The sequence below is a fragment of the Legionella quinlivanii genome, assembly GCF_003265995.1.
Classification (GTDB): domain Bacteria; phylum Pseudomonadota; class Gammaproteobacteria; order Legionellales; family Legionellaceae; genus Legionella_C; species Legionella_C quinlivanii_A.
Window position 1 is genome coordinate 1 of the sequence record NZ_MVJN01000001.1, and the last position, 115,343, is coordinate 115,343.

Sequence of the window (115,343 nt, forward strand, 5' to 3'; positions counted from 1 at the left end):
TGGTATCCAACAGCATAGAGTCCCTTTGTTTATTCCTGCCCGGAAAAAATTTAAAGGGTACTCTAGCTCTTTTTTCAATTTATTCAATCTGTTAAACAAAAATATTTTCCTTAGCCTGACGGCTATGGGCGAAGCGCCCGACCTACGCTTATTAACTAATCTTTCGCAGAGCGAACAATCAGAACATCACATTCCGCGCCGTGAAGAATTGCATTAGCGGTAGAGCCTAATAATAAGGCCAGGCCATGCTTGCCGTGACTGCCCGTAACGATTAAATCAATATTTTTCTCCTGGGCCACTCGGAGTATTTCGTTTTTAGTAGAGCCAAACTCGATCATACAGTGAGCTGCATCGACACCGAGTTTTTTAGCAAGAGCAGCCAGCTCTTTCTCGGCCTGCTCACGAATAGATACTTCAACCTCAGCAAAGCCTGCAAAACCAGGATAGGCATAAGCCGGAATGGGTTCCACAACATGCACTAGCAACAGATCAGCTCCATTCTCATCAGCAATTTTCTTTGCTTTCTGCGCCGCTCTAACTCCTACTTCATCAAAATCAGTAGCGAATAACACCCTTTTGTACATAGCTATCTCCTTAGCAAGCTTATATGCTAAGCCTATCAGATATTTGGAAAATTTCCCAGTAAGCTTACTGAACTCGCTATTCCGCGAACCAGCCGCGGGATACAGGGAATAAGCCTATTGACTTATGGATCAGGCCAGCCAGGTCAGATTAAACAGTACACCATGAGTGTATAAATGATCTAACTGAAGGCCGGTATTAAGTGTTTGCCCCGCAGCACGTCCGAGTTCGCTCTTACCCCAATCAGCAAATTCATAGCCAACACCCACCTGAAAATGCTCGTTTAAACTCTTCTGTACACCGGCGCCCAGCGTATAGGCGAAAGTTGTCTTGGTATGGTTTGCGAAATCCGCATTAGGAACGGCTTCAAAAATTGTCGGTGTATTCTGAAATGCATAGGAGCGATTAAAGCCTGCACCCACACTGGCGCTAACCCAGGGAATTACAAAATAGCCTTTGTCGAGCAGTAATTTGCCTTTTGCGGCAATACGGTTATGTTTAACCTTATAGCTATAGGTGTAATTGTCAAATGAGGGATCCGCGTCATCCCATATATTACCTTGCAGCCTAACTCGGCTGGTGGTGGCAAGCTCAATCCCTAATTGTCCTGACCACTGATCAGACAGGCTCTTTTGGGCGCCAAAGAATAACTCAGCGACAGCTAAGGCTTTTGTCGATTTTCTGGCGACATAGGTTTTTTCAATTTCGGGCGCAAGGAAAAAAGTCTGAGTATCGCCGGCTCTTGCCCAGGCAGGTCCAGCACTGACAGAACTAACCCAAGTCCAGTCTTTAGCAACGACCGGTCCCATGGTACCTGCAACAGAATAGCTGGCAAAAATACTAGTGGTGAGTGCAAGTAAAGCAGTCTGTTTTTTCATTGAGGGTTTCCTTACTCAAAAATATAAAATAGTAAATAAGTACATCAAATTTAACATTTAATGATACAATGTATCCCTTGCTTACCGCCCGGCGGGAAACGTCTTTTCAACTATCGTAATAATATACATGCTACTCGATCTCTTAGGAACTCTTTTATCGTTACTTTCCACCTGGTATTTCATTCAAATGGACAGGAAAGCGTGGATAATCAGCATTTTTGCCACTGCGATAAACAGTGTTCTCTATTTTAGTAAAGGGATTTATGCCGACACCCTGCTTGAAATATTCTATTTGTTAAACAGCTTTTACGGCCTTTTGCTGTGGAACAGAACTCTCAATTCAAAATTTAAAGTTAAATGGCTATCGTTCCCTCAGGCTACCGTCCTGTTGATGCTCACTACTGCCTTATACCTTGTTATTTATTTCCTGTTGCGACAATATACTGATTCAACTGTAGCAAGCCTTGATGCACTCACAACGGCGCTTAGTATTATGGGCCAGTGGCTGATGTGTTATAAAATCATCTATACCTGGCTTGTCTGGTTTATAACCGATGCAATATACGCTTATATGTATTTTTACAAACAAATCCCTTTTCACGCCTTTCTAATGTTCCTCTATACCATTATGGCTATTGCGGGTTATTTAAAATGGGCCTCTCAGGATACTCTTCAAGCACAACTCAATTCACTTTAAAATAAGGATATATTATGAAGATTAGGGAGATCAAACATCCATTATTTGCTGCCTCAATGCTTTTGTTTGGCAGTAAACTAAATGCAGGGATACCATTATGGACTTTTGCGCAAGTGCCAGGATTCCCAGCCAATACCACGGTGGAAACAACAGGCAGCGCAACTGTACAATACACAGTAACTAATCAATCGCGTAAACCTCATACTTTAAGGATGCAGCCAATTCGGGGAGTTTTTCCTTCCGGATGTACAGAAACACTAGGCTATCTTCAGTCCTGCCTGCTGACTTTAAGTATTAATGGGCAAGCTCTGCAAGCCGATGTCATTGGCGGTCCCATCCTTTGTGATCTATATGCCCCTTTACAGTGTTATCAGCCCGGTTTCAACGACGGCCTTAGGATCCACCTCGTATCAGCGAACCCGCAAACGCAACCTGCCCTGCTAAGTTTAAATCCTTCAATCCTTCTTCTTATCGCTAGTGATGGGGCAAAAAATGTTCAGGTTTTTAATAATAGTAATGCGACAGCTGAGAATTTAACCATCTCAATCCCGGCGGGCAGCGGACTGACAGTGAATTATGCAGCCTCTACCTGCACCAGTACGCTTGCCCCCTACAGCAGTTGTACTTACAATATTCAACCAGGCGGCCTCCCGGAAACCACAGCTATTTCAGTTCAGGGTTCTAATACTAATGTGGTCAATAGCCTGGTTCGGGTTCTTGCGTTTACACCGCCAGGATATTGCGCGGGATTATTGCTTCAAAGCAATGTTAATCCGATCACCAATCCTACTGAAGGGTGCAGTAGTTGTCTCCCTACCAGTCCTGGTTATCCTTTGAGCAATACAATGCATGTCTTTAGTGAAGTGGGTGGATGCGGCACCATGCAATTTACTTTGGAATGGTCACGCAATGGCGATATTGATGCCCATGCATTATTCCCTACCTTACCCAATCCAACTCATATCTATTTTCTTAATCGGACTTCAAATAATTTTGATCTGGATGTGGATGATACCACAGGTAATGGTCCTGAAAATATCTATCAAATCAACTCTAACCTGCCAATGCCCGTGGGGCGCTCGTATTTTGCGGTCTACAATTATGCCATGCCCGCAATGCCAGGATTAACTTACTACTTACGTTTTCGCTGCATTGATAAATCCGTTACCCCATACATTCTAAATGAGGTGGTGCGAGAATTTACTGTACCCTCAGTCGTTAGTAAGCTTGCCAATTATGTAGGTTATGCTGAATTTGGTGCGGATGGCTCATGTAGCATTAATTTACCATCCTCAACCGCAACAGCTATTGGAGATTTCCAGGGGAATAACGTGTTCTAGTTAAATATGAACATCACTGAGATAGATTTCTGTGATTTATCCACAGGATTTCTGTATCCCGCGAAGTATTGCGGGATACAGGAAAACAGGAAACAAGTGGTATTTACGCAGCTTCTATCGGCAAATCATCATGCGTTGATAACACTTTTCTTTGTTTCGCATTGTTTTTATCGGCTGCAGTACGTCGCAATTCTTCATCACTGAAATCATCCACTGCAATCACTGCCTGGCGAGCCTGTTCTGCTTCACGCATCTTGACCGCTTCTTCTGCGGTTAAAACGCCAGCAGCCTCAGCCTCGTCGATTTGCTCGAGTAAAGTCAATGAATGCAGCATACCCTCTCTAACTGCCTTACTGATTTTCCGCTCGAGACTTTCAACGGCATAGATTTTATGAAACGCATCTTCCAAACGTCCAACAGGGCAATTGGCCAAGGGCTCTTTAAATACAATACGCGCCATTCGATCACGAGTCTCATTAGGCTCTGACATCAGTCTGGCAAGCTTATGACCGAGATGATCCGCAGGATAGTGCCTTTTGCTGCCGAAAGGCATCAGTATCATTTTTAGCAGGATGCGTCCCCAACGGACCGGGAAATTGGTAATAACCCCTCTGAAGGCACGCTCACACTCATGCAGTAGATGCTGGCAGCACCACTCGACCAAGGGCAGGTCAGCTGCTGGCTCTCCATCGTCATGATAGCGTTTCAGTACTGCGGATGCGAGGTAAAGGTTACCTAAAACATCACCCAGACGTGCTGAAATTTTTTCCTTGCGTTTTAAAGCGCCTCCCAATATCCCCATACAAAAATCTGCTGTAAACGCCAGATTGGCACTATAGCGGTTGATGAGCTGATAATAACGCTTCGCTTTACTCTGTGGAGCCTTTGTAAATCGTCCGTCAGTAAAAGCATAGACTATTGATTTAGCCAGATTAGCCATGACGAAGCCGGCATGCCCCCAGAAGGCATCATCAAAAGCCGTCAGATTATTTTCACGAACACTTTCGAGTTCCTTGAATACATAGGGATGGCAGCGAATAGCGCCTTGTCCGAAAATAATCAGATTACGGGTGAGAATATTAGCCCCTTCTACAGTAATACCAATCGGTGCATTCTGATAGCCTCTTCCCAGATAATTATTAGGCCCAAGGCATATTCCCTTACCGCCATGTATATCCATCGCATCTAAAGACACCTGACGGGCTCTTTCAGTGGTCTGGTATTTAAGAATTGCTCCGGCAACTGAGGGCTTGGCACCGTGATCAATCGCTGATGCAGCCATTGTTAGTCCTGCATCAATAATATAGGTATTGGCCATGATGCGCGCCAAAGGTTCTTCAATGCCTTCAAAGTTAGCGATTGCCTGATTGAATTGTTTTCTGACTCGGGAATATGCACCACTGGCCAAAGCTCCGGCCTGAGACCCACCCATTGCACTGGAGGGTAGTGAAATCGCTCTGCCGGCACTTAAGCATTCCATCAGCATGCGCCAGCCTGCACCTGCCATAGAAGCCCCGCCGATGAGATAATCCACCGGAATGAAAACATCCTTACCCTGTGTAGGACCATTAAGAAATGCAGTGTTCAATGGAAAATGCCTTCTACCCTTGATGACACCCGGTGTAGTCGAGGGTATTAACGCACAACTGATACCTACATCATGGCCTTTACCCAGCAGGTTCTCTGGATCAAATAATCGGAAGGCTAAACCAATTACCGTCGCGACCGGGCAAAGTGTAATATATCGCTTGTTCCAGTTCAGACGAATTCCTAAAACTTCTTTACCATTCACCATTTCCTTACAGACAATTCCTTTGTCCGGTATAGAAGCCGCATCAGAGCCGGCATTGGGGCCTGTGAGGGCAAAACAGGGTACTTCACGTCCATCTGCTAATCGAGGCAGATAGTAATCTTTCTGTTCTTTCGTACCATACTTCAAAAGTAATTCAGCAGGGCCTAATGAATTGGGCACGGAAATGGTTGTTGCAGCAGAAATGGAGCGCCCATAAACTCGCGCCAGAATAAAGGCCTGAGCAGTCGCTGAAAAATCGAGGCCGCCGTATTCCTTGGGAATAATCATTCCCAAAAAGCCTTTTTCCTTAATAAATTGCCAGACTTCAGGAGGCAGGTCGGTGCGATTATGGGTAATGTCCCAATCATCCAGCATGCGGCATAACTCATTCAGCGGGCCATTGATAAAAGCCTGTTCCGCATCAGACAGATGACTTACCGGTGCATTTAACAATTGCTTAAAGTCAGGGGCTCCGCTAAACAAATCACCTTCCCAGCTGACCGTTCCTGCTTCAAGCGCTTCACGCTCAGTGGCCGACATAGTGGGCATTGCTTTACTTACCACCTTAAATACACGGCTGGAGATTAATTGTCGTCTTAAGGGTTTGATGGCACCTGCCAGCAACATTAAAAATCCTAATCCTAATAATGTGTGAGCAAACCACCCTAAGGAAGAATATTTCATAAAAAGTAAGGCAACAATCGCGTAACTGATTGTCCAGACTACAATTGACGCCTGTCGGCTCAGCAATTGATAAAATCCGTATATCAGGATTGCTGTTATAATTAGATTGAGCAACACATTCATCTCCTTTTAGCAATGTCAATAATAAACAAAGACCCAGAGGGTGTTAACAGAACTGGTTCAGCGCAAAGGATCCATTGTTGCCACACAATCTGTAGGTGAAATGGATTTCGCTTAGCAGGACACCAGTTGAATGAACAGTCTCGTGATCTTAAGTATATAGTGGGTTAATGGTTTTTTGCCAGAATTACGCATTTTGACTCTGTTTTTGTTTATCTCCTGTTTTTTTAAGGTCGAGTAGTTTGAAAATCTGCTCGGCAAGTAACTCTGGATTCTCCATTGGCAACATGTGAGTTCCCTTCATTTTCTGGCTCACAATACCATAGTGCCTGTTCATGTAACTCACGTCAGACTGGCTGACAATATCACTTTGATCTCCGTAAATAAGGAAAGCCGGAATTTTTAATTTACCCTCATATTGATGAAACTGATGTGGAATAGTCCGAAAAATGGAGTATTCAATGTCCCGGTCAAATCGCAGTGAATAACCCTCTTCACCTTTGCAAAAGCCATATTCAATATAATCTTTTAGACAATCATCCCGAAAACTCGAAAAAAGCGCTCTGGTTTTAAGATAATCCCATAGTTGTTGCTTATCAGGCCAATGCTGCCTCCTGCCCCGAGTTCGTCCGGCTGGCGTCACTTTATCAATCAGACCAATGGTTTTTGCCAGTTTAACCATCCTTGATTTAAACCGGTTTAACAAAGGAGAATCAATCATGACAACAGCGGAAAATAACTCCGGGTGCTCTATGGCAGCAATTAAGGATAATACACCGCCAAGCGAATGCCCTACTCCAATGACCGGAGGCCTGCAGTTTTCTTTGACACTCTCTGCTATCTGATCAACCAGACAGTGCCAGTTTTCAGTTACTGGAAAACGAACATCATGCCCAATACGATCCACATAGCAGTAGTCGTACCGGGTTTCCAATGCAGTCAGGAGCTGATGATAACAAGGTGATGGGAAACCATTTCCATGTGCAAAATGGATTGTTTCCTTCACGAAAGCACCAGCTTTTTACTTTCATTACGCAATGAAATGACGGCAAAACTGAAATAAAAGGAAAGAACAAGAATAATAACCACGCCTAAGCCAGGAATGGGTAAATTCGCTGCCAGCATCAACAGTAAAACTGCGATTGAGGGAGTTGCCCCGACCGCCAGTAAGCGACAGGATTGCGCATAAGTCAGATCCAGTTTATAAAACAATCGGGATACTAGCTGCCCAATCATTCCAAACACCAGGAAAAACGTTAGAAACATCACGAAGAATATCAGAATGACTGTCGGGTAAATGATAATCAATGACAGGTATTTTACTGTCTCAATCCCCGAAGAAGCTATCCATTTGCTCCCATCGAAAATTTCATTCATTTGTGGCGGAAATATTTGCACTATCGGCGTATCCGACTGCGGCTGTGCCTGATTCATAAAGAAAAACTGGGGCGATGGCGGCCAGAAGGACAGTTGATTTTTAGAAATAAGCGTCGTGAGATAAGGATATTTTTCACTGCGTCCGGTCACTGTCCCGCTTGTGTCAATGACTGAAACAACCTGACCTGATTGATTTTTTATTTCATAGGGCATGGGTTTATCAAAACTGACAAGGCCATTTTGAATAGTGATAGGCGGCATTTTCTTAAGAGGTGTCAGCAACTGCTGATCAAAGAAAATATTGAAATCATTGGTGGTTCTCAGGGCAAATGGGGTTCCGAACACCAATATAGCAATAAATAAGTATACAATTCCCAATCCAAACCAGCGCTTGCCAACATCAACATACAATCGACTGCTGAAAAATGAGAGAACCAGAGCCTGCCAGTAGTTATAATGTGGCTTGTTAATATCCCGCAACGCTGTGTTGTTTTGACTCATGCCATCCTCCCATTCGTAATCCGGTTTTACTATCAAACAAATTTGCTTTGGCGATGTTTAATTCAATATCCAGATGATTATCATTAATTGGTTCATCTGCAGATGCTCTGATTGCAAATTGTGTTGTACCACACAAACTTTGTGCGTGAATCAGTTTATCAGCTCCCAAATCATCAATATACTCTATTTTCACCCGGATAGCTGGCCTTGCTGCGTCTCTATTAATACGAAGATGCTCCGGGCGAATACCGATGATTACCTCATCGACAATAGTATTGAAACTATTTGGAACAGGCAGATCAAATCCAAGCCTGGACGATATTTTACCGCTGCCATTATCGAGTCGGGCAGGTATGAGGTTCATTGGATAATGACCGGTAAATCCTGCAACGAATAATGACTGAGGTTGCTGATAGAGCTCCTGAGGAGAACCTATCTGTTCAATTCTACCCTGATTTAAGACGACTACTTTGGAAGCCATTGTCATTGCTTCGGTTTGATCATGGGTAACATAAATACTGGTGGTTGCAAGGTTTTGGTGAATCTTTCGTATTTCATAACGCATTTCATTGCGCAACTTTGTATCCAGATTGGATAAGGGTTCATCAAACAGAAAAACGGCGGGCGAGCGGACAATCGCGCGCCCCATCGCCACTCGCTGCTTTTGACCGCCTGACAATGCCTGCGGTTTGCGTTGCAGACAAGCACTAATCTGCAACATTTCTGCGACATCCAGGACTCTTCTTTTAATTGAATCCGCAGTCATTCCCCTGATTTTCAGGCCATAGGCCATATTTTCAAAGCAGGTCATATGAGGATAGAGCGCATAATTCTGAAAAACCATCGCAATATCTCGTTTGGAAGGCGCTATATTATTGACACATTGTTCATCAAAAAAAATCTGCCCGGAACTTATCTCTTCAAGGCCTGCTACCAATCTTAATAAAGTTGACTTTCCACAGCCGGATGGGCCAATGATTGCGACAAACTCGCCCTGCTCGATATTTAAATTAACATCGCAAAGAATTTGCTGTTTGTCATAATCTTTAGTTACATGCAGAAGTTTGACCGTAGCCATTAATGTGTTAATCCTTGCTCAAACCAGCGTTGTAAAACCACCACTATAATGCATGGAGGAAGCATCGCCAATAATGCAACTCCCATAATATAGTGCCATTGCGGGATCTGATCTGCTACCCCTGCCAGATAACGTATTCCCATAACAATGGTTGCAACACTGGAGTCACTGGTAATTACTAAAGGCCATAAATACTGGTTCCAGCCATAAACAAACAAAATGATAAACAAAGCAGCAATTTGCGTTTTTGCAAGAGGTAATAATATATCCCAGAAAAAGCGGACAGGCCCTGCTCCATCAAGAGTCGCAGCATCAATTAACTCATTGGGGACGGTCTTGAAGAACTGTCGGAAGAGGAAGGTCGCGGTTGCTGAAGCCATTAAGGGAAAAGTCAGGCCGCTATAATGATTTAGCCAGCCCATTGAAGCTACGATTTGAAAAGTGGGCACAATACGAACCTCTACCGGCAGCATCATAGTGGCAAATATCAGTCCAAAAATAAACGATTTACCCGGTAATTTAAAATAGACAAGCGCAAAGGCTGACAATAGAGCGAGAATGATTTTTCCACTGGCGATTGAAAAAGCCATTACAAAGCTGTTCAGTAACAAACGCCAGATGGGTTGACCGCCAGTTGAAGCAACGCCCTGCGTGAGTACGGTTTTTAAATTGCTTAACAACAGGCCTCCGGGAACCATTGGGACAGACTGCTGCATCATTGCACTTCCTTCATGGCTCGCTGCGACCAGAGCCAGATACAAAGGGCAAAACAAAAAAATAATAAATCCTGTGAGAAAAATATGCGGGAGCAAACGATTTAATTTTATCATTTATAATGCACCCTCTTTTCAAGAAAATAAAATTGCAAAAGAGTAAGAATGACGACCAAAAGCATCAATATAACAGACTGAGACGCTGAGCTCCCCGGATCCATACCCACAAATCCATCACGATAACTTTTATAAATCAAGGTACTCGTACTTGTGCCTGGGCCGCCGCTGGTCAGAATATCAATGATTCCGAACGTTTCAAAAAAACCATAAATAAGATTCATGATCAACAGAAAAAAAGTAGTCGGAGATAGCAAAGGCCAGATAATCTGCCAGAATTGCTGCCAGGATGAAGCTCCGTCAATTACAGCGGCATCAATCAACGAGCGCGGCAGTGATTTGAGTGCCGCGAGAAAAAAAAGAAAATTATAACTGAACTGCTGCCAGCTGGCAGCAATAATAATGACAATAAGAGCCTGGCCTGGATGAGTGAGGTAATTAAAATGGATGCCAAAATGCTCCATTAAACCAGAAAACCAGCCCATACCTGGCTGGCACAAAAAGCGCCATAGAATAGCCGCTATCGCAGGAGCTACTGCATAAGGCCATAATAATAATGTTTTGTAGATCCGCTGGCTTTTTTTCCGCTTGAAAACCAGATAAGCCAGCAGCAAACCAAAGCCCATCGTCGCTGCTGCAGTGGAAAAAGCAATAATAAGGGTAATCAGAATGGCGCGGGAAAACTCCGGATCCAGAAACAAGTCGACAAAATTACTTAGACCGGCAAATTGCTGTTTAAGCCCAAAGGCATCACTAAAATAGACCGACTGAACTAACGCCATGAAGGCAGGCCAGATAAAAAAAATCAGGGTAATCAGTAACTGGGGAGCTATGAACAATAGCGCCAGTTTTTTGTGTGATGTAAACTTTGCCATCAGGCAACCATTTTATGTATAGAAACAAAATTATATACCTACCGCTTACCATATTAAAGACAGGGACAGAATTCAATGATTAATCCACCTCCTGATTTCATGCGCTGCATCCTTATTGATAAAAATCATCAGCTCACGATAGCTAAAGAAAAAATACCCGCAATCAATGACCACCAGATATTAGTTAAAGTAAAAGCAATCGCCCTGAACCGGGCTGATTTAATGCAGCGTCAGGGCAAATACCCGCCCCCGACTGGTGAATCGGCAATCCCGGGACTGGAGGCAGCGGGTGAAGTGGTGGCAACAGGGCCTAAGGTTACTCGTTTTGAACCTGGCGATGCCGTTTATGGGCTGGTAGGCAGCGGCGCGTATGCTGAATACTGCCCCATTCATCAATCCCTTGCAGAAAAAATGCCTGCCGACTGGTCATTTGAATATGCTGCGGCCATCCCTGAAGCATTAACCACCGCCAACGCTACACTTTTTGAGTTGGGAAACCTATCTAGTCATGAAACCATGCTGGTTCATGCAGCCGGTAGCGGCATTACAACCATGGCCATTCAAATGGCAAGACTCACTCAGGTGAATCTGTTGACAACTGCCAGTAATTCGAGCAAGGCCGAGCAGGCAATTGCACTGGGAGCATCCCAGGTTATTAATTATCGACAAGACGATTTTGCAGAATTAATTGCTCCTGATTCACTGGACCTGGTTCTGGATTATATGGGCGGCGATTATTTTAATAAGCATCTCAAACTGTTGAAACTATCTGGACGCATGATTCAAATTGCTTCAATGCTGGGGCGAAATGTGGAACTTGACCTTGCAACTTTGATGAGAAAACGTTTAAAAATTCAGGGCTTTGTACTAAGGTCGCAATCCATTCCCGAGAAAATATACTTATGGCAGGCAGCGCATAAACGCTGGGGAGCTGCTTTGCAGAACGGCAAGCTCAAACCCGTCATTGATTCTGCCTTTCAATTCGCGGAAATAGAAAAAGCCCAGCAGCATATGCTTGATGGCAGGCATTTTGGCAAGATTGTTATCAGTCTGTGAGCATCAGACGTTCTTAAGCGTCCGCCTTAACAGCTGGGTATAAATAGGCTCATTACCAGCTAACTGGACAACGGTTGTTGAAGTCAGGCAACTGACCATCAAAGGCAATATCAGGGAATAATTCTGGGTCATTTCCACAACCAGAATAATTCCTGTCACTGGAGCCCGTACAGCAGCTGAAAAAAGTGCCCCCATCCCGGCCACAGCAAACATGCCGGGGTGAATGTCCAGTTCGGGAATTAACCACAGCAGCATGTTATAACAGGCCAGGCCAGCCAGCGTACCCAGTGCCAGCATCGGCGCGAAAATACCTCCCGGCACTCCGGTGGTATAACTCATCAATGTAGTCATAAATCGGAGTAAAATCCACAGCAACAACAAATACGCAGGCGGAGAAAGGGTTAAGGATTGTTCAATAATGTCATATCCTCCTCCGACAATCGGGGGATACATTACAGTAAAAATTCCAATCAGACAGGCAGTTATTGCAACATAAATAAATTTCTGAGGGGTACTCCATCGATCACTTAAGCTTAGACATTTCATCAAACAAATATTAAATATTAAACCTGCAAATCCCATGATTAATCCGAACAGAAAAAATAACCACAAAGAATGCAGACTTGGCTCAGTAAACACAGCCATTGGAATTGCCGGCGCCGTTCCCATAATCAATTGGCCGGTAATGGTAGCCATCACACAGCAGATAGCCACCATTTTGAAGTTGGTGAAATTGAAGTTAAATTCGTTGCGCATCTCCTCAATTACGAACAGGACACCTGCTAAAGGTGCATTGAAAGCGGTGGCAAGACCCGCAGCGGCTCCTGCTGAAATGAGTGTGTCACGACGGTTTCTATGTATCTTGAACCACTCTCCCAGCATCGCTCCGAGATTGCCGCCCATTTGAATAGTAGGTCCTTCACGCCCGACCACCATCTTTGCACTTATTGCTAAAACGCCGCCAATAAATTTGACAGGGAGCAAGCGCCGCCAATGAATAGGTCGTTTATGCAGCAAGGTGCCTTCAATTTCCTGCACCCCACTTCCTGCCCCTTCTGCTGCGATGAAGCGAACCAGTGCCCATGCGATAATCACCATCAGTACAGTGAAAAAAACGCTAATCATCAATGTCATAACCCATTGCCCCTGGGTGAATGACTTCACCCAGCTTATAAATTGGCTTACATGCGTGATGGCCATCTGAAATAAAGAACCTGCCAGGCCGGTCAATATCCCTAATAGAATCGAAATAAAGTAAACACTGACTACTTTATTCCACAGTCGTCCTTTCAATCTCATTAATTAAGTCCATTAAATTACTGATTATTTTAAATCCCGCCTGATTCGCTAGCGATAAAATAGTCTCGGGATGAAACTGTACGGCATAAATCGGTTTGCTATGATGTTCAATCGCCATAATAACCCCATCCTCGGTTGCTGCCGTTATTTTAAGCTCTGCCGGGAAGCTCGGGCGTGAAGCATACAGTGAATGATAACGACCCGCTGTAAATGAATTGCCAAGTCCTTTAAACAAGGCTGATTCATTCTCCACTCTGATTTCCGATGCTTTTCCATGCATCGGGTAAGTCAGCGTTTCCAGTTTTCCACCAAAATACTCCACCAGACCTTGCAATCCAAGACAAACGCCAAACAAAGGAATTCCCTGTTCAATTACTGTAGCGATGGTTTTATTCAATTCAAAATCAGCCGGACAACCAGGTCCTGGCGACAACACCACCAGGTCAAAGGATTCAGATTTCAAACATTCAAGCGCATGATCATAGCGCATGGTTTTCACTTCTGCACCCGTTTGGCGAAGATAATTCGCAAGCGTATGAACAAAGGAGTCCTGGTGATCAACTAATAATATTTTTTTACCTTCGCCAGGCATTTGCGACACACCCAGGCTTATTGCTTGTGAAGCCGGCTTTAACAAATCGACAAATGCAGAAGCCTTCAATCGGGTTTCCTGCTCTTCTGATACAGGATCGGAATCATATAATAAAGTCGCGCCCACTCTGATTTCAGCAATCCCTTTCTGAATTCGCATGGTTCTTAAAACGAGTCCTGTATTTAAATTGCCATTAAAACCAAACCAGCCTACTGCACCCGCATACCAGCGTCTTGGCGATTTTTCGTGTTCCTCTATAAAGTTCATGGCCCATAATTTGGGAGCGCCGGTCACAGTAACTACCCACATGTGGGTAAGAAAGGCATCAACCGCATCAAAACCCTCTCGCAATATTCCTCTCACATGATCAACGGTGTGAATCAGGCGTGAGTACATTTCAATTTGCCTTCGACCAATGACCTGAACGCTGCCCGCCTCACAGATTCGCGATTTGTCATTGCGGTCCACATCCGTGCACATCGTTAACTCGGATGCTTCTTTTTCCGAGTCGAGAAGAAGCTGAATATTATGAGCGTCTTCTATGGCATCCCCACCCCGCTTGATTGTGCCGGAAATAGGACAAGTCTCCACCATATCACCAGTCACACGCACGTACATTTCAGGCGATGCCCCAACCAAATACTCTTCCTCACCCAGATTAATAAAAAAACCATAAGGGGAAGGATTCACAGTCCGCATTTTACGAAATAAATCAGAGGGCTTTTGTGGACAGTGAGCGTAAAAAGTCTGACTGGGAACTACTTCAAACAGGTCCCCGCAGGCAAATCGTTTTTTAGCGGTTTCAACAACGGCGGCATACTCTCCTTCCCTGTGGTCACAAAACACATCGGGCTGCTTTTCTGCGTGATACTCTGAAAACTGTCCGTCACGGGGTAATGATTGAGTGGACTCCCCTTGAAACTGAAAATCATAACGACGGATAAAGGCCTCTTCTTTTCGATGGTTGACGATATAAATCTCATCGGGGAAATAAAGCACCATTTCACGCTGGTCTTCTGCTCTTTTTTTATGTTCTTTTAAGCCTTCAAACTGAAAAATCAAATCATAACCTAAAGCACCATATAATCCGAGATAAGACTCCTCGGGCAACTTAAACAATTCAATCAGACATCGGATAATACTAAATACGGAAGGTTGCTGGCTTCTTTCTTCCTCAGTGAAAATTTTTTCAGATTTGTTTATTTCAAGATGTAGAACCTGTTTGGTAGTTTCTGTAATGGTAATTGATTCGGAGTTGGTTAAAGCAGTCTGCGCAATCCTTAATAATATCTCACCACGTCGATTAAGGGCTTGCAGTGAGGCGCTTTGTTGTTTAACTACCAATGCCATCGGTGGATTATAAAAGCCGATGTCCCAGCAAGTATAGCGTCCAGGATATTCAAAACTGGATGCGAATAAAGCGCCCCGTTGAGAATCCAGCTTATCGAGCAAGGGCTCAATCGCATTGTTATAAACAAGCGATTGTTGCTCAAACTCAATAAACACACCACCTTCTGTCTTTACTTGCTGTAGCATTTTGAGGACACCATTGATTAAATGATCCCCATTCTACTGTAAATTAATGACTCTGCAATATGACAAGTCTTCAATCAGACAGGTTAAACCAAATAAACTGCTATGCGCGTATGGATTCCGCAGATTAACAGGATTATGCGCCAATTACCGAAAAGTCCACTTCGATATTTCCGCGTGTTGCGTGCGAATAAGGACAAATTTTTTCATGCGCTTCTTTAACCAAAGCTTCCAGATCGTTCTGCGGCAGAGTTTTATCTTCCACCTGAATTTTAACCGCCAGTGCAAACCCTGTAGGTTCACGCTTGCCAATCGAAACACTGCAATTAATTATTGCCTTGGACGCATCTTTTTTGTTCATCTTGGCAATGAAATCCAATGCACCACCAAAACAGGCAGCATATCCAGCCGCGAATAAATGCTCCGGTGTTGCTGTATCAGACTTTCCCTGACCACCTAAATCTTTGGGAACTGACAGATTGACAGAAACCATACCGTCGTTGGTTTCACTATGGCCATTTCGTCCGCCTGTCGATGTGGCGGTAATAGTAAATAAGGGTTGAATTTTATCCACGTAGTTCTCCTGAGTGTGTGTGTTTAAGAGTGAACAGATAGATGTTAGCAAATATTTCTTTTATATCAAGGGGCTATAGATTCAGCTTTACACACTTTGACAACTATTTTGAATCCATGCAACAATCCGCGCCATTATTGTCAAAAACAATTTTGAACGACTAGTTTTCAGGATCAGTCAATTTTTAACCTGGTAAATGGAGGACGGATGTGGGTAAATTTTTAAGAAAACTGAATGAGCGTCTACAGCTGGTTGACAAAGCGGCCTACAAGCGTGAGCAATATCAATCCTATATGACCGGGCCAGAATGGCGAAACGTTGAAATGGCCAGTGAATATGGCGAATACCTGGGGCGAAATAAATCAATGTTTCATTTCCCCTACTTCCGCCAGCTCGGGGGATTATGGAGAGTATTTTATAATTCATATCAGGCAGCACGAAAATACAATAGTCACTGGGAGATAATTTCTTCTGAATATATGGTAATGGACATATTCGTCAGTGCTTTTACCACAATGGAGCTTTTGCCTAAAGCTCTTTTATCGCTTGTTACTTTTCCCTTCTTTAACAAGGAAAATCCTAGCGAAATGCAACAGCATTTGGCCGAATTTTATAAGCAATACGCCAAAGATTTGCAGACCGTACCTTTCTATGATCATAAATACAAAGCAATTCATGAAGACTTGGCGGCAAAGTATAAGGCTTGCCAAAACTGGACCTGGGGCGACTGGTTTAGTTGGAAAGTGGTCTCAACAGAATTATTCGCAAGACGTCTCATCTCCAGCCCCTTGAGCTGGTGGTTTCATCAGGATAACAATTTGGTTCCAGCAACCACGGACTTGCTGGTTAAACTGAATGTTCCTGACGAAACTGACTTCGAGGCTGCAAAAAGTCAGCTGAGGAACAAAATAGAAAGTCTTTCTAAAGAGCATACGCTGGCAATCGTGGATGATCACGTATACGAAAGGGGTAAAATCAAAGAAAAACACGGACAATCATACACTTCAGTATATGCCCGTATCAGTGCTCCGCGCTATGCTGCTTTTCAGCCAGCTGTTCAAGCGATGGCCCAAAACGGTATTCATACCCGATTACTGGCAGGACAGGAACAGGTTCAGGTCAAGTGCATTATTGAGGCCGAGGATGGCTCAAAACTTAATGTAAGGCAAAAAGCGGCCAATCTTGTCAGGCATGTTGACCCGCTTTATACCTATGAGAACAACATTGATAGTGCAAAAAAATTCTGCCTTTTCGATGTACCCGCAAGAGATTTGCATAAAACCCTTGATCGGCTCAGTAATCAAGAGGGTGTTGAAACTAAATTCATTCATAATTTTTAAGGATAAATAAAATGCCCTTGAGCTTAAGTATTAGAAATTTTTTAGAAAAAATGCCTGGAATAGGACGTTTCAGTTCAGTTGCTGCAGGGATAATTGATCGAGCCTATTTAAACTGGCCCAAAAGCTACCTCGGACAATTCCTCAGCTATCTTAAAACCCGCACGGTTTATGTTGGCTTATTTTTACCACTATCTTTTTTAGATATGCTGACCTCAGGCGCACTGGGGCTGCGTTATGCACTGGGTTCTTTTTTCACCAGTGACGAGCGCCAGGAGCGACGTTTAATAGAACAACAAAAATACAGTACTTTATTTAGCCGGAATCTTTATGCCTTGCTGGCATCGGTTGTTGGCTTATTTTCACCTAAGCTTGTAATTTTTTATTTTACTCCCGACCGTAAAGATAAAGGTATTACCTCCGGTGGTGGTCTTCATCATGCGCCCAATGTTGAGATAAAACAACCTGAAACTATTGAAGAAGCCCAGGAAGTCTTTCTACAAGCGCGTCGAAGTGGTACAAAAATGATGCCTGTAGGAGCCGGAAGAAGCCAGGGGAAACAATATTTCCCTGAAGATGTTAAAGGTGGTATCGCTCTTGATCTTTCAAAACTCAATGAAGTTGAAATCAATTCGAAAGAGAAAACTGCCATTGTCGGTGCAGGCGCCACCTGGGCAGATATCCAACTTGAGGCTAACAAGCACCGACTGGCTCTGCAAGTCATGCAGGCTTCCAACGTATTTTCAGTTGGCGGTTCTATTGGAACGAATATTCATGGTTGGGACCACACAAAAGGAACTGTTTCAAATACAATTCTTTCAATGGATATTATCAACGGCAAAGGGGAACGGATCACATTAACTCCAGAAGACCCATTGTTTGATAAAATCCCGGGAAGTCTGGGACTCCTGGCTACTGTTGTCAGTGTTAAAATTCAGCTTACTGACAACGACCTATTGCACGAACATGGTGTTGACGTGTCTCTCAAAGACTATGTCTCCTATTTCAGAGAAACGGTGCAGAAAGATCCCAAAATCAAAATGCATTTATTTCGCCTTTCATTAGATCCCGATAAGCTGCTAGGCTCAGGTGTCGCAGTAAATTATGTAAAAGAAGATACAGCAAGACCAATTGCAGCCCCTCATTTAAGAATGGAATCAGCCCGCGGAACCCGATTTAACCAAATCATGGTGAATCTGGCTCGCCGTTTTGGTTTCATTCGCAAAACCTATTGGGAATGGGAAAAAGCACGCTTATTGGACAACAATAGTGCGCCAATGACTCGCAATGAGATTATGCAGCCTCCTATTAACGCAATGTTTAATCCTGCAGTAAGCGAAAGTGAGTGGCTGCAGGAATTTTTTGTTCCAGAAGAAAACTTAGAGGCTTTCACCCTGGCATTAGGCCAGTTGCTGATGGACAATGACGTTATCTTACTGAATGCTTCTATCCGATTCGTTCTAAAACACGATGCAGCCCCACTTTCTTATGCTCACGACGGCGATCGTTTTGCATTGGTGCTTTGTTTTAATCAGTCTCTGAGCGATGAAGATAAAATTTCAGTACAAAAATGGTTAAGGGAGGCGCAGGCACTGGCAGTGAAACATGGCGGGAGCTATTATCTCCCTTATCAGCATGTTTCCTCGCCTGAAGATTTTGAAAAATCCTATCCCTATGCTTCGGAACTTATTGAGCTAAAAAAAGAATATGATCCTGATAATTTGTTTGTGAGTGGATTCTTCCAAAAATACCTTGCAACAAAAAGTCCGGCGGTAAATCATTTTAAAGCCGTAATGGCAAACAAGGAAACCCAGAAGCGCTTTTCAGGCTTTTTAAATAATGTACTTCAGCGAATAGACAGCGATAAGCTAATCGCCTTAATGGATGACATCTTGAAATATAAGGATACCCATGAAGAAATCTATGAGGAGTTATGCCGCAGATTGTCTGAAGTCAAGCCAGGAGCACTCACTGATTTCAGACGAGTACTAAACTCCCTTTCCAGCATCAAAACAGACTTGGGAGCTCAAGCGCAATCCTTGTTACCAGATGACATGACAACTATTGATGGCCTTGTTGAAATCGGCTATCCCGGGCGTTTTGTATCTGGGTTTAAGCAAAATAATCGTACCATCAAGGGGCAAATTGTTGCCGTTTATAAGGAACCCTCAATTACTGATTATATACAGACTGGTTTTCCAAGACCCTATCATCGCTTTGAAAAACTGAGATACAATCATCCAACTCTTGCAAATCTCAAGGATAATAGCGCGGATGTTATAACCTGCTATGTAGGTTTACATCATTTCCCCGAAAAAGAATTGGATAAGTTCCTGATTGAGATACGCAGGGTACTCCGCAAAGATGGGCGGTTTTTACTGGTCGACCATGATGTGATTGATGACGAATCAATGAGTATGGCTCATATGGCACACACTATTTTCAATGCGGTTACCGGTGTTCCATTGCAGAAAGAAATAAGGGAAATCAGAAACTTTCAGCCAATGACGTACTGGAAAGAGCGTCTGGCTAAATGCGGGCTTGGTTATGCTGTTGAAGGGCCAGATGTTCCATTGATTCGCAATGGAGATCCAAGCCGCAATCGAATGGTTAGCTTTAAAAAAGCGGCTCCCAAATTAGAGCGGGTCAACTCATCGACTCAAGATATGGTAGAAGAGCCAAAAGAAACCATTACTCCGAAGCCTTCATTAGAGATAAACAATGGGAATTCAGAAATAAAAGCAGGCCAGTGGCGATCGAATGCACGCCCCTCCTCTTTAAATTCAGGACTCCCATTATTTGCTGATACGAGAATCGGTTTACCTGGAGAGCAGGAACAAGCCCCTCAGAACGTGCTCGTTTCCAATCCACTTTAAGCACTGCCCTCCCCGCCCAGGCGGGGACCCATCTCTGGGCTCGTCGTCTGCGCGCGGAAGGCGTTGTAGCATAAATGAAGAAGGCCACACAAAAACCGTCTTTGCGAGTGTAGCAAAGCAATCCATCCTTACTTTGTTCAGGTTTCGATCTGGGTTGCTTCACTTCGTTCGCAAAGACGACAGGCTAGTTGCTTGGCTCTATAGCGCGGTTACGGAGGCGATGGAAAAGTCAAAAAATCAGGGCAATTAGAATGCCATCAGATCTTTTTCTTTCTCAGAAAGGACATGATCAACATCAACGATGTACTTGTCAGTGATTTTTTGAATCAGCTCACCAGCTCTTCGCTCATCATCTTCAGAGATTTGCTTTTCTTTTACCAGATCCTTCAATTGGTTATTAGCATCACGGCGCACATTACGGATAGCTACTTTAGCCTGTTCTCCTTCGCCCCGTACTACTTTAATCAATTCTTTTCGTCGTTCTTCAGTCAAAGGCGGCATGGGAACGCGGATTGCTGATCCAGCAGTAGCTGGGTTTAACCCTAAATCAGAGGTCAGAATTGCCTTCTCCACTACAGCCACCATCGATTTTTCCCAGGGAGTGACTAATAAAGTTCTTGAGTCACTGGCGGAGACATTGGCGACCTGGTTTAAGGGAGTGAGATTGCCGTAATAATCTACCTGAATATGATCCAGCAGACTGGCATTTGCTCTTCCGGTTCTGATTTTTGTCAATTCATGCTGCAATGACTCAACGGATTTTTTCATTCGTTTTTCAGCATCATTTTTGACATCATTAATCATTATTGGCTCCTACAATAGTTCCTACGCGTTCACCTGATACAATTTTTTTCAAGGCGCCCGGTGCAAACAAGTCGAATACCTGAAGCGGCATTCCATGATCCATACAAAGACAGATAGCTGTTGAATCCATCACTTTTAAGCCATCGCTGAGCACTTGTCTGTAGCTTAAATAATCGTAGCGAGTGGCTTTTGGATTTATCATTGGATCATCATTGTAAATCCCATCAACCTTGGTTGCTTTTAATACAATATCAGCACCCACTTCTATCGCCCGTAAGCAGGCAGCAGAATCAGTTGTAAAAAATGGATTACCGGTTCCCGCAGCAAAAATCACGACATGGCCATTACGTAAATGGGTAATCGCTTTACGCCGGTGATAGGGATCAACAACACCTAACATAGGAATAGCAGACATGATTCTTGCAAGCATGTCAATACGTTCCAGTGCATCTCTCATTGCCAAAGCATTCATTACCGTGGCAAGCATGCCCATATGATCCCCGGTTACCCGGCCCAAACCCGCTTCAGACAATGCTTTCCCGCGAAAGAGATTTCCGCCGCCAATTACCAGGCCAACTTCAACTCCCATACGGATCAGTTCAGCCACATCATTCGCGATCAGGTCCAGCACTGAGGGGTCAATGCCGAACTGGGCCTTCCCCATCAGTGCTTCACCGCTGCATTTTAATAAAATGCGCTTATATTTTAACTGTAAGTGATTATCGCTCATCATTAATCACGAACCTGTGCCATCACTTCTTCAACAAAGTTGTCTTCTTTTTTCTCAATGCCTTCCCCTACTTCAAAGCGAAGGAACGCAATGACTTCAGCGCCTTTTTCTTTCAGCAGCTGACCCACTTTTACATTAGGATCCTTAACGAAAGGCTGGCCATTCAAGCTGACTTCATCAATGAATTTATTAATACGGCCTTCGATCATTTTGTCGATAATTTCCTGTGGCTTACCGCTTTCTCTGGCCTGAGCAGTAAAGATTTCGCGCTCATTTTCAATTGCCTCAGCAGAAACCTGATCACGGTTAACAACCATCGGGCGACTGGCAGCGATATGCATTGCGATGTCTTTTGCCAGTGCTTCGTCACCATTTTTCAGGGCTACCAGAACACCAATTCTTGAGCCATGCAAATAAGATCCAATCACACCATCGCAGGACATTCTTTCCATACGACGAATCTTGATGTTTTCACCAATCTTCGCAACCAACTCCTGGCGAGCCTGTTCGACGGTGCTGCCAGTATCTTTTAATGTCTCACCTGCAAGTGCAGCAACATCGGCGACAGAACTTTCCAGAGCTGTTGCAGCCACTTTTTCTGCAAAGCGGGTAAAGTTCTCATCTCTGGCAACGAAGTCAGTCTCACTGTTGATTTCCAGCATGACTGCGCTACGTCCGTCAGCAGAACGCGCAATCACAATAACACCTTCAGCAGCAATACGATCGGCTTTTTTGTCGGCTTTGGCCTGGCCTGCTTTTCTCATTTCAGAGATGGCCAATTCAATGTCACCATTGGTCGCGACCAGAAACTTTTTGCACTCCATCATTCCGGCGCCAGTTCTTTCACGTAACTTCATAACCAATGCAGCACTTATACTCATTTCAATTCTCCACATAGTAAAAAAGGGGTGCGCTGCAGACAAGTCATAAATCGACGTGAAGGTACTTCATATCCGATTTATGCTTGGACAACGCGCCCCTTTAGCAAAGTTAATTATTCACCCGCTTTTTCAGCTTCCTCAGCAGACGATACTTCCACGAATTCACTGCTTGCTACTCCACCTGTTGTGTTACCGCTTTTTGCATCTGCAATAGCATCGGCAACCACACGGACATAAATATCCACTGCACGCATGGAGTCATCATTACCTGGAATGACATAATCAATATTGTCTGGGCTGTTGTTAGTATCAACCACACCAATGACAGGAATTTTTAATCGACGAGCTTCTTCAACAGCGATGTGTTCAAATCCGACATCGACAACGAAGAGAGCATCAGGCAATCCGCCCATATCCTCGATACCGCCTAATCCACGCTCCAGTTTTTCCAGTTCGCGGCTTAACATCAGTGCTTCTTTCTTAATCATAGTTTCAAAAGCACCTTTGTCACGTAATTCTTTCAATTCTTTGAGTCTGAAAATTGACTGACGGACAGTTTTGTAGTTTGTCAGCATGCCGCCCAACCAGCGATGGTCAACATAAGGCATACCACAACGCTTTGCATGTTCACGAATGCTTTCCTGAGCCGCTCTTTTTGTACCAACAAACAGGATTTTAGCTTTGTTAGAAGCCAGACGGCCAACATAGTTGGCGACATCATTCAACATGGGCAATGTTTTTTCCAGATTGATGATATGAATTTTGTTTCTTGAACCAAAAATATACTCAGACATTTTCGGGTTCCAAAAACGGGTTCTATGCCCAAAATGAGCGCCCGCTTCCAATAGTTCACGCATACTAACGTTATTCATTGTTTCTCCAAGGGTTATGCCTCCACGCTTCCCATAAAGCACCCCACATGGGGACCCCGCTTTATGTGACGAAACGTGTGTGTCGTTAAAAGCGCGCTAGTTATATCATATTTACGCGCTTGCAGCAATCGTAATGAGTGATTACAGCTCGTTTGCCTGTTAATTATGGATATCAGTTTAATTGAATAACAAGAATTATTTTCATTTAGAGTCTATACTGGAAACTGGATAAAAATTAAAACAACAAGGAGAACACCATGTTCAAGAAAGTATTGCTGCCAATATTGTTTATCTCTGCCTCATTGGCCGCACCTGTCTATGCAGACAGCACCACTGCAACTGATCAGCCAGCCGCCAGCTCGCAAGCTGCCAGCACTGATAGCGGCAAACTGTGCTCTCATGCACAAAGATGGCAGGAAATGGTTCAGACTTTGCAATTGACTCAGGATCAGCAAGATAAAATCAAGGCGATTAAAGACAATGCCAAAAGCGCTATGAAAGCGAATTGGACACAAATGAAAAGTATTCGCGAAGAGATGAAGGCATTGGTGATGTCGCCTACTCTGGACCAGGGCAAACTGGATTCACTGATTCAGCAAAAAACGACTTTGATTGGCAACATGATGAAAACCAAAATCACCATGAAAAATCAAATTTATAACTTGCTGAATGATCAGCAAAAGCAGCAATACCAGACATTGATGACCCAATGGGAAACCAAAAAAAGAGAATTCTTTAAACAAATGGGCTGCTAGGGATTGTACTGGCTGACCTGCCTGTCGTCTTTGCGAACGAAGTGAAGCAATCTAGATCGAATATTGAACAAAATTAGACGTTAGATTGCTTCGCTGACGCTCGCAAAGACAGTTTTTTGCGCATCTATCTTCATTTATGCAACAACGCCTTTGTGAAGGCAAAGAGTGACGACAAAACACGCCTAAATCCATGATGTAGAAATTGAATTCTTATGCTACTATTTCAGTGAATATTCCGCTCTAACCGTTTTATGGACCTCTTATGCCTGTAAGCATTAAAACACCTGAAGAGATACAAAAAATGCGCATCGCCGGGAAACTGGCCGCTGATGTGCTGACTATGATCGAACCCTATGTGAAAGAAGGGGTTACCACTGATGAATTAAACACAATTTGTCATGACTATATTGTCAACGAGCAGCAGGCTATTCCTGCTCCCTTGGGATATAACGGTTTTCCAAAATCGATTTGCACTTCGATCAATCATGTCGTTTGCCATGGTATCCCCGGAAAAAAAGCCCTGAAAAACGGCGATATTATTAACATTGATGTCACTGTTATCCAGGACGGCTATCACGGTGACACCAGTAAAATGTTTTTTGTCGGACAGCCTTCGGTGAAAGCCCGTCATGTAGTCCAGGTTGCTTATGAGTGTTTATTTATTGGCATTGAACTGGTCAGACCCGGTGTTCGCCTGGGCGATATTGGATACGCTATTCAGCAACATGCTGAAAAAAACCGTTGCTCGGTTGTGCGGGACTATTGCGGGCATGGGATTGGTCGTGTGTTTCACGAGGACCCGCAGGTGCTGCATTACGGAACCCCTGATACCGGAGAAATATTACGAGCGGGCATGACCTTCACCATTGAACCAATGGTAAATATCGGTAAGCATCACACTCGTTTACTGCCGGACCAATGGACGGTTGTGACGAAAGATCACAGCCTGTCAGCTCAGTGGGAGCATACCCTGCTGGTCACAGATGACGGGGTAGAAATCCTGACGCTTCGTGATGAAGAACGCTAATCCGGTTCTTAAACAAACGTTAAAACAGTTCAGGGAAGAGCTGTGTAATGAATTTTATCAAAAGGCCAATATTGGTCATCTTACCCGAAAGCTGGTCAAATTCATTGATCAGAGCCTGATAGGCTTATTCTATAAGAACAAGCTTCATTTGAGTAATCAGTTTTGCCTGGTTGCACTTGGCAGCTATGGAAGACGAGAGTTACTATTGCATTCTGATATTGATCTCTTGTTATTGCATTCAGAAAAATTATCTAAAATTGAGATTCAACGCGCTCAATCCTTCATTCAGGAATGCTGGGATGCAGGACTGAATATCAGTCATCAGATTACGACAGTTGAAGCCTGTGCGCAACTCGCACAAAAAGATCTGACAGTTATCTCCAGCATACTCGACTTGCATTTACTTTGCGGTAGAAGCAGTCTGATGGAGGAGTTACAATATAAAACCCATCCGTTGCACATGTGGCCTAGCGAAGATTACTTTCTGGCCAAAATGCAGGAGCAGCAGACACGTTATAAAAAATATGGCGAAACCGAATATAATCTCGAGCCGAATGTTAAACATGGTCCTGGAGCTCTTCGTGACTTGCAAATGCTCTTATGTATTGGAAAACGGCATTATGGTATTAAAAAATTGGCCGACGGCATTAGCTGTGGCTTCTTTACCGATAAGGAATATGAAGAATTAATCAACTGTCAGCATTTCCTGTGGCGCGTTCGCTTTGCCCTGCATGCGATAACCGGCAAACAGGAAGAACGGCTTCTTTTTGATCATCAGCTTAAGCTGGCCAGCCTTTTCAATTTCACCGACAATTCTCACTCACTTGGAATTGAGCAGTTCATGAAGGCGTACTTCACCGTAATTAAGCGTAATCGTGAATTAAACGAAATGCTGTTTCAATGGTTTTCTGAAGCCATTGTGCATCATGAAAAGCAACGAATTCAGCGTCTGGATAATTATTTTCAATTATCCAATAATTTTATTGAAATTCGTCATACCCGTGTTTTTATCCAGCATCCTCAGGCGCTAATCAGCCTTTTTTTGTGGATTGCCAAAAAACCGGATATCCTGGGGGTGAGGGCCAGCACCATAAGACTAATCCGCCAGCAGCTGTATCTGATGAACAGACGGTTTAAACTTACGAAAAGCGTCACTTCGGCTTTTATGGCGATTTTCAGGGAAGGAATTAATCCATTTGAAGCCCTGCAGCACATGAATCGCTATGGGGTACTAGGCCATTATCTTGATTGTTTTGCCGCAGTTACGGGGCAGATGCAATATGATCTTTTTCATGTGTATACAGTCGATCAGCATACCCTCTACGTTATCCGCAATATCGTTCGGTTTCTCAATCCCTTTTATTCGCAAAAATTTCCGCTGGCCGCCTCGGTAATGTCTTCCATTAAGAAAAAGGAAATCATTTATTTAGCTGCCTTTTTTCATGACATCGCCAAAGGCCGCGGGGGCGATCATTCCGATTTGGGAGCACTTGAAGCAAATCAGTTTGCCATCAACCACAATCTGGATGACGATGATCGGGAGCTGCTGATATGGCTTGTACAAAATCACTTGCTGATGTCGCAAACGGCTCAACGCCAGGATATCTATGATCCCAAGACCATCCAGGATTTTAGCAGCAAACTTCCAAGCCTCCATTACCTCGACTATTTATATCTTTTAACCGTGGCGGATATCTGTGGAACGAATCCTTCTTTATGGAACAGCTGGAAGGATACTCTGCTAAAAGAGTTATATAAAGCAAGTAAACAGGCATTACTGGAAACCAGCGCTTTTGCCAATGAATCTGCTTTAATTGAATCGCGCAAACAACAGGCTTTGGAAATTCTTATTGCTGATAAAATTCTTCCGGCTCGCGCTCAAAGAATATGGGAAAATTTTCAGGGTCTTTATTTTTTGCATGAGTCCCCTAAAATAATTGCCAAACACACTAAAGCAATCCTTGATTGTAAGGAATATCCACTGGTCATGATCCTTCCACATCACAGTGAGGGGGGAACAGAGGTGTTCATTTATATGCCTCATCACGACGAGCGCTTTACAATTACCACCACGGTGTTAAGCAATCATCATACAACCATACAGGAAGCAACGATTCTGAGCTGTAAGAATGAATTTGATTTGGATACCTATATTATCCTTGATGAACAACATCAGGCACTTTTTGATAAGGAAAAAACTGATCTCATCCAGCAGGCATTAGTTGAACAATTGGCAAAAGCCAACGAAATTCCATCGATTTCCAAACGCAGAATTACGCGCACTATGGCTCATTTCAAGTTGCCTCCACAGATAAGCTTTAGTGAAGAAAATCATCTTACACATACTCGATTATTTTTGATAGCCACCGATCGGCCAGGCTTACTCGCTCATGTAAGCCGTATTTTCACCCGCCTGGGCATACTATTGCACGGTGCAAAAATTGCCACCGCAGGCGAGCGAGTTGAGGATACCTTCTATGTCTCAAGTCACAGCAGTAATCATTTGACACTTCGAGAAAAAGAGCGCTTGAAGGAACTGCTGATGAAAGAGTTAGGTTAATCATATTAACGCATTGAACAATCATCTGAAGAACGGGGCTGTTGCCTTGAGTCTGGCTGTTCCAGGGCAACTCGTGCTGAAGTGCTGAACAGGTGATTCCGATTAAGCGTCAGCATACCCTCAGAGGATGGACTTGAAGAAGATGTGCTTGAAGAAGACATGGTAGATAAAGTGAAGGACGAAGAGGTGCTGGTGGAGGTCAAGGGGCTTAGCACTCGCAGCAAACTCTCATGCTGTGCTTTGAGATTATTCAGATTTTCCATCACTTGCTTAAGGCTGCTTCTGATTTTTTTATTCTCACGTTTTAACTCATCCACTTCTTTCTCAAGTTTTCTTTTTTCTGCCGGTTTGGGAGCGAATAATTTTGAGTATTCCTCTCCTAAAGAGTCTTTGAAGCCCTGAAGAATAGACCAGGTAGAAGTGGGTGCCAACTCCGCTTCATTTAGCGCGGGAAGTGTATGGGATGATGACTCCGATTCTGGTAAAAGAGACGGCTTACATTTTTCCAGCATACCCTTGAAATAAACTCCTCTCCAGCGCTGGCTTACCAAACGCTTAACCTGGTAGTATTTTTCGTCCTTATCATTAAAATAGGAATCCTTAACCTCACCTTTCTTCAGTGACTCTCTGAGTTCATAGGAAATGCCCTTCTCAGCTTTTATAAATTGATTAACGAGAATTATAGCGATTCGATCATTGACCATTTCTCCTGGCTTAACCTGCGTATTTGCGTTGGCCAATAAAGTGCTTGCGTCAACTTCTGTATAGTTTTTTCTCAAAGCTGCAAAAAACTTACCCATTTTATCTGAAAGATCTTTTTTAATATAAATATCTAATGTTTCAACTGGCTCTGATGTGAAGGGCATATGACATCCTATGGTGAATAATTTTGCATAATGGGGTGAAATATACCACGAGATGGAGTTATTTTGATCATGTTATTCAAAAAATTTATGTTTCGCCTTTTTATACCAATCGATGGAATCGCTTCTGATTAAGCGCATTCTTAGTTTGAGCTGGTTAATTGATTTGGACAGTATAAATGTCATAATAGTTCTAATCCATAAGCCTCACTTAGCTTGTCACAAGGATATTATGAATCATCAGGGATTGAGTAAATGGCAATTGACAGCCATCATTATTGGAAATGTACTAGAGTGGTATGATTTTGTAGTCTTCTCTTTTATGCTGGTTTTTATATCCAGGCTATTTTTCCCTTCTCAGGATCCGCTAAGCGCCCTTCTTTCTACCACAGCGACATTTGGCATCAGCTTTTGCCTGCGCCCGCTGGGAGGCGTTATTTTTGGGTTATTTGCTGATCGCTACGGCTCGAAATCAGCGATGCTGGTGATTATCGGTTTAATGGCTTTCGCGACATTTCTAATCGTCTGTACCCCCACTTATCGAGATATTGGTATTTACGCTACTTATATCTTAATTATTGCCCGTATGCTGCAAGGTCTGGCAACCAGTGGCGAGTTTGGAACAGCAATCAATCTTCTTATCCGGATGGCTCCAGAAAAAGAGCGTTACTTTTATTCCTCCTGGCAGATGTTTGGTCAACTGCTGGCGCTGGCAATGGGAACAGTTGTCGGCTTATTGATGACTGTATATTTCACAACAGAAACTATCGAAAACTGGGCCTGGCGTTTACCCTTTTTGCTTGGCTTACTGATTATGCCAGTTGGAATATTATTAAGAAAAACGTTCAAACATTCTGCGAGCTCCCTTATCGAAAAGAATGCTTTAAACCCAAAATTTTGGGATCTGGCGCCTTTCAATGTCATCTGCGGAATGGGGTTGGTTGCCGGAGCATCAGTTCCTCTTTATCTGATTATTAATTACATGCCCACATATGCCCATTTATATCTGCATTTTTCTCTGAATGAAGCTTATTTCTGTTGTTTCAGCGGACTATGCGCAGGTTTAATCAGTGTCTTTTTTGGAGGTAAGCTGGCTGATCGCATCAACCCTGTGAAACTGGCGATCTTGTCCTTGTCAGGTCAATTGATACTGGCATTTCCTCTTTATAGTTATCTGCTGCTTGCTCATCAGACCGCATTATTTGCGCTGATTCAAATCATCATGACTGCTCTCATGGGATTTTACCTGGCGAGTTTTGCACCAATGATTGCTGATTTATTTCCTGAATTTATACAAACAACAGGGATTTCTGTCAGCTACAACTTCAGCGTAATGCTATTTGGCGGCTTCGCCCCTTTTATTGTTACCTGGCTGATTCAAAGCACCGGCAGCCCGCTTGCCATGCTTGCTTATTTAATGACTGGTCTCTCATTAGCTCTCATTGTTTGTTTATCAAAAGTAATGATTAAATCTCAAATGCTGGCTTCAAGCGCTTCAGGCTAAATCCTTGGGCGCATATTTCTTAGGTACGTCATCCTGAGCGTAGCGAAGGATCTCAAACTGCTTAGAGCTGAGCCAGATTCAGGAGATCCTTCACTACGTTCGGGATGACGTTGAGACGATTTTATTGAATTAAAATCAAACTCATCCACAACCTGGGGAGTTACCTTTTTCAAATTATTTTTTAAACAGTTTGCCCTTTTTATCATCTCATGATAAAAACTCTTTTTTCCGATTTATCTATTCATTTATGCGCCCTTTTTTTTTCGTAAATCCGCAAACATCATTCTTTTGATGGGAGGACCTGCAACTGGAAAAACCACTGTGGCAAAACACTTTCCGGAGTTTCCTCATATTTCGACTGGCGATCTGTTCAGAAGACACTTGCAGAATGATCATGCCAAGGGAGTGGAATTACAATGTCTTATGAACAAGGGCGGATTACTTCCCGATCAGATAGTATTTAAAGCCCTTTTAGCACAGCCCTGTCTTTGGAAAAGCAATACAGTCTTCCTCGATGGATTCCCGAGAAATCCCAGACAATTGGACTATTTCCTTAAATACTTTGGACAGCCCACCGCCCTGATTTATTTAAATGCCAAAGAAAGTACCATGGTAAAAAATCTGATGGAGCGCGGACGTCCTGATGATAATAAAGAGGCGATACAGGAAAGAATTGATTATTTTAAATCCACAACGCAACCCATGATTAATTCTTTGTTAAAGACGCGAATTAATTCCCTGATATTAGATGGAGATGCAGATCATTTCGACTTAGTCCTGGAAAACATGAGAACATTTTTGATACAAAAAAAACTTCACCCCGAGAAATGGGGCCTCAATTCGCTGTAGACAGTTTTGCGATTTAAGGGGGAGTTGACTGTTTTCGTTTTTCCTTGAAAAACTGGCTGAGCAAGTCCGAGCATTCTTGCTGTAAAATGCCTTCATCTATCTTTAAACGATGGTTTAGAAAGTCCAAAGCTGGAATATTAAGCAGGGTTCCGGCAGCTCCGGCTTTGAAGTCACGGCTGGCAAAAACCAGCCTGTCAATACGCGCATGAACAGCGGCCGCTGCGCACATACAACAGGGTTCGAGAGTGACATACAGTGTAGTGTGATTCAAACGATAGTTTTTCATTATCCGGGCAGCCTGACGCAGAACAACAATCTCAGCGTGTGCACAGGGATCATTATCAGTGATTACTCGATTATGACCCGATGCCAGGAGCTGGCCTTCTGCCGATACCAGAACGGCTCCCACAGGCACCTCACCCGTAGTCTGGGCAAGCCTCGCCTGTTCATAGGCTTGCCACATCCAGTAACGGTCTTTATTCCCACTCAATGGTGGCTGGCGGTTTGCCGGAGATGTCATAAGTTACTCTTGAAACCCCTGCTACTTCATTGATAATACGGTTTGAAACCTTGGCAAGAAACTCCCAGGGTAAATGCGCCCAATGTGCAGTCATAAAATCAATGGTTTCCACCGCTCTCAAACAAATTACAAAATCATAACGACGTCCATCCCCCATCACTCCCACACTTTTGACGGGTAAAAAGACAGCAAAAGCCTGGCTAACTTTGTGATACAGATTTTCGCGATGCAATTCCTCTATAAAAATAGCATCCGCTTGTCGCAAGATGTCTGCATATTCTTTTTTTATCGCACCTAATATCCGCACACCAAGCCCAGGGCCGGGAAAGGGATGACGGAAAACCATATCATGAGGCAGTCCTAATTCAAGGCCAACTTTACGTACTTCATCTTTAAAAAGCTCACGAATGGGCTCAATAAGCTTGAGATTCAGAGTTTCAGGAAGTCCACCCACATTATGATGTGATTTGATAACAACAGAAGCCCCTTTTGTTGCAGCTGATTCAATGACGTCAGGATAAATAGTACCCTGTGCAAGCCATTTCACACCTGGAATGCGGCTTGCCTCGTCATCAAATACGTCAATAAACGTACGGCCAATAATTTTTCGTTTTTTCTCAGGACAATCAACCCCTTCCAACGCCTGTAAAAACCGCTCTTCCGCATTGACAGCGATAACTCGAATGCCCATGTGTCTGGCAAACATAGCCATCACCTGCTCGGACTCGTTTAAGCGCAGCAATCCCGTATCAACAAACACACACGTCAGCTGATCACCAATCGCTTTGTGGAGTAAAGCAGCGACTACTGAAGAATCCACTCCGCCAGAAAGGCCAAGCAATACCTCATCATTGCCCACTTTTTCACGAATCACATTAATTGATCGCTCTATAATATTACCAGGAGTCCAATCCGAACTGGCCTGACAAATTTCCAGCACAAAACGTTTTAAAATTCTTAAACCCTGCAACGTATGGGTGACTTCCGGATGAAATTGCAGCCCATACCAATGCCTGGATTCGTCAGCCATACCGGCAATTGGCGCATTGCTGGTTTCACAGATCACTTCAAACCCCGGAGGAAGACGGCTCACCTTATCTCCATGACTCATCCAGACATCCAGTAAGGCATCACCATTCTCTGTCGTTCTGTCCTCAATATTACTGAGCAGTTGGCTATGACCATGCAAACGTAATTCAGCATAGCCATATTCACGTAGTGAAGAGGATTGAACCTCTCCCCCCAGTTGAGCTGCCATCGTTTGCATTCCATAGCAAATGCCCAATAAAGGCAGATTACAATCATAAACCCAGGAAGGCGCAGAAGGTGTTTCTACTTCAGTAACGGTAGACGGTCCACCGGAAAGAATCAGGCCACAGGGAGATAATTTCAAAAACTCATCCTGCGACAAATCATAGGGGTGAATTTCACAATACACGCCTATCTCGCGAACTCGGCGGGCGATAAGCTGGGTGTACTGTGAACCAAAATCGAGAATGAGAATAGGTTGCCGTTTAATAGAACTCATTTTTTAATTATCCACCTGGTAGTTAGGTGCTTGTTTAGTTATGCTCACATTATGCACATGAGACTCCCGCATACCCGCGTTAGTCACTTCAATAAATCGGGCATTCTCATGCAAGCTTTGAATTGTCTGACATCCGGTATACCCCATGCAGGAACGCAAACCACCCATCATCTGTTGAATAATCGTTTGCACTGGCCCTTTATAGGGAACACGGCCTTCAATACCTTCAGGGACCAGTTTCTCTGCGCCCTGACTCGCATCCTGAAAATATCTGTCACTAGAGCCCTGTGCCTGAGACATTGCACCGATTGATCCCATGCCGCGATAACTTTTATAAGTTCTGCCCTGATACAGTTCAATTTCGCCAGGAGATTCTTCGGTGCCTGCAAACATCCCGCCCAGCATTACTGTATCAGCTCCGGCAGCCAGTGCCTTGCAAATGTCGCCAGAGAAGCGTATTCCCCCATCGGCAATGACCGGTACAGCGCCTTTGACTCCTTCTACCACATTGGCAATAGCGGTGATCTGCGGCACACCAACACCTGTCACAATACGGGTTGTGCAAATCGACCCTGGGCCAATACCTACCTTGACCGCATCCGCTCCTGCTTCAACCAAATCCCGGCCGGCGTCAGCGGTTGCTATATTACCGCCAATGACCTGAATAGAAGGAAAATTCTTTTTAATCCATCGAACTCGATTTAAAACACCTTCTGAGTGTCCGTGTGCCGTATCTACAATCACTACGTCAACGCCTGCGTCGATTAAGGCTTCAATACGTTCATCAGTGCCTTCTCCAACACCAACGGCTGCACCCACTCGCAGCTGCTCGGAACTGTCTTTACAAGCGAAGGGGTTTTCTTTTGCTTTTTGGATATCTTTAACGGTAATCAATCCACGTAACTGGAATGCGTTGTTCACAACCAGGAGTTTTTCCAGACGATGTCGATGCAGCAGACTTCTGATTTCTTCACGGCTTGCGCCCTCTCTTACCGTTACCAATCGCTCTTTGGGAGTCATAACGGCAGAAACCGGTAAAGACAGATTCGTTTCAAAACGAATATCTCTGCTAGTGACAATACCTATCAGCTGGTCGTTCTCAACTACTGGCACACCTGAAAAATTATGCCGCGCCATCACTTCCAGAAGCTCATGAACGGTGACGTTGGGAGTCACAGAAACAGGATCTTTGACCATCCCGCTTTCAAACTTTTTAACTTTCCTGACTTGCTCGGCCTGAGCCTGAATTGTCATATTTTTATGGATAATTCCAATGCCGCCCTCCTGTGCCATAGCAATTGCCAGACGGGCCTCGGTTACGGTATCCATTGCAGCAGAAATCAATGGGATATTGAGCTGGATATCACGAGTTAGTTGAGTTTTGAGCAGGACTTCTTTAGGCAATACAGTGGAGTGAGCGGGAACAAGGAGCACATCATCAAAGGTGAGTGCTTTTTGTAAAACTAAAAGCGCCATGTTAACTCCTAGGTGAGTTTAACCGTATATTATATCATAACTTTAGGATAATTTACAGGTTATACGAGCAGTTTATAAATTTTTTATTGACTTTATCTATTTTTTTCTCATAAAAATCAGAGTTTGACCAGAAGCGAGAATAGGAGAAGGACTTCTCTTGGATCGCTATGAAGAGCCGCCCCTCTTCCCTCACTGCCATTAAGCTGTCTTCCCCGCGAAGGCGGGGATCCATCTCTGAGCTAGCTATAATGCCAATTGAGGAATGGATTCCCGCCTCCGCGGGAAGGACATAATTTCCTTAACTTAACGGCAGTGACCTCTTCCCTTAGGCCTAATGAGCGTGACAACCGAACTTAATTTGGGCCTGATAAAACTTTCTTTTCTGGCCTTCAATAACATCACCTGTGCTGATTACTTCATACCAGGCAAGAGTACCGTAAGATTTGGACGCCTGCAGAATTGCATTATTAATTGCGTCATCTACTCCATCGGTTGATGTACCGGTTAACTCCATAATTTGATAGGCTGCATTTTTCATTTATTCCTCCCTGAATAAATACCATAAATATCAATGAATTTAGTGTATACCAAGATTAGCAGAATGCAAAAAATCTTCTCATTAACTGATAATGCACAGGCCATTACTTTCTTCCGGCAAAACACTGAAATGCTCATAATCGCTAACAAAATGATACAGATTATTGGTTACAGACAAAAATGGAGAAGAGCCAATAATGCGGTAATACAATTCATCGGTGTCAATGAGTTTATTTCCATGTTCCTGCAATACTTTTTCAGCATAGTCTTTGTTTATTTCTCCCCAAAGCCTGAAGATTTGCTTCTGGTGTTCAAGTTTGAACTGAGCTTGAAAATAGGGATTACTGTCTACCCGACAATTATGGAAAAGATTGCCCACCAGAAACAATAGAAACACTCTGGTTTCCAGATAATGCACAGGTTCAGCACCGCACACCGAAGGAACCAGTAATTTCATTATTAAAAAAACCGGATCAAAATTTTTGGCCACAAAATAACTATTCCAGCTGGTATAAAGATCCTGCCATAGTTTATCGATTAAAAACTCACAAACCAGTTTCGGACGCGGATTTAATTTTAATTGCGGCAGTAAAGGATGACTAAAATCACGGCTGATTTCTTCTCCCTGAGGTAAAACCATTTTTCTTGCCACATAACGATTGCTATATCCCTGATGCTCCATGTCGGCAATTAACCCGCAGCCACTGCAGGCATTCGCATAAGCACCCTGATGAGCATCCTCTGCGGTGGCCTCAAGGATATTGAGCGCTACATTTTTAACCGACTCACTGTATTCATGATCAAACTCTTTCGGGCTTATTTTTTTGTTCCACAAAGACAAACCGTATTTTTTAATAAATTTTTTGGCTTCGTTTCTGACAAACTCCGAATCTTTATTGCCATCAAGCTTGCGGAGAAAAGCACCCGCCGTCTGAGCAGGATCTACCGAAATAACCTTAATAGTCTTAAAGGCTGACGCATCCTTTCTTTTATTAAAAAATAAATAACCTAAGGGATTTCCAGCCATCGGTGTATGCCTTTGGCGCACAATGAACCTGTACACGTCTTCGTTAAAACTCTGACTGTTAGCCATTGTTGCTGCAAATGCTTCAAAAAGACACAAAAGATTAATTTGCAGTCTGATAACTGGTACTATTTTTTCAAACTCTTCGTCTGAAATCAGTTTATCTTTCTCAATTTGTTCCAGTAAATTTGCAAAAGGTTCTATATCCAGAATAATGGCAATCAGTTTATGAACCAAGGCACTGACATCAATTGCTTCTGTCTTGATGAGTTTAAGAAATGTGGAAATATTTTCATCCTCTGGTTCAAATTGATCCATTCCAAGATGTGTGAGGATGCCGGAAATAATCTCTGGACTTGTTTTCAAATCAATTTTTGCAATTAGACGGTTTAACAGCTGCTGAGCATGCTTTTTCATTTCCGGCATTAGAAACTCCCTGTTGTCTAATGGTATGAAAATTTAATGTGACAGTATTAATGATGAATTGTCAATCGGTTATGAAGCATATAAGTTGAAACACTTAATGTGGCTCTAGCTACCCGCTTTGGAAATCGCTTTGCTTATTGCTTTCTGGATCATGATTGCATCCCTGGATTTTGGCGGAACAAGGGCGAGTAATCGCTGCCAGTATGAAATCGCGGAGCTGTAATCCTGGTTCAGATAAGCATCCATAGCCAGCATAGACAGAGCATCAGGCTGCTCTGGATTCATTTTTAACAATTTCAGGCAAAGCGTTTTGACTGAATCGTTAAATTTCCCGTCATTCATTTGAAGCTGGCTTTGCGCATAATTAACGATGGTTTTTTCATCGTTCGGCTGAAATTGATAGGCCTTCTGGAATGCCTTATTTGCCTCAGCCCATTGACTCTGGCTCGCATAAAGCCTTCCCAAAAGATACCAGCCACGGGCACTAGCCGGGCTATTATCCAGACGAGCCTTTAGTTTCTCTATTAATTCATCCGTATTTTTAATGGTTGATAAGACCTGTTTAATCTGTTGCTGATTCCGTTCCTTGCTGACAAACTCCTGCCACTCAAACCACCCGCCCCATTGCCAATAGGCCAGACTAACCAGGATAATAATTAAGAGGCTAATTAAACCAATCGTTTTTTTGAATGGTCTTAAAGAACCGGCAATCACTAAAAGCGCCAGAAGCAATATCAGGCCGAGATAAGAAACTAACCACCATTCACTCATTTACAGTTTGCCTCAGACAAGTACGCCAAAATATAAAAAATCCAATCAGGAGAAAAACTGCCGGACCAAACCATAAGACCAGCGTAATCGATTTCACTGGCGGATTAAATAATATGAAATCACCATAGCGATCTGTCAGAAAATTAATAATTTCACTATCGCTTTTTCCGTCTTTCACCATCACATATACTTGCTGGCGTAAATCTTTTGCTAAATCTGCGTGTGAATCTGCCAGATCCTGATTTTGACAGACCAGACAACGCAACTCCTTCAATAAATGATTAAATTGCGCTTCCTGTCTTTCTGTATCCAATGGATACATGGAATTTGCATACACCACATTCACCATGAAAATAGCCAGAATGGCCGCCAGAACGGCTTTCATCATGCTTTTTTCTCCAACTCTCTGATTCGGGGTAAAAATTCGCTTGTCCAGCTTTGTTCGTCAAGGATGCCCACATGTCTGAAGCGAATAATGCCCTGTTGGTCAATCAAAAATGTTTCAGGCGCACCATAAACCCCCAGATCCATGGCCAGTTTGCCCTTTATATCCTCTCCCACAGCAACGTAGGGGTTTCCCCATTCTTTTAGCCATTTACGAGCATCTTCGGGATTATCTTTATAGTTAACGCCATAAATCTTCACACCTTGTTCTGCGAGGTGCATCAGAAAAAACTGCTCCATTGTGCAGGCTTCACACCAGCTCGCCCAGACATTTAACAGAACAATCTGTCCCTTAAATAACTCAGGCGCAAATGCCGGCGCTTCTTGCTGGAGCGCTGGTAAGCTGAAGGAGCCCAATGATTGCCCGAGGCGGGCAGAGGGAAGTTTTTGCGGATCAAGCGAGAGGCCTTTCCATAAAAAAGCAGCAAGTACAACAAATAACAAGAATGGAATGCCGCGAATAAATACTTTTCTCATATTGAAATCTCGGGGTTAAGGTGAACCGCCTGCTTTTTTCTCGCCTGAAAATATCGTCTGTCGGACAAGGCTAAAATACCCCCTGCCAATATAAGAAATCCCCCACCCCAAATCCAGCGTATAAAGGGCTTAAAATAGAGCCTAACGGACCAGGCCGTATCATCGAGAGGCTCTCCCAGGGCCACATAAATATCGCGAAAGACACTTACGTCGATGGCAGATTCTGTCATTGCCATTTTTCCCACATTGTAAATACGTTTTTCCGGGTAAATCGTTTTTGTTTCTTTTTTTGAACTAATTCTGAACTCTGCCTGTGCTCCGTGATAATTCGGCCCGCTTAAGGACGACTCCCGTACAAATTGAATCACATAACCTGCCAGTGAGGCTTTGCTTCCTGGCGTCATGCGCACATCATCCTGAATACCGTAAGCTGTTGAAACAGCAATACCAATCACAGTAGCAGCTACGCCCAGATGAGCGAAAATCATTCCCCAGAACGCCTGAGTGATGGCCTGAATACCCCGCTGTCTTATTCTTAAAATGATTAGGAATATGGTGCTTAAAATAATCCAAAAGGCCAGGCACAATCCCAGCAGGCAATAGCCATTAATTTCTGGAGCGAGGAATAAAAGCAGGATAAAAGGAAACAGCAGGCTGCATATAATCACCGGTAACAGTTTTTTAAATGTGCTTCGCACCGCATCCTGATGCCAGCGCAAATGAATACCTAGTCCCATAACAATTAGCAGAGGAATCATCAGAGGAACAAATACCGCATTAAAGTAAGGCGCACCCACAGAGAGCTTACCTAAACCGAGACCATCAACTAATAAGGGATAAACAGTACCCATAAGTACTGTCAGCATGGCGACAGCTAAAAATACATTATTAAGTAATAAAGCACTCTCTCGCGAAAAAATACTGGGACTTCCCTGCTTCTGGAGATATTTAGCGCGCAGAGAAAAAATAAGCAGGGAGCCGCCAATAACCACTAATAAAAAGCCAAGAATAAATAGTCCTCTTTGCGGATCAACAGCGAAGGCATGAACTGAAGTCAAAACGCCGGAGCGAACTAAAAAGGTACCGATAAGACTCAAAGAAAAGGCGGTAATCGCTAACAGCAAGGTCCAGGCAATAAATTGTTTTCGCTGCTCACTGACTGCCAGAGAGTGCAATAGTGCAGTACCGACCAGCCATGGCATAAATGACGCATTTTCCACCGGATCCCAAAACCACCAGCCACCCCAGCCTAATTCCCGATAGGCCCACCAGCTTCCCAGTGTGATACCTGCGGTTAAGCAGCACCATGCAGCGAGAGTCCAGGGGCGTGTCCATTTAGCCCATATTGACTCAAACTCCCCTGCCCACAAAGCGGCAATAGCAAATGCAAACGCCACCGAGAACCCAACATACCCCATATATAACATGGGCGGGTGGAAGAGAAATCCGGGATCCTGCAATAGAGGATTCAGATCACGGCCTTCCGTATCTAGCAACTGAAACTGGCGTAAAAAAGGATTGGAGGTAAGCAACAGAAAGAGTAAAAAACCAATACATAACAGGGCAAGGATAATCAGAACGCGCACTCGAAATTTTGGGTCCAGCGAATTACTGGCCAGACTAACGGCCACAGTCCAGAAACTTAAAATAAGCACCCACAAGAGCATTGAGCCTTCATGCCCGCCCCATACAGCACAAAGTTTATAAAACCAGGGCAAGGAAAGGCTGGAATTGGAAAGCACGTAGGAGACCGAAAAATCGTCATTGAGAAAGCAAATTGTCAAACAGAGATAGGCGAATGCAACGAAAGCAAACAAAGCGACTACATAATAATTTGCACTCTTAATGAGAACAGCATTGTTCCTGATAAGCCCAACAAACGGCACTGAGGCCAAAAGAACTGCAAACAGCAGCGCTAAAATGAGACTAAACAAACCGATTTCAGCAATCATTAACTTATATTTCTCTTTGTTTTAGCCAAACTTGCCTTCACTTCAGGAGGCATGTAGTTAGCATCGTGTTTAGCCAATACTTCAGTGGCTGCAAACTGACCGTTATCGAGTAATTGTCCCTTTGTTACGATTCCCTGATTTTCCCGAAACAGATCAGGCAGGATGCCTCGATAATGGACCGTAACTTTCTGGTTGAAATCGGTCAGTTCAAACTGGACAGATAAATCCTTTTCAGAACGAATCACACTTCCCACAGCAACCATGCCGCCCACACGAATCACCTGTTGATGAGGGGCCTCTCCAGATGCTATCTGGCTTGGTGTATAAAACAAGCTGATATTCTGCCTTAAGGCATACATCACCAGAGCAGCCGCAACTCCCAGAATAGAACCAATAAATACTAGCCGGGTTAATTTTTTGCGACGAGCAGGATTCATGACTGATTTCTCTTTAACCAGCGCTGCAATTTTCTTCGGGTTTGTTTTCGCTGCCATTTAATGCCCAGCAAATTCATAACCAGCAGCACGCAAACCAGGCCATAGGCAGGCCAGATATAAATGGAGTACCCCCCCATAGAAAACCAGCTAATAAATTCGTTAATCATACATTTTCTTCCAGGAGTTTTCTCACCCAATGCTGACGCTTTTCACGTATTAACAGCTCATTACCCGCTTTGTGTAAAATAACCCAGACGCAAAAGAAGGAAAATCCTGCAAGGGTCAATAACAAGGGATACAGCATTGGCAGTGCAATTTTTGGTTTGGCAAATAAGGACAATGTCGCTCCCTGATGCAGCGTGTTCCACCAGTAAACTGAATAATGAATCACGGGCAAATCAATTGCTCCGACCAATGTTAATACAGCCACCAGCCTATCACCCTGATCTTTATTTTTGAAGGTTGCGGCCGTTGCCAGTATGGCTATATACAGAACTAACAGAATAAGCTCGGAAGTCAATCGGGCATCCCATACCCACCAGGTTCCCCACATGGGTTTTCCCCATATACTGCCAGTTGCTAAAGCAATAAATGCCATGCACGCACCGGTTTGTGCAGCAGCGTTTAACATCAGCCCTGCAAGCTTGATTCGCCAAACTAATAGCAACAGAGACATAAACGCCATAAAGCCATATAAGGACAATGACAGGAAGGCGGCCGGCACATGAATATAGATAATGCGAAACGCATCACCCTGCTGATAATCAGCTGGAGCAAAAATAAGTCCCCAGGCAAAACCGAGGATTAAAAAGATACAGGCAAGCCAGCCCAAAACGCCAAGCCAGCGTTGAGTCTTGTTAAAAAAGCTTTGCGGCGATGCCATTTGGTATAAAAATTTCCACATAGGGAATTTATGAATCAGAAAAAAAGCTAAATTCTATCATGCATTAATCGCTAAGGCTAATGCGAATCACAGCAGAAATTGCAAAAGGCAGAAAACTGACTGCCAGAAGAGACAGTGCAGCAAGAATTGCCAGATAAGCAGAAGCAGATGAACCCTCCAGGGCGGCCAGGCAAGCTCCACTTCCAAATATCATCACCGGAATTACCAAAGGCAGGAGAATTAAAGCCATGAAAATCCCTTTCTGTTGTAAGCGAGTGCTAAAGGCGGCAGCCAGTACACAAAGAGCAAGAATAGCAGGGGTTCCTAAAATTAAGCTTGCGGCCAGTAAAGCGGCTTCCTGATAACTAAAACTAAATAGAAATGCCAGCAAGGGGCAAAATAACAACATGGGAATAATAGAAAATAACCAGTGGATAAAAAGCTTGGCTACAACAATCAGGTTAAGCGAAAAACCGGATATTAACCATTGTTCAATGATGCCATCCTCATAATCTTGCTGAAATATTCGCTCCGATGCCAGCAACAGAGACAATAGCATGGCAGTCCAGATTAAACCTGGAGCGACCTGACGCACAATTTCTTTAACAGGCGGAATAGTCAGGGGAAAGAAAATGACAATCATGAAAAAAAACAAACTGGTATTCAGTAGCCCGCGAGGCTGGCGTGAATAAATAAGTAATTCTCGCTTTAGCTGATTTTTGAATATTCTCAAAGACAGTACTCCAGATCAGGTCGTAATTGAGAAGGTAGTTGCTGATGAGAAGTCATCACGACCTGACCACCCCGCCCCAAATGCTCATTCAAACAGCCTGCCAGACAGCGCAGAGAAAACTCATCCAGAGCAGTTAATGGTTCATCCAATAACCATAAGTTGGCTTTTGTCATTAGAATACGAAGTAAGCCGGCCCGGCGCCGTTGTCCCGCTGACAATTGATAAACAGGTTTATCAGCGACTTCTGTCAATCTTAAGCGCGAGAAAATTTCATACAAATCCTGCTGGCTTTGCTGCTGTAAATCAAAAAGGCAATTTTCCCTGACAGTCAATAAAGGACTTAATCCCTGCTTATGGCCCACATAGCAAATCTGACGGTAATAGGAGGATAAATCCTCATAAATTGATTTTCCATTGAAACAAATATCACCAGACACTGGTTGTTGTAAACCGGCTATCAAACGCAAAAGAGTCGTTTTTCCGGAACCATTAACCCCTTTCAGATGCAATAATTGACCTCGGACGAGGGAAAAACTGACATTTTTGAATAATAACTGATCTTCATATTCAAAGCTGAGTGCAGAAACGCTAAACATACTGAATCTTGGAGGGAAATGCCTATTATAACCCAGAGTGAAGAACTTACAAATTTTCTTGCTTTATCCTTAATTATGAAGGATCTTATGACAATTTGAATTTTGAGAGTTGGTATGGAATTTCTGGCCCATTACGGGATGTTTCTTTTAAAGTGTTTAACCATTGTGATTAGTCTTTTGCTTGCTTTAGCTGGAATCATGGCGATAAGCAAAAAACCAAGGCCTAAACTGGAAATTGTCTCTCTTAATAAACAATATGAAGAGATCAGGCAGTTGATGTTTAAAAAAGTCACTGGCAAAGCAGAGAAAGTTAAAAAGTCCAAAAAAGAAAGCAAATCAGAAAAGCCTTCCCTCTATGTTTTACAGTTTCATGGGGATATTAAAGCCACTGAAGTGGAGCAATTGCGTGATGCCATCACTGCGATTTTATCCATAGCGGGTAAGAAAGATGAAGTGTTGCTTCTGCTGGAAAGTCCAGGTGGTGCTGTGAATGGCTATGGTCTTGCAGCCTCCCAATTACTGCGCATTCGCGATAAGAATATTCCATTGACTGTCTGCATTGATAAAGTTGCCGCCAGCGGCGGATATTTAATGGCGTGCATTGCCAATAGAATAGTTGCGGCCCCTTTTTCAATTGTAGGATCCATTGGCGTGGTTTCACAAATCCCAAACTTTCATCGCTGGTTGAAAAAACACAATGTGGACGTAGAGTTAATTACTGCCGGCGAATATAAAAGAACACTGACTATTCTTGGAGAAAACACCGAAAAGGGAAGGCAAAAATTTCAGGAGGATCTTGAAAAAATACATCAGGCCTTTCGCGAATTTGTGTTGCAGAATCGCGAGGAAATTGATATCGATCAAGTATCCACAGGAGAGCACTGGCTGTCACTCGATGCCTTCAAGTTAAAGCTGGTAGACGAATTGAAAACCAGCGATGAGGTAATTATTGAAAAACTGAATCACTTTAATGTGTATAAAATAATTTCACATCACCGCCAGTCGCTAGCCAGTAAAATCCTTAAACCGGCTGCCAAAATGCTTCATCCCTGGGCTTGAGCTGAAAAACTGCCTCCACTTAGGTTGGGCCAAGGGCCCAACCTATATGTAGTTAACAAACCATTTGTTAATAATCTCTAAATGGAATGAATGATACTTGCACCAGTCTTCTATGATTCTGCTATCCAGATCTTTTGTTGGCCCATGCACTCCCTGAGATAAGTTTTCAGACAATAACGTCAAAGCGGCAATATTATGAATATAAAACTCAGGGTCAATATACTTCATTGGAGTGGGGTCATTGAGAACAAAATTAACTGGTTTTTTCTGGTTAAGGACTTCTTCCTCACCAAACCCTGCTCCATACTCATCATACACACCCATATTGGCCAATATCTTCCCACTAAACCAGTCATGCGGGTAGGCATTCATAATCGCTTTGCTTCCTGTTGCGGTAACAATAATTTCCGCATTCTGGATCGCTTGATGTAATGTTTGCCTATCTAGCGGGGTAATCGCTTCTATTCCTAGCTGTCGGGCTGACCTGCGTTGATTTTCACAGATATCAACTGCCATAACAGCAGCTTTATTCTGAGCACAGAAATAGGCGACTCCCCTGCCAATTTTTCCAAAGCCAAAAATTAGCCATGATTTGTTTACCGTATTGATGCCAAGCAATTGTGATATCGCTGAATGGCAACTATCAGCACAGCCAAAAACAGTTTCAAGTTGCTTTGTTAAACTGTGATCAATACTGATTACTGGAAAATTCAGTGCCTGGTTACGGTAAAATAGATCGCCTGAGCCAGTTAGCTCAATTGATCCGATGCCTGGCTTACCCAAAGCCTGATACAGTTCAGCGCCACAATCAAAATAAAGATCAAAAGTCTCAGATCGTAACTGACTCAGATTTTCAGTATACCGAATGCCAGCCTGCTTTAAACAATCTACCGCCTCGGGATGAGCCGTCATAAATGAAGAAGGGTTTGTCACCGTCACTTCCGCGCCCCCTGCAATAAGACAGGCTATTTTTAATAGTGTATTGGGAACCAGGGGAACGTGGTGCACCACTCGTAAACCTGCCAGCGGTTTTGCTACTCTCCATTCTTCAAGCTGCCGATGCATGAAAGGAGCAGCTTCTTTTGTATAAATTTTGAAATAGTTTGCTAAGGAGGGATGCATGAGCACTGCTTAAAAATGAAATGAGGCAATGGTATTTGAAACATAAAAAGAACACAAGTCCAACATATTCAGTGCCAAATGCAAAATGGTTGCCCGCCTGCGCGGGCATGACAGGATTTTATCTGTATAACAGTTTCCTACGCTTCCCTCTTGGAAAAATGTCATGCCCGCGCAGGCGGGCAACCATCTATCAAAATAATCCGATCTCAAAGATTAAGGCTTGCGCAACATATCTAAGCAGGGCTATGTGCATAATAACAGGGAAATTCTCGCGAAATTTATTAATTTAGATATAATTAAATTAACAGAAATTTTTATAGACGAGTGGAGAATACGATGTCTGATTTTAAATCCAAGCTTCCTAACTTGCAAGAAATCACCTCTTTTGCAAGTAAGTTGTTTAAGGATGTGAAAAATAGTGTAGGCGAAATCGTTGACGAATATAAAAAGCATCGGGAAGAAGCGGAAGCAGCCAACAAAACTGAAGAAACAGAAATTGTAAGCTCAAAAACAGAGACAGTCGTCACCAAAAAAACTGAAGCCTCCGCTGCTGAAAATAAAAAGGAAGATAAAGAATAATCCGTCCTCCTCACTCCCATCCTTAGCGACATTAACCAAGACCAAATAACGCCTGCTGCGAAGCGGCAGGCATTAACCCTCAATTAAGACTGAAGTCTTTCTGGCCTGGTTAAGCCATATTTTCTCATTTTCTCCACCAGAGTGGTGCGCCGCATATTCAGATAATTTGCTGCATGAGCGACAACCCAGTCGGATTCGTTCAATGCTTGACTAATTAAAGCCAGCTCCGTTTTCTCCAGATGTTCTTTCAGATCAATCCCGTCAGCGGTTTGTGGCTGCTCCTGGCCCAGTACAGTCAGTAAAGTTTCTCTCTCCGAGCCTATTATCCCAGATGAACGTGTGCCTGTTTTAAATCGGCTGGGTAAATCACCAGTATCCACAATCCCGTTAGGATATAAAATACTTAAGCGCTCGATCAGATTAGCAAGTTCTCTGACATTCCCAGGCCATTGATATCGTTCCAAAACCTCAAGAGCGGCAGGTAATAAGCGCACCCCCGATTTACCCTCCCCCTCAATTCTGGCGACCAGCTCATTAATTAATAAGGGCAAATCCTCTTTTCGCGCCCTTAAAGGGGGAACATCAATTGGAAACACATTTAAGCGGTAAAATAAGTCCTCGCGAAACTTGCCCTCTTTTATTGCCTGCTCCAGATTACGATGTGTCGCTGCAAGAATTCGGACATCGACATCAATACTTTTATTACTGCCCACTCTCTCAAAGCAGCGCTCCTGCAGCACTCTTAAAAGCTTTACTTGCATGGCAAGCGGCATATCGCCTATTTCATCGAGAAACAGCGTGCCCCCATTAGCCAGTTCAAATCGTCCCTGACGAGACGTAATGGCCCCGGTAAATGCGCCTTTTTCATGTCCAAACAATTCGCTTTCCAGCAATTCAGCTGGAATAGCACCGCAATTAATTGGAATGAAGGGTTTACCTGCACGTTCCGAAAGAGCATGAATATTTCTTGCGACCACTTCCTTTCCAGTGCCTGACTCTCCAAGAATAAGGACATTGGCTTCACTGTTGGCCACCTGAGCAATAAGTTTCCTCACCTGCTTTATTGATTCGCTGTTCCCTACAAGGCTGCGAAACAGCATCGGCTGGTTGGATTCTTCCCTTTTTGAGTATTGCCGCTCCAAAACAATCTGGCACTTATGCAGGGATTCCAGGATCTGATGATAACTGAAAGGGAAATAAAGCGAGGCAATCACATTTCGAATTTTTGATACCACCTGAGATACGGGTGGATCAATTAGTATAACCGGGACCAATGGCTCCCGGGCAGCCAACTGCCTGAGACATAGCTCAAGACTTGCTTCTGATTCAAGCCCTATTATAGCAATTTGGCCATGCAAATCGTCTATCTGCATGAATGTCGAAAAATTTACAATTGAACAAGGCTTGCCGATAAAATTAAGAATGACACTGAGTTTGTCACAACGTTCCTTGTTTTCATCAATTACAAACACAGTCTCCTTACCACGCATAAATCTTATCCTTAAGTCAAAACACCTAGTGTTCAGTATTGTTAACAGTTCATCCTCTGTCAAATATATGACAAAAAAAATTAAAACCCACGAAATTTTTGACGGTTATCGATAGCAGTTGATTTCGGCAAATGCACTACAGGTCGGCCCGAAACAGAGCTTTTGATTACCAATAGCCTTGGTTGCCTTCACACATTTCTCAATCTGGTATTTTTTGACATTGAGGTAGCCCATTCGTCGGCAAAACGAATAAGCAGCACGGCGTCCGCAGCCTTTTTCTCCATCATAACACCAGGCAACCCGATAATTATTGTATCGCGGAACCACGAATCGTCGATATCGATAATGGTAAGGCTGTGCGGGTGTATGCGAAATATCGCCCACGCAGCGAATGGTTTTAAAACCATTACATTGCCATCCCTTGCAGCGCATGGTAGTGACCAGATAATTGGTCAAACCGATATTGTTATCTTTTATCGCCTGATCAGCACGCTTATACCCCATCATCCGGCAATACACGGTCGCCAGCTCCAAACCGCATTTTTTACCGTCCAGAGAACAGTAATTCAGACGCTCTCCATGATACATTGGATTCCAGAAGCTGCGGTGAAAAACCTGCTTTCTGGAATCTGCAGCATGACTTGTCATCGAAAAAATAATCGACAGTAAAACAGCGATTCGATATAAAATGGTCATATTTACAATCCATTACAAAAATTACCTCAATGTTAGCCTATGCGAGGCCCGTTTCTCAATACGCAGCAGCAAATTGCATGCTATAAAGCCCAAAGTATTTACTGAGTCTGGTTCTAAATGGCCAAAAATGATTATTTACAAATCCTTAATAGCACATTCTGATGCGGTCATTTCCGAGGATCTCACGCAAGGAATTCAATAAGTCGTCACTCGGCGATACACACCATTCTTTCCCAAGACTTAATAAAACGCTCGCTTTCTCCGCTTCATATAAGACCTGAACTACGCAATGCCCTTTGTGATTTTTTAATATCGCTTTAAGCGCCATAATATGTTCAGCATGCTGATAATTCAGATTCACTTTAAGCGATTTTGCAAAATGATTTCGCGCCTCAGCAATAGTCAAAATCTGGCTGGCTGACATTTTTATCCCACCGCTGAAATCATCTTTGCTGATTTCTCCTTCAATTGCCAGCATCATACCTGTTTGAATATCAGCGGCAACGGAATCAAAAACCTCAGAAAAAACAACCACATCCATCTTGCCAGACACATCTTCCACCGACAAAATAATCAGCTTTTTTCCGCGTTTGGTCAGCACACGGCGTAATCCGGTGAGTAGCACACAGATCCAGGCTTTTTTTGCATTACCTGGGTTTAATTTAAGAATTGGGGTCACTTTGCTTTGCAATTCTTCAATGTATTGCGCCGCTGGGTGACCGCTGAAATATAACCCAAGGGTTTCTTTTTCCCCATCCAGGCGCTGCATCTGATTCCAGGGGCGAGCTTCCTGGTAATCCTCTCGCGAGGCGGAATCATCTATTAAAGAAAAAAGATCGGTTTGACCGCTATTTTGATTCTGCTGTGCGGCATCCGCAAGTTTTAGTGCCCTTTCAAGCGAAGCGAATAGTACGGAACGCTCCTGCCCCCATTCATCCATTGCTCCGCATTTAATGAGGGCTTCAAGGACCCGGCGATTCACTTTTCTCAGATCAAGCCGGTGGCAAAAATCAAATAGGCCCGAAAAGGCTCCAGATTGTTGACGTTCCTGAACAATACAACTGATAGCAGATTCACCAACACCTTTAATGGCTCCCAGACCATATAAAATGGTGTTGTTATTGGCCACGGTAAATTTAAATTGCGAGGTGTTAACCGAAGGAGGCAATATAGTAAGCTTCATCTGGTAACATTCATTGATGAACGTCACTACCTTATCCGTATTATCCATATCAGAAGACATTACTGCCGCCATAAATGCAGCAGGAAAATGAGCTTTCAACCAGGCGGTTTGATACGCCACCAGCGCGTAGGCTGCCGAGTGCGACTTATTGAATCCATAGCCAGCAAACTTTTCCATCAGGTCGAAAATATAGGTGGCAGTCGCTTCCTCAACTCCTCGACCGACCGCCCCTTCGGTAAAAATTGCCCGCTGTTTGGCCATTTCCTCAGGTTTCTTTTTTCCCATGGCACGCCGCAGCATGTCTGCAGCGCCAAGTGTATAATTTGCCAGAACCTGGGCAATCTGCATCACCTGTTCCTGATAAAGAATAACCCCGTAAGTCGGCTTCAGGATGGGCTCCAGATCAGGATGTGGATACTCTACTTTTGCACGCCCATGTTTTCGGTCTATAAAATCATCCACCATACCCGATTGCAAAGGACCAGGTCGAAACAGTGCGACCAGAGCGATAATATCTTCAAAGCAGTCAGGCTGGAGGCGATGTATAAGCTCCTTCATTCCACGAGATTCAAGCTGAAAAACAGCCGTTGTCTGGCAGGCTTTTAACAAATCAAAAGACGCCTGATCATCCGTAGGAATTAAGCCTATATCGATAGGTGGCTCATTTTGAACCGCTCTTAAGTGATTTACCGTCTGTAGCGCCCAATCGATAATTGTCAGTGTCCTCAGCCCAAGAAAGTCAAACTTTACCAACCCTGCCGCTTCCACATCATCCTTGTCAAATTGACTTACAATCTGAGAAGAGCCCTCTTCACAGTAAATCGCGGTAAAATCAGTTAAGGTGGAGGGGGCTATCACCACGCCTCCCGCATGCTTACCGGCATTTCGGGTAATGCCCTCAAGCTTCATTGCCAGATCGATAAGCTCTTTGACCTCTTCTTCCTCATCATAACGACGCTTTAACTCTTCTTCATCCTGAAGCGCCTTGGAAAGCGTTATACCAATTTCAAAGGGAATTAACTTGGCAATTTTATCAACAAAACCATAGGGATGACCCAACACACGCCCGACATCCCGCACGACTGCCTTGGCAGCCATCGTACCAAAGGTAATAATTTGCGAGACACTTTGTCGACCGTATTTTTCGGCGACATACTCGATAACCCGGTCCCTGCCCTCCATGCAAAAGTCAATATCAAAGTCAGGCATGGAGACCCGCTCGGGGTTTAGGAAACGCTCAAACAGTAATTCATACAACAAGGGATCGAGATCAGTAATTTTAAGTGCGTAAGCGACCAGTGAACCGGCTCCAGAACCCCGTCCGGGGCCAACCGGTACACCATTTTGTTTAGCCCACTGAATAAAATCAGCAACGATCAGAAAATAGCCAGGAAAGCCCATTCGATTAATAACGTCTAGCTCCACCTGCAAGCGCTGATCATAGACCTCTCGCTTGGCCAGCAACACTTCAGGGGTTTCATTGCGAAAAATCTGTTGCAATCGCTCTTCCAGACCCTCTCGCGATAATTTAGATAAATAGTCCGCTTCACTGGAACCATCAGGTATTGGAAAATTGGGCAGATAATTTTGACCAAGTTCAAGCTTAACCGTACAGCGTTTTGCTATTTCAACACTATTCGCCAGAGCCTGGGGCAAATCAGCAAATAATTGGACCATTTCATCTGCAGAGCGCAGATATTGCTTATCGTTGTATTCCTGACTTCGTCTGGGATCGGCCAAAGTGTAACCTTGATGGATACACACCCGGGCCTCATGCGCATGGTAGTCATTCTGGGAAATGAAACGAACATCATTGGTCGCTACGAGAGGAATTCCGAGGCTTTGCGACATCTCAACGATAGCTTCATTATAAAAGCTTTCATCCTTTCTACCCGTACGCTGAATTTCCAGATAAAAACGCCCGGGAAACAGTTGGTTGAAGTGATGAGCCAGAGTATAAGCCTGATCCATATCACCGCTTATCAGTGCCTTGCCTATTATGCCGGATCGACCGCCAGAAAGTGCGATGAGCCCTTCGGCGTGCTCTGCCAGCCATTCATAATGGACACGGGGCTGCCCCTGATGCTGGCCGAATTGGTAGGCTCTGGATACAAGACAGGTTAAATTACGATAACCAAGGTCATTCTGACAGAGTAACACCAGGGAGGAAGTGGCTTCCGGTTTATCAGCATAATGACAAGTCAGATCACTTCCGAGAATGGGCTTAACTCCAGCATCCACTGCTGTTTTGAACAATTTTACGGCAGCAAACAAATTGCAATGATCAGTAACAGCCACCGCGTTCATGCCCCGTTCACTCACCGATTTAATCAAAGGCTTGATTCTGACCAAACCATCAATCATCGAAAATTCAGAATGAACGCGTAAATGGACAAACGAGGATTTCATAACACCGACTCTTATCACTGGATAGGCAGCACTGTACCCAAGTCGCCCTGATACAGCAAGGTTTTTGTCTATTGTTGTTGTTCCTGCCAGCGTATTATTGCCATATATTTGTTATTTACACCCAATTTCTTATTGGCATTCTGCAGATGAAAATTAACTGTCCTTCTTGAAACCTCGAGGATTTTAGCAATTGCTTCCAGTCTCAATCCCTGTGATGTTAATTCAAGACACTGCATTTCACGTTGGGTGAGCGGCACATCTTTCACGGCATCATGCGCCATAAAATGCCTGAGCTGCTGAAAATAAATCGCAGCAATGATCATCCATTCGTATTGCTTTTCCTGCCAGTTCCTAAGCCCATTTTCTTTTTGTTTCTGATGCAAAACCAGAACAACAAAATCACCCTGAGGGCCATAGACCGGGATACTTAATCCTACATCAAGGCCATAATCAAGCGACTCCTGACGTATCCGTTGTTCACGCTTGTTTTTTGCGCTGGCTAATTGCTCACTGACATTCCAGAACACCGGGAGCAGAGATTTTTCCGAATATTCAAGGGTTCTGTCAATATCCGCATAGCCTTGTTCCAGATAATATTGATGCCAGATTTTTAATGCAGGGCTCACCCAGTCATAGATTAGGCGGCTTCCTGTTTTGGTATGGCGATGATAGTAGGTGATAGCAAAACTGTGAATATTCTGCGTGTTAAAATAATCAAAAAGCAATGAATTCAGATCGTCCAGTGAATGAGCGCTCGCAAATATCTGACAAGTCCGATGCATTTTGATCCCTATACCTGTCAAAAAAGACAGGAAGTCACGCATGTTTATTTATTATACATTAGTATCAACTGAAACACACTTCCGAGGTTATCATGCTTAAGATAATACCTGTTGTTTTGTTACTACCAGGCATTAGTTATGCCGCTTCGATGACTAACAGCATCGCCGGTGTCGGGCCTGGTGGATCAGTCAAACCCTATATTTGTATTCAGAATGAAGGCGGAACAGTCACCCTCCCCCTCGCTCCAGGACAATCCGGGGATGCCAATGCGGCATCCGGCAATCAATACTATGCGGGAGCTACACTCCGCTTTGGGGGTTGCTCCAGCGATAATACTTATCTCGGCTATATAGGATTTAATATCAATAACTCAGGTAACAATGCCATCAGTGCCTATACTCCGCCTGAAGGAGTTCATATTACCTATAAAGACCGCCAGATTGATAGCCGCGGAGTGGTTACAGGAGCTATCGATTACACCTCTATCGACTCGAATATGAATCTACCCAATCCAAAAGAAAATAGCTACTGGCAGTTTGCGGGGATTAATTTATCGGGCCTTGAATTTGGAAAAACCATTGATCCGGTGGTCGTTCCTAATCTTTCAGAAAAAGATTCCACCACAACAAATTCGGATTTGAAAGACACTGAAACCTTTATTAAAGCAGGAGTAAATACGGTAAGAGTACCAATCAGTTGGGGCTATGTGCAATTGGATGGGGCTGGCAAAGGCAGTATAAACAAATCCTATTATGATAATTATCTTCGCCCTCTGCTGCAAAGCTTAAGCCATGCAAAAGTAAATACCATCATAGACTTGCACGCCTATATGCGTTACTCAAAATTTGGTGAGCAATACTCAGGATGCGGTGCCGATGGTCCTTGTCCGGATGGAACCTTAGTTCTTGATCCCAAAGCATATGAATCCGTGTGGGGACAATTAGTTGATCTGATTCAGCAAGACAGTCAGATTGACAAAAATTACATAATGCTCGATTTAGTGAATGAGCCAGTGGGCATTCCGGATGATAAAGTATTTACTATCCAGGCTGATTTAATCAAATACCTGCGTAATAAAGGGTTCCAGGGTTATATTCTGGTTGAAGGCAACAGCTGGACCGGGCTGCACTCGTGGACAACTTATCAGTGGACTGGAAGCGATGGGCAAACCTACTCCAATGCCACGTTGTTTACCCGTGAAAATTTTGCTGAAGCCGGCATTACCGATCTTTCAAAGATACTGATTAATGTCCATCAATATCTGGATAGTGATTATAGCGGTACGCATAATGACTGTCTGCAGGATTTAACAACCAAGGGGCCAAATGCCTTTAATCTTGATGAGTTTGTTGATTACTTACAGGAGAATAAATTAAAGGCGATTGTTACAGAATTTGGCACTGGAACCAACGCCGGCAGTTGTAGTGCTCCCTTGCAACAATTCATGCAATATCTGCAGGAAAATAGCGCCAAGGGTAAAGACTATGGCTTTGCAGGTTGGACGGTCTGGTCTACCGGTCATGGTTGGGGGGGCTATAATCTGCGTGTTAAACCGGATTCTTATCAATTCAATGTAATGAAAAACTTTCTCTGATAGTCAGGACAAAATCAGAAAACACCTTCAACCCCCTGGATTTTAACTTGAAACCCAGGGGATTTGTCATTAATGCCTGTTTCCGAGATCCTGTTGGCGGCGTCTCGCCAATAGCCCCAGCACAACAGCCACAATTAGGCCAATCAGCATCCAGCCGAATAGGGCTGTTCCAAGACCGTTGTGAAAAAAAAGACTGGCCAGTAAGCCTCCTAATAAAAAACCACTTAGACCGCTGCGAAAGCGGCTGGTCTTATTCGTTACTGGTGGTTTTTTGGCAGATACATTTCTCGAGAAAAGCGTTTTACTTCGATAGGAACCAAATCCTCTTCCACCGCCGAATCGCTTTGCTGAGGCTTCGCTGACAATCAGTCCGAAAGACAGGAAAACAAATAAGCTCATAAGAATAATATTTTTCATAGAGTACACCTTGTTATAACCGCGAGGCTCTTTATACCTTGGCGGAAGAACTTGTTCAAGCGGTTGTGAACATTCAATAACCAATTTGAGTCTATTGGGCTGTTTCACTTCCCTTAACGGCCTGAAAAATTTGTTTTGCCAGTTTGGGCAGGCGAACTTTATTCGTATTGGTCAATAATATAATGGATATCTTGTCATCAATATGGCGAATCATAAAGCTGCTATATCCGCGGATAGCCCCATCTTTTTGGGCAACCAGTTTATTATTTCGATAGGAGACCTGCCATCCCAAAGACCAGAACAATCCATTTCGACCGCTGGGCTGCCCATTCTTCAGAGTAACTGGCCGCCACATTTGCAGATAGGTTTGAGGGCTTAAAATTTTGCCGGCGCTCATTGCCATATCCCATTTTGCCATGTCTTCAATATTTGAGACTATTCCCCCCGACCCCCACATTTGTTGCCAGGGCTTGCGATTCGGTGAAGGAATATACTTCCCATTCACAAAATGATACCCATTAGCCAATCCAGGGGGATTTAGTGTTGCAGGAAAGCCGGTTTGATTTAAATCCAGGGGATTAAATATTATAGTTTGAAGATAGCTGGCAAGGCTTTGTCCGCTGACACGTTCTATCACCCTTCCTAAAACAATAAAACCAAAATTGTTATAGCGAGTATTTGTACCCGGTGCAAACTGCATTGGCCGCTTGGCCAGCTGCTGCCATACTCGTTGCCAGGGTAAATGCGGTCCCTGGTGCTGAGGAATACCGCTGGTATGCGACAGAAGCTCGCGGATAGTCACCGCACGCCAGGCAGCGGGGGCTTTGGGGACGTATTTTAAAATGGAATCATCAAGCCCTACTTTGCCTTCCTGAACTAATTTCATTATCGCAAAGGCAGTGTATACCTTGGAAATGGAACCTATCGCAAATAAACTCTTAGTGGAAACAGGCCTAGAAGGGTTCAACTGCGCATTACCGTATCCTTTGATCAATAAAGGTTGACCATTTTCCACTATCGCGAGAGCAAGGCCTGGAATATGGTTTTGCTGCATGGCAGTCTGCACTATGGTATCTATTTTTGCTTCCATTGCAGGGAGCGCGAAAAGGGAGTTCGAGACAGTAAGCAATAATAAGATAAAAGTTCGTGCATAGCTCATGAACTCATTGTCCTTGATGAGATTTTCCATAAAGCTACTATCCCACCCAGGACTTTTTTTAGCAAGCAAGTTACACATTACTGGCAATATTTTGTCCTTCTTAAGCCTTCCTTAATTAATATCCCGTATAATTTTCGCATTTTGATAATTAAGGTAAGCCTATGCCCGCATGGAATTTCAATTCAACTGATATTAGTGAAATTGCTGTTTTCGATTTTGACCAAACCATTACCAGACATCATACTTTCAACAAAAAAGCTCGGGCGCAACTCAAGCCAGTAACTAATATCAAGGCAGGCGTACTGGATTATTTCAAATTTACTGATAAAAGACTTTCTGCAATCGCCACTTATCATGATGATCCAGAGTATGTAAAATGCTACATTGAATATGCACTGGGAAAGTCATTAACCTTGGTTGAGGGCTTTGATTTTGAACATACGAAGCTTTCAGTATACTGTGCAGATGGGTTACCACATCCAATTGTGATTTCAAGTCTTCAACCTGTAGACTTCGATACCCACTTGGGCGCTGTGATGCCTGAGGGAAAAAATACTCAAATACTGAATATTCTGTCTTACTTGAAAGTTTTTCATGGGCTTAATTACTCAAACACTCATCTTGAATTTTATGATGATACCTACGAAAACATTTTCGCCGCTACAAACCCTTCCTCCAAGGTTAATCTGCTCGATAAAGTGAGCCATATCAGCACGCATTATGTAATTCGCAATGCGCCTGATTTTAGATTGGGTATCCCAAGAGATCTACACGCTGTAGTAAAAGTTAATCCTCACAGCAGTGATAATCTCAAATTACTTGCAAAAGAAGCATTGGATGAGTATTTAAACTATACTAATCGCTTCTGGTCAAAAATCTCTATTTTTCACCGCCACGGACCCGAAGGGCAAAAGCGAGCGATTGATTTTTTTGATAAATTATTTACCCAAAAAGAGGAAGACACTGCAGGGTTCCTATTGAACTTTCTGGAAAATAATAACAAAAATGGCAATACTTACCCACATTCCTTCCGTACTCTTCTATTGAAAACTATGAGTAAACAGGGTTTGCACTGGGAAAATGAAAGCGACTTTATAAATAATTTAACCGAATTAAAAACCAGTTTATCTCTACCACCAATGACTGCCGTTGCCACAGCCTAACCAATCCTGAGTAGCGCGGCCTCTCTGTAAGGCGCGCTCAACTCTCTGTTTTTTTAAATTCAGACCGATTACTGAGCAACACTGCATTGCATCTTTAATCCTATACAGGCAAAATGACAAACTAAGCAAAACTCTCTGGTTATCATGCAGGATCGCAAAATGGCTTATGGACGTGTTCAACCTATTAAAAGCTGGCTCACTCGCTCTATTTTCGTTTTTCTATTTGCTTCTCATTCCGCTTTCGCCGATGAACCGGTTAGTTCCTGCTCTGGCCCAACCGCTTTCCTGAATCTCATTGACCGACCTAATTATGCAGACAGCTCCTGCACTGTTCCCTGGAAATCAGTCATTATTGAATCCGGTTATCAATATCAGCGTCTTACAGATAGCGATGGCACACTACAGACCTACCCTAACATGGAGACACGTTTCGGTTTACCGGGAAACAATGAACTCTATGTACTTTGGCCAACTTATAATCAGCAATCCTTCTCGCCCCGCTATGGCAATAGCGAAACCATGGCCGGGTTAAAACATATGTTAATTAACAATAATAAATGGGTCATTGCGGTGGAAGCTGAACTATTTTTCCCTGATGGCAGCGCGGCCTATGGGAGTAAGTCAGTTGGCGGCGGTGCTAACGCCATCCTTACTTATACTATTAATCCCAAGTGGAGTGTTACTACAATGCTTGGCGTCAGCAGCTTAACAGAATCGCGCTTTAATGGCGGTGAACGCTATAACAACTTCATTCCGGATTTTGTGCTCAGTTATTCATTAAGTGATCGCCTGAGCGCCTATGGTGAAGTGTATGGTGAAACCAAAACAGGTCCTGGTGAACATAGTGGATTCAATGCCGATGCAGGAATACTGTTTCTGATAACCCCATCCATTATTATCGATATTAACGCTGGCCAGCGAATAAGCGGCTACCCCGGCTCTTTTGAAAATTATTTCGGAGCAGGTATTTCCTTTATGATTTAATTTCCCAGGAAAACTATGGAACAAAGAACTCAGGTACTTATAATAGGTGCAGGTCCAGTTGGCTTAAGTACTGCTATTGGCCTTGCCAGGCAAGGTATTACGTCAGTCGTCATTGAAAAACATCCAGCCACCACCAATCATCCCAAGGCTAGAGGGGTTAATACCCGAACAATGGAAATTTTTCGATTGTGGGGGCTGGAATCACAATTGCGTCAATATCAGCTTCCTGCCGAAGCTCATCGCTTTATCTGGCTTGAGTCTCTGCAAGGTAAAGAATTGACCCGAGTCAATGCAAAGCCAAGACCCTCCTCCTACAGCCCGACTGAAGTGGCTGTTATTTCACAGGATTGGGTAGAAGAGGTACTACTCGCTGCAACCCAAAGCTATCCGCAAATTCAGTGCTACTTTAATGCCAGAATGATTGGTTTTGAGCAGGATGAGTCGGGAGTAAAAACTACAGTGCTCGATACTGTTTCTCAAAAACAATATCTCATACAGTCAGACTATGTGGTTGCCGCCGACGGTGCCAATTCTACCACGAGGCCGATATTAGGCATCGACATGCAGGGTAAGGATAATCTGGGAGAGTTTTGTAACATCTATTGTGAAATGGATTTATCAAAATATTTAAGTGACCGTCCCAGTGTTGGATTTATGTTTACCCGAAAGGATATTATGGGCACCTCCCTGCTCTCCAAGGATGGCTCGAAACGGTGGCTGGTTGGTGTGCGCTATGATCACATTCCTGAATTGACCAGGGAAAGTTTTACCGATCAATTCTGCATTGAACTGATTGAAAACCTCGTGGATGATAAATCCATTCAGATAAAGCTGATTAATAAAGCGTTCTGGACTATGGCTGCCTTGATTGCTGAAAATTACCGCAAAGGCAGAATCATCCTGGCCGGGGATGCCGCACACCGTTTGCCGCCCACGGGGGGACTTGGAATGAATACCGGTGTGCAGGATGCACATAATCTCGCCTGGAAGCTTGCTGCTGTTATTAAAGGTTATGGTACTACTTCCCTGCTTGACACATATTATGATGAGCGTGCTCCAATTGCTCAGAATAATATTGCCTGGAGCACAAAAAACGCAATGCGCTTCACCCGCATTTTTGAAGCCCTCTATAATGAAGACTATGAAACCATGTCAGCGGCCCTGGAAGAACAAAATGAGCACTTGAATCAGGTAGGACTGGATATCGGGTTTCGCTATGAAAGTGGTGCGATAATTGCGGAAAACAGCCCCCCGCCATCTCCCAATACCTCCGATTATCAGCCCTCCACCTATCCTGGAAGCAGAGCACCTCATTATCCTCTTGAAAAAAATGGGATTACCATTTCTACTCTTGACTTATTCGATGATCATTTTGTATTACTTAGCGCCGACGCAAACCAAGAATGGCACAAGGCTGTTAGCGCCATTAGCAATAAATATCCAATAAAGAGTTATCGCATTGGCGAGAAAGGAGATCTTCAAGATCCGCAGGGAAACTGGCTTAAAATCTATGAACTAACTCAATCAGGTGCTGTTTTGGTGCGGCCAGATGGTCACATCGCCTGGCGTACAATGAAAAAATCAGCTGATCCACAAAATAAACTGGAACAAATCTTGAATGAGATATTAACAGGCAGTTAATTTAGAGGATTTACTATGAAACGCAGCAGGATGGTTTGTTTTGTCGTAATGCTATCAGCCCTTATCGGTAGTGTCTCTCTTTTAAGTGCTTGCAACAGCACTTCGGATAAATATCCGCATCCGGTGGATGAAGATTATGGCGGTGGCGGTACGGGTGGAATGGGAGGCTTCGGAGGACATGGAGGCCATTAACTGACATCCAGGCGCTTATCAAGGCTGCATTATCAGGCAGCCTTGAGGGCATCACAAATCAAAACACTTAACTCGCCAGAGCATCCGTGGCTGTGACATACTCATATCCCAGATCACGAGCAACTGCTTCATGCGTGATCATTCCTCTATGAACATTCAATCCATTTAATAAATGACCATCACTTAACAGCGCCAGCTTGACACCTTTGGTTACCAGACTGATTACAAAGGGAAGCGTCGCATTGTTCAGTGCAAAGGTAGATGTTCGCGGAACAGCGCCAGGCATGTTAGCCACGCAATAATGCACGACATTTTCAATCACATAAGTTGGCTCATGATGCGTAGTCGGTCGACTGGTTTCAAAACAACCGCCCTGATCGATGGCCACATCAACGACCACAGAACCGGGCCGCATCGCTTTTAACATCGAGCGCGTTACTAATTTGGGTGCAGCAGCACCTGGAACCAGAACCGCTCCGATAACCAGATCAGCATTCGTGACATACTGCTCCAAGGCTTCAGCGGTGGCATAAATGGTATTCAATTTGGCACCAAACTGAAAATCAAGTTCACGCAAACGAGTTAATGATTTATCAAGAACCGTTACTCTTGCTTCCATTCCCATTGCCATTCGGACTGCATTGGTTCCTACCACTCCGCCGCCTATTACCAGAACATTGGCAGGAGCGACACCTGGTACGCCGCCTAAAAGAACCCCGCTTCCACCCTGCGCCATCTCCAGACAATGAGCACCAGCCTGAATGGACATGCGCCCTGCGACCTGAGACATAGGAGTCAGCAAAGGCAAGCCACCGTCATTTTGCGTCACCGTTTCATAGGCAATTGCAGTCGCGCCTGATTCTTTCAGCAGGCGAGTCTGCTGTGGATCCGGGGCCAGATGAAGATAGGTAAAAAGGGTTTGCCCTTCTCGAAGACGATGGCACTCCACTGGTTGGGGCTCTTTTACTTTAACAATTAGCTCAGCCCGCTCAAATACCTCATCAGCAGTTGCCAGGATCTCAGCTCCAGCGGCACGATACTGATCATCAGTAATTCCAATACCGAGGCCAGCTCCTTTTTCTACAAAAACGGTGCTTCCTACTCGCGTAATTTCTCGAACGCTGGCAGGAACCAATCCCACGCGATTCTCCTGCGGTTTGATTTCTTTTGGAACACCGACAAACATATTCACCCCCCGATTATTGTTTTAACTGCTCGATAAGCTGAGGCACCAGCTCGAATAAATCACCTACCAATCCATAAGTGGCTATTTGAAAAATAGGAGCATCCTCATCTTTATTGATTGCGACAATCACTTTAGAGTCTTTCATTCCAGCCAAATGCTGAACTGCTCCTGAAATGCCAATCGCAAAATATAAATCCGGGGCCACTACTTTGCCAGTTTGCCCCACCTGATAGTCGTTAGGAACAAATCCGGCATCAACAGCTGCTCTCGACGCACCCACTGCAGCCCCCAGGACATCGGCCAGCTCCTCAATCAATTTGAATTTTTCAGCATTCTGCAAACCGCGCCCGCCCGATACGATGATTTTTGCACTCCCCAATTCAGGCCGTTCTGACTTGCTTAGCTGATGGCTTACAAAATGGCAGTTCTCTTCTGCAATCACTGTGCTGATTCGTTCAATACAGCAGGCCGATTGTTTATCCTGAATGCTGTCAAATGCTGTGGTACGAATGGTTAATACTTTTATGGCATCGAGAACTTTCACCGTTTCTATCGCGTTTCCAGCGTAAACCGGATGCTGGAACTCGTCTGAGGAAATAATACGGCTGACATCCGAAACCTGAGCCACATCAAGCAAGGCCGCAACCCGTGGCAGTATATTTTTTCCAAACGTTGTAGACGCAGCAAGAATGGCTGTGAATGATTCAGCAAGGCTTGCCACTAGCTGGCTTGTATTTTCTGCCAGCTGATGGGCATAGCATGGGTTATCCACCAGGAGAACCGAATGAACACCCGCCACAGCGGCAGCCTGCTCGGCAACAGCTTGACAATTATGGCCAATCACCAGAAACACCGGCTTATCATCAAGCTGAAGTGCGGCTGCCAAAGTATTCAGGGACGCAGGGTGCAATTGTTTATTGTCATGTTCCGCAATGACTAGAACGCTCATAATCTCTCCCTGAATTAAAGCACTTTGGCTTCATGTTTTAATTTATCTATCAAACTACTGACCGAGTCGAGTTTGACACCAGCGCTTCTCGCAGAGGGTGCAGTAACCGACACCACTTTAACATGCTCTTTAAGTTCAAGATTCAGACTGCTCAAATCAATGATATCAAGCGGTTTTTTCTTGGATTTCATGATATTAGGAAGGCTGGCATAACGAGGTTCATTAAGGCGTAAATCTGTACTGACTACAGCGGGCAATTGCATTTGCAAGGTTTCCAGACCCCCATCAATTTCCCGGGTCACAGTAATGGTATTATTTTCAATATTCAAAGAAGAAGCAAATGTAGCCTGAGGCCAGTTTAACAAGGCGGCAAGCATTTGCGGCGTCTGGTTATTATCCCCGTCAATAGATTGCTTCCCCATTAATATCAGCCCTGGCTTTTCCTGATGAACTATCGACGACAAAATTTTTGCGATATTCAGGCTGCAAAAAGTCTGATCGGTTTTGACCAGAATAGCCCGATCAGCTCCCAGAGCCAGACCATGCCTTAAGGTTTCCTGAGAGGCGTCGCTGCCAATTGAGATAATGACCACTTCAGAACCTAAGTTTTTCTCTTTCAGACGAAGCGCTTCTTCTACAGCAATTTCGTCAAAAGGGTTCATGGACATCTTGATATTTTGTGTTTCTACCCCCTGATTATCGGCTTTAACACGGATTTTTACATAGGGGTCAATTACACGCTTCACTGCAACCAAAATTTTCATAGATCCTCACTGGATTCACTCATTATCAGTTTACGAGTATTTCAAACTGCTTTTATTTTTATCCTGAATCAAGCCCTACATCTTGCCAGAGAACGAGTACATAATTCAAGGCTAGTTTTCAGTAAGCCTGTTCAGCTCTTGGGACAATAATGCCAAAATTAACTAGACAGCAGTAATTTCCTCCAGAAACTGGCGAAAGCTTTCTCCAATTTCCGGATGGCGCAATCCAAACTCAACACTTGCCTGCATATATCCCAATTTGGATCCACAATCATAGCGTTTACCGTCAAATTGATAAGCCAATACTTTTTCGCAGTCAAGCAATCGCTTAATTCCATCAGTAAGCTGAATTTCTCCGCGCTCGTCTGGCGGTGTTTCCCGTAATGCGGTAAAAATTGCCGGAGTAAAAATATAGCGCCCTACTGCTGCGAGGTTTGAAGGGGCCGTTTTGGCTGCTGGTTTTTCAATCATCCCGGTCACTTCGGAAAAACGCTCCTGCGGATTTACAAGGCTAACTACACCGTATTGATGTACATCGTGCCAGGGAACGGATTGAACAGCCAGAATCGATTTTCTCTCATTCATAAAAAAATCGACCATCGACGATAAACAGGGAACACGCAGATCGTCAATCAAATCATCTGCCAATAATATTGAAAAGGGATCCTCACCAATCACATGCTCTGCACAGAGAATCGCATGCCCAAGGCCCATCGGTTGATTTTGCCGGACATAGGTAAACTGAATCCCTTCAGGGGAAACATTGCGTACCAGCTCCAGAAAGCTTTCTTTTCTTTGCTCTAAAAGCCGGCTTTCGAGCTCGAATTGTTTATCAAAATGATCCTCTATAGCTCTTTTGGTAGAGCTGGTAATGAAAATCATATGATTGAAGCCGGCTCGCGCGGCTTCTTCTACCGCATATTGAATCAGCGGCTTGTCTACAACCGGCAACATTTCCTTTGGAGTAGCCTTGGTAGCAGGTAAAAAACGGGAGCCTAGTCCTGCAACAGGAAACACCGCCTTTTTTATTGGCATCGCTAATCACCTAATCGTTATATCCAATAACAACAGGACGTCCTACAGAATAATACATCTGCAAATTGGCATCTTTGACAGCTTTCAAGTCAAAGCAATTACGTCCATCAAAAACTGCCGCTCGTCCAATAGATCGTTTCATCGCAGAAAGAGAATAAGACTGGAATTCAGACCATTCAGTGGCAATTATTAAAGCATCTAAACCTGCACTAAGTACTTCTTCGGCAGATTTTGCCCATACGATATTATGCTCGCCCTGAAAAAGCAACTGGGCAGCATCTGTAGCTACAGGATCATAGGCGACCACCAAAGCGTCTTCCCGAAGAATCGACTGAATTGCAATCAAACTACTCGCCTCTCTTAAATCATCTGTATCCGGTTTAAATGACAATCCCCAAAATCCCAGCTTTAAACCGCTCAATTTCTGATTAAAATGACTCATCAAATGCTTAAAAACCCAGTTTTTCTGCTCATTGTTCACTTCGTCTATCGCAAGCAGCAAAGAGGGGTTCAATTGCAGGTCGACAGCACATTGGGCCAGAGCTCTGACATCCTTTGGAAAACAGGAACCGCCATAGCCTATTCCAGCATTCAGAAAGTGAGGGCCGATGCGTTCATCGAGCGCCATACCCCGGCGCACCTCTTCGATGTTAGCCCCGGCAGCTTCTGCGATTTGGCTAATCTGGTTAATAAAGCTTATTCGGGCGGCCAGCATGGCATTGGCTGAATACTTGGTCAACTCGGCAGAAGAGCGGCTCATTGAAAGAAACGGTATACCTTTGTTGATTAATGGCTGATAGATTTCCTGCAGGCAGGCAATTGAAGACGGTTCTCCGCCTGCGATAATGCGGTCGGCATTTAAAAAGTCAAACACAGCAGAGCCTTCCCGCAAAAACTCAGGATTAGATGCCAGATGCACTGAAATATCCTTATTCAATAGTGCTAACTCTCCCTTAACAAGATTTTCCAGAAGCTCCCCGGTTCCTACGGGAACAGTGGATTTACAAATAATAAAACTATCTCTTTCAGCCAGTTGAGCTATTTTTCTGACAACCTCTTTGACCTGAGATAAATCAGCGCGGCCATCCTCTAATCCCGGTGTGCCTACGGCAATAAAATGAACATTCGCGCAATAAACTGCCTTTTCAAGCTCTGAATCAAATCGCAGCCTGCCTGCACCGCTTTGTTCAGAAAGCAATTGAGGCAAATTTTTTTCATGAATAGGACAATGCCCTGATTGTAAGGATTTAATTCGGTTATGGTTTACATCCACGCATAAAACATCATGTCCCAGACTAGCGAAACAGGCAGAGGAAACCAGCCCCACATAACCTGCTCCATATACAGCTATTTTCATAATTACTCTCACTTCCTTTAAACACAGGTCAAAGCGCTTGGCTCGCACTCATTACCTTCAAACAGTCCAGGTTCCTCCTGGGTCGGCTTGTTTACAGTTCTAAGTGTTGCGAGCGCCTTGGTAACCGCACGGGCAGCTTCTGTTCCTGTGGCACATATATCTTTGTTGTAAGACAGTTTTCTTAGCCGGTCTTCGATATTTTTTAACTTTATTTCGAGCGAATAATTTGAAGCGTCTTCTTGTTGGAAAACTTTTAAAAGCTCCTTCATTTTCATGCTTTTTGTATGGCCATAGCGAAGACTGGCAGCGGTTTGTTTTGATTGCTGATAAATATATTCTTCAAGCGGAACCGCAATCAGTTTAATCTCAAACTCACTAAAGTAATGCCCCCATAAACCAATCTCTGCTGACAGATATAAATCGCTTAGCGCTGCAGAAGGCATAATGCTGTTAAATATCCTTTTCTGAGCCTCCAGGCTCAATGCCAGCCCCACTTTAAAAATCAGATAAATCAGATTGGTGCCCTGTGCCATTGCTGTCGCGGCCAGCTTTGAAAATACTTCAATGAAATAATGGGTCTGTTTCCCAATTGCCTGAACAATATCGATTTGTGATTTCTGTAGCCAGTCCGAACCTTTCCAGATCACATAAACTGTCGCGAATAATATCGCAAATTCCTCGATATATAAACCTGCGCAAAGTGCTGTAGTGACCAGAGGTAACTTATCGATAGTGGTTTGAAACCAGTTTTCCGGCAACTCCCGGGCATTGTTATGATAATCCTGAATGGAACCAAACATTGTGATGAGACTACTGAGTAAAGCGCTTTGCACCACATTCTCAGAAGTTTCCCTGTCTTTATTTAATTTGCTGATGAGCTGGTCAAGGTTGGATACCTCCATATATTGCGAAGGTTTATGATTAGCATTTTTTTGCAGGATAAGATGACACTGAGCGAGCAGATAACGGCACAAACCCTTTTCATAGGTCGTATCGCTGACTTGCTGTTCAATCCAGGCTATATACCCCTCTCCGCTGTTGGCCTCTATCAATTTATCGAGCTCGGCATAGGCCCGTTCAAGCTTGTCCGGCTGCCCCACGAATTGTCCCAGCAATTGCGAAAAGCAGGTCATCAGCGTCAGCTTGATTTTATTTTGCTGATAGGCATTCAGCTCAATACGATTGGTATAATAATAATCTACAATGGAACTTAGTTTTCTCTCCAATTCTTCTATTGTCATCCCTATCTCCGTATGTACTTCGTGCATTGAGTCAAGCGTTATCTTTTAAGCAAAATAGTGTTAGGATACATAAATTGTAACTCCCCAGGTACGTCATCCTGAGCGTAGCGAAGGATCTCAAACTGCTTGGAACTGAGCCAGATTGAGGAGATCCTTCACTGCGTTCAGGATGATGTACCTCGGGAGTTACCAAAAAATTTATCATAAGGCACAGTAAATTTCTGGTCTACTGCTAACACTCATTACTGCATTTTTATGGATATAAATCAACTAACTGCCTCAAAAGAAAGCAGGCACTCCTCGGCCGCAGCACTACTCGGCTTTTGCCTCATTATTATTTTTGTACGGCTTTTTTTAAGAGGCAGCTTGCTTGAACTTGATGAAGCGGAGCAGATTGTCCTGGCGCAGCATTTTTCCTGGGGCTATCTTAATCAACCGCCCTTATATAATTGGCTGCAATACAGTCTGTTTCGGTTGTTTGGCGCAAATCTTTTCAGTTTAATCGCCTTGAAATCAGTACTGCTTTTTGGGTGTTTGTTTTATTACCATCGCATTTGCCAGTTACATTGTAAAAATTCTTTATTGGCCTGGTGCGCTACAGTTTCATGGGCTTTAATTCCCGCAATCAGCCTGGACTTGCTGAAGGACAATACGCACTCAGTACTGGCTTTGTTAATGGCTTGTATCAGCTGGTATATAGTTTTTAAACCGCAAAGCCTGTCCAGCTTTAGTGACTATTGCATCCTGGGCTTAGTCATGGGCTGCGGCCTGCTTTCTAAATACAATTATTTATTCTTTCTTTTACCCCTGCTTCTTACGCTTTTATCCATTGAGGAAATTCGTTCACGAGTAAAGCCCGCTTATTTATTTCTATCCTTTTCATTGGCGTTACTGATTGCAAGTCCCTATCTGATATGGCTTTATCATTTTGCCAGTATTGGCCTGCATGCCAGCTATAAGCTGGTCTCGCAAGACAAATCGCTCATTCATGGGGCGCTTGAAGTTCTTAAAGGCAGTTTACTATTCATCCTGCCCGTTTACATAATTAGCCAGATTTTTTTTCCGCAATCGTTTTCCTTCCGACCTAAAACGCTGGAAAGCCGCATCGTTAATGTTTATTTCATCTATGCGCTGGCGTGTCTGATCATCCTGGTACTGGCATTGGGGATCAAAAATTTTGAAACGCGATGGCTTATCCCGATATTTTTTATAGTACCGGTTCTTTTTTTTAGCCCAATTAAAGAAAATCAGTTTAATCCGAAACGTTTTGCTCGCTACATGGTATGCTGTCTTCTTCTGCAAGGCTTTTTTATTTCAGCACTGGTCTATCGGGCACATTTTGGAAATCAGCGCAACCTGCGTTTCCCTTTCACAGAGCTGGTTCATGTGCTGAAACAATCAGACAGCTCCTTCAATTATATTCTTTCCGATTCATTCTGGTTACTTGGAAATCTGTACACACAAACCGGAACTGATTTTCGTTTTATTGATACTCTGACAGCGTTCCAGTATCCGAAAGGCCACTTGTTTTTAACCTGGATGGGAGCGAAAACCCCATCCTGGGTTCGAGATCTATTTCCAAACCAGGAAATTGTGGTGCACCCGATATACTCCACAACCCGCCCGCGGGAGATTCTTGGCGGCTGGAGCGAGTATAATGGCCCTATGCCATTGGTTGCCTTGGTCTGAGCTTTATCATATTTATTGAATTTTTACCCAACTTATCTCATAATATGCAAATAATTTATTTATTTTACAATTACTATGACAGCCTATTTAAATAATCTTCTAAACAAAAGATCCTGCCAGAATTCCACTCATCCAGCTATCGTCTCCTTAAAAGAGATTTGCAAAGATAGCCAAAAATTAACACTTGCCGATTATCAAAAAATAATTACACAGTTTATCAAATCGCCCGCAACTGACACTGATAGCGTCAATATTGAAAAATTCATTTTTTCAGCCTACGAATTAGAATGCTATCATCGCCAGCTTCAGGCGCAGTGCAAACCCTCTGTTGAGTCGGCTAAAAAAACAAGTCCGACACTTTTTGCAAGAGAAATTACCTCAATTTCTCCCCATCGCCTCCAGATTTTGAATCTACTCATTAAATTAAATATATTAGATGACAAACTATTTGAAGCCGTAAGCTCTTATCCACGTGCTCAGATTCAAAACCTTTATGCTCAGTTCAAATCTATTAAAAACCAGGATGATTTTTGGAGCATTCATAATGAATGGAGCGCTGAAAATAAATCCGAAGAAGTTGCTGCCAAAAATTCAACATCTACTGTGATACCGCCGAATTAAACTGCTTATTCAGCGACCACATAAAATTCGCAGGCCTCTCGCGCACTGGTACAAACATAGCCGGTATAGATATCAATCCAGTTTGGATCAACGCGCGGAGGCAATTTAACGATGGTTTGTCTCCAGATTGAATAATCTCCAGCTGAATTACGATAAGTGCAGCTCACCCCCCTGCCAAAACCGGCTACCAGAATGTTGGCCTTAACAAACTGAGTGCCGGGTTCTCCGTAAGGAGGATTCGCTGAAAAGGGATTCTTAAGCCAGGGATAGGGAGGTTCTCCCCATTGAAGAGAGCTATTATCAGGATCAGGACAAACGCTTGCGTAAGAGTTGAGAGTGAGCGCTAAAAGCCATAGAAATAGCTTTAATTTCATTTTTATTCTCCCTGAATAATTCGCTCGCATGTAATTATCTGATTATTTTTCGAATTTTGTCAATGAGAACTTGAATTCCCATGATCATTTTGTATAACAGAAAATCTTATTGATCCCATTTTAAACCACTGCTAGAATGCATTGTCATTGCCCAATTTGTCAAGTGAATGTCTTTTTGGAGCCTGTGTCATTACATACTCCCGTCGTATACCTCAGTTTTTTTAGGTGACTTAAATGAAACGCAAATTTGATTCCAGCCAGTCCTCACCGCAATCAGAAACCAATGTACTGAGGCGAGATATAATTCCTCCTTCAAAACCAGAGGATGCTTTGCAAAACATTTCCCGCCTAGTCATCTCAATTAATACTTTAGGAAAAGAAAAAAATACACGTGGCGCATTCAATCAGACACTGACAAGCCTTCTTGAAGAATTTGTTGAAATAATCCGAGTGCAATTTGAAGATTTGAAAGACTGGATAGATCTTGCATACCAATATTCTCCCAATATAAATGAGCTTGAAATCGAATTTGCGCATGTCGTTAAATTTTTGGGAGTCTATCTAAAAGAAAGCTCCCCCGCCTCTGTTTTGTCTGCCCATTCGTTGAATCAGTTGCTCCATCTGTTAACTTTTAACTGGAACGTTTCAAAAACGCTTTGTTTACATGGATTGTCGAATCTGGCCAAAACCAGTCGAATAAAAGGCAAACTATCCACTGAATTATTAGAAACCATTTTGTTAAGCTCTTCCCGAGGTCCTCTGTGGGAACAACATCATGCCTCTCTGCTTTTCAGTTTAAGTATACTGATTGAGCATGACGCACTGGACAGAGAAATCAATATTGAAAAAATTACACCCTTTCTAAACCGGTTCAAACCATTTCGCCTTGAGGCTAATGACTATAGAAACATTCTTTGCTTTTATAAATCTGTCAATAAAAGAAGACCATTAAATCCCACAATTATTCACTCCACAATTACCAGCTGTGTAAATAATATTTCCTTACAATTTAACGATGCTCTACTGGATATTTTTACGTCCTTTGCTGAGCTCCTTAATGAGGAGTCGGTAGCGGGGATGACCGCAATTAAAGCAGATTTTATTTATGAAATTCTTGAAAGGATAATTGCATCTTCAAATACCGGCATACTTGCCAATCAAATTTCTCGTCTTTATCTTCAATTTGCCAGACTGGCTAAAGTGGGTGCCATTGAAGGCATGCTTTCGCTTGAGCTGTTTGAGAAGATTCTGAGCCAGCTAGAGTTGGATAAACTGCCTGCTGATATTCTACTCCGTTATTTCTCTGCGCTTGAATTGCTGCAGCAGGCAGGCAAAACCTCTCGTCCAGTGTCGGATGCTTTAATTAACAAGTTCCTGAATTCAGCAGCTGAAAAAGCATCTCAGGTTCCAGGGGCAGATATTCAATGCCTTGCTATTGCAAAAAGCTTAATCAAAAGCCCTGAGCTTATTGAACAAAATAAAACCCCAATTCAAAAATTATTACACAGCAACCTTGGCAGAGTGGGTACAAATCCCGAAAAAATAATAAAACTTCTTCAAACCATCAGCTTTCTCAGAAATCATCGGTTCTTCGACAATGATCTATCAGCATTGCTCAGCAAAATTCGGATTGCCTATTCCGTCTTTCCAGAAGATTTAAAAATCCAGTTGAATGAGATTATGCAGCATTTAAAAGATTCACCTCACTGGTTGCAGAGTATTCGACAAGCAGTGGGGCTTGAACAACGGCCTGTATCAGCTGTTCATGCAGCAAGCGCTATACCCTCTATGCGCTTCCCGTCAGCAGGATTGTATAAAGGACCTGCTATTGTACAAAAAAACACCACGACACCAGGACCAATCAATAACCCACAGCCTCTTGGGAACGTCAGGCCGACACCAGCTTCCTCTCAGGCTTCAGCTCCCATAACAACAGGAAATGAACCTCGCGGTATTAAACGAACAGCCTCTCATCCTTCTCGAAATAGCCTCGCTCAATCGAAATCTGGAACCAGCTCAACCCGGACAAGCACCGACAAACCCGCTTCCTGGCAAAATGCCTGCCAATCCAATCGGATATTCTCGGCTATTGCGGATGATGATGTTGAAAGACTAAAAACAATCCTCGATATCCGGGAGCACGCAGGGTCAGTCAAACGGCCTTCCAAAAAGCAGAAAGAGGCGACACAATCGACTTCAGCAAAGCCACGTCTGGCATTGTTACTTAAACGCCCGGAGGGAAATAAAGCATTAACTGAGGCTGAACGTGAAGTTTTTAATTTTTTCAGGACAGTTAGTAAAGATGCCCTGATTAAGTTGATTCAAACAAGTAATTCCGTTTTCTTTTTTCATCTGTTGAAAGCCTGTACTCACCACAACCGCTATTTTCTCATAGAGAAGGGCTTCTTTGATGAGGTCTTCTCCCATCTATCCATGGAGCAGCTCAAACAGTTCATCCCCCACCTTGAGGCTGCTGAAATTTATCGTGCAGAAGATTCGATTATGCACGTTTTAGAGCAGCTTAATGAACGTGGCCGAAAAAACCCGGGAGAGGCAAGCTCACTGAAGGTATTGAAACTTGAATTTTTTACAAGGGCAAGGGAATTTCATATCGACGCTGGTCACATACACCTCGCCGAAAGACTTAACGCCTCAATCAGAAGAATCGAACAACAGCAAATCAATCTCACGCCTGCCAGCCCATCGAACCTGGCACAGACGGTCAGTACTAACCCCAGCACCCGAGTCACTTCCTTTGCAAGATCCACTTCCGGAACTCGCTCTCTTTTTACGGTCAATACCTCTTATCTTTATGACAGCGAAGATATGCTCGCGATTTTGAGAGCCAGATTAGAGACGTTTAACTTTGCCACCGTCATTGGAGTCAGCCAGATTAATGACCATGTGCAGGGAAATCGAATAAAGGATCAGCTTAGGTTAATACTGGCCGAAAATGCTGCTTTAAACGCATCGCATAAAATTGTTCTGGTTCTTCCCATTCAAGTGGGCAATCACTGGGTTGGGCTTCTTCTTGGCTTAACGGGTCGGAAAGTGGATTCAGCCCTGTATCTGGACAGCCTTGGGAAGCAGCCAACTGAAAACAGACAAAGATTAATCCTGAAAGAATTGACTGAAGCGGGATTAAATACTGCCGGAATAAAATTAGACTATGCCGAACAGGCGATTCAGCAACCAGTGGCAGATTACACCAGCTGCGGTCCCTGTTTAGTAGAGAACTTCCATAATGCTTTATCCCGACAATGGCCTGAGACCAGTCGAATGGAGCATGGTCAAATGCTGGAACTACGTCGCAATCATGCGAGCTGCTTATTGGATAAAAGACCGGACTACTATCCTGTGTTTCAGAACAAGCATAAGAATAATGGTGCAAGCTTTCCAAGTATCCAGCAGCAACTCAGCACACATGGCGTTGAAGCAGAAAACAGCAGGTCTTCCCTGGCAAGTCGCCACTGATGACAGATAATCTCGGAAACCTGCTGCCTTAGCTTATTGATTGACCTTCGCCTGTGTATTGCATCTTGACCGGCGTTGTTCATCAAAACCGTCTTTGCGAACGAAGTGAAGCAATCCAGATCGAAGCTTGAACAAAGTGATGAGCTGGATTGCTTCACTTCGTTCGCAAAGACGACATGTTAGTTGCTTGTTCTATTTAGGGTTATTCTTTGAAATATTTTTCAAGAAGCATTGTTTCCAAAGATTTCTTTGTTATAATCAGTCTCGCGTGCCGGGGTGGCGGAATTGGTAGACGCGCCGGATTCAAAATCCGGTGGTGGTGACACCGTGTGGGTTCGAGTCCCACCCTCGGTACCAAAACATCAGATTTTCCTCTTAAAAGACTTCAAGACAGTTTCTTAACCATTGATACCCCTTTCTGCAACCACAGATTGAAAGAGGTATTCTTGCTGACTATGGCTTCGCCATCTCCGAGCTCAAACGATCGTCATCATACACTACAAAACAATGGTTTGATTCATCACAATTTAAAGAGACCGTATTTCCGGGATTAACTGGGGAGGCAATCACCCCATTTTCACAAGTTATTTCAAACACCCCGCCCTGGCCTATTGCAGGATTGAGTTTAATACGGAATTTACCAGAACTTATAGTGGATACATCTGCCATCACTAAGTGCGTACAGCCATTATAGCTAGAGCAATCTGCTGTATTTTTGAGAGTATAAATGCCCTGCCAATGCCCTGGAATTTTGCTGCAATTATCATTCGGCTCCGCACCGAAGCTTAGGGAAAGCGGAAATGAACAAAAGAGAAGAGCCAAACTAAACTTATTCATTATTCATCCTTGTAATAGTTAAAAACCGCATTAATGAGCAATACTTAAATCGCTGACTGTTTTCCCATTTTCCAATCGGGTCTGATCTCTGATTAACAGTAAAAACGGGATAAAACCCAGGGCAAAAATAAAGGAAAATTTATAGAGTCCTACCCATCCTGCCTGCATTTGCAGTAAAGCGGCTATGGGCCCTGAAAAGGTTCTCGGCAATGTCGATAGAGCAACCAGAAGCGAAAACTGAGTAGCCGTATATTGGCGATTCACCAGACGCATAAACAATGCGACCAGGGCCGTAGAGCCCATGCCTGCGGCAAAATTGTCCAACACAACCGCCGTTGCGAATAAGGTCAGATTTTTTCCGACTACAGCCAGGGCGAGAAATAATAAATTCGTCAGTGCTTGTATAATACCAAAGGCTAATAAAGCCTGATATAAAGGCCAGCGCAACAGAATAAAGCCTGCAGCTAATCCACCAAGTAAAATCGAACTGATTCCCAGCATTTTATTAATATAGCCAATAGTATCCAGCGAAAATCCCAAGCCCTGGATCAGGAATGGCATGACAATGCCGCTTGTTGTGGTGGTGAAAGCTTCACCCAGCTTATAAAATAAGATAAATAGAATTAAGGGAATAATGCCCCGGCGATGCCATAGTTCTTTCAATGGCTCGAGAAATGATTGAACAAAGGTCGGTTGACTACTTATTGATTGCGATGGCTCTGGACTCCATAATGTGGCAGCTATGCCAACCAGCATGAGCAATCCCATAATTCGGTAAGTTAAGCTCCAACCGAGGTGACTCGCCATAACCAGTGCCAATCCACCGGCAATTAATAAAGCAAGACGATATCCAAAAACAGCCAGTGATGCGCCGAGTGCATGCTCACTTTCTCGCAAATATTCAGTTCGGTGCGCATCAATCGCTATATCCTGCGTCGCTGAGAAAATGGCTATGAGGAATGCAAGCAAAGCCATCAACTGCGGCGATTGATTGGGTTGGCACCAGGCCATTAAATTAAATGCGGCTAATAACAATATTTGTGTTAACAAAATCCAGCTTCGGCGTTTGCCAAGGAAACACAGCGAATAGCGATCCAGCAAAGGCCCCCATATAATGCGGTAGACGTAAGGCAAACCAACCAGACTTAATAATCCAGTGGCTAGCACAGACATTCCTGTATCAGCAAACCAGGCTTGCAAGGTGCTGGTGATTAATGCCAGAGGGAGACCGGAAGAAAACCCTAGCAGGAAAATAATGAACAGGCGTTTATTCATCCTGGTGTGACACTCTTAGAAAATGGATCCCGCGAGCAAGCCCAAAGTTATCAACCCATCACCCCTACGCCCTGCGGCTTGTCCGCAGGGTCCAGAGTTTCTCTATGAGTCTTCTGGATCCCTCGGACAAGCCGAGGGACGTAGACGCTAGGAGCAGACTCTGTTTTCAGAGATGTGCAGATACCTATGGGACAAGCCGCGGTACGTAGACAACTCTGCCTAAACAGATAGTTTAAGCGGCGGCCTTTTTTACGGAAATCAAATGAATTTTGAAAATCAGGGTTTCATTTGGACCAATAGGACCACCCACACTGCGTGGGCCATAGGCCAGAGCTGAAGGAATGTAGATTTCCCATGTAGAGCCAGCAGGCATTAACTGTAACGCTTCAGTCCATCCTGGAATTACTTGAGAAACTTTGAAGGTAGCAGGTTTGCCAGACTTGTCGGTGCTGTCAAATACCTGACCGTCAATTGTCTTACCAGTGTACTCAACAGTCACGGTATCATCTTTAGCCGGTTTGGCACCGCTTCCAGTTTCAATAATTTTGTATTGAAGTCCGCTGGGTAAACTGACAACGCCTTCTTTAGTTTTATTCTGGCTTAAAAAGGCTTCACCTTTGGATTTATTTTCTTCAGATTTTTTGCTGAATTCCGCATTTCGCTTGGACATCAGATCTTTTTGAAATTTGTTCAGCACTTCTTTCATCTGATCGTCTGTCAGCATCAGTTGGCTGCCTGCCATACCATCCTGTAAGCCTTTTGCCATTGCTGCGGGATTAACTTCAATTCCTTGCTTTTTGAAATTTTTACCCAAATCAGCACCAATACTGTAGGATAATTTATCCATGTCAGTAGATAGAGTCACATCGGATGCAGCAATAGCAGTGGACATAGCCAAACTCATGGTAGCTGCAGCGACCAGTTTCATCTTCATAAACAATCCCCTTTTATTCTTGGACAAGAATCTAATTCAAAGCTTATTGACCATTCGTTTTACGTCTCAAAACAAACATCAACAACACCTGGTTAAAATGCCCATTCATTCTGCCTAAGTTTTCATGAAATTTCCAGTCAATGAAAAATATTTACCTTAGAGTAGCTTGCCTATTGTTTGCTGCACAATTTCCTTCTAAACTTGCCATAATTGCACCATCTTAGGTAAATAGAATGAGTATCAGCCTCTTTGACTTATTTTCCATTGGAATTGGACCGTCCAGTTCCCATACTGTCGGCCCTATGTCCGCTGCTAATGAATTTCTCAAGCTACTCGATGAAAAGAAGTTGTTCGGCGACACTGAGCGTGTTCTTATTGAACTCTACGGCTCTCTGGCCCTGACAGGCAAAGGTCATGGCACGGATAAAGCCATTTTAAATGGACTGGAAGGGAAAACTCCTGATGGTGTCGTGCCGGAAACTATGGTTCCGCGCATGCGTGAGATTATTAGCTCTCAACGGCTTAATCTGGCGGGAGTCAGGGAAATTAATTTTAACGATACCAGTGATTTTCTTTTTCTACAGAAAGAATTACTGCCTCGACACAGTAATGGAATGCGTTTTACAGCCTTTGGAACTGAGGGGGCTGTGCTTTGCAGTCAGGTTTATTATTCTATCGGCGGAGGCTTCATCAGCACTGAGGAAGACTTTGATAATACAAGCTCTGATGTAACCCCGGTCCCCTACCCCTTTGATAATGCCTTTGAGTTGTTAGCTCTTTGCCGGGAAAATCAGTTGTCGATTGCCGAACTTATGATGGTGAATGAGCTTACCTGGCGTGACAAACATGCGGTTCACGCAGGTATCCTTGCAATTGCCAAGGTTATGAATGAGTGCATAGAAAATGGCTGCCGTCATCCCGGGATTCTTCCCGGAGGGTTACAGTTAAAGCGTCGGGCACCAGAGCTTTACCAGAAGTTAATCAAACACCAGGGCGTTCCAAGTGTGTTTGAGCAGTCAGACATTATGAACCGTCTTAATCTTTATGCGATGGCGGTTAATGAAGAAAATGCGGCTGGCGGCCGTATTGTTACCGCCCCTACGAATGGTGCAGCGGGGATTATACCAGCGGTATTGCGTTATTTTCAGGAAGCACACACAAAATTAAGTAAGGAAGATATTTATACTTATTTTCTGACCGCAGCAGCTGTCGGAATCCTTTACAAAAAAGGAGCATCCATCTCTGGGGCCGAGGTAGGATGTCAGGGCGAAGTGGGAGTTGCTTCTTCTATGGCGGCCGCAGGTATTACCGCAGTATTAGGTGGCACCCTGGAACAAATTGAAAATGCGGCTGAAATCGCGATGGAGCACCACTTGGGAATGACCTGCGATCCCGTTCTCGGTCTGGTCCAGATTCCTTGTATTGAACGCAACGCAATGGGAGCTGTAAAAGCAGTTAATGCGTCCCGCATGGCTTTAATTGGTGATGGCCAGCATCAGATCTCACTCGATAAAGTTATCAAAACCATGAAACAAACCGGTATGGATATGCAAACTATCTATAAGGAAACCTCAATGGGCGGTTTGGCTGTAAGTCTTCCCGAGTGTTAAGCTTTAACCAGTTAATCATTCCAGCCTAAGGTTTGCAGCCTTAAGGCTGGAGGATTTAAATAACTCGGCTCTCAATTTTAAACGTAAATGGTAAATCTTTCTGATAAAAAGAATCCGAGATAGCATATCCAACAACCATTGCTAACTCCTGATTAATATACAATAAAGGGATCCTATCCCTTTGCCATTGGGGGATTCCCCATTCCTGAAATAATTTTTTAAGCGTTTTGGATTGGCCATGAATTTTCACTCGTTCACCGCCTTGGCGAAATCTGATTTCTATGACATCACCTTCCAATACACGAACCCCGCTGTTAAAAGGCTCAGCAGCAATTGAGATAGAATCAATAACCAGCGGTTCAGGAAAGTTATCCCAGGAGAGTCCTGATAATTTTCCCGTCGGTTTATTTATCATTAAATAGAGCGCCTTCCTGTAGCGCCGCAGGGCAACCTCTCCCCAGCTGACTATCGGAGTCGCATCGTCTCGGCTAAATAATAGCTCTGAGCCAATTCGATTAAATGTCAGGACATCCGGCATAAGGACCTGATTTTGTCTAAGCCAATAGCGAATGATATTATTCAGTCGTTCGCTATTGAGACAGAGAAGATCGGCACAGTCCAGCACTTGAGACGGCTTGTTAAGCTTCGGGCAATCACTCAAAGCTAATTGATCAAGCAAGTCTTGAGCCTGCTGACAATGCCTGGCCGTGCGAACTAAATTATCATCTACCCCAGGCCATCGTTCTCTGATTAAAGGCAATAGACTATGGCGCAGATAATTTCTTGAAAAATGCGTTTCCTGATTGCTTTCATCATCCACCCAGCTCAGCTTGTGACTTATCGCATAACGCTCAATCTGCGCTCGCGTATAATCCAGTAAAGGCCTGAACAGTAATCCCTTGCCCAAAGAACGCCAGGCTGGCATGGCAGACAACCCATCAATGCCTGCCCCACGAAATAATTGCAAAAGAAGTGTCTCTGCCTGATCATCGCGGTGATGCCCGAGCAAAAGGCAAGTATTACTCTCTGATAATGCGGAAAACAGTTCATAACGTTTTTCCCGAGCAGTTTTCTCAATATTCGATGAGTTATTCAAATGCACATGATTAACAATCAATGGAATATCATGCCGCTTGCAGAATTGTTCGCAATGCAGCTTCCATGTATCGGCATTGGGACTTAGTCCATGATGAACGTGAACAGCGGTTAGCTTTGCTTTAAGTTGAGGAATTTTTGCTAAAGCATAGAGCAATACGGTTGAATCCAGCCCACCGCTGAACCCTGCATATAGCTTGTCAAAGGGTTCAAGCAGTGGGCTGATGAAATCGAAATCCAGGCTAATCACAGGCTCCCATTGCCATGAATTTGTTGTAACGCTCCTCCAGAAGGGTTTTAAGAGGCATTTTTTTCAAGTGTTCGAGCTCTTCAACCAGAATACTTTTAAGTCGGCCTGTCATCGCCTCGAGATTACGATGAGCTCCCCCCAGTGGTTCTTTGATAACCTGATCAATTAAACCCAGTTCATAAATGCGCTCAGCGGTGATTCCCATTGCCCTGGCTGCTTCACTGGCTTTAGCCGCATCTTTCCACAGGATGGATGCACAGCCCTCGGGTGAAATTACCGAGTAAATACCAAATTGCAGCATTAGCACCCGATCGCCCACACCAATTGCCAGGGCCCCGCCAGAACCCGCCTCACCCGTCACTGTACAAATAACAGGCGTTTTCAGCTTCGCCATTTCCAAAAGATTTCGGGCAATCGCTTCTGACTGGTTGCGCTCCTCTGCTCCAATACCCGGGTAAGCACCTGCAGTATCAATAAATGTGAAAATAGGCAGATTAAATTTTTCGGCCATTTTCATCAGCCGCAAGGCCTTACGATATTCCTCAGGGCGTGCCATTCCGAAATTACGATACACCTTCTCCTTGGTTCGCTTTCCTTTCTGGTGGCCTAATACCATAACTGGCTCACCATTTAAACGAGCCAGGCCGCCTATAATTGCTGGGGCGCAGGAATAATGACGGTCTCCATGAAGCTCCTGAAAGTCAGTAAAAATATGTTCAATATAATCCGTAGTTTGCGGTCTGAGAGGATGTCTGGCCAGCTGAGCGATTTGCCAGGGCTCCAGATTAGAGAAAATGCCCGCCATTAACTCTTCACACTTGCTTTCAAGGCGCGTGATTTCTTCACTTAAATTGATTTCAGTGTCACCGACCATGCGCAGTGCCTGAATCTTTTGGTTCAATTCTTCGATGGGCTGCTCGAAATCCAAAAATTGTCGACTCATTAATTACTCGTTGGCGAATTAAAAGGCATGCGTTATGATAACCCTAACTGCTTCCAGACGCTACCCATTGAATCATCTGAATGAGTGAATTCCAGATTAAACCGATGTCATTAAAGGATTGTTCTCTTCAGGAATCCAGAATAGATATCTGGGAATTTCCTCTATCCAGCTATCCAGAAAATAGCTTACAGCTTTTAGACGACACCGAGCTTGAACGAGCGAGGCGCTTCCTGTTTGAAAAACACCGCCGACGCTTCATTGCCTCACACGCAGCGCTGCGCCTTATTCTAGCCCGCTATCTGCAAATCCCTGCGGGACAAATCGAGTTTATAAAGGGGATTCATGGAAAACCGGCAGTCAAACATTTCACAGAAATTGAGTTTAACCTCAGTCATTCGGGTGAAATCGGGTTATTGGGAATAGGCAGCAAACACCCATTGGGAATTGATATTGAACAATTCTCTGCCCGCTCACTAAAGGGATTGGCTAATTACGCATTTTCCCCGGAAGAGGTTCAGGAACTTAATCGGGTGCCAAAGTTACTGCAAGTCCTTACTTTTTTTAAAATATGGGCTAAAAAAGAAGCATTTATCAAGGCGTCGGGTCTTGGACTCCATTACCCTACTCAGAGTTTCTCTGTTCCTGTATTTAAAGATCATGCTGAAATTTTCGATTCGCTGCATCAGAAAAACTGGCTGATGAACTCCTTCTTGCCTCATACGGGTTATGCTGCTGCGCTTTGCTATGAACCCGCCATTGTAACACTGCGCGGACAAAAATTGAAAAAACTGGAATGGCTATTAAATGAGAAGTTCTGATATAAAAATGTTTACTTCCTTACAGCGGCAAATTCTGCATTTGCTTGCCGATGGAACTTGCCAAAGCGGCGAATACCTGGCCAGGCAGTTTGGTGTATCAAGAACTGCCATCTGGAAACAAATCCATCAGTTGACTCTATCAGGACTCCCAATTGAATCAATTCCAAAACAGGGATATCGCTTGCTAAAGCCTTTTATTCCCCTTGATAAAGAAAAAATTTTAAGCCAACTTCCAGGACATTTAAAAAATGAAACCACTGTCTATCAATTTAGTGAAATTGACTCAAGCAATCGCTTTTTAAAAGATCTGCCGATACAAAAAAATCTGACTATTTGCTGTACTGAAAAACAAACACAGGGACGCGGGCGTTTCGGACGCACCTGGGCCTCCCCTTTTGGAGAGAATATTTATTTATCGGTTCGCTGGGAAATGTACGAATCGCTTTCTCGCTTATCAGGATTAAGTCTTGCTGTCAGTCTCGGAGTAGTTCGTGCACTGCATAATGCCGGTGTTCAGAATGAGATACAGATAAAATGGCCGAATGATTTAATATGGCAAGGCAAAAAACTCGGTGGCATCCTTATTGAAATGATTGCTGAATCTCACAGCAGCGCATCGGTTATCATCGGTATTGGAATTAATGTGAATACAGATCCCAAAGAGAGTAATTTATCAGATAATCCCTGGTGCTCTCTTCTGGAAACAGGCGGTCAATATTGGGACAGAAACCGATTGATTGCAGAAATTGTAAGCACTCTGGATCAGGATATTGAGCGTTTTTTAAAAAATGGGTTTTCAAGCTTTTTGCCCTTATGGAATCAACACGATTATTTGCGTGGTAAAACCATCACTGTGCAGCAATTCAATTCACGGATTACCGGGGAAGCCTGCGGCATTGATCCTTATGGGCAATTGTGTCTGCGTGACAATGAAGGTCTGATACATTATTTATCGTCTGGAGATACGAGCTTGAGTGGTTTTTAAGGGGGGTTTGTCCCGAGCTACTCTATTCACTCGGGAACGGATGACTGCGAGGAAATCCGGTTTTATACAGCTTCTTCACTACTATCGGTTGACTCTTTTTCTTGCTGGATGCGTAAATAAATTTCTTCACGATGAACGGAAACATCTTTAGGAGCATTGATTCCCAGTCTGACCTGGTTACCTTTCACGCCAAGAACAGTGATATTTACATCATCACCAATGATTAGAGTTTCACCAATACGGCGAGTTAATATTAACATGCTTTAAATCTCCCTAATTTGTATATTCCCACCCGTTCCATAGAAAGCACTCTTCCATGTGGGCTTCGTAATATACAGTTTGTACAAAAAACAATCTTATATTGTCTGGATAAGTTTATACCAGAATTCTTAACGAAATATTAAGAAACTAAAATTTTATAAATTAATTACTGCCCCCGCTCTGCAGGAACAGAATTATTCTGGAATCCGGGTGGGCAATTCCAGAAAAGACTATTTCTCTTTCTAATTATATGACAAATAAACAAAAAAATCTTTGCAGTGACAGAAACGGGTAATTAACAAGCTGACTTTGCTGAACCAATTCTTGAAGACTTCCCCGCGTTAAACAAAAAAGCCAGAAAAATTAGTGGCAAATAGGCAATGAGGCAGCAAATAAATCCACTCATCCAGTTGAAACCTGAAATGAATGCCCAGGGTAACAGCCAGGTTATATTAATGACCGTTACGCCTAAGGTCACAGGGCAATGGCCGCCATAATGTCGGGAAGCATGCTGATAAGCATGGGTACAGTGAGCTTCCCAGATACGTTCTCCGCTTAGCGCTCGCTGAATCAGAGTGATCGTTGAGTCTACAACAAATACCCCAAGCAGAATTAACCAGCTCCAGAAAAGTGATGGAGACAAAAATGCGGCATGAATGCTAAAGGCCCCGACCACTATTCCCAGAAACCCGCTTCCTACATCCCCCATAAAAATACGAGCCGGCGGAAAATTCCAGATTAAAAAACCGGATACGGTGGCTGCAAGCCCGATAAGCGGCAAAATTTCTGATGAATAGCCCAGGAGCCAGTACAAAGAAGCAGCCGCCATGCAGGCGAAAATAGTTTCTGAAGCAGCCAAACCATCAATCCCATCCATAAAATTAAACAGATTTAATACCCAGGCCAGATAAAATACTCCGATGCCATTCAAAATCCAGCCGGAGGAAATTAACCAGCTGCCAATCTGGATTGAAGGAAAACTGCCAAAACAATACAAAACGAAGGCACTAGCCAGAAAATGACCTGAAAAACGTATTTTTGGCGATAAATGCCTTTTATCGTCAATAAATCCCAATAACGCCACAAATAATCCTGCTCCGGAAGTTGCGATGGCAAAAGGTATCGAAATCAGACTAGTCTGAGAGAGGAAGGCAATGAGGCTGGTAAATATTAATACAAAAGCCAGGCCCCCGCCTCTTGGCGTCGGGTTTTTATGCGAGCTTCTATCATTGGGAATATCCAGGAGCTGCACTGTCAAAGCATACCTTCTTATGGCCCGCGTTAACAGAAATGACGCGAAAAATGCCATGCACATAACGAATACAATCATAAAAACCCCGCTAATGTATCGACAAGTCAGGCCTAAGCCGTTGAATTATTAACTCGCTTGCCATAAACTACTGAAAAAAAAGCACTCTGATGGAATGGAAAGCATGACGCACTTAACTCAAATGGATAGCTGGAACGCGCTAAAATCACATAGTACACAGTTACAATCACATTCAATTCTTGACATCAAACAAAGTCTCAGAACAAGCAGGGCTTCTCTTAATTTTTCAGCATGCAAACTCGATATCGATTTTACAAATCAGAAAATTATACCAGAAACTCTAGGCTTATTAATTGAATTAGCAGAAGAGCGTGAATTATCGAAGAAAGTTCAGGCGCTTTTTAATGGAGCCTGCGTAAATTTCACTGAAAACCGCCCCGCCTTACACACCGCACTTCGGCAAATGGATAATAAACCTTTAGTCATTAATGGAAAAGATATAATGACTGAAATATTTGCCGCAAGAGCGCAGATGGATGAAATTGCTGAAAAAATACGTAATGGTAACTGGCTGGGTTTCACGGGAAAACCGATTACAGACATTGTCAATATTGGTATTGGCGGTTCAGATTTGGGTCCCAGGCTTTGTATTTCAGCCCTTGATTGCTGCCGCCATCCGGATTTAAATTTCCACTTTGTTACCAGCGTTGACCCTTATGATTTTAATTACACGGTTAAATCCCTGGACCCCGAAACTACCCTGTTCTTAATTTCCTCTAAATCATTCACCACACGGGAAACACTGCAGAATGCCAAAAAAGCCGTAAGCTGGCTTGGCTTAAATGAGCTCAATGAGCGGCATTTTATAGCGATAACTGCCAATGGCGAAGCGGCACACAGGATGGGATTCAAAACAGTGCTGCCTATATGGGATTGGGTTGGCGGAAGATACTCTCTGTGCTCCGCGATAAATCTGATAACGATGATTGCAATTGGCTATGAAAATTTTTCCCAGATTCTTCTGGGGGCTCACCATATGGATCAGCATTATCAGCAAAGTGAATTGTCTCAAAATATTCCGGCTTTATTGGGGCTCATTGGAGTGTGGAATAATAATTTTCTCGCGACCCATAATTTTCTGATGCTGACCTACGCTCAACAGTTGGAACACTTTGTTCCTTATATTCAACAGCTGGATATGGAAAGCAATGGAAAATCCACTGATAGTAAGGGAAAGTTTGTTAATTACGCCACCGGGCCTATGGTCTGGGGTGGGCTTGGAAACCAGGCTCAACATAGCTATTTTCAACTGCTATGCCAGGGAACTCATCAGATTGCAGGCGATTGCATAGGTGTGAAGTCGTATAACGAAGAAACCATCAATCATTTTCTCTATGAAAAACTGCGAATTCTTAGTGATGGAATTCCCAATAATCAGCATCTGAATAAAATGATTAACGGCAATATTCCTCTTAACCTGATTACTTTAGACGAAGTGAGTCCTTATACTTTAGGCGCTCTTATCTCTCTGTACGAACATAAAATTTACACTCAGAGCGTCATTTGGGATATTAATCCCTTTGATCAGCCTGGAGTGGAAAGTGCCAAACAGACGTTTAGCAGGAATAAAGAATTGGCAAAAGAGATCTCTATTTTATAATTCGACTTCTCCTTGTGAGATAGAATGGCAGAATGCCTGACAGATCACCAGGCTCTGACATCTCAATAATTTGAATAATGTGATAAAAAACAATAAAGAATTGTCGCCAAGCGGGTAAGTTTGGCGATATACTGTCCGAACGTCAATTTAATGGGTATCTACATGTCCTTGAAGGCCATGTATAATCAAATTTCAGGTCATTACGCTACTGCTGACAAATTTGGCTCACTCAGCCTCAGTCATCACGAAGCGATTGCGCAGATAAAAAAAGCACACTTGGGCCAACGGCCTCACTACAAAGTTTTGGACCTTGGAGTCGGAAACGGCGCTTTTCTTAAGCAACTAAAGCAATATATGCCTGAAGCTGATTTCACAGGAATTGATATTTCCTCTGAAATGCTCAAAGAAGCCAGTCAAACTCTGGACTTAACGGCTATTGAAGGAAGCGCTACTGAGGCCAGTCGTTTTTTGCCGCAGCACTCACAGGATCTCGTTCTGGCTCATTTCGTGAACGCCTACATTCCCATTCATACTTTATTTAATGAAGCAAATCAGTTAACACGAGCTAATGGCCATTTTTCACTGATTACCACCACTTATGAGTCATTTCCTATCGCTCAGCAGCAACTCGCTCAATTTATTGCAGAAGATAGTCTGATTAGTACCGTCGTGGGACATTATTATAAAGCAATGGTAAAAAACACTACGGTCGCTTCCGGGCTTGATGAATTGAAGCATGTTTTCGATCAGCATCATTTCAAAATTGAGCAACACAAACGCCTCGCCATTCCTATTACATTAAATAATATTGATGAACTGGCAACCTTTGGTATTGAAGGAACCTGGTTTTTAAACAGCATCTCTATCCGCATGCTGCCCAAGAACTTTCTTATCCAGCGTTTAAAGCGCCTGTTTAGCAAAATATTCACCTTTCCCTATCATGACACCCATATCATTGATGTGATTTTGGCAAAGAAATAACACTTCGCCAGAGCCAAAATCATGCATGAATACATTTACGCTGCGTGGAAATGACCGACTGAAAAATTAGCTTTATAGTCAAAGATATATGCAATCTTATTCCGTATCCTGCGTGCCTCGGCTTGCCCGAGGCATCCAGTCCTGAAGATCGTTCTTAAACCAGATAGTCGACCTAAGGGATATACCCAACACTCCTAACCGACCCGATAAACCTGGCCGGTTTGTAAACCTTCCACACTTTTACTGTAAGCTAGAGCAGCTTCTGCGCTGCTGACTGATTTATAACCTCTGAAATAAGGCCCATAGGCTTCTATTGATTCAGTAATAACTGTTGGGCTGACACAGTTTATTCGTAAACGGTTTGGCATTTCGATTGCTGCAGCTATTGTAAAGGATTCCAAAGCCCCATTGACCATAGAAGCAGAGCTTCCATACTGGATAGGATCATGGCTTAAAATGCCGCTTGTGAGTGTGAAAGAGCCATGCTCATTTAGATAATTTCTGCCAATTAAAACTGTATTTACCTGCCCCATCAGCTTGCTGCGCAGGCCAATTTCATATTCTTTCGCGGTCATTGCGGCAAACTCTCCAAAATGGACGTTTCCCGTCGTTAGAACCACCGCATCTATTTTGTTAACCTTCTGAAATAAAGCGAGAATCGAATCCTGACTGGTAATATCCACGCGGATATCTCCACTGGAATAATTTGCCTGAATAATCTCATGGCGCAAGGATAATTCTTCAACGACCGCCGTACCTAAAACTCCTGATCCTCCAATGACTAATACCTTCATATTCCTTCCTTTATGCTAATCGTTATCTGTTTTTCGTCTGGATAACCAACGTTCGCGTATCCCCTGAATGCTTACATAAAAAACGGGCACTACCAGCAGACTCAAAATGGTGGCAAGCAGCATGCCTCCCAAAACGGTGGTTCCTATCGAATGTCTGCTGGCGGCGCCTGCTCCTGTAGCAGTTGCCAAGGGCAACACACCAAAAATAAATGCAAAAGCCGTCATCAGGATAGGTCTCATACGCAAGGTAGCCGCCTGTATTGCTGCATCATAAATGCTGGCACCTCCCTCCCGCTTCTCCTTGGCAAACTCCACGATCAATATGGCGTTTTTTGCGGCAAGCCCAATCAGTAATATCAAACCGATTTGCGCATAGACATCAAGCGCAAGCGAGCGGAGCATTAAAGCCAGTCCCGCCCCTAGAAGCGCCAGAGGAACAGCCAGTAAAATCATGAATGGCATTGACCAGCTCTCATAAAGAGCCGCCAGAAATAAAAATACAAAAACAAGACATAACGCGAAAATCAGCGAAGCCACATTACCCGCCTGAAGCTGCTGATAGGTGATTCCAGTCCACTCGTAGGCAATCCCTTTAGGTAAGACCTTATCAGCTACTTCTTTAATGGCATCCATCGCCTGACCTGAGGTATATCCCGGGCCAGGCGCTCCATTGACGCTGGCTGCTGTATACAAATTATAATGGGGAATATTATAAGGCCCATTCACCGACTTTATTTTAACCAGGCTGGACAAAGGAACCATCTGACCGCTATCACTTTTAACATACAATTTACTGATATCTGCTGTTTCAGCACGCGAATCCCCTTCGGCTTGAACCATCACTCGATACGTTTGGCCGTATTTAGTAAAATTATTCACATAATAGGCGCCGAGATAAGTTTGCAGAGTCACGAACAAGTTAGTTATTGAAACGTTCATTGCCTTGGCTTTGGTGCGATCAATATCAAGATAGAGCTGGGGCACATTGACATTTAAATCGGAAATCAGGCCTTTCAACTCCGGGCGTTTATTACCCTCTTCGACCAATTGATTGACAGCCTTTGCCAGCGCCTGAACTCCGAGATTATTTCTGTCCTCGACTTCGAGCTGAAAACCGCCTACCGTACCTAAACCAGGAATGGCAGGTGCGTTAATAGCCTCGATTACTGCATCATCAAAAAGATTTAATTGCTGCTGTGTTTTCTTAATAATGGACTGGACACTTAAATCCGGTGCTGTACGTTCAGACCAGGGTGTTAAGGTAACAATAATGGCAGCATTGTTGGTTTGATCAATTGTATCAATAATATTAAATCCATTAATGCTGATGACATGGGCAACACCCTCTGTCTTCAGCAGCAAATCCACCACTTTTTTAACTGTTTCTTCTGTGCGATAAAGTGAAGAGCCATCAGGACCGTTTACCACAATAATGAAATATCCCTGATCTTCCTCTGGAATAAACCCTTCCGGAAGTGATTTGAATACAAAAAAAGCAGCAAGCGCCAATAAAGCAAATACGAAGAAAACCAGTTTGCGCCACTGGATAACATGGTGAACCGCAATTGTGTAATGCTTTAAAAGCCACTCGTAGCCTTTTTCAAACCAGCGAAAAAAGAAAAATTTCTTTTCCTTTTCTTTTTTCCTTTTCAATAAAATACCGCATAGTGCCGGACTCAGACTCAATGAGTTAATCCCCGATAAAGCAACCGAAAATGCGATAGCCAATGCGAATTGGTTATACAGGCTGCCTGTCATTCCCGGGATAAACGCGACTGGAATAAATACCGCCATCAAAATTAATGTCGTCGCAAGGATAGGTCCCTGCACTTCTTTAGTGGCCAGTAAAGTCGCTTCCTTGATATCAGCTATACCCTGCTCAAGTTTTTTCTCTACGTTTTCGACAACGACAATCGCATCATCCACAACAAGCCCTATCGCCAACACCAGCCCCAGCAAGCTGAGTGTATTAATCGAAAAGCCAAAAATGCTGAATAATATAAATGTACCTACAAGAGAAACCGGGATAGCTATGCAAGGAATCAAGGTGGTTCGCCAGTTCTGCAGAAAAACGAAAACAACCAGGAAAACCAAAGCTATGGCTTCAAGTAAAGTTATCACCACTTCGCGCAGGGATGCTTTCACGAAATTGGTTGTATCATAGGCAATAGTCCACTCCAAACCTGCAGGAAAACTTTTTGCCAGTTCTTTCATTACTTTTCGCACATTATTTGAAATATCGAGCGCATTGGCACCGGGCAACTGATAAATTCCCAGACTTGCGCTCGGTTTGCCGTTAAATTGCGAAGTGGTTACATAGGTATCAGCCCCCATTTCGACGCGGCCAAGATCTTTAATACGCACAATCTGACCATTTTCCTTGGTACGCACAATGATATCGGCGAATTGCTCTACTTCGCTTAACTGGCCTAATGTATTAATCTGATACTGAAATGGAATCGTTTTGGGGACTGGCGGCTGCCCTATGCTTCCTGCTGCAGCTTGTTGATTTTGCTCCTGTACGGCATTAATCACTTCCTGAGGTGAAATTCCCATGCTTGCCAGCTTATCCGGATTAAGCCAGATACGAATGGAATATTGCAGCAATCCGAAATTATTGATATCACCCACGCCGAAAATACGATAAAGAACAGGCGTTATGTTGATATCCGCATAATTAGTCAGGAAAGCATCATCCATCGTACCGTCTTTATTATTCAGATTGACAACCAATACCATGTCGCTCGACACTTTCTGTATATCCAGCCCTGCCTGAATCACATCAGGCGGTAATACTGACATGGCCGTATTGGTATCGTTCAGTGTATCCACAGCGGCAATATCGATATCATAACCGACGTTAAAGGTGATGGTGATGATTGAATTGCCATTATTGGTACTGGCAGAGGACATATAGATCATGCCCTCAACTCCATTGATATTTCGCTCCAGAGGCGTGGTAACTGTATCGGCGACCACAGAAGAACTGGCACCTATATACTGTGAACTTACCTGCACTTGCGGCGGTACAAGTTGAGGATACTGAGCTATCGGCAAAACCAGAATGCAAATCCCGCCAATAAGCACCATCAAAATCGCAATGACAATGGCAAATATGGGTCTGTGTATAAAAAACTTAATCATTTGACAGCACCCTGCACTTTTGTCTTCTCAGGTTGAACCTTCATGCCATCGTGAATCTTTTGCAGACCATTACTGACCACTACTTCGCCTTCTTTCAACCCCGAACTTACTATGTAGGAACTATCATACTGGCCCGAGGTAGTTATATTCTTTGAGTGGACAATATTATCGGAACCCACAACAAACACAGACCGCTGTCCCTGTGTCACCATAGTCGCCTGTTTGGGAACCAGTATCACTTTTTCATTATTGCTGAGGTGCAGTTTAACGCCCACATAAATACCGGGAAGCAATAATTGTTTGGGATTTTCAATTTCTGCGCGCATGAGGATGGTGGATGTTGAAACATCGGCCTGATTATTAATTAAATCCAGTTTACCTTTGAATACCAGATTGCCGTCATGAGGTAAACTAACCTCCACTTTAAATGGCATGTTGTCACGGTATTTAAGAAAGGAGGTGAAATCCTCAACACTCGGGCTAAATTCCACATAGATGGGATTTAACTGAACCACATTGGCCAGCAAGGTATTCTCACCCCCGCCTACCAGATTCCCCACATCCACGTATTTCTTGCCAATAATGCCGTCAAAAGGCGAATACATATAGCAATAGCCCAGATTAATCTTTGCATCAGCAACATTAGCAGCTCCAATCTGTACCTGCGCATCAGCCTCGCTAAATTTGGCATTCACTTCATCGAAGTGGGATTGAGACACATCGCCTTTTACCACCAAATCTTTCATGCGGCGGTATTGGATCTCCTGATATTCCTTATCTGCGACGCTTTTAGCATATTGCCCTTGTGCCAGGCTAAGTTTGGCTTCAAAAGGCCGGGGGTCGATGACAAATAATAATTGATCCTTTTTAACGGGCTTCCCTTCAACAAAATTCATTTTAATCAGAAAGCCTTCTACTCGCGCTTTAATCCCTGCGGCGGAAATGGATTGGGTAATGCCTATGTATTTTCTATTGATGGGAATTTGTGAGCTTGAAATTTTGGTGACAGCCACTGTTGGGATGGCGGGGGCCTGGGTATTCGACTCACTACAAGCAGAAAGCAATACGAGGCAGACGCCTGGGCATAAAATACTTTTGAAAAAACGCTTCCAGGCGAGCAATTTTATTGATTCATCCATTTCTCTATTAAACATCCCTGTGAACTCACAATTTGGTTATAATATGGTAACTTTCTGCAGTCCAGGCTCTGATTTGAATTCAGGAACTAAACTCTTAACCAATATTTTCAATTCATCAATATTATTCTCATCACAGGCACCATTCAACAAACGCATCGCCTGGGTCAATTCCTGCCAATCCAGTTTGCGAAATTTCGCCTTGAATAATTTCTCATGCTCCGTGTGGGCCAATTCTTCTGACTCGTGGAAAAGCTCTTCAAAGAGCTTTTCACCAGGACGCAATCCGCTATATTTGATTTCTATGTCACGTCCTGGCTCTTTACCAGCCAGACGAATCATTTGCTCTGCCAAATAGGATATTTTTATAGGTTCGCCCATATCCAGAACAAATATCTCACCACCCTGACCATTCACCATCGCCTGAAGAATAAGCTGGCAAGATTCGGGTATAGTCATAAAATAACGCTGAATATCTGGATGAGTTACGGTAATTGGGCCGCCAGCCTGTATTTGCTTCTGGAATAAGGGTACCACACTGCCTGCCGATCCCAATACATTGCCAAATCGCACCGTAATGAATTGAGTCTGCACTCGTTCGTTTAAATTCTGGCAATATATCTCGGCAATCCGCTTGGTCATGCCCATGATATTAGATGGATTAACTGCTTTATCGCTGGAAATCAGTATGAATTTCTCAGCGCCCGCGGCAACACTGGCTTCTGCAACGATGCGAGTACCCAACACATTATTCTGAATTGCAGCACGAATTTGCTCCTCAAGCATAGGAACATGTTTGTAAGCGGCCGCATGAAACACAATTTGCGGCTTAAACTGCCTGCAGTAACTGTCAATAGCAACAGCATCCGTTACCGAAGCCAGTATTAAATCCAGTTGAAAAGAGGGATGCGAGGCGCTTAACTCATGTTCAATTCGATACAGATTAAACTCGGAACTATCGATGATCATTAATTTTTCCGGGTTCAGATCCAGTATTTGCCGGCATAATTCGGAACCAATACTTCCCCCGCCGCCGGTAATCATAATCCGCTTGTTTTGCACATAGGTGCTAATGCGATCCCATTCCAGCTGAACCTGATCACGTCCTAGCAAGTCCTCAAGATTGACCTCACGCAAGGCGTTGATCTCAATTTTTCCTGAGGCTAAAGCGCTGATATCTGGAAGCGTTCTGAAAGGAACGCTGGTTTTTTCACAATACTCTACAATGCGGCGCATGGTTGCGGATCGTGCGGACGGAATAGCTATAAAAATTAAATCAATCTGATGATTAATAACCATATCCCCCAGCTCGCGGGTTGCTCCTAAAACACGAATACCATGAATCTCTTTGCCACGCTTCGCCGGATTATCATCTACAAAGCCTACCGGCCAATAATTGGGTGTTCGCTTTAAATCTCTGACCAGGCCTTCTCCGGCCTGTCCGGCACCGACGATGAGTACTCTTTTCATATCGCTCGGGAGATTTTTATTCAACTGCTGATCACGAAACATTCGCATCGCCAGCCGGGCCCCGCCCAGTAAGGTCACCAGGTTGAGGCAGTATAATGGCAGTACCGAGCGAGGAACATGGGGTAATAATGAGCTTAGATATAAAGCGGGGATAGCAATTATCGTAGCGCTGAGTCCTGCTTTAATAATCCGCAAAAGATCGTTTATAGAAGAGAAGTTCCATAATCCTCGATACACTTTGAAATAATAATAGCACCCAACCTGAGCGGTCATGAGAATAAAGAGCGCTTCCAGCGAGTAAACACTCACCAGAGTGTTCGGAAAAGGCTGCATGTTATAACGCAACCAGTAGGCGAAATACCAGGCAAGCGGGATTGAAATTAAATCAAAAGCCAGAGCGGGCAAACGCTTGTATATTTTAAGTAAGAGTCCACTTTTCAACATGCTTTGTCCTGTCGGATCACAGCCAAAAATGAGTATTTTACACAGTTTTTAATGGTTTAAGGAATAAATTTCATATTGGTAGATGTCGGCAGCTTCTGGTGTCTTAAACTCAGCCTTATATTTATACAGGCTCTGTTGAGTCAAAGCCTGCTTCAGACAGGCGTCAGCTGGTGTGTAAATAATTTTTCCCTGCTGATTTAACGAAGTCAGGATAATAATCTCAGGTTTTTCCTTGAACAAATTCGCACAAAAGCGCTGATACATAGGCTCTGATTTATCTTCGGTCATTTTTCGATTATTAAGGCAATAGGAATCAATAAACCTCAAATTGCTTTTAAAAGGAATGCGACCACTATCTGAGAGCACTACGGTACTTGCTGGCATGGCATGCACATCTAACCATTGCAGCACTCTATCACGCAACTTTTCACCTTCCACAGGCATTTGACTGAAATAACGATATTCAGACAAACTGAATATCGGAATAAAAAACACTGCCAGCAAAATACTTAAACCGATGGTAATACAGACGGGACCTGTTAACTTATCCACAGTATTGCCAAAAAACTCCCGAACTATTTTATAAAGACCTTGTACAGCCAGGATAAAAAGAAAAGGTAATACAGGAAGAAATAATCGATTATAAAATGCAGCAACAGAGTCCGATTGCACTAGTAAAATTAAATACAATGCAGACGGTGTCCAGAAATACAGAGACAGCTTGTCTCTTGGCTGAAAAAGTACGGGTAATGAAACCAGAAGAAAAGGCCAGATTAGTTTCAGATAGGTCAAATCCAGACTGAATGCAGAATGCCCCTCAAACCCTTTACAATAGACTGAATTAGGAAATAAACGCCCAAAAAAATGCCAGCGCCAGAAAAAATACGGTAAATAAATCAGTAAAAAAATAAGCAGACAAAGCGAATAATCAGTGGCGAAAAATTGCATGGGCCTGGGATTATCAATGATCAGCAGCAGACTGAATAAAATAAACACAAACGGTGCTTCCGGTCGTGTCAGACTCGCAATACTCATTAATACTGAAAAGCAGATTAAGTAAAACGTGCTAATTCCCTTTTTATGATTCTCCGGATAACTCTGATATCCATTTCCTTTTAAAAGAAAATAAAGGGAATAGACAAGCATCGCCTGATAGCAGGCAGTCTCCAGGCCGCTTGCTGCCCATATTATTTCCCCTTTATATAGGAGCAGTATCATAGAAGGTAATAAAGCCAGGGGCTTGGGTAAAGCCAGTCTCGCCAGAAGATAAAGACCTGCAATCGTTAACAGCAGTCCAATTACACCGGCTGCTTTCAAAATAACCACAGGATCAAGTCCTAAGTGAATAGCCAAAGCTCCCAGGAGCACAAAACTGTAATTGCTGTATCCTTCCACTGGCGCTTCACGCAAATTCCAAAGCAAGCCATGTCCTTCTGCCAAATGTCTGGCATAGCGCAGGGAAATATACATATCATCAATTGTAAACGGCCAGATTGCTGTAAGTTGTAAAACAACAAGATAACCCAGCGCTGCTGCTAACAGCGCATAGTAGATTTTTTTATGACAGATCATTCATCAGAGCAACCAAAGTTAATCCTACAAAGCAAAGCAGGTTAAAGCGTGACAGATTATCTTTAAAAAATAGAGAGACCGGGTCGTCATTATTGCCGTCTCTCATGGATAAACGGGCAAAACGCCATAAACCGATAGCTGCAAAGGGTAAAGTCAGCAGAAAATAGGATGACTCCTTATGAGCAATTAAAGTGTAAAAAAGATAAGCGACAAAACAACTGCAGGCAGTAACCACAATTAATCGGTCGAGCGCCGGTAAGGTATAACGCTTTAAAACCAGGCGAGTCTCATATCTCAGGCCTAATTGCTTTTCAAGACGCCTTTTGCAGAGCGCAATAAGCAGACTAACCAGCGTTGCGGTGATAGTTAGCCACCATGAAATGGGCAGCCCTATCCCTATAGTTCCAGCCAGTACTCGCAACATGAATCCACTGGCGATACAAGCCACATCCAAAACAGGAACACTTTTCAATAAATGATTATAGGCCAGATTGATAAGCAGATAGGCAGCAAGCAGGACTGCCAGAATGGTCGATATTGACCAGGCGAGTAACATGCCGCCCAGTAACAATAGTGCCAGCATGCTCACCGCGAAATCGAGGGAAACCTCTCCGCTTGCTAAAGGACGGCGGCATTTTTGCGGATGCAGGCGATCTTTCTCTCTATCCTGAATATCATTATAAATGTACACAGCACTGGCTATCAGACAAAACGCCAGAGCAGCTAATAACGCATCCGGCAAATAATCCAGAGAGCCAGAGTACACTACACCAAGTAAAACAAATGCCGCTTTACTCCAATGGGATAATCGTAGCAGGTAAATAAATTGCTTAATTGATGTCATTTTATACAGCCGTTATTCAGGTATAATTTCATGTAGCCTGAACTATATCATCAGTTTTTCAATAGGTTAAATTTTAGATTGTGATAACTTAATCTATTAATAAATATTAACCAAATTTATTGGCATTTAATCAATGAATGCGTAATATAAAATAAGTACGTCTTTTACAAGGCAGCTATGGTGATAATTGGACATTGAGCTGTCGGATGACTTTTAACCAAGGATGTGAGGTCAATATGAGTTTTGTAATTAAGGATACATTAATTGAAGAGTGGCCTAAGCTAAGGGCTTTATATATTAAACAGGCAAAAACTACTCCACAGCCCCAGCACCAGAATACTGCCATTGAACGATTTTTCGGTGGAAAAAACTCCAAGGACAGGCATTTTCAGCTCGAATTCACTGAAAAGATTTTTCAGGTTCTTCGTTCCAGGCTCAAACCGGATCTGAAATTCAAAGATGCACAGGCATTTGATGAGCATATGAGTGCCTGCAAAATCCTGATTGTCACCGCTTTTTATATCAAACATCAGATTGGCCTTCCCTACTGGATGCGTTCTCCATCTAATTCTGATTTATATGAAATTTTAGATAATACTATTGGTCTGGTAGGAAAAAATCAGCTGAATAAGCAAACCAGTGCCGATTACTTCCTGACCGCTTTGCGTTTTTTAGAAACTTCATCATTGGAAAGCTGGAATGCCTCCATGGCCAAAGACTCCACCTGTCGATTTACAGAACTTGAATGGCGGCATTTTAAAGATTTTGTTACTTCACAGTCTGATTATTTGAGGAAATATCAACCGAATCGCTTCCCAGTCGCATCGGTCACCGGTTACCTGGTCAGCCAGCCATGTTACGCTGCTGGAATGTCGACCGGATGGATGATCGGAAAAATGGCCAGCGAAAGTGCTGTGGGGCTGCCTGTTCAGGTAGCATTAAGCAGCGGTTTATGCTGGGTTGGAGGAAAAGTGGCTGGCTGGGGGATTATGATTTTTGCACCGCGGCTTGCCAAGCAGCTGTTTGAAAATGCTGGCGGCATTTCAATGGCGACCCTGATGGGCGGTTTAATGGGCTCTATTGGGTATGGTGTGGGCTATGCTGGAGGCTTGAGCGTAGATCTTTTATGGATAGCATTTCAGAATGCTTGTTCTTACATTGCCAATTTTGGTGACAATAGTCCTTATGAAAAATTATCCGGATTTACCAGTGATGGTAAGCGGATATTAAATGGAATCGAAGTTCAGTTTGTTGAACAGGAAAAAGAAATAGCCGCAGCCGTTGACGAGTCACATTCTTTCAAGGTTGCATGCAAAGTTGTCGATAGCGGATTTGTCATTAAACTCAATGACGAAGAAGTCTTTATACCCCGGGATTTTAATCAATTTCCTCATAAGGAGGCGATTGCCAGATTCCTCGAGCAGAAATGTCAACCAGCAGAACCTGCGCCCGGTTTGTTTGATGATGTGGTCGAATTCGATCCCGGCAGCGTTCCTGTTCCTGAGTGCGAAAGAGGTCTTTTTACTCAGGAGCCGTTTCAAATCCAGGATGGGATTGTGATGGGGCAACCTGTATATACTCCACAAACGCCACAAGCAGCCTATATAGCAGAAGCGATAGTTGCTGAGGGGCTTACGGATGAGGATCTGGACATCCCAGAGGAGCTGATTCCTGAGCATTTGCGACAATTGCCTAAACCCATCTATCTGGCGAGACTGAAAGAATTTCTTAAAACACAAACCTTCTTCGAGGGCTCGTGGAAGAAAAAACCGCCAGAACTTGAAGAGACAGCACCTGCGGTTAGTGTTGGGCCAAGTTAAGCGTTTTGAGACAACCAACTGGATTGCTTCACATTCGTTCGCAAAGACAGGTTTGCTCTGTCTTTGCGAGCCGCGGCGAAGCAATCCTTTGCAAATATAGTTCTTGTCACTCTTTTAAGGTTAACAATAGTTCACGGATAACGCTGGTGGCATAGCTGCCGGAAGTCAGGGCAAACTCTAAAAACAGCTCTTTCTCATTTAACCACTCCCATCGCATATCTTTGACCTGGAGAATAAATGCCCGGTATGCAATTTCCAGTTTGTGTGCTTCCAATGCCTCACACCAGGAACGCAGATCTGCCAGGGCTTCATCCTGCAGAGCCAAGGCTGAGTCTGTAACACGGTTATTTCCTCCACCCCAAAGCGCACCGGCTGGTGAAATATCAAAGGCCTTGATACGCTGCTGGATTATCTCATCTGGTGAATCGCAATGAAATACACTATGAGTTCCTGCTAATTGCATCACATCGCCAGCCACGGCTTGATTCCAATTACCCTTGCTTATGCGATAGTCAAGTATGCGGTTATAAAGATAAGCGCGTGCGGCAGAATAATACATGCCTTTCAAAAACGGATTTTTGACTTTCATATTCGCAAACAGCAACTGTTCCGCCTTATAAAGATTTTGCCCATTATTACCAAATCGCTGTTCACCGAAATAATTGGGAACTCCATTTGCAGCGATTGCTGACAGTCGCTCTTCAATCTTATCTTCGATATGAATATCTCGCAGAATGAGTTGAAACTGATTTCCTTCCAGTGCACCTGTTTTCAATTTCTTATTATGCCGCTGGGTATTTAAAATTTTCCATTGCTCACCCTGTGGAAGTTCAATATTCAGATTATTTTTTCCAGGCAAATGAATGCTGAACCACTGTCGGGTTAATGCCTGTTTATCTTTTAACCCGGCATAAGACACTGCTCTGGGTGACAATTTTAATTCACGGGCAATTTCCTTGGCGACATCTTCAGTATTAATATTTCGCTTCTCAATGAATAGAAACAAATGCTCCCCTTCACCGGTCAAATCAAACCCCAAAATTTCATTAACAATAAAATCTTCAGGATATTGCTTTAAAATGCCGTGAGAAGCAGGTTGACCATAAGCATAGGCTAAACTTGACATAGATAGAAAACTCTTTAAACGGGATTAAGACTGTCAATAAACTGATATTGCAGATTGAAATGCTGTGCTAAATGTTCGCCCAGAGCCTGTATGCCAAAACGTTCAGTGGCATGATGCCCGGCAGAAAAATAATGAATGCCAAGCTCTTTGGCCTGATAATAGGTTCGCTCGGAAATTTCGCCGCTGATATAAGCATCCACTCCCAGAGCGCCGGCTTGTTCAATATAATCCTGTGCAGCACCGCTGCACCAGGCAATCCTGCTGATAGAATGTTCGGCTCCCTCCACAAGAACAGGCTTTCGCCCTAGCTTGTCAGCTAATAAGAGAGTGACTTCATCTGCCGTTTTAGGTAATGGAAAAGATCCTGTCCAAAGCAATCCGGGTGTGCCGGAGACACCATGCTGGTCAATTTCATCCAATTGCAGCAAATTGGCAATACAGGCATTATTACCCAACTGCGGATGACAATCGAGCGGGAGATGATAAGCGAGCAAATTAATCTGGTGCTTGATGAGCTCTGCAATTCGCTTGTATTTGCTGCCGGTAATAACCGCAGGTTCCCCTTTCCAAAAATAACCGTGGTGGACAATGAGAGCATCAGCTCCCAATTGCGCAGCTCTTTCAATTGCCTCCGCTGAAGCAGTAACTGCGGTACAGATACGGTTTATTTCGCTGCGTCCTTCAACCTGCAGGCCATTGGGTGCATAATCATTAAACGATGCAATGGCCAGCAGATTATTTACATACTCTACAAAATTTTTACGTCCTATCACCTTGCTGAAACCCTCTTGATATCAGCTCCCAGCATAGACAACTTTTCTTCAATGCGTTCGTAACCGCGATCTACATGATAAACTCGCTCGACCATCGTTTCCCCTTCGGCGGTCAAACCTGCCAGAATGAGGCTCGCGGAAGCGCGAAGGTCAGTAGCCATCACCGGAGCGCCGGTTAAATGATCGACACCTGAGATCAGTGCTGTATTTCCATTTAAACGAATCTGCGCGCCCATTCGCTGTAATTCCTGAACGTGCATAAAACGATTTTCAAAAATAGTTTCAATGACTGAAGACGTGCCGTCAGATATGCTGTTAAGAGCCATAAACTGCGCCTGCATATCAGTTGGAAATGCAGGATATGGGGCCGTTGAAATATCGATTGCCTGCGGTCTCAGGCCATTCATATTTAAGGTAATCCAGTCTTCGCCCAAACTTAATTCAGCCCCGGCTTCTTCAAACTTACACAGCATTGAAAGCAGATTATCAGGTTTGACGCGGCGAACCGTTACCTTTCCTCGAGTAATTGCTCCGGCAGTCAAATAGGTTCCGGCTTCGATACGATCGGGCATTACGCTGTAGGACCCGCCGCCTAAGGCCTCCACTCCTTCAATCTCAATCGTGGATGTACCTGCGCCAGTAATTTTTGCCCCCATTTGATTGAGGAAATTCGCCAGATCAACTACTTCAGGCTCACGAGCAGCATTTTTGATCACTGTTTTACCTTCGGCGAGTACAGCAGCCATTAGCACGTTTTCAGTGCCGGTAACTGTTACTGTATCGAATAATAAAGGCCTTCCCTGTAAACGCCCTCTTTTACAGCGTGCCTTGATATATCCATTTTTTACTGAAATTTCAGCACCCATGCTTTTCAAAGCTTTCAAGTGCAAATCCACAGGTCTTGTGCCGATAGCACAGCCTCCTGGCAATGAAACATCAGCTTTTCCGAAACGGGCTAATAAGGGGCCTAACACAAGAATGGATGCCCGCATCGTTTTCACCAGCTCATAGGGAGCGACGAACTCGTTCACATTACTGGCATCGACCTGAACATTCATTTTTTCGTCCACGATCATTTGTGCGCCGAGCTGTCCCAACAGCTCCATCATTGTGGTCACGTCTTTCAAATGTGGCACATTAGCAATCGTCACATTATCGCTTGCAAGCAGTGTCGCAGCGAGGATGGGCAGAGCGGAATTTTTTGCACCCGAAATAATGACTTCACCGTTTAAGGGTTTACCGCCATTGATTACCAACTTATCCATGCTTTTTCTCCCATTCTTCTTTCGTCCACGTCTTCATACTTAAAGCATGAAGAGTGCCAGATGTAATCAATTCCTTCAATTGAGCATAGACCCACTGTTGTCTGGCCACCAGAGACTTACCGACAAAAGTCTCTGAAACAATAGTCAAATTGTAATGATAACCATCACCTTCTACCTTAACAAATTCAACTTCTGATGTATCGCGAAGGCGCTGTTCCAGCGCTTCATTACTAATCATACAACTCTCACCTTACTATTAATTATTGCTTGAATACGGTTATTTTGCATCGCGTCATCCTGAACGCAGTGAAGGATCTCCTGAATCTGGCTCAGCTCTAAGCAGTTCGAGATCCTTCGCTACGCTCAGGATGACGTATCTGGGGAGTTACCATTTTTTTCATATCTCGTTGAGACGATTTGATTGAATTAAATTCAAACTTATTCAATCATTAGCCAATAAATTACTGACTCTGCAAAATTCGGCCAAGGCAGCTAATTGCCTGGACATTCCGGTGATTTTGCAGGTCCTGTTAAATTGTCTGGCCAGACGTTTGGCTTCAATTAACAACGCCAGCCCGGCACTATCACAATGCTGCACTTTTTCAAGATTAATTGTGATAGAGCCTTGCTGTGCGGCGCTGCGGTAAAAACTGCTAAGACGCTTTCTGTCGGCATCGACAGTAGCAAAAGTCATTCTTTCAGCAGGTTCAAAAACGAAATCAGTCATTAACTGGCTCTACTTTTTTCATTCATCTGTTTAATCAGATCTTGTATATTTGAGTTTTGCAATGCCTGAGCGAACTGTGAACGGAAACTTTGTAGCAAGCTAACCCCCTCCACACTCAGATCATAAATTTTCCACTGGCCATTTTTTGCCACCAAACTGTAACTCAGCGGAATATTATTGCCGTTTGAGCGGATAATCAAGCTATTGACACGAACAAAGCGGCCATCTACGGAGCCTCTTATTGGCAGGAACTTGATTGTCTCATCGGTATATTCTGCTAAAGGACTGGCATAGGTTCTTATAACCAGTTGCGTGAATGCTTTTGAAAATTGAGCCCGCTCACCAGCTGACGCCTTGCTCCATACTTGCCGTCCAAGAACAGAGCGAGACATGCCGCTTACATCCACATTGGGAAGTAAATGCTGTTCAACCGCTTGAAAAATAAGCTGACGGTTACTTTTAAGACTTCCTTTATGCTCTTTTAAAGTAGAAAGGATCTGGTTTGCAGTACCTTCCAGCATAGGAATCGGTGAACCCTGTGCCCATAGCCAGTGTGGTAATAGAAAAGCAAATAATAAAAAGATTGAGTTTATCAGCTTCATGAGTCACCTATTTTTTATTAATGTTAAATAACAGCTGGCCAATAAGGTTTTCCAAAATTATCGCTTCCTGGGTTTTGGCAATTACATCGCCCTCTTTCAGATAAGGGTGCTTGCTATCCTCGGCATCATCAAAACCTGGTACAATACTGATGTAATTGGAACCTAGCAGTCCTTGCGTCAGGATTCTTGCAGAAGCGTCATCATAGGGAATTTGTTTATCGCCTCGAAGAAGCATCGTCACTTTCGCATTTAATTCGCCGGGTTGCAATTCAATTTTACTCACTTCACCAACTTTCACACCAGCAATAGTGACAGGCGCACGCACTTTCAAGCCGCCAATGTCAGCGAAATCTGCGGTAACATGATATCCCTTATTTTCCGCAAAATCAGTCAGACCGCTAACTCTCATTATCATAACAACCAAAGCCAGCATACCTGCTACCATAAATAATCCGACGCAGATATCTACATATCGCTGCTTTGCATTCATTACCAACCTCCAATCATTATCGCGGTCAACAGAAAATCAAGCCCCAGTACTGCCAGCGATGCGTAAACAACAGTTCGTGTAGTTGCTTGACTAATCCCTTCAGCAGTAGGCGTACAGCTAAAGCCCTGGAACACAGCAATCCATACGACTGCAAAGGCAAATACAATACTTTTTATAATTCCACTCAGGACGTCAATTCTAAAATCAACAGCAGCCTGCATGTTCGACCAGAAACTACCCGCATCAATACCCAACCAAATCACCCCAATAAAATAACCACCATAAATCGCTGTGGCGGAAAATATTATGGCCAGGACGGGTAAACAGATTAAACCCGCTAAGAAACGAGGATATACCACTCGTCCTAATGGATCCACTCCCATCATATCCATACTGGCTAATTGCTCAGTCGCTTTCATCAGGCCAATTTCTGCAGTCAAAGCCGACCCTGCTCTTCCTGCGAAAAGCAGTGCACTCATTACCGGACCCAATTCACGGGCGATGCTTAAGGCCAGCAATTGTCCTAACTGCGTTCCGGCACCAAACTTCTGAAGAGTATTATATCCTTGCAGCCCCACTACCATTCCAATAAACAATGCTGAAACAACAATTATCAGAAAGGATAATACGCCTACATTATAGATTTGCGTCCGCAAGGCAGGCCACAATCTGGGAAAATCAGGATTTCGGACAAAAACCTTTGCAAGAAATACGCCGGAGTTGCCTACCATACCGAGAATATTGATTCCGCGTTGCCCTAAATGTGCCAGCTTATCAAGCATCTAAAAGCTCCTCAGTATAAGGCCTTGCCGGATAATGAAATGGAACAACGCCATCCGCCTCTCCGTGCATGAACTGTTTGATCTGTGGTTCCTGCGACTCTTTTAATTCCTCAGGCGTTCCCTCTCCGATTAATCGTCCGCCTGCGATCAGATATACATAATCGGCAATTGAACAGGTTTCCGCCACATCGTGAGAAACAATGATGGTTGTGGTTTGCAGCAATTCATTCAACTGTTTGATCAGGCGAACCAAAACTCCCATAGAGATTGGATCCTGTCCAGTGAAAGGCTCATCATACATCATCAATTCAGGATCCAGCGCAATTGTACGGGCCAGTGCAACGCGTCGGGCCATTCCGCCCGATAATTCAGCTGGCATCATCTGCGCTGCGCCTCTTAATCCAACAGCCTCGAGCTTCATAAGGACAATATCGCGAATCATGGCATCATTTAAATTCGTGTGTTCGCGCAGGGGGAACGCCACATTTTCAAATACAGACAAATGGGTAAACAAAGCACTTGACTGAAACAGCAAACCCATTTTTTTTCTTGCCTGGTATAGCACTTTGCGTGGCAAACAGTGGATATTTTCTCCATTAACAATAATTTGTCCCTGATCGGGAAAAATCTGGGCGCCGATTAATTTTAACAAAGTGGTTTTACCACTGCCGCTTGGCCCCATTATTGCTGTTATTTTGCCGCGTTTGACCACCATATTGACATCATTAAAGATTTGACGTATTCCTCTTGAGAAAGTCAACTTGGTGATAGTCACCAGATTCTCTTGCATTTAACAATGTTCCAGTTCAGCCAAAACGCTAAGTATACCTTGTGCGAATTATTTTGCGAATAAAAATTCGATAAACACTGGAAATCACTATCACCATCCATTAGAAGCTCGGTCTACAAAGCTACTCCTTTCTATGTTAGACTGCAAAGCCATAATAACTACTCCTTTGCTAAGATGAATTTTTGCAAATTAGGCCTGGCAGTCATTGAAACCGAAGCACAAGCTGTACTCGAACTAACTCAGCGGATTGATGAGCGCTTCGATAGAGCCTGTCGGCTGCTACTCTCTTGTCAGGGACGAGTAGTAGTTACCGGAATGGGAAAGTCCGGGCATATTGCACATAAGATAGCAGCGACGCTCTCAAGCACCGGAACTCCTTCTTTTTTTATGCATCCGGGTGAAGCCAGTCACGGCGATCTGGGAATGATAACCAGACAAGATGTAGTCATTGCCATATCCAATTCAGGCTTTACCAATGAAATTGTTACTTTACTTCCTCTGCTTAAACGGCTTGAAGTACCATTAATTGCTTTGACCGGCAATCAGGAGTCGGCGCTTGCAAAAGCTGCAAATGTCAATCTGGATATCAGTATTCGTCAGGAAGCCTGCCCGCTCGGACTGGCACCGACAACCAGCACCACCGTCTCTCTGGTCATGGGAGACGCTCTGGCAATTGCCCTGTTGCAGGCACGTGGTTTTAATGAGAATGATTTTGCTCTGTCACATCCGGGCGGCTCATTAGGCAGACGACTGCTGCTTAAAATTGATGAGTTATGCCATCGCGGCGAACAGTTACCTCTGGTTCATGAAAGTGCCACCATCAGTGAAGCATTGATTGAAGTGACCGCAAAAAAACTCGGGATGACCTGCGTAGTCAATTCACAGGGTAAACTGGTTGGTGTATATACCGACGGCGATATACGCCGGACCCTGACCCAGAATTTTGATATTAATACAGCCTCACTGTCGCAGGTGATGAGTAGAAACTGTAAAACAATCCACTCGGGAATGCTTGCGGCAGAAGCCTTAACGCTAATGCAAAAATACAGCATTACTTCCCTTGTGGTAATCGATGAAGAACAACACCCCATCGCGGTCATTCATTTGCATGATCTTTTGCGTGCCGGAGTTTTGTAATGAGAGGTCTTAAATGAATAATCTGGTGGAAAAAGCTAAAAAAATCCGTTGTCTGGTTTCTGATGTCGATGGTGTCCTGACTGACGGCCTCCTGTTTCTCGACAATCATGGTAATGAGCTTAAAGCTTTTAATGTACAGGATGGGATGGGACTCAAGCTATTGATGGCAGCGGGCATTGATGTAGCAGTGATTACTACATCAAGAAATAAAGTGATTGATCACCGCATGGAGCAGTTGGGTATCACCCATTATTTTAAAGGACAGGTTGATAAACGCCAGGCGTTTACAACACTATGTGAAACACTGGGCTACTCTCTTGAGGAAATTGCCTATGTTGGCGATGACCTGCCCGACTTACCCATTATTCAGCAGGTTGGCCTGGGAATCGCCGTTGCCAATGCGGTTCCACAGGTTAAGGAATTCGCTTGCTGGCAGACGAAGCAGTCAGGAGGGAAAGGCGCGGTACGAGAAGTCTGTGATCTGATACTTGAGGCACAGAACAAATTCGATGCGGCTCTTGAAAGGTATTTTCAGTCATGAATGCAGCCAAACATGCAGCCTGGTTGTTCATCACCTTGTTTGCATTAGCTTGTTCAGGCTGGTATTTCGCAAGCTCATCGTCCCCCACTATCAAACTTGACAAGCAGGTTCTCTCCATTATGCCTGACGCAGTGGTGTCTGGACTGGTTGTGCGTCAGTTTAGTAAAGAGGGGCTGTTAGTGAATCTTCTGGAAACACCAAGGCTGCGGCATATTCCTGAAAATAATACGCATTATCTGACTGCACCCCATATCATTATTAAACAAAATGATCAGCCTGGCTGGGAAATTCGCTCAGCGAAAGCGAAATCTATTAATGGCGGACAGCAAATTAATTTCACAGACAAGGTGGTGATTCATCAGGACAAAAGCCAGCATAATGAGGAAACGACAATAACCACCAGCGAGCTCACCTACTATCCAAAAACCAAATTCGCGACGACTCAGGCGCTTGTGAATTTTGTTCAACCGGGAAGTATTGTGAAATCACAGGGAATGAATGCTTATCTGGCTGACAAGAGAGTTCAACTTAGCCGGGTTCGCGCAACTTATGAGCCACGACATGAAAAATCTTAAACTGTTATCTTTCACATTGGGACTGTTTTTTTTCAATTTGCCCGTTGCCGAGGCAATGCCTGATGACCGTGAACAATTATTACAACTTTCCGCAGATCAGGCCGATTTGAATGAGAAAACGCATCGGGGAGAATACAGAGGTGCTGTGGAGCTTGATCAGGGCACCACGCATCTGCGTGCCACCAAAGCGGTCACTGAAGGGAACCAGCAGAATAAACTGGTGGTGGCAATCGCTATGGGTAGTGCCAAAGATCAGGCGCACTACTGGACACAAACAGCCCAGGACAAACCGCTGCTACATGCTTATGCCAATACTATCCGCTACTATCCCGAGCGGCATTTGATTGAATTAATTGGCAATGCCCGTGTCGTTCAGGGGGACAACTCGTTTTCGGCCCCAAAAATCAGTTACGATACCTTGAAACAACATGTGATATCTGAACCCGCTGGCAAGGAAAGAACCACTATTATCATTCATCCAGAGAAGAAAAAAGCATGACCGAGTTATCGGCACAACATCTTAAAAAAAGCTTCAAAACCCGAACGGTTGTTAATGATGTCAGTATTAACATCCGCAGCGGTGAATGCGTTGGATTGCTGGGTCCTAACGGCGCGGGAAAGACAACCTGTTTTTATATGATTGTGGGCTTACAAGCCTGTGACGAAGGCCAGATTATACTGGACGGCCAGGATGTTACTCGCGCCCCTATGCATCAGCGCGCACGATTGGGTATCGGTTACCTGCCCCAGGAAGCCTCCGTTTTTCGTAAAATGACCGTTGCCGATAATATTCTTTCCATTCTGCAGCTAAGAACAGATTTAAGCAAAATGGAGCAGCAAAAGAAGTTACTTCAGTTAATGGAGGAATTTCATATTGAACATTTACGTAAAAGCCTTGGCATGAGCCTGTCCGGAGGCGAAAGACGACGGGTTGAAATAGCCAGGGCTCTGGCCATTGAGCCTACTTTTATACTTTTAGACGAGCCCTTTGCAGGTGTCGATCCGATTTCCGTACTGGACATCAAACGGATCATCTCGCATTTATGCGATAAAAATATTGGGATATTGATTACTGATCATAATGTTAGAGAAACACTGGATATCTGCGAGAGAGCATACATAGTAAGTCAGGGCAAGATTCTTTGCGAAGGGTCGCCGGATTCAATTTTAGCCAATCAGCAGGTCAGAGCAGTCTATTTGGGTGAGGAGTTTTCACTGTAAGCCATGTTAGTGTTAATAGACAATTATGATTCATTTACATACAACCTGGTTCAGTATTTTCAAATATTAGGACAGAACGTTGAAGTTGTTTTAAGTGATCAAGTCACTATCTCCGACATCGAAAAACTTGAACCGGAATATCTGGTTATTTCACCAGGCCCTAACCGGCCTGAAGATGCCGGAATTTCAATGGAAGCTATTCAATACTTTCATCAGAAGCTACCTATACTAGGCGTTTGCCTTGGTCATCAATGTCTGGCTCAGGCGTTTGGCGGCAGAATCATCGGCGCTCCTCAGATCATGCATGGGAAAACTTCTTCGATACTGCACCATAAACTTCATTTGTTTAAAGATATTCCTAATCCTTTTAATGCGACACGCTATCATTCGCTTCTGGTGGAAACCTCAAGCCTGCCTCAATGCTTTTCAATAGACGCATGGGCAAATAATGATATTATGGCAATTTCACATCGGCACTATCCTTTATACGGATTACAGTTTCACCCTGAGTCGATTTTAACTGAACACGGTCTTCATTTGCTGAGAAATTTTTTAAACTATGAACATTGCAGCCTACCTTGAGCATTTATTAAAAAAAGAACATTTAAGCACTTTTGAAATGATGGATATTATGCGTGGCTGTATGACTGGCGAAATATCCGATAGTCAGCTGGCTGCCTTTCTCGCATTAATGAGAATAAAAGGTGAAACAGTCGAGGAATTGACCGCCGCGGCACAAGTGATGATAGAGATGGCGCATACAGTCGACCTCGGGGATGATCTTGTAGATATAGTTGGCACCGGAGGCGATGGAAAAAACACCTTCAATGTATCGACAGTCAGCAGCATCGTGACATCAGCTGCGGGTGCTCGCGTTGCCAAGCATGGGAATCGTTCAGTATCCAGTCGGAGCGGCAGTACAGACTTGCTAATGCAGGCTGGCATCCGGCTTGAAATTGACGATGCCGATTTACAACGCTGCATGCAACAATACAAACTCTGTTTTTTATATGCCCCGCATTTCCACAAAGCAATTCAGAAAGCAAGAAAAGTGCGTCAGGAACTTGGGATCCGAACTTTTTTTAACCTTATTGGTCCTCTGGTCAATCCGGCGCGGCCAAGAAAACAGGTCGTTGGTGTATTTGATAAACGATGGCAAAAACCCTTGCTGGATGTGTTGGTCAATCTGGGAAGTGAACACACACTGGTGGTTTGCTCAAGAGATGGACTGGATGAAATCAGTATTGCAGCACCCACTGATGTGCTTGAATACCATAAGGGCGAATATAAAGAATGGACCATTAATCCTCAGGATTACCATTGTGCGCATGAGAGTATCGACGAGATTATTGCAGACTCACCTGAGCAAAGCTTTAAGCATATGCAAAGTGTGCTGCAGGGGGAAGTCAGCCCGGCCCGTGATATTGTACTGTTAAATAGTGCCGCTGCCTTGTACTGCAGTGATCAGAGCAGCAGTTTTGAGGAAGGAATTTATGCGGCAGTAAATGCGATTGACAGTGGTGCGGCGCATCAGCGATTGAGCGAATTGCAGGCATTTTCACAACATTTGGGAAAACCCTAAAACTGCGTCACCGAGCAAAGTGTCTACAGGAATAAAAATATGTCAAGTGTATTAGATAAAATTGCAGAATATAAACGCCAAGAAGTCGAACAGGCGAAGCGTTTGCACCCTCTTGCACAATTAAGAGAGCAGACATCTCAAACCAGCAGAGATTTTGTGGCCGCATTACAATCCAGAAAGCCTTCAATTATCGCGGAAATTAAAAAAGCTTCCCCCAGCAAAGGGGTGATTCGTGAAGATTTTAATGTGGCCGAAATCGCTGGCATATATGAAAAAAATGGCGCCAGTTGTCTGTCGGTTCTGACTGATGAACACTTTTTTATGGGAAAAGCCGAAAATCTGCAAATAGCCAAAGCTCATTCCACATGCCCGGCTTTACGCAAGGATTTTATCATTGACAGCTATCAGGTCGATGAAAGCCGGGCTTTAGGTGCCGATTGTATTCTGTTAATTGTTGCAATACTGGATGACGCTCAATTGCTTGATTACTGCCAGCAAGCCCAGGCCCTGAATATGGCAGTATTAGTAGAAAGTCACACGCTGGATGAACTGCAGCGCGCTATTAAATTACCCACCCCATTAATGGGTATCAATAATCGAAGCCTTCATAATTTTAAAACCGATATTCAAACGACAATCGAACTATCCAATTATATACCGGCGGATAAATTGATTATTACTGAAAGCGGTATAAATACTCATGACGACATCCTCAAAATGCAAGCGGCTGGAATCCATCATTTTCTAATTGGCGAAAGTCTGATGCGAAGTCCGGATATTGGCAAAAAATTAAGGGAGTTTTTGCATCAGGATTAATATCCTGATGCGCCGCGCTTTTAAAGCAAGGACTGCTTAAACTTTTTCCAAGTGTATAACTAGCTTTGCTCAAAAACGAACGTATCGCTCTCTTCTGCCGGTGGTAGGACAAAACCTTCCTTTTTCAAGCGCATTCGGAAAAAGCCGCTACTGCGCCTAGAGCGTTGAGTTTCACTACCTGAGTTTTCTCTGGAGCTATCTGTATTAGAAGAGGCTTCTGTTCCAACAGAATTCATGGCTGAAGATACCGTGGATGTTGTTGAACTCGCCTCCGAATAATTTCTGGTTTTAGTAATAAAACCATTCAAAAGTTTTTTGACTTTATTATTCTGCTCTATTGGATTGTAACGCTTGTCCAGAAAATTAAGAGTAGCCACAGGAGAAGTCCTGTAGTACAGGCGGGAAACCTGCCGAAGCTTTTCAAGCGTTCTAGCCAGATGTGAATACAAAGCTTTGCTATCCTCGACAAAATTCGTAATATTATCCTGCTTTTGCGCAAGTTCCTTTTCCATACTTCTGATCTTTTCCTGAAACCAGTTGATGAGGAAATTGCTAGTCTCAGACACGTCAATCCGTTTACCACTCGACTGGATAACCGGAATATGGCTCAACTTTAAATATTCATCCAGACGATCAAGAAAAGCTGACAGTTCAACACTTGTTTCGATAGTTATATCGGATTCTGTACCTGAAGAACCAGGTTGCAGTTTTTTAGATAAGGCATAGAACTCATCATCATCTACTACTACCAGCGGTTTTTCGAGGATGGCTTGTCTTAAATCTGTGCTGCTCATTTGAGAATAAAAACGAATTAATGCTTTTAATTTGAGAATGGGTAATAGTACCTTGCCATTTGCCTCGCAATGCTCCAGCAGTTTATAGGCATTATCTTTTATTGGAGTATGGCCTCCGTTTAAAGTTATAATTGTCTTTACCTGCTCTTCGCTCAGATGTATTTTAACTTCCTTATTATTCCTGATAGCGTTTATATTTTCTTCAAATAAATTAAAATCATCTATTTTTGTTGTTTCATATTCGCTTTCATACTCATCAGGTTTAACATAATACAGTTCCTGAATACCTTTTTCTTTCACAAAAATATAACTGTTTCTGTATTGTGCGAGGCTTTTCGGAAATTCTGACATGAAATAGAGATCACAGCCTTTGGAGCTCTCTCTGGGTACTTCTTTGGCAAAGGTTATCTGAGAAGTGATTCTACCCAAAAAAAACAGTGTGGTTTTATACTCATTCGCTATGCTGGTCATCTTTGCAAAACCTTTTGCACTGTCGGTGATATTGTTCATTTCCTTCATCAGGTTAACGCCAGTAGCACTCAATGCCTGGAAATGCCTGGTTAATCTGGATACAGGAAGACTTGACAGAACACCGCGAATTACCATCAGATGATTTAAATCAGGATAACGCTCATCCCCCAAGGGACATAGATGCTGCCCGATAGATAACAGTAACTCCAGAGAAGATAACATTTTTTCAGGATTGTCGAATATTTTTTTTAAAAAAAACTGATTTAAAATGTTGAATTGATTGATGGTTCTGGACACATTAATCGAGTCTGGATGAAGCGGTTTAGCTTTTTTGAAAGATTCTTCTTTCGGAGGTTCATAATTATAGAGACCTTCCAGAGAAACCTGCCTATAGAATGAGACCATTGATACTCTCATCTCCTGAGCAATAAGCCGAGTTGTCTCCTCAAGTTTAGATTCTGAATCCCTCTCCGTTGTTGAGTATACCTTTGATTTTCGGAGCAAATGGTCTTTCTGTTGGATTCCATCTGAAACCAGTTGTTCAAAGGAATTGTCTGATTCCTGTTGTGAAGCCCACTGATTTAATGAATCAAAATGCTCAATGAGTGGATCAATATAAAATTTATGATTAGCAACAATCAGGCTATTTAAAATACTTCGTATTCGTTTACGTTCAAAACTTTGCTTCACACCTTTTTCAAAACCACGATTTATAAAGATTTTTGCCTCTTTAACCAGCTGTTCCTGTTTAAAAAAATCACTGGGATTATAAATCATCAACTGAAATAAGATGAGGTTGGCTGCAAGAATCTGGCGGTTATCAAATTTGCTATATAACGAATTTAACGCAGCTAAAATTTCTCGTTGGGAGTAGAGAGCCTGCAATCCCGTTACTCGAAACAAAATAACATCGAACTCAGTCTGCCAATTTCTACTTCTATTGCCTTTACTTGTCAGAATAAATAAAGCTTCTCTAAGATGGATCTCTCTTGCGATCTCTTCTTTGGTTCACGACAAGTGTTTTGTCATGAGGTATGATGCGGTAGGAGTTAATCTTCTTATCGGATCATTCGCTTTAAGTTGTGCTACCAATTGAAACATCATCTTCGACATGGAGTCATTATTGAAGCATTGCAGATCATCATATTTTTTTTGTGCATGCTGTCGGAGTTCATTGAAGTATTCAACTGCAAACTGCCCTTGCTCAAACAAAGCGAAAAGATCAGTCAGTAGCGTTTTTTTGTCTTTTAAATCAGCATGAGCAAACAATGCCTGTAAACTTTCATTAATCGCTGGCTTATCGGTTTGAAGCAGACGTTTAAACTCCTGGTAAACCGTTACAGAATCTTTTCCTAGCCAAGCAAACAAGTCTTCTTTTTTTTGCTCAGGCTCTTCATGTACGACATCAGGAGACGATTCGACACTCATATCACTACGGGCCGAGGGTAGATCGTTATCTTGTTCATGACTTCTATTAGAATTCAAAGGCGAGGATAAAAGTGATGAGGAGGACGATGAAAATGAGTATGACGAAGAACCTGTAATTGAATTACTAGATGTTGAAGGGGATGCTGATAGTTGATTACGGCCTGATAAGAAAAAAGCAGGATAGGAATCATAGAAAACCCCTGCCCCAAAATTTCTATTCACTGGGAGTAATCCAATCGGTTCCAGCTGAATTCGTGAGATTAACTGCTGCACACTTTCATCGTAACCAGCCAATGCTCTTGCGTCTTCATCCTGCAGATTTTTTGCATCCTTGCTGATATTTGCAGTACTTAAATTGAAACAGGAAATTGCCCAATGCTTTTTATAATTCACTGAATCCAGATAGGGTGTATTCCCCTTTGAGTTGGGTAAATTCACGATGTCAGACAAATGACTTAACAAGATAGCCAATATTTTTGCGTGGGGGCGATCTTTGCGTACTATCAAATGCAGTATGCTATCGGAGTCTTCGTTCAGGGTCTGAAGGCCTGATCTGAAGTTTTCAATTGCAAGAAACTTTTCCAGTAAATTAATGCGGTTTAGCTCTACTTTGACCTCTTTCATATCTTTTTCAGCTGCCACCTGAAGCTTGATATTTGGGTCATCGTCTGGAGCAAGTAAGCTATTGTAGATAGCTAAACTAAACTTAGGATAAGCGAGCAAACCATTAAGAAGTCTACGCTTGCTTTCCTCATCCCTTGCTTTGTCGTCCTTGTCACTTTTATTGCTATCTTCTTTTTCAGATAAATAGTTTTGATAATTCCCTTTTTCATACAAATAATACGCAGTGTCTGTTAAAAGAGTTTGATCTTTAAAAAAAGCAGTCGCTAAGGTTTTTAAAACAGCAGTATCTTCCTTCTTTGCTTTTCTCTCATTTTGTGGCACAACAAGTTTAATAATGTCACGGAATATCATGCTATTTTCCCTAAACTAAAATCAATTTTACTTGTAAAAAAAAATGATTTATTGAATGAGTTTTAATCCTTTTTTAAATTATCATGCTAATAAATTTTTGGCAAGATGTGTTTTTTTTCGCCACGAAATTCGAATGAAAATTATTAAAATTCTCTCCTCAGTATTTGAATGCAAGATATTGAAATAAAAGCTATTCGTTAGTTGAAATCAAGTAGACTCGTGATTGATAACAATCTCTAATAATTTCATATACTGCTCGCCATTACCCTTTTCTTCGAGGTATAAATGAATAAATAAATCAAGGCATGCTTTTTTAGAAATGGGCGATTTTTCATGCTGTACTTCCAGTGTCAAAGTCATTGCAGCCAGCACTGAAGACATCTTTTCAATGACTTCGCGAATATACAGTGTCTGCTGTTCGCTCGAAATTGATTTAAGAAAAGTAAAATGCGTTTCGAGAGTCAGGATTTGTTTACTAAATAACTCTTTATACTCAATTTTTTTTATTCTTTTTAATACACCGCGCAAATGCTCAAGGAAAATTTCATCCACCTTGAGACGCAAAATATCTCGAAGAGTTTGCATCCAAAGTGTGAAATGAGTACCCTCCCAATTTTCGCAAACGATGCAATCGCGAAGCAGGCGTGGAAGTGCGGAGAAACTTTCAATAGTTCCATTGCCCGCAAGAATATCGATGCAATGATGAATATTATTTACAGCATGTTTTGCCGTAAAATATTTATTCAGATTAGCCAGGGTACGCAATAAATACTGCTGTTTTTTATCTTCTTCTTTCCCGGTATTCAGGTCAAACTCATCCTGTAATTCGACCATATAGAACGCGCTGGCCAGCATAGCAACCAACTCAGCCTTGATTTTAGCCAAATGCTCTTTTACCAAAGGATATTGAATGATTTTTTTTCCAAAGGCATCTCGATTGCAAGCATAATAATAGGCAATCTGATAGGCACGACGCGTCATTCCCAAAACTGAAAACGCATTAAATATTCTCGAAAGATGTAAGACATTTTCCATAACCAGATGAATTCCTTCGCCAACATCTCCAATCAGAAATGCAAGAGAACCATCAAAATCTATTTCGCCTGTAGCCATGGAACGGGTACCGATTTTTTGCTTCAGGCGTCTGATTCTGAAGTGGTTGTCTTTCCCATCCTTAAGCTGTCTGGGTAATAAAAACAAACCCAAACCACGGGTGCCAGTTTCCTGAGCATCAATTCGCGCAGTCAACAGAATAAGATCGGCATTAGCGTTGGAACAAAACCATTTCTCTCCTGCAATTCGCCAGTTTTTTTGCTCGTCCTGAAAAGCCAGGCTTGCATTGGCTCCCACGTCGGAGCCGCCCTGAATTTCTGTTAAAAACTGAGCACCGGTATAGTTGTCATCAAATGAGGGAGCAAGCAATTTATCCATAAAAAACTCATTATTTTTTAATGGCTTTATATTCAAAATCCGGATTATTCCTGCTGAACAGGCAATGGGGCAATTATGTCCGGCTTCTCCAGCGTGAGATGAAAGAAGAAAGAGCGCCAGAGTCTTTTTCATTTCACCAGGATGACGCAAAAAGCGCATTAAACCGGAACCATAAATAATATTACCTGCTTTAATATAGGATGGATGGTGGATTACTTGCTCATAGCCTTCACCAATCGCGTTAAAATGGCTTAATTTGGGTAAGTTCTCATCCAGATTATTTTCTGAAACGCAAGGCTCTAAATCAAAAGCGACGTGATTGGCAAATTGTTTTAATTGTTCAATGAACGCCTTATCTTTTGCAAATAAAATAGAATAGGAATGCATTAAACAGGAGTTTTCGCTTAGAATTTTCGCTTTCAGCTGATCGTTCCAATGCCTCAGATCATTCCTTGTTTTTTGATAAACTGATTGATTGTCCATTAAAGCTCCCTGCCAATGCATACCTGCTGCAATAAATGGTAACTCATCATATCTGAGTACAGTATGTATGCAAATCGAAAGCTGATTATTTACACACTATTCTGCCATTTTCAAACTGTAATTGATTACCGCCGAAATCAGCAAAAAACTGCCCATGATAGGAATCAGATTGTTTATTCCATTGAGCTGAAATAAACAATCGAGACCGCGACTTGTCTTCGCTGTCTACTGCCACCAAAAGCAGATTACCTTGCCGCATGCTGAATATTGTCGCTTCGACCTCATAGGGGAAATCAATGAGCGGCATTGAATTGGGTTTGTCAGCCACTGTAAATGTGATGTTTTCTGTCAAACCCTGCATAGAGCAAGTAAGGGTTTTGTCGGAGGCGAATACCAGGCCTGGACAGAGCAGCAATAACGACAGAGTTTTCATAATAAGCTCTTGTGTCAGTGGGCAGCATATTCATATTGTAGCCAATCCCTGGTATTCCTCCAATTCACTAATGTGGCCGCGTTGTTCTGCTGCGATCGGCTTCGTGAAGTTTATTGGAAAATCTGAGCGACTTATCCAGTTTGGTATCCGACAAATCATTCTTTTTTGCCTGAGTCTCCAGCCAGAGTAAAAATTTTCCTTTAAGATAATGCATTTTCTCTTTAATAATTATTGCCTCTTTATCAGAGATTACTTTTTTAGCTTTTTTAAAAATTTCTCCTTCCTCTTCTTTCACATGATGCTCTACGATTTCCTTTAGTTTCAATACAGCCTGAACCCATTGCTCGCTACCCCAGGAATGATTAACAATATTGATTTGTTCTTCTATTTCCACATGTTCTTTTTTCCCATGTTCAGCCAGATCTCTGGTAGAAGGATGTTGTGCCAGAAACTTATAAAATGTTTCCTGTTCAGAATGAGCATGAACTAATAATTCCTGAGCAATTAAGGTGACAATTTCATGCTGCCGCATCATCAATGTCGTTTTTTCAAATAATTTAAATAAATGATTCACCTTCTCGTGATCCATTTTTAAATAGTCATAAATATCCATTGGCGTCTCCTAAGGGGTCATAACCACTTTAATACAGCCATCTTCTTTCTCGGCAAAATTTTTATAGGCATCAGGGCCGTCTTTCAGCTTGATTCGATGCGTTATGATTTTAGAAGGATCAATCTCTCCCTCCAGTATTTTCTTTAGCAGAACGGGTAGATAACGTTGTACGTGGGTTTGTCCCATTCTGAAAGTCAGGCCCTTGTTCATTGCCGCTCCAAAAGGAATATTATCCAGCGTATCAAGATAAACTCCTGGCATGGAAATAGTACCTGCTTTTCCACAGCATTTTATTGCCTCCCTCAAAACATGAG

At 43.4% G+C, this 115,343-nt stretch carries 106 protein-coding genes and 1 tRNA gene (1 of these 107 running past the window's edge); 35 read left to right on the top strand and 72 right to left on the bottom strand.

The window, feature by feature from the left end; all coding sequences use genetic code 11:
• Positions 1-155: 155 nt before the first annotated feature.
• Both B1207_RS00005 and B1207_RS00010 read right to left on the bottom strand, forming a co-directional pair.
• The gene (locus B1207_RS00005) at positions 156-584 is read right to left on the bottom strand and encodes a universal stress protein (RefSeq protein WP_058506691.1); all 429 of its coding nucleotides are present in this window, start codon (positions 582-584) and stop codon (positions 156-158) included.
• 129 nt (positions 585-713) lie between these two features.
• On the bottom strand, positions 714-1,460 hold the full coding sequence (locus B1207_RS00010; RefSeq protein WP_112217961.1) for an outer membrane protein: 747 nt from the start codon (positions 1,458-1,460) through the stop codon (positions 714-716).
• Between the two features lie 127 nt (positions 1,461-1,587).
• On the opposite strand from B1207_RS00010, the gene pnuC reads away from it, so the two are divergent.
• Together pnuC and B1207_RS00020 are read left to right on the top strand one after the other, a co-directional pair.
• Positions 1,588-2,157: a nicotinamide riboside transporter PnuC gene (gene pnuC / locus B1207_RS00015; RefSeq protein WP_112217962.1), complete on the top strand. Its 570-nt coding sequence runs from the start codon at positions 1,588-1,590 to the stop codon at positions 2,155-2,157.
• 14 nt (positions 2,158-2,171) lie between these two features.
• On the top strand, positions 2,172-3,497 hold the full coding sequence (locus tag B1207_RS00020; protein WP_112217963.1) for a hypothetical protein: 1,326 nt from the start codon (positions 2,172-2,174) through the stop codon (positions 3,495-3,497).
• Between the two features lie 103 nt (positions 3,498-3,600).
• Here the strand turns inward: B1207_RS00020 and B1207_RS00025 are convergent, their stop codons facing one another.
• The 6 genes from B1207_RS00025 to B1207_RS00050 all read right to left on the bottom strand — a co-directional run bounded on the left by B1207_RS00025 (position 3,601) and on the right by B1207_RS00050 (position 10,754).
• A complete protein-coding gene (locus B1207_RS00025; RefSeq protein WP_437178492.1) occupies positions 3,601-6,087 on the bottom strand; it encodes an acyl-CoA dehydrogenase in 2,487 nt (828 codons plus the stop codon).
• A gap of 193 nt (positions 6,088-6,280) precedes the next feature.
• Positions 6,281-7,099 (bottom strand): alpha/beta fold hydrolase, encoded by an 819-nt coding sequence (locus tag B1207_RS00030; protein WP_112217965.1) that lies wholly within the window; start codon positions 7,097-7,099, stop codon positions 6,281-6,283.
• Positions 7,096-7,971 (bottom strand): DUF1189 family protein, encoded by an 876-nt coding sequence (locus tag B1207_RS00035; RefSeq protein ID WP_112217966.1) that lies wholly within the window; start codon positions 7,969-7,971, stop codon positions 7,096-7,098. Before B1207_RS00035 ends, B1207_RS00030 begins: the two co-directional genes overlap by 4 nt.
• Complete coding sequence (locus B1207_RS00040; RefSeq protein WP_112217967.1) at positions 7,937-9,049, bottom strand: ABC transporter ATP-binding protein; 1,113 nt, start codon at positions 9,047-9,049, stop codon at positions 7,937-7,939. Before B1207_RS00040 ends, B1207_RS00035 begins: the two co-directional genes overlap by 35 nt.
• Positions 9,049-9,879: a sn-glycerol-3-phosphate ABC transporter permease UgpE gene (gene ugpE / locus B1207_RS00045; RefSeq protein ID WP_112217968.1), complete on the bottom strand. Its 831-nt coding sequence runs from the start codon at positions 9,877-9,879 to the stop codon at positions 9,049-9,051. The genes B1207_RS00040 and ugpE overlap by 1 nt, the downstream gene beginning before the upstream one ends.
• Complete coding sequence (locus tag B1207_RS00050; RefSeq protein WP_112217969.1) at positions 9,876-10,754, bottom strand: ABC transporter permease subunit; 879 nt, start codon at positions 10,752-10,754, stop codon at positions 9,876-9,878. The genes ugpE and B1207_RS00050 overlap by 4 nt, the downstream gene beginning before the upstream one ends.
• Before the next feature lie 75 nt (positions 10,755-10,829).
• Here B1207_RS00050 and B1207_RS00055 point away from each other — a divergent pair, with 75 nt between their 5' ends.
• Complete coding sequence (locus B1207_RS00055) at positions 10,830-11,810, top strand: NAD(P)H-quinone oxidoreductase (protein WP_253255747.1); 981 nt, start codon at positions 10,830-10,832, stop codon at positions 11,808-11,810.
• A gap of 3 nt (positions 11,811-11,813) precedes the next feature.
• On the opposite strand, the gene clcA is transcribed toward B1207_RS00055, so the two are convergent.
• The 3 genes from clcA to B1207_RS00070 all read right to left on the bottom strand — a co-directional run bounded on the left by clcA (position 11,814) and on the right by B1207_RS00070 (position 15,808).
• Positions 11,814-13,091, bottom strand: coding sequence for a H(+)/Cl(-) exchange transporter ClcA (clcA, locus tag B1207_RS00060; RefSeq protein ID WP_112218318.1), 1,278 nt, complete (start codon positions 13,089-13,091; stop codon positions 11,814-11,816).
• Positions 13,081-15,237 (bottom strand): anthranilate synthase component I, encoded by a 2,157-nt coding sequence (locus tag B1207_RS00065; protein ID WP_112217970.1) that lies wholly within the window; start codon positions 15,235-15,237, stop codon positions 13,081-13,083. Before B1207_RS00065 ends, clcA begins: the two co-directional genes overlap by 11 nt.
• A 133-nt stretch (positions 15,238-15,370) precedes the next feature.
• Complete coding sequence (locus tag B1207_RS00070; protein WP_112217971.1) at positions 15,371-15,808, bottom strand: organic hydroperoxide resistance protein; 438 nt, start codon at positions 15,806-15,808, stop codon at positions 15,371-15,373.
• A gap of 209 nt (positions 15,809-16,017) precedes the next feature.
• Between B1207_RS00070 and B1207_RS00075 the strand changes: the two genes are divergently transcribed.
• Both B1207_RS00075 and B1207_RS00080 read left to right on the top strand, forming a co-directional pair.
• Positions 16,018-17,148, top strand: coding sequence for a hypothetical protein (locus B1207_RS00075; RefSeq protein ID WP_112217972.1), 1,131 nt, complete (start codon positions 16,018-16,020; stop codon positions 17,146-17,148).
• Positions 17,149-17,159: 11 nt separating this feature from the next.
• Positions 17,160-20,021, top strand: coding sequence for an FAD-binding protein (locus B1207_RS00080; RefSeq protein ID WP_112217973.1), 2,862 nt, complete (start codon positions 17,160-17,162; stop codon positions 20,019-20,021).
• Between the two features lie 246 nt (positions 20,022-20,267).
• Here B1207_RS00080 and frr read toward each other — a convergent pair whose 3' ends face one another.
• The 4 genes from frr to rpsB form a co-directional block, all read right to left on the bottom strand.
• Positions 20,268-20,825 (bottom strand): ribosome recycling factor, encoded by a 558-nt coding sequence (frr, locus tag B1207_RS00085; protein ID WP_112217974.1) that lies wholly within the window; start codon positions 20,823-20,825, stop codon positions 20,268-20,270.
• Positions 20,818-21,558 carry a UMP kinase gene (gene pyrH / locus B1207_RS00090; protein ID WP_112217975.1) on the bottom strand — a complete coding sequence of 247 codons (741 nt, stop codon included), beginning with the start codon at positions 21,556-21,558 and terminating at the stop codon, positions 20,818-20,820. Before pyrH ends, frr begins: the two co-directional genes overlap by 8 nt.
• Positions 21,558-22,436, bottom strand: a complete 879-nt coding sequence (gene tsf, locus B1207_RS00095) for a translation elongation factor Ts (RefSeq protein ID WP_112217976.1) — start codon at positions 22,434-22,436, stop codon at positions 21,558-21,560. Before tsf ends, pyrH begins: the two co-directional genes overlap by 1 nt.
• A 113-nt stretch (positions 22,437-22,549) precedes the next feature.
• Positions 22,550-23,308 (bottom strand): 30S ribosomal protein S2, encoded by a 759-nt coding sequence (gene rpsB / locus B1207_RS00100; protein WP_112217977.1) that lies wholly within the window; start codon positions 23,306-23,308, stop codon positions 22,550-22,552.
• 257 nt (positions 23,309-23,565) lie between these two features.
• Here rpsB and B1207_RS00105 point away from each other — a divergent pair, with 257 nt between their 5' ends.
• The 3 genes from B1207_RS00105 (at position 23,566) to glnD (ending at position 27,650) form a co-directional block, all read left to right on the top strand.
• On the top strand, positions 23,566-24,063 hold the full coding sequence (locus B1207_RS00105; protein WP_112217978.1) for a Spy/CpxP family protein refolding chaperone: 498 nt from the start codon (positions 23,566-23,568) through the stop codon (positions 24,061-24,063).
• 262 nt (positions 24,064-24,325) lie between these two features.
• Positions 24,326-25,090 (top strand): type I methionyl aminopeptidase, encoded by a 765-nt coding sequence (map, locus tag B1207_RS00110; protein WP_112217979.1) that lies wholly within the window; start codon positions 24,326-24,328, stop codon positions 25,088-25,090.
• Positions 25,077-27,650: a [protein-PII] uridylyltransferase gene (glnD, locus tag B1207_RS00115; protein WP_112217980.1), complete on the top strand. Its 2,574-nt coding sequence runs from the start codon at positions 25,077-25,079 to the stop codon at positions 27,648-27,650. The genes map and glnD overlap by 14 nt, the downstream gene beginning before the upstream one ends.
• A 5-nt stretch (positions 27,651-27,655) precedes the next feature.
• Here the strand turns inward: glnD and B1207_RS00120 are convergent, their stop codons facing one another.
• Entirely contained in the window at positions 27,656-28,516 is an 861-nt protein-coding gene (locus B1207_RS00120; RefSeq protein ID WP_112217981.1) for a hypothetical protein, read from the bottom strand.
• A 229-nt stretch (positions 28,517-28,745) separates the two neighbouring features.
• On the opposite strand from B1207_RS00120, the gene B1207_RS00125 reads away from it, so the two are divergent.
• Positions 28,746-30,017 carry an MFS transporter gene (locus B1207_RS00125; protein WP_172458025.1) on the top strand — a complete coding sequence of 424 codons (1,272 nt, stop codon included), beginning with the start codon at positions 28,746-28,748 and terminating at the stop codon, positions 30,015-30,017.
• A 291-nt stretch (positions 30,018-30,308) separates the two neighbouring features.
• Entirely contained in the window at positions 30,309-30,866 is a 558-nt protein-coding gene (locus tag B1207_RS00130; RefSeq protein ID WP_112217983.1) for a nucleoside monophosphate kinase, read from the top strand.
• A 13-nt stretch (positions 30,867-30,879) separates the two neighbouring features.
• Here the strand turns inward: B1207_RS00130 and tadA are convergent, their stop codons facing one another.
• From tadA to ccmA, 14 genes are all read right to left on the bottom strand, one after another.
• Positions 30,880-31,386: a tRNA adenosine(34) deaminase TadA gene (gene tadA / locus B1207_RS00135; RefSeq protein WP_253255748.1), complete on the bottom strand. Its 507-nt coding sequence runs from the start codon at positions 31,384-31,386 to the stop codon at positions 30,880-30,882.
• Complete coding sequence (guaA, locus tag B1207_RS00140) at positions 31,343-32,914, bottom strand: glutamine-hydrolyzing GMP synthase (protein WP_112217985.1); 1,572 nt, start codon at positions 32,912-32,914, stop codon at positions 31,343-31,345. Before guaA ends, tadA begins: the two co-directional genes overlap by 44 nt.
• A 3-nt stretch (positions 32,915-32,917) precedes the next feature.
• Positions 32,918-34,390 (bottom strand): IMP dehydrogenase, encoded by a 1,473-nt coding sequence (gene guaB / locus B1207_RS00145; protein WP_058506716.1) that lies wholly within the window; start codon positions 34,388-34,390, stop codon positions 32,918-32,920.
• Between the two features lie 331 nt (positions 34,391-34,721).
• On the bottom strand, positions 34,722-34,928 hold the full coding sequence (locus B1207_RS00150; RefSeq protein WP_112217986.1) for a dodecin family protein: 207 nt from the start codon (positions 34,926-34,928) through the stop codon (positions 34,722-34,724).
• 81 nt (positions 34,929-35,009) lie between these two features.
• On the bottom strand, positions 35,010-36,377 hold the full coding sequence (locus B1207_RS00155; RefSeq protein WP_112217987.1) for a hypothetical protein: 1,368 nt from the start codon (positions 36,375-36,377) through the stop codon (positions 35,010-35,012).
• A gap of 105 nt (positions 36,378-36,482) precedes the next feature.
• Entirely contained in the window at positions 36,483-37,148 is a 666-nt protein-coding gene (locus B1207_RS00160; protein WP_112217988.1) for a tetratricopeptide repeat protein, read from the bottom strand.
• On the bottom strand, positions 37,141-37,536 hold the full coding sequence (locus tag B1207_RS00165; RefSeq protein ID WP_410054758.1) for a cytochrome c-type biogenesis protein: 396 nt from the start codon (positions 37,534-37,536) through the stop codon (positions 37,141-37,143). The genes B1207_RS00160 and B1207_RS00165 overlap by 8 nt, the downstream gene beginning before the upstream one ends.
• Positions 37,533-38,069: a DsbE family thiol:disulfide interchange protein gene (locus B1207_RS00170; RefSeq protein ID WP_112217989.1), complete on the bottom strand. Its 537-nt coding sequence runs from the start codon at positions 38,067-38,069 to the stop codon at positions 37,533-37,535. Before B1207_RS00170 ends, B1207_RS00165 begins: the two co-directional genes overlap by 4 nt.
• Entirely contained in the window at positions 38,066-40,021 is a 1,956-nt protein-coding gene (locus B1207_RS00175; RefSeq protein WP_112217990.1) for a heme lyase CcmF/NrfE family subunit, read from the bottom strand. The genes B1207_RS00170 and B1207_RS00175 overlap by 4 nt, the downstream gene beginning before the upstream one ends.
• On the bottom strand, positions 40,021-40,458 hold the full coding sequence (ccmE, locus tag B1207_RS00180; protein WP_112217991.1) for a cytochrome c maturation protein CcmE: 438 nt from the start codon (positions 40,456-40,458) through the stop codon (positions 40,021-40,023). Before ccmE ends, B1207_RS00175 begins: the two co-directional genes overlap by 1 nt.
• Entirely contained in the window at positions 40,455-40,625 is a 171-nt protein-coding gene (gene ccmD / locus B1207_RS00185; protein ID WP_255665307.1) for a heme exporter protein CcmD, read from the bottom strand. The genes ccmE and ccmD overlap by 4 nt, the downstream gene beginning before the upstream one ends.
• Positions 40,622-41,380, bottom strand: a complete 759-nt coding sequence (ccmC, locus tag B1207_RS00190; RefSeq protein WP_112217992.1) for a heme ABC transporter permease CcmC — start codon at positions 41,378-41,380, stop codon at positions 40,622-40,624. The genes ccmD and ccmC overlap by 4 nt, the downstream gene beginning before the upstream one ends.
• A 25-nt stretch (positions 41,381-41,405) precedes the next feature.
• Positions 41,406-42,074, bottom strand: coding sequence for a heme exporter protein CcmB (gene ccmB, locus B1207_RS00195; protein WP_233012612.1), 669 nt, complete (start codon positions 42,072-42,074; stop codon positions 41,406-41,408).
• Positions 42,071-42,670, bottom strand: a complete 600-nt coding sequence (gene ccmA / locus B1207_RS00200; RefSeq protein ID WP_112217994.1) for a cytochrome c biogenesis heme-transporting ATPase CcmA — start codon at positions 42,668-42,670, stop codon at positions 42,071-42,073. The genes ccmB and ccmA overlap by 4 nt, the downstream gene beginning before the upstream one ends.
• A 114-nt stretch (positions 42,671-42,784) precedes the next feature.
• Here ccmA and sohB point away from each other — a divergent pair, with 114 nt between their 5' ends.
• Positions 42,785-43,729: a protease SohB gene (sohB, locus tag B1207_RS00205; protein WP_112217995.1), complete on the top strand. Its 945-nt coding sequence runs from the start codon at positions 42,785-42,787 to the stop codon at positions 43,727-43,729.
• A 42-nt stretch (positions 43,730-43,771) separates the two neighbouring features.
• Here the strand turns inward: sohB and B1207_RS00210 are convergent, their stop codons facing one another.
• The gene (locus B1207_RS00210) at positions 43,772-44,851 is read right to left on the bottom strand and encodes an NAD-binding protein (protein WP_112217996.1); all 1,080 of its coding nucleotides are present in this window, start codon (positions 44,849-44,851) and stop codon (positions 43,772-43,774) included.
• A 336-nt stretch (positions 44,852-45,187) separates the two neighbouring features.
• Between B1207_RS00210 and B1207_RS00215 the strand changes: the two genes are divergently transcribed.
• Positions 45,188-45,430 (top strand): hypothetical protein, encoded by a 243-nt coding sequence (locus B1207_RS00215; protein ID WP_112217997.1) that lies wholly within the window; start codon positions 45,188-45,190, stop codon positions 45,428-45,430.
• An 83-nt stretch (positions 45,431-45,513) separates the two neighbouring features.
• On the opposite strand, the gene B1207_RS00220 is transcribed toward B1207_RS00215, so the two are convergent.
• The 4 genes from B1207_RS00220 to B1207_RS00235 all read right to left on the bottom strand — a co-directional run bounded on the left by B1207_RS00220 (position 45,514) and on the right by B1207_RS00235 (position 51,990).
• Entirely contained in the window at positions 45,514-46,920 is a 1,407-nt protein-coding gene (locus B1207_RS00220) for a sigma-54 interaction domain-containing protein (protein WP_112217998.1), read from the bottom strand.
• A gap of 105 nt (positions 46,921-47,025) precedes the next feature.
• Positions 47,026-47,616, bottom strand: a complete 591-nt coding sequence (locus tag B1207_RS00225; RefSeq protein WP_112217999.1) for a hypothetical protein — start codon at positions 47,614-47,616, stop codon at positions 47,026-47,028.
• 145 nt (positions 47,617-47,761) lie between these two features.
• Complete coding sequence (gene dnaE, locus B1207_RS00230) at positions 47,762-51,208, bottom strand: DNA polymerase III subunit alpha (RefSeq protein ID WP_112218000.1); 3,447 nt, start codon at positions 51,206-51,208, stop codon at positions 47,762-47,764.
• A gap of 68 nt (positions 51,209-51,276) precedes the next feature.
• On the bottom strand, positions 51,277-51,990 hold the full coding sequence (locus B1207_RS00235) for a helix-turn-helix transcriptional regulator (protein WP_112218001.1): 714 nt from the start codon (positions 51,988-51,990) through the stop codon (positions 51,277-51,279).
• Between the two features lie 92 nt (positions 51,991-52,082).
• Here B1207_RS00235 and B1207_RS00240 point away from each other — a divergent pair, with 92 nt between their 5' ends.
• Complete coding sequence (locus B1207_RS00240) at positions 52,083-53,585, top strand: glycoside hydrolase family 5 protein (protein ID WP_112218002.1); 1,503 nt, start codon at positions 52,083-52,085, stop codon at positions 53,583-53,585.
• 69 nt (positions 53,586-53,654) lie between these two features.
• Here B1207_RS00240 and B1207_RS00245 read toward each other — a convergent pair whose 3' ends face one another.
• Positions 53,655-54,002, bottom strand: a complete 348-nt coding sequence (locus B1207_RS00245; protein ID WP_112218003.1) for a hypothetical protein — start codon at positions 54,000-54,002, stop codon at positions 53,655-53,657.
• 91 nt (positions 54,003-54,093) lie between these two features.
• On the bottom strand, positions 54,094-55,161 hold the full coding sequence (locus B1207_RS00250) for a serine hydrolase domain-containing protein (protein ID WP_112218320.1): 1,068 nt from the start codon (positions 55,159-55,161) through the stop codon (positions 54,094-54,096).
• Positions 55,162-55,322: 161 nt separating this feature from the next.
• Between B1207_RS00250 and B1207_RS00255 the strand changes: the two genes are divergently transcribed.
• The 4 genes from B1207_RS00255 (at position 55,323) to B1207_RS15880 (ending at position 59,141) form a co-directional block, all read left to right on the top strand.
• Complete coding sequence (locus B1207_RS00255; protein WP_112218004.1) at positions 55,323-56,324, top strand: hypothetical protein; 1,002 nt, start codon at positions 55,323-55,325, stop codon at positions 56,322-56,324.
• Between the two features lie 159 nt (positions 56,325-56,483).
• Positions 56,484-57,308 (top strand): transporter, encoded by an 825-nt coding sequence (locus tag B1207_RS00260; protein WP_172458037.1) that lies wholly within the window; start codon positions 56,484-56,486, stop codon positions 57,306-57,308.
• Positions 57,309-57,323: 15 nt separating this feature from the next.
• Positions 57,324-58,949: an FAD-dependent oxidoreductase gene (locus B1207_RS00265; protein WP_112218006.1), complete on the top strand. Its 1,626-nt coding sequence runs from the start codon at positions 57,324-57,326 to the stop codon at positions 58,947-58,949.
• Between the two features lie 15 nt (positions 58,950-58,964).
• On the top strand, positions 58,965-59,141 hold the full coding sequence (locus B1207_RS15880; RefSeq protein WP_172458039.1) for a hypothetical protein: 177 nt from the start codon (positions 58,965-58,967) through the stop codon (positions 59,139-59,141).
• Between the two features lie 67 nt (positions 59,142-59,208).
• On the opposite strand, the gene ald is transcribed toward B1207_RS15880, so the two are convergent.
• The 6 genes from ald to B1207_RS00295 all read right to left on the bottom strand — a co-directional run bounded on the left by ald (position 59,209) and on the right by B1207_RS00295 (position 65,673).
• Complete coding sequence (ald, locus tag B1207_RS00270; RefSeq protein WP_112218007.1) at positions 59,209-60,327, bottom strand: alanine dehydrogenase; 1,119 nt, start codon at positions 60,325-60,327, stop codon at positions 59,209-59,211.
• A gap of 13 nt (positions 60,328-60,340) precedes the next feature.
• Entirely contained in the window at positions 60,341-61,276 is a 936-nt protein-coding gene (locus tag B1207_RS00275; protein WP_112218008.1) for an electron transfer flavoprotein subunit alpha/FixB family protein, read from the bottom strand.
• A 14-nt stretch (positions 61,277-61,290) separates the two neighbouring features.
• Positions 61,291-62,040, bottom strand: coding sequence for an electron transfer flavoprotein subunit beta/FixA family protein (locus B1207_RS00280; protein ID WP_112218009.1), 750 nt, complete (start codon positions 62,038-62,040; stop codon positions 61,291-61,293).
• Between the two features lie 162 nt (positions 62,041-62,202).
• Positions 62,203-63,075, bottom strand: coding sequence for a UTP--glucose-1-phosphate uridylyltransferase GalU (gene galU, locus B1207_RS00285; protein ID WP_112218010.1), 873 nt, complete (start codon positions 63,073-63,075; stop codon positions 62,203-62,205).
• Between the two features lie 10 nt (positions 63,076-63,085).
• Complete coding sequence (locus tag B1207_RS00290; protein ID WP_112218011.1) at positions 63,086-64,432, bottom strand: UDP-glucose dehydrogenase family protein; 1,347 nt, start codon at positions 64,430-64,432, stop codon at positions 63,086-63,088.
• Between the two features lie 17 nt (positions 64,433-64,449).
• Positions 64,450-65,673, bottom strand: a complete 1,224-nt coding sequence (locus B1207_RS00295; RefSeq protein ID WP_112218012.1) for a hypothetical protein — start codon at positions 65,671-65,673, stop codon at positions 64,450-64,452.
• 255 nt (positions 65,674-65,928) lie between these two features.
• Here B1207_RS00295 and B1207_RS00300 point away from each other — a divergent pair, with 255 nt between their 5' ends.
• Complete coding sequence (locus B1207_RS00300; RefSeq protein WP_112218013.1) at positions 65,929-67,362, top strand: ArnT family glycosyltransferase; 1,434 nt, start codon at positions 65,929-65,931, stop codon at positions 67,360-67,362.
• Between the two features lie 75 nt (positions 67,363-67,437).
• Entirely contained in the window at positions 67,438-67,983 is a 546-nt protein-coding gene (locus B1207_RS00305; RefSeq protein WP_112218014.1) for a hypothetical protein, read from the top strand.
• Positions 67,984-67,988: 5 nt separating this feature from the next.
• On the opposite strand, the gene B1207_RS00310 is transcribed toward B1207_RS00305, so the two are convergent.
• Complete coding sequence (locus tag B1207_RS00310; protein ID WP_058506746.1) at positions 67,989-68,357, bottom strand: DUF3757 domain-containing protein; 369 nt, start codon at positions 68,355-68,357, stop codon at positions 67,989-67,991.
• 234 nt (positions 68,358-68,591) lie between these two features.
• Between B1207_RS00310 and B1207_RS00315 the strand changes: the two genes are divergently transcribed.
• Positions 68,592-71,831 carry a hypothetical protein gene (locus B1207_RS00315; protein ID WP_112218015.1) on the top strand — a complete coding sequence of 1,080 codons (3,240 nt, stop codon included), beginning with the start codon at positions 68,592-68,594 and terminating at the stop codon, positions 71,829-71,831.
• A gap of 270 nt (positions 71,832-72,101) precedes the next feature.
• Positions 72,102-72,188: transfer RNA gene (locus B1207_RS00320), tRNA-Leu, on the top strand.
• 96 nt (positions 72,189-72,284) lie between these two features.
• On the opposite strand, the gene B1207_RS00325 is transcribed toward B1207_RS00320, so the two are convergent.
• The 3 genes from B1207_RS00325 to B1207_RS00335 all read right to left on the bottom strand — a co-directional run bounded on the left by B1207_RS00325 (position 72,285) and on the right by B1207_RS00335 (position 74,877).
• Complete coding sequence (locus B1207_RS00325; RefSeq protein ID WP_112218016.1) at positions 72,285-72,668, bottom strand: hypothetical protein; 384 nt, start codon at positions 72,666-72,668, stop codon at positions 72,285-72,287.
• A 30-nt stretch (positions 72,669-72,698) separates the two neighbouring features.
• Positions 72,699-73,943 carry an AmpG family muropeptide MFS transporter gene (locus tag B1207_RS00330; protein WP_112218017.1) on the bottom strand — a complete coding sequence of 415 codons (1,245 nt, stop codon included), beginning with the start codon at positions 73,941-73,943 and terminating at the stop codon, positions 72,699-72,701.
• 232 nt (positions 73,944-74,175) lie between these two features.
• On the bottom strand, positions 74,176-74,877 hold the full coding sequence (locus tag B1207_RS00335) for an FKBP-type peptidyl-prolyl cis-trans isomerase (RefSeq protein WP_172458041.1): 702 nt from the start codon (positions 74,875-74,877) through the stop codon (positions 74,176-74,178).
• Positions 74,878-75,110: 233 nt separating this feature from the next.
• Between B1207_RS00335 and B1207_RS00340 the strand changes: the two genes are divergently transcribed.
• Positions 75,111-76,487 carry an L-serine ammonia-lyase gene (locus B1207_RS00340; protein WP_112218019.1) on the top strand — a complete coding sequence of 459 codons (1,377 nt, stop codon included), beginning with the start codon at positions 75,111-75,113 and terminating at the stop codon, positions 76,485-76,487.
• 55 nt (positions 76,488-76,542) lie between these two features.
• Here B1207_RS00340 and tilS read toward each other — a convergent pair whose 3' ends face one another.
• Both tilS and B1207_RS00350 read right to left on the bottom strand, forming a co-directional pair.
• On the bottom strand, positions 76,543-77,832 hold the full coding sequence (gene tilS / locus B1207_RS00345) for a tRNA lysidine(34) synthetase TilS (protein ID WP_112218020.1): 1,290 nt from the start codon (positions 77,830-77,832) through the stop codon (positions 76,543-76,545).
• Complete coding sequence (locus B1207_RS00350) at positions 77,825-78,775, bottom strand: acetyl-CoA carboxylase carboxyltransferase subunit alpha (protein ID WP_112218021.1); 951 nt, start codon at positions 78,773-78,775, stop codon at positions 77,825-77,827. The genes tilS and B1207_RS00350 overlap by 8 nt, the downstream gene beginning before the upstream one ends.
• A gap of 80 nt (positions 78,776-78,855) precedes the next feature.
• Here B1207_RS00350 and B1207_RS00355 point away from each other — a divergent pair, with 80 nt between their 5' ends.
• Positions 78,856-79,593 carry a 4'-phosphopantetheinyl transferase family protein gene (locus tag B1207_RS00355; protein WP_112218022.1) on the top strand — a complete coding sequence of 246 codons (738 nt, stop codon included), beginning with the start codon at positions 78,856-78,858 and terminating at the stop codon, positions 79,591-79,593.
• A gap of 7 nt (positions 79,594-79,600) precedes the next feature.
• Complete coding sequence (locus B1207_RS00360; RefSeq protein WP_112218321.1) at positions 79,601-80,578, top strand: biotin--[acetyl-CoA-carboxylase] ligase; 978 nt, start codon at positions 79,601-79,603, stop codon at positions 80,576-80,578.
• A 62-nt stretch (positions 80,579-80,640) separates the two neighbouring features.
• Here the strand turns inward: B1207_RS00360 and csrA are convergent, their stop codons facing one another.
• Together csrA and B1207_RS00370 are read right to left on the bottom strand one after the other, a co-directional pair.
• Positions 80,641-80,838, bottom strand: coding sequence for a carbon storage regulator CsrA (csrA, locus tag B1207_RS00365; RefSeq protein WP_058506756.1), 198 nt, complete (start codon positions 80,836-80,838; stop codon positions 80,641-80,643).
• A 296-nt stretch (positions 80,839-81,134) separates the two neighbouring features.
• Entirely contained in the window at positions 81,135-82,091 is a 957-nt protein-coding gene (locus B1207_RS00370; protein ID WP_253255762.1) for an MraY family glycosyltransferase, read from the bottom strand.
• 181 nt (positions 82,092-82,272) lie between these two features.
• Here B1207_RS00370 and B1207_RS00375 point away from each other — a divergent pair, with 181 nt between their 5' ends.
• Both B1207_RS00375 and B1207_RS00380 read left to right on the top strand, forming a co-directional pair.
• A complete protein-coding gene (locus B1207_RS00375) occupies positions 82,273-83,769 on the top strand; it encodes a glucose-6-phosphate isomerase (protein WP_112218024.1) in 1,497 nt (498 codons plus the stop codon).
• 162 nt (positions 83,770-83,931) lie between these two features.
• A complete protein-coding gene (locus tag B1207_RS00380) occupies positions 83,932-84,750 on the top strand; it encodes a class I SAM-dependent methyltransferase (RefSeq protein ID WP_058506759.1) in 819 nt (272 codons plus the stop codon).
• A gap of 194 nt (positions 84,751-84,944) precedes the next feature.
• On the opposite strand, the gene B1207_RS00385 is transcribed toward B1207_RS00380, so the two are convergent.
• The 6 genes from B1207_RS00385 to B1207_RS00410 are packed head-to-tail and all read right to left on the bottom strand — an operon-like array spanning position 84,945 to position 94,154.
• On the bottom strand, positions 84,945-85,544 hold the full coding sequence (locus tag B1207_RS00385) for a short chain dehydrogenase (RefSeq protein WP_112218025.1): 600 nt from the start codon (positions 85,542-85,544) through the stop codon (positions 84,945-84,947).
• A 15-nt stretch (positions 85,545-85,559) separates the two neighbouring features.
• Positions 85,560-88,688, bottom strand: a complete 3,129-nt coding sequence (locus B1207_RS00390) for an efflux RND transporter permease subunit (protein ID WP_112218026.1) — start codon at positions 88,686-88,688, stop codon at positions 85,560-85,562.
• Complete coding sequence (locus B1207_RS00395) at positions 88,685-89,842, bottom strand: efflux RND transporter periplasmic adaptor subunit (RefSeq protein ID WP_112218027.1); 1,158 nt, start codon at positions 89,840-89,842, stop codon at positions 88,685-88,687. Before B1207_RS00395 ends, B1207_RS00390 begins: the two co-directional genes overlap by 4 nt.
• A 21-nt stretch (positions 89,843-89,863) precedes the next feature.
• Positions 89,864-91,738 (bottom strand): polysaccharide biosynthesis protein, encoded by a 1,875-nt coding sequence (locus B1207_RS00400; protein WP_112218028.1) that lies wholly within the window; start codon positions 91,736-91,738, stop codon positions 89,864-89,866.
• Positions 91,739-91,786: 48 nt separating this feature from the next.
• A complete protein-coding gene (locus B1207_RS00405; protein ID WP_112218029.1) occupies positions 91,787-93,310 on the bottom strand; it encodes a protein LphB in 1,524 nt (507 codons plus the stop codon).
• Entirely contained in the window at positions 93,297-94,154 is an 858-nt protein-coding gene (locus B1207_RS00410; protein WP_112218030.1) for a decaprenyl-phosphate phosphoribosyltransferase, read from the bottom strand. Before B1207_RS00410 ends, B1207_RS00405 begins: the two co-directional genes overlap by 14 nt.
• A gap of 236 nt (positions 94,155-94,390) precedes the next feature.
• Between B1207_RS00410 and B1207_RS00415 the strand changes: the two genes are divergently transcribed.
• Complete coding sequence (locus B1207_RS00415; protein WP_172458042.1) at positions 94,391-95,974, top strand: hypothetical protein; 1,584 nt, start codon at positions 94,391-94,393, stop codon at positions 95,972-95,974.
• 106 nt (positions 95,975-96,080) lie between these two features.
• Here the strand turns inward: B1207_RS00415 and truD are convergent, their stop codons facing one another.
• From truD to B1207_RS00460, 9 genes are all read right to left on the bottom strand, one after another.
• Entirely contained in the window at positions 96,081-97,100 is a 1,020-nt protein-coding gene (truD, locus tag B1207_RS00420) for a tRNA pseudouridine(13) synthase TruD (protein ID WP_112218032.1), read from the bottom strand.
• 14 nt (positions 97,101-97,114) lie between these two features.
• Entirely contained in the window at positions 97,115-97,873 is a 759-nt protein-coding gene (locus tag B1207_RS00425) for a Nif3-like dinuclear metal center hexameric protein (protein ID WP_112218033.1), read from the bottom strand.
• Positions 97,870-99,138, bottom strand: coding sequence for a UDP-N-acetylglucosamine 1-carboxyvinyltransferase (murA, locus tag B1207_RS00430; protein WP_112218034.1), 1,269 nt, complete (start codon positions 99,136-99,138; stop codon positions 97,870-97,872). The genes B1207_RS00425 and murA overlap by 4 nt, the downstream gene beginning before the upstream one ends.
• Positions 99,131-99,376, bottom strand: coding sequence for a BolA family protein (locus B1207_RS00435; RefSeq protein ID WP_112218035.1), 246 nt, complete (start codon positions 99,374-99,376; stop codon positions 99,131-99,133). Before B1207_RS00435 ends, murA begins: the two co-directional genes overlap by 8 nt.
• Before the next feature lie 204 nt (positions 99,377-99,580).
• Positions 99,581-99,865 (bottom strand): STAS domain-containing protein, encoded by a 285-nt coding sequence (locus tag B1207_RS00440; protein ID WP_058508836.1) that lies wholly within the window; start codon positions 99,863-99,865, stop codon positions 99,581-99,583.
• Positions 99,865-100,467 (bottom strand): MlaC/ttg2D family ABC transporter substrate-binding protein, encoded by a 603-nt coding sequence (locus B1207_RS00445; protein ID WP_112218036.1) that lies wholly within the window; start codon positions 100,465-100,467, stop codon positions 99,865-99,867. Before B1207_RS00445 ends, B1207_RS00440 begins: the two co-directional genes overlap by 1 nt.
• 7 nt (positions 100,468-100,474) lie before the next feature.
• Positions 100,475-100,957 (bottom strand): outer membrane lipid asymmetry maintenance protein MlaD, encoded by a 483-nt coding sequence (gene mlaD, locus B1207_RS00450; RefSeq protein WP_058508834.1) that lies wholly within the window; start codon positions 100,955-100,957, stop codon positions 100,475-100,477.
• Positions 100,957-101,739 (bottom strand): lipid asymmetry maintenance ABC transporter permease subunit MlaE, encoded by a 783-nt coding sequence (gene mlaE / locus B1207_RS00455; protein ID WP_112218037.1) that lies wholly within the window; start codon positions 101,737-101,739, stop codon positions 100,957-100,959. The genes mlaD and mlaE overlap by 1 nt, the downstream gene beginning before the upstream one ends.
• Complete coding sequence (locus tag B1207_RS00460; protein ID WP_112218038.1) at positions 101,732-102,529, bottom strand: ATP-binding cassette domain-containing protein; 798 nt, start codon at positions 102,527-102,529, stop codon at positions 101,732-101,734. The genes mlaE and B1207_RS00460 overlap by 8 nt, the downstream gene beginning before the upstream one ends.
• A 174-nt stretch (positions 102,530-102,703) precedes the next feature.
• On the opposite strand from B1207_RS00460, the gene B1207_RS00465 reads away from it, so the two are divergent.
• Genes B1207_RS00465 through trpC form a run of 8 tightly spaced genes read left to right on the top strand, consistent with a single transcriptional unit; the run spans position 102,704 to position 108,401 of the window.
• Positions 102,704-103,666 carry a KpsF/GutQ family sugar-phosphate isomerase gene (locus B1207_RS00465; protein ID WP_112218039.1) on the top strand — a complete coding sequence of 321 codons (963 nt, stop codon included), beginning with the start codon at positions 102,704-102,706 and terminating at the stop codon, positions 103,664-103,666.
• Positions 103,667-103,679: 13 nt separating this feature from the next.
• The gene (gene kdsC, locus B1207_RS00470; protein ID WP_112218040.1) at positions 103,680-104,207 is read left to right on the top strand and encodes a 3-deoxy-manno-octulosonate-8-phosphatase KdsC; all 528 of its coding nucleotides are present in this window, start codon (positions 103,680-103,682) and stop codon (positions 104,205-104,207) included.
• Positions 104,204-104,782, top strand: a complete 579-nt coding sequence (lptC, locus tag B1207_RS00475) for an LPS export ABC transporter periplasmic protein LptC (protein WP_112218041.1) — start codon at positions 104,204-104,206, stop codon at positions 104,780-104,782. Before kdsC ends, lptC begins: the two co-directional genes overlap by 4 nt.
• Positions 104,769-105,281 carry a lipopolysaccharide transport periplasmic protein LptA gene (lptA, locus tag B1207_RS00480; RefSeq protein WP_112218042.1) on the top strand — a complete coding sequence of 171 codons (513 nt, stop codon included), beginning with the start codon at positions 104,769-104,771 and terminating at the stop codon, positions 105,279-105,281. The genes lptC and lptA overlap by 14 nt, the downstream gene beginning before the upstream one ends.
• The gene (gene lptB / locus B1207_RS00485; RefSeq protein WP_112218043.1) at positions 105,278-106,003 is read left to right on the top strand and encodes an LPS export ABC transporter ATP-binding protein; all 726 of its coding nucleotides are present in this window, start codon (positions 105,278-105,280) and stop codon (positions 106,001-106,003) included. The genes lptA and lptB overlap by 4 nt, the downstream gene beginning before the upstream one ends.
• Before the next feature lie 3 nt (positions 106,004-106,006).
• Entirely contained in the window at positions 106,007-106,585 is a 579-nt protein-coding gene (locus B1207_RS00490) for an anthranilate synthase component II (RefSeq protein WP_112218044.1), read from the top strand.
• Positions 106,563-107,585 carry an anthranilate phosphoribosyltransferase gene (trpD, locus tag B1207_RS00495; protein WP_112218045.1) on the top strand — a complete coding sequence of 341 codons (1,023 nt, stop codon included), beginning with the start codon at positions 106,563-106,565 and terminating at the stop codon, positions 107,583-107,585. The genes B1207_RS00490 and trpD overlap by 23 nt, the downstream gene beginning before the upstream one ends.
• 39 nt (positions 107,586-107,624) lie before the next feature.
• Complete coding sequence (gene trpC / locus B1207_RS00500) at positions 107,625-108,401, top strand: indole-3-glycerol phosphate synthase TrpC (RefSeq protein ID WP_112218046.1); 777 nt, start codon at positions 107,625-107,627, stop codon at positions 108,399-108,401.
• A 59-nt stretch (positions 108,402-108,460) separates the two neighbouring features.
• On the opposite strand, the gene B1207_RS00505 is transcribed toward trpC, so the two are convergent.
• The 6 genes from B1207_RS00505 to B1207_RS00530 all read right to left on the bottom strand — a co-directional run.
• Positions 108,461-110,443, bottom strand: a complete 1,983-nt coding sequence (locus tag B1207_RS00505) for a RasGEF domain-containing protein (RefSeq protein ID WP_172458044.1) — start codon at positions 110,441-110,443, stop codon at positions 108,461-108,463.
• A 231-nt stretch (positions 110,444-110,674) separates the two neighbouring features.
• A complete protein-coding gene (locus tag B1207_RS00510) occupies positions 110,675-112,069 on the bottom strand; it encodes a hypothetical protein (RefSeq protein ID WP_112218048.1) in 1,395 nt (464 codons plus the stop codon).
• Between the two features lie 207 nt (positions 112,070-112,276).
• A complete protein-coding gene (locus B1207_RS00515; protein WP_112218049.1) occupies positions 112,277-113,983 on the bottom strand; it encodes an acyl-CoA dehydrogenase family protein in 1,707 nt (568 codons plus the stop codon).
• An 85-nt stretch (positions 113,984-114,068) separates the two neighbouring features.
• A complete protein-coding gene (locus tag B1207_RS00520; RefSeq protein WP_112218050.1) occupies positions 114,069-114,416 on the bottom strand; it encodes a hypothetical protein in 348 nt (115 codons plus the stop codon).
• A gap of 67 nt (positions 114,417-114,483) precedes the next feature.
• Positions 114,484-115,029 carry a hemerythrin domain-containing protein gene (locus B1207_RS00525; protein WP_112218051.1) on the bottom strand — a complete coding sequence of 182 codons (546 nt, stop codon included), beginning with the start codon at positions 115,027-115,029 and terminating at the stop codon, positions 114,484-114,486.
• A gap of 9 nt (positions 115,030-115,038) precedes the next feature.
• Positions 115,039-115,343 carry the 3' portion of a zinc-dependent alcohol dehydrogenase gene (locus B1207_RS00530; protein ID WP_216362441.1) on the bottom strand. Its footprint extends 958 nt past the window's final position, so 305 of the gene's 1,263 nt are visible here — the last part of the coding sequence; its start codon lies off the right edge, out of view; the stop codon is at positions 115,039-115,041.

Excerpts from the sequence above, each read along its gene's own strand:
- csrA (WP_058506756.1), bottom strand. The coding sequence starts at position 80,838 with ATGTTAATATTAACTCGCCGTATTGGTGAAACTCTAATCATTGGTGAT.
- B1207_RS00390 (WP_112218026.1), bottom strand. The coding sequence starts at position 88,688 with ATGATTAAGTTTTTTATACACAGACCCATATTTGCCATTGTCATTGCG.
- trpD (WP_112218045.1), top strand. The coding sequence starts at position 106,563 with ATGAACATTGCAGCCTACCTTGAGCATTTATTAAAAAAAGAACATTTA.
- B1207_RS00510 (WP_112218048.1), bottom strand. The coding sequence starts at position 112,069 with ATGATATTCCGTGACATTATTAAACTTGTTGTGCCACAAAATGAGAGA.
- B1207_RS00295 (WP_112218012.1), bottom strand. The coding sequence starts at position 65,673 with ATGACAATAGAAGAATTGGAGAGAAAACTAAGTTCCATTGTAGATTAT.
- B1207_RS00225 (WP_112217999.1), bottom strand. The coding sequence starts at position 47,616 with ATGACCATTTTATATCGAATCGCTGTTTTACTGTCGATTATTTTTTCG.
- ald (WP_112218007.1), bottom strand. The coding sequence starts at position 60,327 with ATGTTTGTCGGTGTTCCAAAAGAAATCAAACCGCAGGAGAATCGCGTG.
- ugpE (WP_112217968.1), bottom strand. The coding sequence starts at position 9,879 with ATGATAAAATTAAATCGTTTGCTCCCGCATATTTTTCTCACAGGATTT.
- B1207_RS00290 (WP_112218011.1), bottom strand. The coding sequence starts at position 64,432 with ATGAAAATAGCTGTATATGGAGCAGGTTATGTGGGGCTGGTTTCCTCT.
- B1207_RS00130 (WP_112217983.1), top strand. The coding sequence starts at position 30,309 with ATGGGAGGACCTGCAACTGGAAAAACCACTGTGGCAAAACACTTTCCG.
- B1207_RS00265 (WP_112218006.1), top strand. The coding sequence starts at position 57,324 with ATGGAACAAAGAACTCAGGTACTTATAATAGGTGCAGGTCCAGTTGGC.
- B1207_RS00360 (WP_112218321.1), top strand. The coding sequence starts at position 79,601 with ATGTTTACTTCCTTACAGCGGCAAATTCTGCATTTGCTTGCCGATGGA.
- B1207_RS00445 (WP_112218036.1), bottom strand. The coding sequence starts at position 100,467 with ATGAAGCTGATAAACTCAATCTTTTTATTATTTGCTTTTCTATTACCA.
- B1207_RS00050 (WP_112217969.1), bottom strand. The coding sequence starts at position 10,754 with ATGGCAAAGTTTACATCACACAAAAAACTGGCGCTATTGTTCATAGCT.
- guaB (WP_058506716.1), bottom strand. The coding sequence starts at position 34,390 with ATGGCGCTTTTAGTTTTACAAAAAGCACTCACCTTTGATGATGTGCTC.
- B1207_RS00515 (WP_112218049.1), bottom strand. The coding sequence starts at position 113,983 with ATGGACAATCAATCAGTTTATCAAAAAACAAGGAATGATCTGAGGCAT.
- ccmE (WP_112217991.1), bottom strand. The coding sequence starts at position 40,458 with ATGAATCCTGCTCGTCGCAAAAAATTAACCCGGCTAGTATTTATTGGT.
- B1207_RS00300 (WP_112218013.1), top strand. The coding sequence starts at position 65,929 with ATGGATATAAATCAACTAACTGCCTCAAAAGAAAGCAGGCACTCCTCG.
- B1207_RS00350 (WP_112218021.1), bottom strand. The coding sequence starts at position 78,775 with ATGAGTCGACAATTTTTGGATTTCGAGCAGCCCATCGAAGAATTGAAC.
- tadA (WP_253255748.1), bottom strand. The coding sequence starts at position 31,386 with ATGACATCTCCGGCAAACCGCCAGCCACCATTGAGTGGGAATAAAGAC.
- lptB (WP_112218043.1), top strand. The coding sequence starts at position 105,278 with ATGACCGAGTTATCGGCACAACATCTTAAAAAAAGCTTCAAAACCCGA.
- B1207_RS00490 (WP_112218044.1), top strand. The coding sequence starts at position 106,007 with ATGTTAGTGTTAATAGACAATTATGATTCATTTACATACAACCTGGTT.
- B1207_RS00120 (WP_112217981.1), bottom strand. The coding sequence starts at position 28,516 with ATGCCCTTCACATCAGAGCCAGTTGAAACATTAGATATTTATATTAAA.
- B1207_RS00215 (WP_112217997.1), top strand. The coding sequence starts at position 45,188 with ATGTCTGATTTTAAATCCAAGCTTCCTAACTTGCAAGAAATCACCTCT.
- murA (WP_112218034.1), bottom strand. The coding sequence starts at position 99,138 with ATGGATAAGTTGGTAATCAATGGCGGTAAACCCTTAAACGGTGAAGTC.
- ccmA (WP_112217994.1), bottom strand. The coding sequence starts at position 42,670 with ATGTTTAGCGTTTCTGCACTCAGCTTTGAATATGAAGATCAGTTATTA.
- B1207_RS00465 (WP_112218039.1), top strand. The coding sequence starts at position 102,704 with ATGAATTTTTGCAAATTAGGCCTGGCAGTCATTGAAACCGAAGCACAA.
- B1207_RS00325 (WP_112218016.1), bottom strand. The coding sequence starts at position 72,668 with ATGAATAAGTTTAGTTTGGCTCTTCTCTTTTGTTCATTTCCGCTTTCC.
- glnD (WP_112217980.1), top strand. The coding sequence starts at position 25,077 with ATGAAGAACGCTAATCCGGTTCTTAAACAAACGTTAAAACAGTTCAGG.
- B1207_RS00410 (WP_112218030.1), bottom strand. The coding sequence starts at position 94,154 with ATGACATCAATTAAGCAATTTATTTACCTGCTACGATTATCCCATTGG.
- lptC (WP_112218041.1), top strand. The coding sequence starts at position 104,204 with ATGAATGCAGCCAAACATGCAGCCTGGTTGTTCATCACCTTGTTTGCA.
- B1207_RS00310 (WP_058506746.1), bottom strand. The coding sequence starts at position 68,357 with ATGAAATTAAAGCTATTTCTATGGCTTTTAGCGCTCACTCTCAACTCT.
- B1207_RS00250 (WP_112218320.1), bottom strand. The coding sequence starts at position 55,161 with ATGAGCTATGCACGAACTTTTATCTTATTATTGCTTACTGTCTCGAAC.
- B1207_RS00435 (WP_112218035.1), bottom strand. The coding sequence starts at position 99,376 with ATGATTAGTAATGAAGCGCTGGAACAGCGCCTTCGCGATACATCAGAA.
- B1207_RS00260 (WP_172458037.1), top strand. The coding sequence starts at position 56,484 with ATGGCTTATGGACGTGTTCAACCTATTAAAAGCTGGCTCACTCGCTCT.
- B1207_RS00525 (WP_112218051.1), bottom strand. The coding sequence starts at position 115,029 with ATGGATATTTATGACTATTTAAAAATGGATCACGAGAAGGTGAATCAT.
- B1207_RS00240 (WP_112218002.1), top strand. The coding sequence starts at position 52,083 with ATGCTTAAGATAATACCTGTTGTTTTGTTACTACCAGGCATTAGTTAT.
- B1207_RS00330 (WP_112218017.1), bottom strand. The coding sequence starts at position 73,943 with ATGAATAAACGCCTGTTCATTATTTTCCTGCTAGGGTTTTCTTCCGGT.
- B1207_RS00220 (WP_112217998.1), bottom strand. The coding sequence starts at position 46,920 with ATGCGTGGTAAGGAGACTGTGTTTGTAATTGATGAAAACAAGGAACGT.
- B1207_RS00315 (WP_112218015.1), top strand. The coding sequence starts at position 68,592 with ATGAAACGCAAATTTGATTCCAGCCAGTCCTCACCGCAATCAGAAACC.
- B1207_RS00080 (WP_112217973.1), top strand. The coding sequence starts at position 17,160 with ATGCCCTTGAGCTTAAGTATTAGAAATTTTTTAGAAAAAATGCCTGGA.
- B1207_RS00280 (WP_112218009.1), bottom strand. The coding sequence starts at position 62,040 with ATGAAAATTTTGGTTGCAGTGAAGCGTGTAATTGACCCCTATGTAAAA.
- B1207_RS00395 (WP_112218027.1), bottom strand. The coding sequence starts at position 89,842 with ATGTTTAATAGAGAAATGGATGAATCAATAAAATTGCTCGCCTGGAAG.
- B1207_RS00460 (WP_112218038.1), bottom strand. The coding sequence starts at position 102,529 with ATGCAAGAGAATCTGGTGACTATCACCAAGTTGACTTTCTCAAGAGGA.
- ccmD (WP_255665307.1), bottom strand. The coding sequence starts at position 40,625 with ATGATTAACGAATTTATTAGCTGGTTTTCTATGGGGGGGTACTCCATT.
- B1207_RS00005 (WP_058506691.1), bottom strand. The coding sequence starts at position 584 with ATGTACAAAAGGGTGTTATTCGCTACTGATTTTGATGAAGTAGGAGTT.
- B1207_RS00440 (WP_058508836.1), bottom strand. The coding sequence starts at position 99,865 with ATGACTGATTTCGTTTTTGAACCTGCTGAAAGAATGACTTTTGCTACT.
- B1207_RS00020 (WP_112217963.1), top strand. The coding sequence starts at position 2,172 with ATGAAGATTAGGGAGATCAAACATCCATTATTTGCTGCCTCAATGCTT.
- B1207_RS00175 (WP_112217990.1), bottom strand. The coding sequence starts at position 40,021 with ATGATTGCTGAAATCGGTTTGTTTAGTCTCATTTTAGCGCTGCTGTTT.
- B1207_RS00505 (WP_172458044.1), bottom strand. The coding sequence starts at position 110,443 with ATGATTTATAATCCCAGTGATTTTTTTAAACAGGAACAGCTGGTTAAA.
- mlaE (WP_112218037.1), bottom strand. The coding sequence starts at position 101,739 with ATGCTTGATAAGCTGGCACATTTAGGGCAACGCGGAATCAATATTCTC.
- B1207_RS00150 (WP_112217986.1), bottom strand. The coding sequence starts at position 34,928 with ATGAAAAATGCAGCCTATCAAATTATGGAGTTAACCGGTACATCAACC.
- B1207_RS00415 (WP_172458042.1), top strand. The coding sequence starts at position 94,391 with ATGAGTTTTGTAATTAAGGATACATTAATTGAAGAGTGGCCTAAGCTA.
- B1207_RS00170 (WP_112217989.1), bottom strand. The coding sequence starts at position 38,069 with ATGAGAAAAGTATTTATTCGCGGCATTCCATTCTTGTTATTTGTTGTA.
- B1207_RS00160 (WP_112217988.1), bottom strand. The coding sequence starts at position 37,148 with ATGAGTGAATGGTGGTTAGTTTCTTATCTCGGCCTGATATTGCTTCTG.
- B1207_RS00165 (WP_410054758.1), bottom strand. The coding sequence starts at position 37,536 with ATGATGAAAGCCGTTCTGGCGGCCATTCTGGCTATTTTCATGGTGAAT.
- B1207_RS00335 (WP_172458041.1), bottom strand. The coding sequence starts at position 74,877 with ATGAAGATGAAACTGGTCGCTGCAGCTACCATGAGTTTGGCTATGTCC.
- B1207_RS00245 (WP_112218003.1), bottom strand. The coding sequence starts at position 54,002 with ATGAAAAATATTATTCTTATGAGCTTATTTGTTTTCCTGTCTTTCGGA.
- B1207_RS00035 (WP_112217966.1), bottom strand. The coding sequence starts at position 7,971 with ATGAGTCAAAACAACACAGCGTTGCGGGATATTAACAAGCCACATTAT.
- B1207_RS15880 (WP_172458039.1), top strand. The coding sequence starts at position 58,965 with ATGAAACGCAGCAGGATGGTTTGTTTTGTCGTAATGCTATCAGCCCTT.
- B1207_RS00235 (WP_112218001.1), bottom strand. The coding sequence starts at position 51,990 with ATGCATCGGACTTGTCAGATATTTGCGAGCGCTCATTCACTGGACGAT.
- B1207_RS00065 (WP_112217970.1), bottom strand. The coding sequence starts at position 15,237 with ATGCTACAGCAAGTAAAGACAGAAGGTGGTGTGTTTATTGAGTTTGAG.
- B1207_RS00305 (WP_112218014.1), top strand. The coding sequence starts at position 67,438 with ATGACAGCCTATTTAAATAATCTTCTAAACAAAAGATCCTGCCAGAAT.
- B1207_RS00380 (WP_058506759.1), top strand. The coding sequence starts at position 83,932 with ATGTCCTTGAAGGCCATGTATAATCAAATTTCAGGTCATTACGCTACT.
- B1207_RS00255 (WP_112218004.1), top strand. The coding sequence starts at position 55,323 with ATGCCCGCATGGAATTTCAATTCAACTGATATTAGTGAAATTGCTGTT.
- mlaD (WP_058508834.1), bottom strand. The coding sequence starts at position 100,957 with ATGAATGCAAAGCAGCGATATGTAGATATCTGCGTCGGATTATTTATG.
- B1207_RS00355 (WP_112218022.1), top strand. The coding sequence starts at position 78,856 with ATGAGTGAATTCCAGATTAAACCGATGTCATTAAAGGATTGTTCTCTT.
- B1207_RS00405 (WP_112218029.1), bottom strand. The coding sequence starts at position 93,310 with ATGATCTGTCATAAAAAAATCTACTATGCGCTGTTAGCAGCAGCGCTG.
- B1207_RS00520 (WP_112218050.1), bottom strand. The coding sequence starts at position 114,416 with ATGAAAACTCTGTCGTTATTGCTGCTCTGTCCAGGCCTGGTATTCGCC.
- galU (WP_112218010.1), bottom strand. The coding sequence starts at position 63,075 with ATGCCAATAAAAAAGGCGGTGTTTCCTGTTGCAGGACTAGGCTCCCGT.
- rpsB (WP_112217977.1), bottom strand. The coding sequence starts at position 23,308 with ATGAATAACGTTAGTATGCGTGAACTATTGGAAGCGGGCGCTCATTTT.
- B1207_RS00010 (WP_112217961.1), bottom strand. The coding sequence starts at position 1,460 with ATGAAAAAACAGACTGCTTTACTTGCACTCACCACTAGTATTTTTGCC.
- B1207_RS00155 (WP_112217987.1), bottom strand. The coding sequence starts at position 36,377 with ATGCCGGAAATGAAAAAGCATGCTCAGCAGCTGTTAAACCGTCTAATT.
- B1207_RS00340 (WP_112218019.1), top strand. The coding sequence starts at position 75,111 with ATGAGTATCAGCCTCTTTGACTTATTTTCCATTGGAATTGGACCGTCC.
- sohB (WP_112217995.1), top strand. The coding sequence starts at position 42,785 with ATGGAATTTCTGGCCCATTACGGGATGTTTCTTTTAAAGTGTTTAACC.
- B1207_RS00055 (WP_253255747.1), top strand. The coding sequence starts at position 10,830 with ATGATTAATCCACCTCCTGATTTCATGCGCTGCATCCTTATTGATAAA.
- B1207_RS00040 (WP_112217967.1), bottom strand. The coding sequence starts at position 9,049 with ATGGCTACGGTCAAACTTCTGCATGTAACTAAAGATTATGACAAACAG.
- lptA (WP_112218042.1), top strand. The coding sequence starts at position 104,769 with ATGAAAAATCTTAAACTGTTATCTTTCACATTGGGACTGTTTTTTTTC.
- trpC (WP_112218046.1), top strand. The coding sequence starts at position 107,625 with ATGTCAAGTGTATTAGATAAAATTGCAGAATATAAACGCCAAGAAGTC.
- dnaE (WP_112218000.1), bottom strand. The coding sequence starts at position 51,208 with ATGAAATCCTCGTTTGTCCATTTACGCGTTCATTCTGAATTTTCGATG.
- B1207_RS00125 (WP_172458025.1), top strand. The coding sequence starts at position 28,746 with ATGAATCATCAGGGATTGAGTAAATGGCAATTGACAGCCATCATTATT.
- pyrH (WP_112217975.1), bottom strand. The coding sequence starts at position 21,558 with ATGATGAGCGATAATCACTTACAGTTAAAATATAAGCGCATTTTATTA.
- tsf (WP_112217976.1), bottom strand. The coding sequence starts at position 22,436 with ATGAGTATAAGTGCTGCATTGGTTATGAAGTTACGTGAAAGAACTGGC.
- B1207_RS00375 (WP_112218024.1), top strand. The coding sequence starts at position 82,273 with ATGACGCACTTAACTCAAATGGATAGCTGGAACGCGCTAAAATCACAT.
- B1207_RS00105 (WP_112217978.1), top strand. The coding sequence starts at position 23,566 with ATGTTCAAGAAAGTATTGCTGCCAATATTGTTTATCTCTGCCTCATTG.
- B1207_RS00275 (WP_112218008.1), bottom strand. The coding sequence starts at position 61,276 with ATGAGCGTTCTAGTCATTGCGGAACATGACAATAAACAATTGCACCCT.
- guaA (WP_112217985.1), bottom strand. The coding sequence starts at position 32,914 with ATGAGTTCTATTAAACGGCAACCTATTCTCATTCTCGATTTTGGTTCA.
- B1207_RS00210 (WP_112217996.1), bottom strand. The coding sequence starts at position 44,851 with ATGCATCCCTCCTTAGCAAACTATTTCAAAATTTATACAAAAGAAGCT.
- B1207_RS00385 (WP_112218025.1), bottom strand. The coding sequence starts at position 85,544 with ATGAAGGTATTAGTCATTGGAGGATCAGGAGTTTTAGGTACGGCGGTC.
- truD (WP_112218032.1), bottom strand. The coding sequence starts at position 97,100 with ATGTCAAGTTTAGCCTATGCTTATGGTCAACCTGCTTCTCACGGCATT.
- kdsC (WP_112218040.1), top strand. The coding sequence starts at position 103,680 with ATGAATAATCTGGTGGAAAAAGCTAAAAAAATCCGTTGTCTGGTTTCT.
- B1207_RS00400 (WP_112218028.1), bottom strand. The coding sequence starts at position 91,738 with ATGTTGAAAAGTGGACTCTTACTTAAAATATACAAGCGTTTGCCCGCT.
- pnuC (WP_112217962.1), top strand. The coding sequence starts at position 1,588 with ATGCTACTCGATCTCTTAGGAACTCTTTTATCGTTACTTTCCACCTGG.
- map (WP_112217979.1), top strand. The coding sequence starts at position 24,326 with ATGCCTGTAAGCATTAAAACACCTGAAGAGATACAAAAAATGCGCATC.
- frr (WP_112217974.1), bottom strand. The coding sequence starts at position 20,825 with ATGATTAATGATGTCAAAAATGATGCTGAAAAACGAATGAAAAAATCC.